Source organism: Mesorhizobium sp. WSM2561, from assembly GCF_000513915.1.
Taxonomy (GTDB): domain Bacteria; phylum Pseudomonadota; class Alphaproteobacteria; order Rhizobiales; family Rhizobiaceae; genus Mesorhizobium; species Mesorhizobium muleiense.
Genome location: NZ_AZUX01000018.1, coordinates 56,996 through 155,731 on the forward strand (window position 1 = coordinate 56,996; position 98,736 = coordinate 155,731).

Annotated in this window: 100 protein-coding genes, 1 tRNA gene and 3 pseudogenes (1 of these 104 running past the window's edge); 63 read left to right on the forward strand and 41 right to left on the reverse strand. The window is 63.8% G+C overall.

Features of this window, described 5'->3' with window-relative positions:
* The 3 genes from M727_RS0116845 to M727_RS0116855 form a co-directional block, all read left to right on the forward strand.
* Nucleotides 1-38, forward strand: partial view of a helix-turn-helix domain-containing protein gene (locus M727_RS0116845; RefSeq protein WP_027153653.1) — the 3' end only. It extends 832 nt beyond the left edge of the window; 38 of the gene's 870 nt are visible here — the last part of the coding sequence; the start codon falls outside the window, past its left edge; it ends in the stop codon at nucleotides 36-38.
* Between the two features lie 106 nt (nucleotides 39-144).
* Nucleotides 145-444 carry a DUF1778 domain-containing protein gene (locus M727_RS0116850; RefSeq protein ID WP_027153654.1) on the forward strand — a complete coding sequence of 100 codons (300 nt, stop codon included), beginning with the start codon at nucleotides 145-147 and terminating at the stop codon, nucleotides 442-444.
* Nucleotides 441-953: a GNAT family N-acetyltransferase gene (locus tag M727_RS0116855; protein WP_027153655.1), complete on the forward strand. Its 513-nt coding sequence runs from the start codon at nucleotides 441-443 to the stop codon at nucleotides 951-953. The genes M727_RS0116850 and M727_RS0116855 overlap by 4 nt, the downstream gene beginning before the upstream one ends.
* Before the next feature lie 391 nt (nucleotides 954-1,344).
* Here M727_RS0116855 and M727_RS0116865 read toward each other — a convergent pair.
* A tRNA-Gly gene (locus tag M727_RS0116865) sits at nucleotides 1,345-1,419 on the reverse strand.
* Between the two features lie 249 nt (nucleotides 1,420-1,668).
* Between M727_RS0116865 and M727_RS0116870 the strand changes: the two genes are divergently transcribed.
* From M727_RS0116870 to M727_RS0116885, 4 genes are all read left to right on the forward strand, one after another.
* Nucleotides 1,669-2,166 carry a prolyl-tRNA synthetase associated domain-containing protein gene (locus M727_RS0116870; protein ID WP_027153656.1) on the forward strand — a complete coding sequence of 166 codons (498 nt, stop codon included), beginning with the start codon at nucleotides 1,669-1,671 and terminating at the stop codon, nucleotides 2,164-2,166.
* A 92-nt stretch (nucleotides 2,167-2,258) separates the two neighbouring features.
* Nucleotides 2,259-3,257 carry a thioredoxin gene (gene trxA / locus M727_RS0116875; RefSeq protein ID WP_027153657.1) on the forward strand — a complete coding sequence of 333 codons (999 nt, stop codon included), beginning with the start codon at nucleotides 2,259-2,261 and terminating at the stop codon, nucleotides 3,255-3,257.
* A gap of 165 nt (nucleotides 3,258-3,422) precedes the next feature.
* Nucleotides 3,423-4,094, forward strand: a complete 672-nt coding sequence (locus M727_RS0116880) for an LON peptidase substrate-binding domain-containing protein (RefSeq protein ID WP_027153658.1) — start codon at nucleotides 3,423-3,425, stop codon at nucleotides 4,092-4,094.
* An 85-nt stretch (nucleotides 4,095-4,179) separates the two neighbouring features.
* Nucleotides 4,180-4,419, forward strand: a complete 240-nt coding sequence (locus M727_RS0116885) for a Trm112 family protein (protein WP_027153659.1) — start codon at nucleotides 4,180-4,182, stop codon at nucleotides 4,417-4,419.
* Nucleotides 4,420-4,466: 47 nt separating this feature from the next.
* Here the strand turns inward: M727_RS0116885 and M727_RS0116890 are convergent, their stop codons facing one another.
* Genes M727_RS0116890 through M727_RS43070 form a run of 3 tightly spaced genes read right to left on the reverse strand, consistent with a single transcriptional unit; the run spans nucleotide 4,467 to nucleotide 10,232 of the window.
* A complete protein-coding gene (locus M727_RS0116890; protein WP_027153660.1) occupies nucleotides 4,467-7,742 on the reverse strand; it encodes an error-prone DNA polymerase in 3,276 nt (1,091 codons plus the stop codon).
* The gene (locus M727_RS0116895) at nucleotides 7,739-9,208 is read right to left on the reverse strand and encodes a DUF6504 family protein (RefSeq protein ID WP_036262497.1); all 1,470 of its coding nucleotides are present in this window, start codon (nucleotides 9,206-9,208) and stop codon (nucleotides 7,739-7,741) included. The genes M727_RS0116890 and M727_RS0116895 overlap by 4 nt, the downstream gene beginning before the upstream one ends.
* The gene (locus M727_RS43070; RefSeq protein ID WP_027153662.1) at nucleotides 9,150-10,232 is read right to left on the reverse strand and encodes a hypothetical protein; all 1,083 of its coding nucleotides are present in this window, start codon (nucleotides 10,230-10,232) and stop codon (nucleotides 9,150-9,152) included. Before M727_RS43070 ends, M727_RS0116895 begins: the two co-directional genes overlap by 59 nt.
* A 173-nt stretch (nucleotides 10,233-10,405) precedes the next feature.
* Here M727_RS43070 and M727_RS0116905 point away from each other — a divergent pair, with 173 nt between their 5' ends.
* Nucleotides 10,406-10,828, forward strand: coding sequence for a metallopeptidase family protein (locus M727_RS0116905; RefSeq protein ID WP_023802719.1), 423 nt, complete (start codon nucleotides 10,406-10,408; stop codon nucleotides 10,826-10,828).
* Nucleotides 10,829-11,174: 346 nt separating this feature from the next.
* On the opposite strand, the gene M727_RS0116910 is transcribed toward M727_RS0116905, so the two are convergent.
* Nucleotides 11,175-11,381 carry a DUF1737 domain-containing protein gene (locus M727_RS0116910; protein WP_027153663.1) on the reverse strand — a complete coding sequence of 69 codons (207 nt, stop codon included), beginning with the start codon at nucleotides 11,379-11,381 and terminating at the stop codon, nucleotides 11,175-11,177.
* Between the two features lie 25 nt (nucleotides 11,382-11,406).
* Nucleotides 11,407-12,291 carry a CoA ester lyase gene (locus M727_RS0116915; RefSeq protein ID WP_027153664.1) on the reverse strand — a complete coding sequence of 295 codons (885 nt, stop codon included), beginning with the start codon at nucleotides 12,289-12,291 and terminating at the stop codon, nucleotides 11,407-11,409.
* Between the two features lie 558 nt (nucleotides 12,292-12,849).
* Between M727_RS0116915 and M727_RS0116920 the strand changes: the two genes are divergently transcribed.
* From M727_RS0116920 to M727_RS0116935, 4 genes are all read left to right on the forward strand, one after another.
* On the forward strand, nucleotides 12,850-14,403 hold the full coding sequence (locus tag M727_RS0116920) for a DUF4173 domain-containing protein (RefSeq protein ID WP_027153665.1): 1,554 nt from the start codon (nucleotides 12,850-12,852) through the stop codon (nucleotides 14,401-14,403).
* Nucleotides 14,404-14,406: 3 nt separating this feature from the next.
* Nucleotides 14,407-15,102, forward strand: a complete 696-nt coding sequence (locus tag M727_RS0116925; RefSeq protein ID WP_027153666.1) for a response regulator transcription factor — start codon at nucleotides 14,407-14,409, stop codon at nucleotides 15,100-15,102.
* A 59-nt stretch (nucleotides 15,103-15,161) separates the two neighbouring features.
* Complete coding sequence (locus M727_RS0116930) at nucleotides 15,162-16,655, forward strand: ATP-binding protein (protein WP_198032652.1); 1,494 nt, start codon at nucleotides 15,162-15,164, stop codon at nucleotides 16,653-16,655.
* Nucleotides 16,656-16,722: 67 nt separating this feature from the next.
* Nucleotides 16,723-17,889: an FAD-binding oxidoreductase gene (locus tag M727_RS0116935; RefSeq protein ID WP_027153668.1), complete on the forward strand. Its 1,167-nt coding sequence runs from the start codon at nucleotides 16,723-16,725 to the stop codon at nucleotides 17,887-17,889.
* A gap of 67 nt (nucleotides 17,890-17,956) precedes the next feature.
* On the opposite strand, the gene M727_RS0116940 is transcribed toward M727_RS0116935, so the two are convergent.
* Complete coding sequence (locus M727_RS0116940; protein WP_027153669.1) at nucleotides 17,957-18,382, reverse strand: GNAT family N-acetyltransferase; 426 nt, start codon at nucleotides 18,380-18,382, stop codon at nucleotides 17,957-17,959.
* Between the two features lie 154 nt (nucleotides 18,383-18,536).
* Here M727_RS0116940 and leuD point away from each other — a divergent pair, with 154 nt between their 5' ends.
* On the forward strand, nucleotides 18,537-19,142 hold the full coding sequence (gene leuD, locus M727_RS0116945; protein ID WP_027153670.1) for a 3-isopropylmalate dehydratase small subunit: 606 nt from the start codon (nucleotides 18,537-18,539) through the stop codon (nucleotides 19,140-19,142).
* Nucleotides 19,143-19,207: 65 nt separating this feature from the next.
* On the opposite strand, the gene M727_RS0116950 is transcribed toward leuD, so the two are convergent.
* A complete protein-coding gene (locus M727_RS0116950) occupies nucleotides 19,208-20,002 on the reverse strand; it encodes a lytic murein transglycosylase (protein WP_027153671.1) in 795 nt (264 codons plus the stop codon).
* A gap of 265 nt (nucleotides 20,003-20,267) precedes the next feature.
* Here M727_RS0116950 and M727_RS0116955 point away from each other — a divergent pair, with 265 nt between their 5' ends.
* The 7 genes from M727_RS0116955 (at nucleotide 20,268) to rpsP (ending at nucleotide 27,334) form a co-directional block, all read left to right on the forward strand.
* Nucleotides 20,268-21,515: an NAD(P)/FAD-dependent oxidoreductase gene (locus M727_RS0116955; RefSeq protein WP_027153672.1), complete on the forward strand. Its 1,248-nt coding sequence runs from the start codon at nucleotides 20,268-20,270 to the stop codon at nucleotides 21,513-21,515.
* 112 nt (nucleotides 21,516-21,627) lie between these two features.
* The gene (locus M727_RS0116960) at nucleotides 21,628-22,722 is read left to right on the forward strand and encodes a putative zinc-binding metallopeptidase (protein ID WP_027153673.1); all 1,095 of its coding nucleotides are present in this window, start codon (nucleotides 21,628-21,630) and stop codon (nucleotides 22,720-22,722) included.
* A 63-nt stretch (nucleotides 22,723-22,785) separates the two neighbouring features.
* On the forward strand, nucleotides 22,786-23,385 hold the full coding sequence (locus tag M727_RS0116965; protein WP_023803769.1) for a DUF1236 domain-containing protein: 600 nt from the start codon (nucleotides 22,786-22,788) through the stop codon (nucleotides 23,383-23,385).
* A 252-nt stretch (nucleotides 23,386-23,637) separates the two neighbouring features.
* A complete protein-coding gene (locus M727_RS0116970) occupies nucleotides 23,638-24,600 on the forward strand; it encodes a type II CAAX endopeptidase family protein (RefSeq protein WP_027153674.1) in 963 nt (320 codons plus the stop codon).
* A gap of 324 nt (nucleotides 24,601-24,924) precedes the next feature.
* Entirely contained in the window at nucleotides 24,925-26,553 is a 1,629-nt protein-coding gene (gene ffh, locus M727_RS0116975) for a signal recognition particle protein (protein WP_027153675.1), read from the forward strand.
* 7 nt (nucleotides 26,554-26,560) lie between these two features.
* Nucleotides 26,561-26,887, forward strand: a complete 327-nt coding sequence (locus M727_RS0116980; protein WP_023803766.1) for a chorismate mutase — start codon at nucleotides 26,561-26,563, stop codon at nucleotides 26,885-26,887.
* 45 nt (nucleotides 26,888-26,932) lie between these two features.
* Nucleotides 26,933-27,334 carry a 30S ribosomal protein S16 gene (gene rpsP / locus M727_RS0116985; protein WP_027153676.1) on the forward strand — a complete coding sequence of 134 codons (402 nt, stop codon included), beginning with the start codon at nucleotides 26,933-26,935 and terminating at the stop codon, nucleotides 27,332-27,334.
* A 75-nt stretch (nucleotides 27,335-27,409) separates the two neighbouring features.
* Here rpsP and M727_RS0116990 read toward each other — a convergent pair whose 3' ends face one another.
* The 3 genes from M727_RS0116990 to M727_RS0117000 form a co-directional block, all read right to left on the reverse strand.
* The gene (locus M727_RS0116990) at nucleotides 27,410-27,673 is read right to left on the reverse strand and encodes a YMGG-like glycine zipper-containing protein (protein WP_027153677.1); all 264 of its coding nucleotides are present in this window, start codon (nucleotides 27,671-27,673) and stop codon (nucleotides 27,410-27,412) included.
* 134 nt (nucleotides 27,674-27,807) lie between these two features.
* Nucleotides 27,808-28,218, reverse strand: coding sequence for a DoxX family protein (locus tag M727_RS0116995; protein WP_027153678.1), 411 nt, complete (start codon nucleotides 28,216-28,218; stop codon nucleotides 27,808-27,810).
* Nucleotides 28,219-28,342: 124 nt separating this feature from the next.
* Nucleotides 28,343-29,248, reverse strand: a complete 906-nt coding sequence (locus M727_RS0117000; protein WP_023803762.1) for a bestrophin family ion channel — start codon at nucleotides 29,246-29,248, stop codon at nucleotides 28,343-28,345.
* A gap of 156 nt (nucleotides 29,249-29,404) precedes the next feature.
* Between M727_RS0117000 and M727_RS0117005 the strand changes: the two genes are divergently transcribed.
* Nucleotides 29,405-29,809: an ACT domain-containing protein gene (locus M727_RS0117005; RefSeq protein WP_027153679.1), complete on the forward strand. Its 405-nt coding sequence runs from the start codon at nucleotides 29,405-29,407 to the stop codon at nucleotides 29,807-29,809.
* Between the two features lie 259 nt (nucleotides 29,810-30,068).
* Here the strand turns inward: M727_RS0117005 and M727_RS0117010 are convergent, their stop codons facing one another.
* Together M727_RS0117010 and M727_RS42375 are read right to left on the reverse strand one after the other, a co-directional pair.
* Nucleotides 30,069-31,103 (reverse strand): aspartate-semialdehyde dehydrogenase, encoded by a 1,035-nt coding sequence (locus M727_RS0117010; protein ID WP_027153680.1) that lies wholly within the window; start codon nucleotides 31,101-31,103, stop codon nucleotides 30,069-30,071.
* Nucleotides 31,104-31,210: 107 nt separating this feature from the next.
* Nucleotides 31,211-31,360, reverse strand: coding sequence for a hypothetical protein (locus tag M727_RS42375; RefSeq protein ID WP_198032651.1), 150 nt, complete (start codon nucleotides 31,358-31,360; stop codon nucleotides 31,211-31,213).
* Between the two features lie 199 nt (nucleotides 31,361-31,559).
* On the opposite strand from M727_RS42375, the gene M727_RS0117020 reads away from it, so the two are divergent.
* Both M727_RS0117020 and M727_RS0117030 read left to right on the forward strand, forming a co-directional pair.
* Complete coding sequence (locus tag M727_RS0117020) at nucleotides 31,560-33,416, forward strand: DEAD/DEAH box helicase (RefSeq protein ID WP_027153681.1); 1,857 nt, start codon at nucleotides 31,560-31,562, stop codon at nucleotides 33,414-33,416.
* A gap of 380 nt (nucleotides 33,417-33,796) precedes the next feature.
* Entirely contained in the window at nucleotides 33,797-34,486 is a 690-nt protein-coding gene (locus M727_RS0117030; protein ID WP_027153682.1) for a DUF805 domain-containing protein, read from the forward strand.
* A gap of 59 nt (nucleotides 34,487-34,545) precedes the next feature.
* On the opposite strand, the gene leuB is transcribed toward M727_RS0117030, so the two are convergent.
* The 3 genes from leuB to M727_RS0117045 form a co-directional block, all read right to left on the reverse strand.
* A complete protein-coding gene (gene leuB, locus M727_RS0117035) occupies nucleotides 34,546-35,649 on the reverse strand; it encodes a 3-isopropylmalate dehydrogenase (protein ID WP_027153683.1) in 1,104 nt (367 codons plus the stop codon).
* A gap of 232 nt (nucleotides 35,650-35,881) precedes the next feature.
* Complete coding sequence (locus tag M727_RS0117040) at nucleotides 35,882-36,259, reverse strand: RidA family protein (protein WP_027153684.1); 378 nt, start codon at nucleotides 36,257-36,259, stop codon at nucleotides 35,882-35,884.
* A gap of 723 nt (nucleotides 36,260-36,982) precedes the next feature.
* The gene (locus tag M727_RS0117045) at nucleotides 36,983-38,206 is read right to left on the reverse strand and encodes an argininosuccinate synthase (RefSeq protein WP_027153685.1); all 1,224 of its coding nucleotides are present in this window, start codon (nucleotides 38,204-38,206) and stop codon (nucleotides 36,983-36,985) included.
* A 182-nt stretch (nucleotides 38,207-38,388) separates the two neighbouring features.
* Between M727_RS0117045 and M727_RS0117050 the strand changes: the two genes are divergently transcribed.
* Entirely contained in the window at nucleotides 38,389-39,030 is a 642-nt protein-coding gene (locus M727_RS0117050; protein ID WP_027153686.1) for a LysE family translocator, read from the forward strand.
* On the opposite strand, the gene M727_RS0117055 is transcribed toward M727_RS0117050, so the two are convergent.
* The 5 genes from M727_RS0117055 to M727_RS0117075 all read right to left on the reverse strand — a co-directional run bounded on the left by M727_RS0117055 (nucleotide 39,002) and on the right by M727_RS0117075 (nucleotide 42,430).
* Nucleotides 39,002-39,481 carry a hypothetical protein gene (locus M727_RS0117055; protein WP_027153687.1) on the reverse strand — a complete coding sequence of 160 codons (480 nt, stop codon included), beginning with the start codon at nucleotides 39,479-39,481 and terminating at the stop codon, nucleotides 39,002-39,004. The two genes, M727_RS0117050 and M727_RS0117055, sit on opposite strands and share 29 nt — an antisense overlap.
* A complete protein-coding gene (gene rlmN / locus M727_RS0117060; protein ID WP_027153688.1) occupies nucleotides 39,478-40,713 on the reverse strand; it encodes a 23S rRNA (adenine(2503)-C(2))-methyltransferase RlmN in 1,236 nt (411 codons plus the stop codon). The genes M727_RS0117055 and rlmN overlap by 4 nt, the downstream gene beginning before the upstream one ends.
* Nucleotides 40,714-40,892: 179 nt before the next feature.
* Entirely contained in the window at nucleotides 40,893-41,396 is a 504-nt protein-coding gene (locus M727_RS0117065; protein ID WP_027153689.1) for an invasion associated locus B family protein, read from the reverse strand.
* Between the two features lie 234 nt (nucleotides 41,397-41,630).
* A complete protein-coding gene (locus M727_RS0117070) occupies nucleotides 41,631-41,993 on the reverse strand; it encodes a YkvA family protein (RefSeq protein ID WP_023803329.1) in 363 nt (120 codons plus the stop codon).
* Between the two features lie 116 nt (nucleotides 41,994-42,109).
* A complete protein-coding gene (locus tag M727_RS0117075) occupies nucleotides 42,110-42,430 on the reverse strand; it encodes a 4a-hydroxytetrahydrobiopterin dehydratase (RefSeq protein ID WP_027153690.1) in 321 nt (106 codons plus the stop codon).
* Nucleotides 42,431-42,482: 52 nt separating this feature from the next.
* Here M727_RS0117075 and M727_RS36640 point away from each other — a divergent pair, with 52 nt between their 5' ends.
* Complete coding sequence (locus tag M727_RS36640; protein WP_036262501.1) at nucleotides 42,483-43,001, forward strand: low molecular weight protein-tyrosine-phosphatase; 519 nt, start codon at nucleotides 42,483-42,485, stop codon at nucleotides 42,999-43,001.
* Here the strand turns inward: M727_RS36640 and thpR are convergent.
* Nucleotides 42,905-43,501: an RNA 2',3'-cyclic phosphodiesterase gene (gene thpR, locus M727_RS0117085; protein WP_027153691.1), complete on the reverse strand. Its 597-nt coding sequence runs from the start codon at nucleotides 43,499-43,501 to the stop codon at nucleotides 42,905-42,907. The two genes, M727_RS36640 and thpR, sit on opposite strands and share 97 nt — an antisense overlap.
* 139 nt (nucleotides 43,502-43,640) lie before the next feature.
* Nucleotides 43,641-44,285, reverse strand: coding sequence for an arylesterase (locus M727_RS0117090; RefSeq protein WP_027153692.1), 645 nt, complete (start codon nucleotides 44,283-44,285; stop codon nucleotides 43,641-43,643).
* A gap of 85 nt (nucleotides 44,286-44,370) precedes the next feature.
* Here M727_RS0117090 and M727_RS0117095 point away from each other — a divergent pair, with 85 nt between their 5' ends.
* The 4 genes from M727_RS0117095 (at nucleotide 44,371) to M727_RS0117110 (ending at nucleotide 49,341) form a co-directional block, all read left to right on the forward strand.
* Nucleotides 44,371-45,081 (forward strand): ABC transporter ATP-binding protein, encoded by a 711-nt coding sequence (locus M727_RS0117095; RefSeq protein WP_027153693.1) that lies wholly within the window; start codon nucleotides 44,371-44,373, stop codon nucleotides 45,079-45,081.
* Nucleotides 45,081-47,630 carry an ABC transporter permease gene (locus tag M727_RS0117100; protein WP_027153694.1) on the forward strand — a complete coding sequence of 850 codons (2,550 nt, stop codon included), beginning with the start codon at nucleotides 45,081-45,083 and terminating at the stop codon, nucleotides 47,628-47,630. The genes M727_RS0117095 and M727_RS0117100 overlap by 1 nt, the downstream gene beginning before the upstream one ends.
* 241 nt (nucleotides 47,631-47,871) lie before the next feature.
* Complete coding sequence (locus M727_RS0117105) at nucleotides 47,872-48,651, forward strand: Bax inhibitor-1/YccA family protein (protein WP_027153695.1); 780 nt, start codon at nucleotides 47,872-47,874, stop codon at nucleotides 48,649-48,651.
* Nucleotides 48,652-48,768: 117 nt separating this feature from the next.
* Nucleotides 48,769-49,341: a GNAT family N-acetyltransferase gene (locus M727_RS0117110; RefSeq protein WP_027153696.1), complete on the forward strand. Its 573-nt coding sequence runs from the start codon at nucleotides 48,769-48,771 to the stop codon at nucleotides 49,339-49,341.
* Here M727_RS0117110 and M727_RS0117115 read toward each other — a convergent pair whose 3' ends face one another.
* Together M727_RS0117115 and M727_RS0117120 are read right to left on the reverse strand one after the other, a co-directional pair.
* Complete coding sequence (locus M727_RS0117115; protein ID WP_023803338.1) at nucleotides 49,342-49,728, reverse strand: DUF2794 domain-containing protein; 387 nt, start codon at nucleotides 49,726-49,728, stop codon at nucleotides 49,342-49,344.
* Nucleotides 49,729-50,318: 590 nt separating this feature from the next.
* The gene (locus M727_RS0117120) at nucleotides 50,319-51,113 is read right to left on the reverse strand and encodes a thioredoxin family protein (RefSeq protein ID WP_027153697.1); all 795 of its coding nucleotides are present in this window, start codon (nucleotides 51,111-51,113) and stop codon (nucleotides 50,319-50,321) included.
* 179 nt (nucleotides 51,114-51,292) lie between these two features.
* Between M727_RS0117120 and M727_RS36645 the strand changes: the two are divergent.
* Nucleotides 51,293-51,952, forward strand: a pseudogene (locus M727_RS36645) (ceramidase domain-containing protein); the annotation flags it as partial.
* A gap of 104 nt (nucleotides 51,953-52,056) precedes the next feature.
* Here the strand turns inward: M727_RS36645 and acnA are convergent.
* Nucleotides 52,057-54,747: an aconitate hydratase AcnA gene (acnA, locus tag M727_RS0117130; RefSeq protein ID WP_027153698.1), complete on the reverse strand. Its 2,691-nt coding sequence runs from the start codon at nucleotides 54,745-54,747 to the stop codon at nucleotides 52,057-52,059.
* 285 nt (nucleotides 54,748-55,032) lie between these two features.
* On the opposite strand from acnA, the gene ccmA reads away from it, so the two are divergent.
* The 4 genes from ccmA to M727_RS0117150 all read left to right on the forward strand — a co-directional run bounded on the left by ccmA (nucleotide 55,033) and on the right by M727_RS0117150 (nucleotide 57,393).
* Nucleotides 55,033-55,641, forward strand: a complete 609-nt coding sequence (gene ccmA, locus M727_RS0117135) for a heme ABC exporter ATP-binding protein CcmA (protein ID WP_027153699.1) — start codon at nucleotides 55,033-55,035, stop codon at nucleotides 55,639-55,641.
* Between the two features lie 196 nt (nucleotides 55,642-55,837).
* Nucleotides 55,838-56,503, forward strand: a complete 666-nt coding sequence (ccmB, locus tag M727_RS0117140) for a heme exporter protein CcmB (RefSeq protein ID WP_023803343.1) — start codon at nucleotides 55,838-55,840, stop codon at nucleotides 56,501-56,503.
* A 150-nt stretch (nucleotides 56,504-56,653) separates the two neighbouring features.
* Nucleotides 56,654-56,821, forward strand: coding sequence for a heme exporter protein CcmD (ccmD, locus tag M727_RS0117145; RefSeq protein ID WP_023803344.1), 168 nt, complete (start codon nucleotides 56,654-56,656; stop codon nucleotides 56,819-56,821).
* Nucleotides 56,818-57,393: a DsbE family thiol:disulfide interchange protein gene (locus tag M727_RS0117150; RefSeq protein WP_027153700.1), complete on the forward strand. Its 576-nt coding sequence runs from the start codon at nucleotides 56,818-56,820 to the stop codon at nucleotides 57,391-57,393. Before ccmD ends, M727_RS0117150 begins: the two co-directional genes overlap by 4 nt.
* Before the next feature lie 86 nt (nucleotides 57,394-57,479).
* On the opposite strand, the gene M727_RS40070 is transcribed toward M727_RS0117150, so the two are convergent.
* Nucleotides 57,480-57,647, reverse strand: coding sequence for a hypothetical protein (locus M727_RS40070; protein WP_084646772.1), 168 nt, complete (start codon nucleotides 57,645-57,647; stop codon nucleotides 57,480-57,482).
* Between the two features lie 294 nt (nucleotides 57,648-57,941).
* On the opposite strand from M727_RS40070, the gene M727_RS0117160 reads away from it, so the two are divergent.
* Nucleotides 57,942-58,859, forward strand: coding sequence for an SMP-30/gluconolactonase/LRE family protein (locus M727_RS0117160; RefSeq protein ID WP_027153701.1), 918 nt, complete (start codon nucleotides 57,942-57,944; stop codon nucleotides 58,857-58,859).
* A gap of 220 nt (nucleotides 58,860-59,079) precedes the next feature.
* Here M727_RS0117160 and M727_RS44005 read toward each other — a convergent pair.
* The 8 genes and pseudogenes from M727_RS44005 to M727_RS0117200 all read right to left on the reverse strand — a co-directional run bounded on the left by M727_RS44005 (nucleotide 59,080) and on the right by M727_RS0117200 (nucleotide 66,379).
* Nucleotides 59,080-59,651 (reverse strand): annotated as a pseudogene (locus M727_RS44005) (NADPH-dependent FMN reductase).
* Between the two features lies 1 nt (nucleotide 59,652).
* Entirely contained in the window at nucleotides 59,653-60,273 is a 621-nt protein-coding gene (locus M727_RS0117170) for a pyridoxamine 5'-phosphate oxidase family protein (RefSeq protein WP_027153702.1), read from the reverse strand.
* A gap of 16 nt (nucleotides 60,274-60,289) precedes the next feature.
* Entirely contained in the window at nucleotides 60,290-60,964 is a 675-nt protein-coding gene (locus tag M727_RS0117175) for a septation protein A (RefSeq protein ID WP_023803351.1), read from the reverse strand.
* A gap of 62 nt (nucleotides 60,965-61,026) precedes the next feature.
* Nucleotides 61,027-62,688 carry a signal recognition particle-docking protein FtsY gene (gene ftsY, locus M727_RS0117180; protein WP_027153703.1) on the reverse strand — a complete coding sequence of 554 codons (1,662 nt, stop codon included), beginning with the start codon at nucleotides 62,686-62,688 and terminating at the stop codon, nucleotides 61,027-61,029.
* Between the two features lie 11 nt (nucleotides 62,689-62,699).
* The gene (gene mtaB / locus M727_RS0117185) at nucleotides 62,700-64,055 is read right to left on the reverse strand and encodes a tRNA (N(6)-L-threonylcarbamoyladenosine(37)-C(2))-methylthiotransferase MtaB (RefSeq protein WP_027153704.1); all 1,356 of its coding nucleotides are present in this window, start codon (nucleotides 64,053-64,055) and stop codon (nucleotides 62,700-62,702) included.
* Nucleotides 64,055-64,939, reverse strand: coding sequence for a diaminopimelate epimerase (gene dapF / locus M727_RS0117190; protein ID WP_027153705.1), 885 nt, complete (start codon nucleotides 64,937-64,939; stop codon nucleotides 64,055-64,057). The genes mtaB and dapF overlap by 1 nt, the downstream gene beginning before the upstream one ends.
* Nucleotides 64,940-65,111: 172 nt before the next feature.
* Nucleotides 65,112-65,273 carry a DUF1328 family protein gene (locus tag M727_RS40075; RefSeq protein WP_027153706.1) on the reverse strand — a complete coding sequence of 54 codons (162 nt, stop codon included), beginning with the start codon at nucleotides 65,271-65,273 and terminating at the stop codon, nucleotides 65,112-65,114.
* A 95-nt stretch (nucleotides 65,274-65,368) separates the two neighbouring features.
* Entirely contained in the window at nucleotides 65,369-66,379 is a 1,011-nt protein-coding gene (locus tag M727_RS0117200; RefSeq protein ID WP_027153707.1) for an MBL fold metallo-hydrolase, read from the reverse strand.
* Nucleotides 66,380-66,671: 292 nt separating this feature from the next.
* Here M727_RS0117200 and M727_RS0117205 point away from each other — a divergent pair, with 292 nt between their 5' ends.
* The 10 genes from M727_RS0117205 to lpdA all read left to right on the forward strand — a co-directional run bounded on the left by M727_RS0117205 (nucleotide 66,672) and on the right by lpdA (nucleotide 79,070).
* A complete protein-coding gene (locus M727_RS0117205) occupies nucleotides 66,672-67,220 on the forward strand; it encodes a protease inhibitor Inh/omp19 family protein (RefSeq protein WP_027153708.1) in 549 nt (182 codons plus the stop codon).
* A 147-nt stretch (nucleotides 67,221-67,367) separates the two neighbouring features.
* Entirely contained in the window at nucleotides 67,368-68,564 is a 1,197-nt protein-coding gene (gene zapE / locus M727_RS0117210; RefSeq protein ID WP_027153709.1) for a cell division protein ZapE, read from the forward strand.
* Between the two features lie 403 nt (nucleotides 68,565-68,967).
* Complete coding sequence (gene mdh, locus M727_RS0117215; protein WP_027153710.1) at nucleotides 68,968-69,936, forward strand: malate dehydrogenase; 969 nt, start codon at nucleotides 68,968-68,970, stop codon at nucleotides 69,934-69,936.
* A gap of 47 nt (nucleotides 69,937-69,983) precedes the next feature.
* Nucleotides 69,984-71,177: an ADP-forming succinate--CoA ligase subunit beta gene (gene sucC, locus M727_RS0117220; protein WP_027153711.1), complete on the forward strand. Its 1,194-nt coding sequence runs from the start codon at nucleotides 69,984-69,986 to the stop codon at nucleotides 71,175-71,177.
* 4 nt (nucleotides 71,178-71,181) lie between these two features.
* A complete protein-coding gene (locus M727_RS0117225; RefSeq protein WP_027153712.1) occupies nucleotides 71,182-71,553 on the forward strand; it encodes a cupin domain-containing protein in 372 nt (123 codons plus the stop codon).
* A 54-nt stretch (nucleotides 71,554-71,607) separates the two neighbouring features.
* On the forward strand, nucleotides 71,608-72,510 hold the full coding sequence (gene sucD / locus M727_RS0117230; RefSeq protein ID WP_027153713.1) for a succinate--CoA ligase subunit alpha: 903 nt from the start codon (nucleotides 71,608-71,610) through the stop codon (nucleotides 72,508-72,510).
* 164 nt (nucleotides 72,511-72,674) lie between these two features.
* Entirely contained in the window at nucleotides 72,675-75,659 is a 2,985-nt protein-coding gene (locus tag M727_RS0117235; RefSeq protein WP_027153714.1) for a 2-oxoglutarate dehydrogenase E1 component, read from the forward strand.
* Nucleotides 75,660-75,709: 50 nt separating this feature from the next.
* Nucleotides 75,710-77,017, forward strand: coding sequence for a 2-oxoglutarate dehydrogenase complex dihydrolipoyllysine-residue succinyltransferase (gene odhB / locus M727_RS0117240; RefSeq protein ID WP_027153715.1), 1,308 nt, complete (start codon nucleotides 75,710-75,712; stop codon nucleotides 77,015-77,017).
* 44 nt (nucleotides 77,018-77,061) lie between these two features.
* Nucleotides 77,062-77,580 carry a hypothetical protein gene (locus M727_RS0117245; protein WP_051505638.1) on the forward strand — a complete coding sequence of 173 codons (519 nt, stop codon included), beginning with the start codon at nucleotides 77,062-77,064 and terminating at the stop codon, nucleotides 77,578-77,580.
* 83 nt (nucleotides 77,581-77,663) lie between these two features.
* Nucleotides 77,664-79,070 carry a dihydrolipoyl dehydrogenase gene (gene lpdA / locus M727_RS0117250; protein ID WP_027153717.1) on the forward strand — a complete coding sequence of 469 codons (1,407 nt, stop codon included), beginning with the start codon at nucleotides 77,664-77,666 and terminating at the stop codon, nucleotides 79,068-79,070.
* 719 nt (nucleotides 79,071-79,789) lie between these two features.
* Here the strand turns inward: lpdA and M727_RS0117255 are convergent.
* Both M727_RS0117255 and M727_RS0117260 read right to left on the reverse strand, forming a co-directional pair.
* On the reverse strand, nucleotides 79,790-80,872 hold the full coding sequence (locus tag M727_RS0117255) for a TraB/GumN family protein (RefSeq protein WP_027153718.1): 1,083 nt from the start codon (nucleotides 80,870-80,872) through the stop codon (nucleotides 79,790-79,792).
* Nucleotides 80,873-80,985: 113 nt separating this feature from the next.
* Nucleotides 80,986-81,924 (reverse strand): tyrosine recombinase XerC, encoded by a 939-nt coding sequence (locus M727_RS0117260; protein ID WP_027153719.1) that lies wholly within the window; start codon nucleotides 81,922-81,924, stop codon nucleotides 80,986-80,988.
* Between the two features lie 132 nt (nucleotides 81,925-82,056).
* Here M727_RS0117260 and rimM point away from each other — a divergent pair, with 132 nt between their 5' ends.
* Nucleotides 82,057-82,656 carry a ribosome maturation factor RimM gene (gene rimM / locus M727_RS0117265; RefSeq protein ID WP_027153720.1) on the forward strand — a complete coding sequence of 200 codons (600 nt, stop codon included), beginning with the start codon at nucleotides 82,057-82,059 and terminating at the stop codon, nucleotides 82,654-82,656.
* On the forward strand, nucleotides 82,653-83,351 hold the full coding sequence (trmD, locus tag M727_RS0117270) for a tRNA (guanosine(37)-N1)-methyltransferase TrmD (RefSeq protein ID WP_027153721.1): 699 nt from the start codon (nucleotides 82,653-82,655) through the stop codon (nucleotides 83,349-83,351). The genes rimM and trmD overlap by 4 nt, the downstream gene beginning before the upstream one ends.
* Here the strand turns inward: trmD and M727_RS0117275 are convergent.
* A complete protein-coding gene (locus M727_RS0117275) occupies nucleotides 83,333-84,085 on the reverse strand; it encodes a sulfite exporter TauE/SafE family protein (RefSeq protein WP_027153722.1) in 753 nt (250 codons plus the stop codon). The two genes, trmD and M727_RS0117275, sit on opposite strands and share 19 nt — an antisense overlap.
* A gap of 331 nt (nucleotides 84,086-84,416) precedes the next feature.
* On the opposite strand from M727_RS0117275, the gene rplS reads away from it, so the two are divergent.
* From rplS to leuC, 5 genes are all read left to right on the forward strand, one after another.
* Nucleotides 84,417-84,956, forward strand: coding sequence for a 50S ribosomal protein L19 (gene rplS, locus M727_RS0117280; RefSeq protein WP_027153723.1), 540 nt, complete (start codon nucleotides 84,417-84,419; stop codon nucleotides 84,954-84,956).
* A 261-nt stretch (nucleotides 84,957-85,217) separates the two neighbouring features.
* Complete coding sequence (locus tag M727_RS0117285; RefSeq protein ID WP_027153724.1) at nucleotides 85,218-86,015, forward strand: transporter substrate-binding domain-containing protein; 798 nt, start codon at nucleotides 85,218-85,220, stop codon at nucleotides 86,013-86,015.
* A gap of 250 nt (nucleotides 86,016-86,265) precedes the next feature.
* Complete coding sequence (locus M727_RS0117290; RefSeq protein ID WP_027153725.1) at nucleotides 86,266-87,081, forward strand: amino acid ABC transporter permease; 816 nt, start codon at nucleotides 86,266-86,268, stop codon at nucleotides 87,079-87,081.
* Between the two features lie 57 nt (nucleotides 87,082-87,138).
* Complete coding sequence (locus M727_RS0117295; RefSeq protein WP_027153726.1) at nucleotides 87,139-87,774, forward strand: class I SAM-dependent methyltransferase; 636 nt, start codon at nucleotides 87,139-87,141, stop codon at nucleotides 87,772-87,774.
* Nucleotides 87,775-88,051: 277 nt separating this feature from the next.
* Complete coding sequence (gene leuC / locus M727_RS0117305; protein WP_027153727.1) at nucleotides 88,052-89,461, forward strand: 3-isopropylmalate dehydratase large subunit; 1,410 nt, start codon at nucleotides 88,052-88,054, stop codon at nucleotides 89,459-89,461.
* Between the two features lie 65 nt (nucleotides 89,462-89,526).
* Here leuC and M727_RS0117310 read toward each other — a convergent pair whose 3' ends face one another.
* Nucleotides 89,527-89,838, reverse strand: coding sequence for a hypothetical protein (locus M727_RS0117310; protein WP_027153728.1), 312 nt, complete (start codon nucleotides 89,836-89,838; stop codon nucleotides 89,527-89,529).
* 70 nt (nucleotides 89,839-89,908) lie between these two features.
* On the opposite strand from M727_RS0117310, the pseudogene M727_RS40100 reads away from it, so the two are divergent.
* Nucleotides 89,909-90,125, forward strand: a pseudogene (locus M727_RS40100) (GGDEF domain-containing protein); the annotation flags it as partial.
* A gap of 76 nt (nucleotides 90,126-90,201) precedes the next feature.
* Nucleotides 90,202-91,422, forward strand: a complete 1,221-nt coding sequence (locus M727_RS0117320; RefSeq protein ID WP_027153730.1) for a GGDEF domain-containing protein — start codon at nucleotides 90,202-90,204, stop codon at nucleotides 91,420-91,422.
* Here M727_RS0117320 and M727_RS0117325 read toward each other — a convergent pair.
* Nucleotides 91,406-91,774, reverse strand: a complete 369-nt coding sequence (locus M727_RS0117325) for a hypothetical protein (protein WP_027153731.1) — start codon at nucleotides 91,772-91,774, stop codon at nucleotides 91,406-91,408. The two genes, M727_RS0117320 and M727_RS0117325, sit on opposite strands and share 17 nt — an antisense overlap.
* A 229-nt stretch (nucleotides 91,775-92,003) precedes the next feature.
* Here M727_RS0117325 and M727_RS0117335 point away from each other — a divergent pair, with 229 nt between their 5' ends.
* The 6 genes from M727_RS0117335 to M727_RS0117360 all read left to right on the forward strand — a co-directional run bounded on the left by M727_RS0117335 (nucleotide 92,004) and on the right by M727_RS0117360 (nucleotide 96,967).
* The gene (locus M727_RS0117335) at nucleotides 92,004-92,348 is read left to right on the forward strand and encodes a hypothetical protein (protein ID WP_027153732.1); all 345 of its coding nucleotides are present in this window, start codon (nucleotides 92,004-92,006) and stop codon (nucleotides 92,346-92,348) included.
* 387 nt (nucleotides 92,349-92,735) lie between these two features.
* Entirely contained in the window at nucleotides 92,736-93,155 is a 420-nt protein-coding gene (gene sdhC / locus M727_RS0117340) for a succinate dehydrogenase, cytochrome b556 subunit (RefSeq protein WP_036262513.1), read from the forward strand.
* 2 nt (nucleotides 93,156-93,157) lie between these two features.
* Complete coding sequence (sdhD, locus tag M727_RS0117345) at nucleotides 93,158-93,553, forward strand: succinate dehydrogenase, hydrophobic membrane anchor protein (protein WP_023800580.1); 396 nt, start codon at nucleotides 93,158-93,160, stop codon at nucleotides 93,551-93,553.
* A gap of 4 nt (nucleotides 93,554-93,557) precedes the next feature.
* Nucleotides 93,558-95,396 carry a succinate dehydrogenase flavoprotein subunit gene (sdhA, locus tag M727_RS0117350; protein ID WP_027153734.1) on the forward strand — a complete coding sequence of 613 codons (1,839 nt, stop codon included), beginning with the start codon at nucleotides 93,558-93,560 and terminating at the stop codon, nucleotides 95,394-95,396.
* A 64-nt stretch (nucleotides 95,397-95,460) separates the two neighbouring features.
* On the forward strand, nucleotides 95,461-96,240 hold the full coding sequence (locus tag M727_RS0117355; protein WP_023800578.1) for a succinate dehydrogenase iron-sulfur subunit: 780 nt from the start codon (nucleotides 95,461-95,463) through the stop codon (nucleotides 96,238-96,240).
* A gap of 88 nt (nucleotides 96,241-96,328) precedes the next feature.
* The gene (locus M727_RS0117360) at nucleotides 96,329-96,967 is read left to right on the forward strand and encodes a DUF480 domain-containing protein (RefSeq protein ID WP_027153735.1); all 639 of its coding nucleotides are present in this window, start codon (nucleotides 96,329-96,331) and stop codon (nucleotides 96,965-96,967) included.
* A 97-nt stretch (nucleotides 96,968-97,064) separates the two neighbouring features.
* On the opposite strand, the gene M727_RS0117365 is transcribed toward M727_RS0117360, so the two are convergent.
* Nucleotides 97,065-97,490: an OsmC family protein gene (locus M727_RS0117365; RefSeq protein ID WP_027153736.1), complete on the reverse strand. Its 426-nt coding sequence runs from the start codon at nucleotides 97,488-97,490 to the stop codon at nucleotides 97,065-97,067.
* Between the two features lie 197 nt (nucleotides 97,491-97,687).
* Between M727_RS0117365 and M727_RS0117370 the strand changes: the two genes are divergently transcribed.
* From M727_RS0117370 to M727_RS0117380, 3 genes are all read left to right on the forward strand, one after another.
* Nucleotides 97,688-97,906, forward strand: coding sequence for a hypothetical protein (locus M727_RS0117370; RefSeq protein WP_027153737.1), 219 nt, complete (start codon nucleotides 97,688-97,690; stop codon nucleotides 97,904-97,906).
* Nucleotides 97,903-98,259 carry a YciI family protein gene (locus M727_RS0117375; protein ID WP_027153738.1) on the forward strand — a complete coding sequence of 119 codons (357 nt, stop codon included), beginning with the start codon at nucleotides 97,903-97,905 and terminating at the stop codon, nucleotides 98,257-98,259. The genes M727_RS0117370 and M727_RS0117375 overlap by 4 nt, the downstream gene beginning before the upstream one ends.
* Nucleotides 98,260-98,371: 112 nt before the next feature.
* A partial coding sequence (locus M727_RS0117380; protein ID WP_036262525.1) for a hypothetical protein occupies nucleotides 98,372-98,736 on the forward strand: 365 nt, incomplete at its 3' end.

Here is a 98,736-nt window from a genome sequence, read left to right on the forward strand (position 1 = left end):
CGCCGTCGGATTTTCGCAGAGGCGCGGGCGCCCGATAGTCCATGCACAGGACATGGCCAGGTCGATGCCGGCGCGCTCGAATCAGGAAGCCGATTGTATTGTAATTTGCACTACGGTCAGCTATGTCTATGGCAGGAGATGCACATGGCCACCAATGCTGAACGCAAGGAACACCCCATATCGATGCGCCTGCCGGCGGCCGATATCGCGATGATCGATCGTGCGGCCGGCCTGCGCGGCCGCTCGCGCACGGATTTCGTGCGCGACGCAGCCGTTCGCGCGGCCGAGGATGTGCTGATGGAGAGCCGGCTGATCCGCATGAACTCAGAGGGCTTCGCCGATTTCATGGCGGTCTTGTCCGGGCCGGCGACGCCGGTGGCCGAAATGGTCGAACTGGTGAAGCGTCCCGCACCTTGGGAGCCAGGCCATGTTGCGAAAGATTGACCCTTCTCTCCGCTCCCGAACCGCTGACCGCAGCCCACGATGTTTCCGAGTTCAGTTGTGGAAAGCCGACGCTTGATCATTGGCTCAAGACCCGAGCCCTTTCGAATCAGGAGAAGGGCTTCACCGCCGTGCTGGTCGTTCATGCGGCAGGCCGTGTTGTCGGCTATTACGGCCTTGCGCCGACAGCCGTCATTCCTGACATCGTGCCTCGATCCATTCGCACCGGCCAACCTCCCGATCCCGTGCCCTGCCTGCTGCTCGGCCAGTTGGCCACCGACGCCGGTTGGGCCGGCCGCGGCATCGGAACCGGGCTGGTCAAGCACGCCCTGCAGCGCTGCGTAACGGCTGCGGAGCTCGTCGGCGGCCGCGCGCTCCTGGTCAACGCCATCGATCCCGAGGCCGCCGCGTTCTGGCAGCGGCGTGGCTTCATTCCGTCAAGGGACGACCCGCTCGTGCTGTTCCGCTCGATTGCGGCGATTGCCGCTTCGTTGGCCGATGCGCATAGATGAAGATCGGCCGGAAACGGCCACGGCTAGCCCCAGTTGAGCGCCCCACGCAACAATGCACCACCGGCCCTGAGGCCGGTGGTGCTCTCTGGACCGTCTGTAGGGGCAGGACCGTTCCAGGGGATCCCTTAGGATCGGGCTCGAATGTCGGCTTTTTCTTGGCCCATGGCATCGGCCGAACAGATGAAGGAGCCCGCCAACCGACCAAGACTCTCGATGCTGCGATGCGCCGCGGCGCACACATGATTTGCAATTTTATTCGGCTGCGTCAGCAATTTCGCCGGAGGTGTTGTCCAAGCTCGCCTTCGTCCGCCGGCTGATGCCGTGCGGTCCAAAACGCGAAAAAGCCGCGGCGAACCGCGGCTTTTCGATGCTTGTTTCCCGCTTGGGAAACTGGAGCGGGTGAAGCGATTCGAACGCTCGACCCCAACCTTGGCAAGGTTGTGCTCTACCCCTGAGCTACACCCGCTCGCGCGGCTTTTGGGCCGCAAGCCGAGCCTATATGGCTGAAGGGCGCGGCGATTGCAACAGGGAAATCGCAGGTTTTTTGGGCCGTACCCGGCGACGCAAACGAGGCTTCCCTGACGCGGACAGGAACGCAATCGGCAGCCTTGTTGCGCAACGGTCTTGTCTCGGCGGCGTCATTGGCCGTAAACGGCATGATCCGAACGCGACAACAAGCCAAACCGCAACAACAGAAGGTCCGACAAGAAACGACATGCCGAAAACCGAAGCCGAGCTTTTCGCCTTTCTTGTCGATCTCGGGATCGAGGTCTCGACCCTGCGCCATCCGCCGCTGTTCACGGTCGCCGATTCGCAGGCCCTGCGCGGGGAAATCGCCGGCGGGCACACCAAGAACCTGTTCCTCAAGGACAGGAAGGACAATTTCTTCCTGGTCAGCGTCGATGAGGAGGCGGTGGTCGATCTCAAGCAGATCCACCAAATCATCGGCGCCGCCGGGCGCGTTTCCTTCGGCAAGCCGGAGATGCTGATGGAGCTTCTCGGCGTCGTTCCGGGGGCGGTCACCGTGTTCGGCTTGATCAACGATGCGCAGTTACGGGTCAAGGTCGTTCTCGACCAGGAGTTGATGCGCCATGCCGTCATCAACGCCCATCCGCTGACCAACGAGGCAACGACATCGATCGCCGCCGCCGACCTGGTCAAATTCGTCGAGGCAACCGGGCATGATGCTGTTATCTTGAAAGTCACGGCATGATCGCCACATGGATGACGATATACCGACTTCTGGGTGAGAATTAAGGATGTTGCGCCGGGCTGGCGACCGGGCGGCGACCGAAAGGGCACGAGATGAGCGACAACAATCAATTTGGCGGTCCGTTTGGCAGCAATGCCGGACAGTATGCCACCACTGTGCAGTATGGCGGCACTGACGCCACCCCCGCGAAAGTCGCGCTTGGCGACCCGCCTGTCGCTGCCGACGTCATCAAGGAGACGACGACCGCTACATTTGCCGCCGACGTCATCCAGGAATCGCGCCGTCAGCCGGTGCTGGTCGATTTCTGGGCGCCATGGTGCGGGCCCTGCAAGCAACTGACGCCACTGCTGGAAAAGGCGGTCACCGCCGCCGGCGGCAAGGTCAAGCTGGTCAAGATGAACATCGACGACCATCCTTCGATCGCCGGACAGCTCGGCATCCAGTCGATACCGGCAGTTATCGCATTCAGGGATGGCCAGCCCGTCGACGGCTTCATGGGCGCCATTCCCGAGAGCCAGATCGCCGCGTTCATCCAGAAGGTCGGCGGCAAGGGTAATGGTGCGCCGCAGGTGGCCGAGGCGCTTGCCGCGGCCGCGGAGGCGCGCGCCGCCGGCGATGTGCAGACCGCGGCGGACATTTTCGACGCGATCCTGGAACAGGCGCCGGAGACGATCGAGGCGATTGCCGGGCTGGGCGACCTGCTGTTCGAGGCCGGCGATGCCGAGGGCGCCGAAGCCGTGCTGGCGCGGGCGCCGGAAGCCAAGAAGGATGCGGCATCGCTCGCCGCGGTACGCGCCAAGATGGCGCTTGCCGCGCAGGCGGCAGCACTTGGCAATCCGGCCGAGCTCGAGCGGCGCCTGGCTGAGAACCCCGGGGATCATCAGGCACGTTTCGAGCTTGCCATGATCCAGAACGCCAACGGCGAGCGCATGGCCGCAGCCGACAATCTGCTGGCGATCGTCAAAGCCGATCGCTCGTGGAACGACGACGGCGCCAAGACCCAGTTGCTGCAGTTCTTCGAGGCATGGGGCATGACCGACGAGGCAACGCTGGCGGCGCGGCGCAAATTGTCGTCGCTGCTGTTTTCCTGAGCCCGCACCAAGCTGTTTTTGCCTGATGGCCTTGCGGTCGACAACGGCTGCGCCAGATTAGGAGGCCTGACCGATCCGTTCTTCGCCTGGTGACGATTTTGGGTCAGGTTGCGAAGGGATGGGCGGACTTGATGCGCTTCTTGAGGGAGCGAGCGGAGGTTTGAAGTGCAGGCGGGAAACGCGCATTACCGGCTCGATACGGATTTGCCGCCGACGGTGCCGATCTTCCCGCTTGAAGGCGCCTTGCTGCTGCCGGGCGGCCGCATGCCGCTCAACATTTTCGAGCCGCGCTATCTGGAGATGGTCGATGAGGCGATCGCCGGATCGCGGCTGATCGGCGTCATACAGCCCAGCCTCGACGGCGCGCGGCGTCCCGACGGCGAGCCGGCGCTTTGCAATGTCGGCTGCGCCGGCCGTATCATCGCGCTTTCCGAGAGCGGCGACGGCCGCTACCTGATTTCGCTGCAAGGTGTGTGCCGGTTCCGCATCGTGCAGGAGCTTGCGGTCAAGACGCCCTTCCGCCAGTGCCGGTTTGCGCCGTTTCTCACCGATCTCGACGAAGATCAGGCCGAGGCCGAGATCGACCGGCCGGCGCTGCTCAAGGCCTTTCGCGCCTATCTGCAGGCTAACGATCTTGAAGCCGACTGGGAAAGCGTCAGCCGCGCCGAAAACGCCATGCTGGTCAATGCGCTGTCGATGATGGCGCCCTACGGGCCGGCCGAGAAACAGGCGCTGCTCGAAGCGGCGGACCTGAAGACACGCGCCGAAACGCTGATCGCCATCACCGAGATGGCGCTGGCACGCGAGAACGAGGATTTCGGGTCGAGTTTGCAGTAGAAGGACGCCTCCTTCTCCCCCTGTGGGAGAAGGGAGAGCCGCGCGAGGCCTAGCGCTGTAGCGATTGTACCAAAGGACTGACAAAATGGTGGATGGGCGTGAGGGAAAGAAGGCCAATGTCGACCCCAAGCTGCTGGAATTGCTGGCCTGCCCGCTGACCAAGGGTCCGCTTAGCTGGGATCCGGAGCGCGGCGAGCTCATCTCGAGGGTCGCACGGCTTGCCTATCCGGTGCGTGACGGCATCCCGATCATGCTGCCTTCGGAAGCACGCTCGCTCCCCTTCGACGACGGATTGCCGCCGCCGCGGTTGGGTGGGCCGTCCTGAAGCGTGGTGATCCTTCGCGCCCCCCTCTGTCCTGCCGGACATCTCCCCTATTGAAAATTGCGCCCCTTGGGCATGACCCTTTCTGCCTTCCCCGCGATGTCCTGCCGGTCGTTTTGCACGACAGGGACATCGGGCTTCTCCTCCAGAAGTACGGACAGCCAGGGTGTCAGGTCCTCGACCTTCTCGGCGACGATATGGATGACGTCCGATTCCGACTGCAGTTTGCCGGTGACGCGGATCAGCCGCGCGCCCATGACAATGGGCCGGTAGCGGTTGAAGGTCCTTTCCCAAAAAATGACGTTGGCGACCGCCTGCTCGTCTTCCAGCGTCAGGAAAATCGCTTTGGCGTTGCCCGGCCGCTGCCGCACCAGGACAAGGCCGGCGACCGAAACGCGCTTGCCGTCCCGAACCTGGCCGAGGCGCGCATTGGGGGTGACGCCTGAGCGGTCCAGCCGCTGGCGCAGAAAGGCAAGCGGGTGCGCCTTCAGCGACAGGCCGAGCGAACGGTAGTCGTGGACGACGTGCTCGCCAAGCGGCATTGTCGGCAGCCTGGTCTCGGGCTCGAGATCGCGCAAGCGGATCGCCGGCCGGTCGAACAGCGGCAGGGTCTCCGTGGCACTCCTGCCGTCGAGCGCGCGGACCGCCCACAGGGCGTCGCGGCGGTCGAGGCCGAGCGAACGGAAAGCGTCGGCTTGCGCCAGCTTCTCGATCTCGTCGACATGGAGGCCCGAGCGCAGCCAGACATCGCGAACGGTTGCGTAGCCGTCGCCGCGTCTGGCGACAAACACCTCCATGCGCTCCTTCGACAGGCCCTTGACCTGGCGGAAACCCAGCCGGACGGCATGGCTGGTTCGGATGACGCCGCGCATCTGGGCATGGCGGTCGAGGATGCGGGTTGGATCGAAAGCCACTTCCTCCAGCGCGCAGTCCCAACCGGAAAAATTGACGTCGACCTCGCGGATTTCAACGCCATGGTCGCGCGCGTCGCGGACAAGCTGAGCCGGCTGATAAAACCCCATCGGCTGGGAATTCAGGATCGCGGCGCAGAACACGTCGGGATAGAAGGTCTTGAACCAGCAGGAGGCATAAACCAGCAGGGCGAAGGAGGCGGCATGGCTTTCGGGAAAGCCATATTCGCCAAAACCCTCGATCTGCTTGAAGCAGCGCTCGGCGAAGTCCTTCTCGTAACCCCGCAAAATCATGCCGTCGACCATCTGTTTGCGATAATTGCCGATCGTGCCGGTGCGCTTGAAGGTGGCCATGGCGCGGCGCAGTTCATCGGCCTCGCCCGGCCTGAAGCCGCCGGCGACGATGGCGATCTTCATCGCCTGTTCCTGGAACAGCGGCACGCCCAGCGTCCTGCCGAGTATCTCTTCCAGTTCCGGCTTCGGATATTCGGGCTTTTCCTTGCCTTGCCGGCGGCGCAGATAGGGGTGGACCATGTCGCCCTGGATCGGGCCGGGCCGCACGATCGCCACCTCGATGACGAGGTCATAGAATGTTTTCGGCTTGAGCCGCGGCAGCATCGACATCTGGGCGCGCGATTCGATCTGGAAGACGCCGATCGTATCGGCGCGACAGATCATGTCGTAGACATGTTCGTCCTCGGCAGGGAGGGTGGCCAGCACATAGGGCCGGCCAAAATCATCCCGCGCATCGGGATAATGATCTTCAAGCAGGGTGAAGGCGCGCTGCAGGCAGGTCAGCATGCCGAGCGCCAGCACGTCGACTTTTAGGATTTTCACCGCGTCGAGATCGTCCTTGTCCCACTCGACCATCTTGCGCTCGTCCATCGCCGTCTTGATGATGGGCACGATCTCGTCGAGCCGGTCCCTGGTGATGACGAAGCCGCCGACATGCTGCGACAGATGACGGGGAAAGCCCATGATCTCGTTGGCGCATTCGATCACCTGCCTGGTCGACGGATCGGTCTGATCAAGACCGCCGGCCCTGGTCTCCTTTTCGCCGAGCTCCGAGGTCGACCAGCCCCAGATCGAGCTGGACAGCGCGCTCCTGACATCGTCCGACAGGCCCATCGCCTTGGCCACTTCGCGCATCGCCGAGCGGCCCCGGTAGCTGACGACGGCCGCGGCAAGCGCGGTGCGCCTGGCGCTGTATTTCGAGTAGATATACTGGATGACCTCCTCGCGCTTTTCATGCTCGAAATCGACATCGATGTCGGGCGGCTCGTTTCTTTCCTCGGAAATGAAACGCTCGAAAAGCGAATCGATCCGCTCAGGCCCCACTTCGGTGATGCCGATGCAATAGCAGACCACCGAGTTGGCCGCGGAGCCACGTCCCTGGCAGAGTATGCCCTGGCTGCGGGCGAATTTGACGATGTCGTAGACAGTCAGGAAATAGCGCGCGTAATTCAGGCGCTCGATCAAAGCGAGCTCCTCGCGGATGCGCCTGGTCACATCGGCGGGAACGCCCGAGGGGTAGCGTATCGCGGCTCCCTCCCGAGCCAGCCTTTCCAGTTCGGCCTGGGGCCCGAGGCCCGATTCCGTCGGTTCGTCGGGATAGTTGTATTGGAGGTCACTGAGAGAGAAGCTCAATTCGCCGGCAAAGTGCTGCGTTTGCGCCAGTGCCTGCGGATGCCGCCGGAACAGCCGCGCCATCTCCATTGGCGGCTTCAAATGGCGTTCGGCATTGGCCGCCAGTTCCAGCCCGGCTTCGGCAACAGGCAGGTTGAGGCGGATCGCTGTCAGCACGTCCTGCAACCGGCGCCGTTCGGACGTATGGTAAAGAACGTCGTTGGTCGCCATCAGCGGAATGCCTGATGCCTCGGCCATGGCAGCCGCCTGCTCGATACGGTAGCGGTCGTTGCCGTGATAATCCGGCGAAACGGCAAGCCGCAGGGTCTTGCCGAAACGATCTTTCAGGCGGCTTATCAGCCTGAGATCCTCGGCCGGCGTCGACAGATCCGGCAGGATCGCCAGCGACATGCGATCGCCCCATTCGAAAAGATCGTCGCGATAGAGCAGCGGTGCGCCCTTTTCGCTGTCGTCGCGCATATTGGCCTGCGTCAGCAGGCGGCACAGATGGCCCCAGCCCTTGCGGTCCTGCGGATAGGCGAGAACGTCGGGCGTGCCATCGCAAAAAACCAGGCGGCAGCCGGGATGATAGGAAAGACCTTCCACCTTGGCCTGCTGCCAGGCGCGCACGACGCCAGCCACCGTGTTGCGGTCGGCAAGCCCGATCGACGAAAAGCCCAAAAACTTTGCCGCGACCACCAGCTCCTCCGGTTTCGAAGCGCCGCGCAGGAACGAGAAATTCGACTGGATGCCGAATTCGGCATAGGGGACGACCGCCAGCGCGTTCATGCGAAGACCCCATGCATGAACCAGCGCGGCGCCGCCTGCGAGGCGCCGTAGAGACCCTGGCGATAAAGCCAGTAACGGCGGCCGTCGCTATCCTCGATGCGGAAATAATCCCGGGTCGCTTCCTGCCCCGCTGCCTCCCGCCACCATTCCGGGGCGATGCGTTCCGGCCCTTCGGCGCGCGCCACCCGGTACAGCGCGCGCCGCCAGCGGAAGTTCATCGGCGGTCCCTCAGGCATTTCGGTGGCCGGCACCTCGATCGGCTCGGGCGAGCGGAACAGCCGGATCGGCCGTTCCGGCCGCAAGCCAGGCCTGGTGTCTTGTATCTTGTCCGGCTGCTTTGGCGCAGAGACCCTTTGCGGCGCCTCCGCATAGGGATGCGTGGCGACGGCGCGCTCGGGCAGATGACTCTCGACGGCAACCGGTTTCAAAACCGCGCTTTCGCCGAGCCGGGCGCGGATGCGGTCGGCGAAAAGGGCGATGTCGGCGCCGTCATCGCGCGTCTCGCCGGTCAGATCCGCCTGCTGCATGTCGAAGGCGGCGGCCGACAGCACCGAGAGGCGCACGAGATCGAAGCCATAGCCGGCATCGATGTCCTGTTCGAGCGCGGCAAGTCTTTCGTGAAACAATTTCTGGATCAGCAACGGCTCGCGCAACGGCCGCGAGGTGCCGACGGCGATGCGGCTGACGGCGCCGTCGACGCGGAAAAGCAGCAGCGCCAGCCTTCTTGCGCCCTCGCCGCGGCGCTCGAGGTCCGCCTTCAAAGTCGTCGCCAGCATTTTCACCAGCCGCTCTATCTCGTCGGTCAGCATGATGGGTTCTGCGAGATGGCGTTCGACCGAAAGCGGCGCCACCGGCAGGCGCGGCGACACCGCCTCGTCGAGGCGGCCGAGCGCCTGGTCGAGACGCAAAAGCAGCGATCTGCCGAAGCGGCGGGCGAGCGGCGCGCGCGGTGCTGCCATGACGGCGCCCGCCGTGCGCAGGCCGACGCTTTCCAGGCTGGCGCGGATGTCAGGCTCGATGCGCAGCGCCGCCAGCGGCAAGGGCGCGAGAAGCGCTTCCTCCTCGCCACCGGGGACGATGCGGTCACCAGAAAACCGCGCTGCCGCCCAGGCTGCACCTGGTGTGGCGGCAAGGCCGGCGCGGACATCGAAACCCTGATGGAAAAAGCGCGACAGGATGTCGTCCAGCATCGCCCGTTCGCCGCCGAAAAGATGGGTGCAGCCGGTGACGTCGAGGAACAGGCCATCGGCTGCGTCGATCGCCACCAGCGGGGTGTAGCGGTCGCACCAGTCGGCGAGGCTTTCGAGCAGGCGGCGGTCGGCCTCGGGATCGGCTTCCACGACGTCGATCGACGGATGCATGGCGCGCGCGTCGGCTATGCCCATGCCGCGCTTCAGATGAAGCGCCTCAGCCCGCTCGTCGAGGGCGGCGATGCGCCGCCCGTTCGCCTGGCGATGGCTGATCACCAGCGGCAGGTGATCCGACGGCCGCGAACGCCAGGACTGCCCCAGACGCTGGCGCAGGATCCTTTCCGCGGCGAGATGCGGAAACCACAGGGACAGGATTCGCTGCCGGTTCTTGCCGTCTTTCCCCGGCCCTTCTTTCCTCGAAACTGCGTTCATCGGGGTTCCACTCCAGTGTGAATTGTCCTGGCAAGGCGGTACGGCTCTTGCCGATGCTGACGGTGAAGGCGGGGCGGCCGATCGAGCCGGCGAGCGGCCCGGCGATCGTCTGGCGCGGTGCCGACGGCGCCGCCGACAGGACAAAGCGGACGGGTGCCGCCGTCGGCTCGGGTTCGCCGGCCTGGCGCAGCAGAAACACCGGCCGGCCGGCGCTCTGTGCCCGGGCGTGCAGCCGCCGCGTCGCGGTGAGGTCCAGCCGCTGCGGACTGCCGCGGATTTCGAGAATGACGGCGGCGAGCGCCGTCATCCGGGCGGCCTCCTCGGCGGTCCACAGCGCGTCGACGAGCCTTGGCGCCTCGGAAAACAGCAATTGCTCCGGCTCGATGCCGAAAAGGCGATGAAGCCCCCTGGCATAGGGGAAGCCGGCCTCGCGGAAGATTTCCGCGGTGCCGATCCACAGGACCGGCAGTCGCGGCTCCTGTTTGAGGATCAGGCTGACGAGCGACAGGGCGAAGCCGGCGACGGCTCCGGCATCGCGGGTCGCGGCGCCATGGATCTCGCTCAGCGCCGCCTTCGGCAGGCCGCCGCCGAGCGCGGTGTCGAGACCTTCGGCGCCGGTGCGCAGAAACGCATCGGGCGGCGCCACGGCGAGGCCGCGGCGGACGATTGTCAGATTTTTTAGCGTGATATTTTTGGGCGTGACATCAGCTGTTGGATCCCCGGGCGTGACATCAGCTGTTGGATTCCGGGGCGCATCAACGGGAGCGCCAGCCGGCGCCTGCAGGCGCTCGGGCAGCGTTCCCTCGATCTTCGCGATCTGGCGGCGCAGGGCAAAAACAGTCTCCCGCGCCACGGCGCTTGTCGCCATGACGGTCAGCTTCCACTCACAATTGTTCCTGTTATGTTCCAATAGATTCCAGAGGGCGGCCGAAGAGTCAAGCGGAGTCATGGGGAATTTATTCCTGTCAGCGAAAGGTGGCAACCCGGCCAATTGCCGAGTCCGGCGCGAAAGCCTATATGCCGGGATCAGAAGGACAAAGCATGGCCCGCATCTACAAGACCCGTACCTGGCACGACGAGCTTTCGCCGTCGATGGAGGAAATGGAGTTCCTGGCGCTAGAAGCTTACGCCCATCTGCCGGAGGAGTTTCGCAAGCTGACCGGCGAGATCGTCATCCAGATCGCCGAATTCCCGACCGACGAGATCATGGACGACCTGTCGCTGGAAACGCCTTTCGACCTGCTCGGCCTGTTCGAGGGGCGCGGCATCGCCGAGCGCTGGAATCCGCAGACCGGCGAGGGGCCGAACCGCGTCACGCTCTACCGCCGCGCCATCCTCGACTACTGGGCCGAGAACGAAGAGACGCTGGGCGATATCGTCACCCATGTGCTGATCCACGAGATCGGCCATCATTTCGGCCTGTCGGACGATGATATGGAGCGGATCGAAGAGGCAGCCGAATAGGCTGTGCTGATATTCAGGTGATGCCGGCCGGATCGAAGAGGCGGCGGAGTAAGGGCCTCACGCTTCGTCATCCTAGGCGGAGCAGTCGCGAAGCGACGTCGCGGAGACCCTGGGATCCATGCCGTTACGGTGGTGCAGTGCTCCGGCGGTGCAGAACTGAACAACTCATCATCCGGTTCCGCGTTAACAGGCAATCGGGCGGCCATCCCGATGAATCCTTCTTGTCGCATTAATCCTGATCCGCCGTGCTCTTCGGCAAAAATAACGGCATGGATCCTAGGGTCTCCGCGACGTCGCTTCGCGACTGCTACGCCCTAGGATGACGAGGGACAAGCGTGTCAGCGCCCTACCAATCGCTGAGCTTGGTGCCAGGGCCGTATTCCTGGCCCTCGACATCCTTCACCACGGCCTGGCCGCAGCGCATGGTCTTGGTCTGCTGGTCGTAGGAATAGGTCGGCGAGCCGAACAGGTGCCAGCCCTTGTTCAGCGCCGCCGTCACCTTGTGGCAGAAGCTGGAATCGTCCGGCCCGGACAGAAAGCGGTAGAGTTTCATTTTTCATTCCTGTGGTGCGTTGCAATCATGTCCCGCTGGCGCTGGCGGCCGCCTTCGCCAGCAGTTTCTCGGCCTGCGCCAGATGCAGCCGTTCGAGCATTTTTCCGTTCAGCGCGATGACTTGCCTGCGGGCATTTTCGGCAAGCGCGAAGGCCTCCTTGACCGCACGCGCCTCGGCCACCGCTTCGGCAGATGGCGCAAAGGCGCGGTTTGCGGAATCGATCTGGGCCGGGTGGATCAGCGACTTGCCGTCAAACCCCATGGCGGCTGCTTCCGTGCATTCATGGGCAAGTCCCTTCAGATCGCGAAAATCGTTGAAGACACCGTCGAGCAGGTCGAGGCCGCCGGCGCGCGCGGCGAGCACCATCTGCATCAGCCATGGTGCGAGATAGCGCCGGTCGGGCGTGGCGAGAATGCCGGTGTCCTTGACCAGGTCGTTCGTTCCGGCAACGAAACAGACCAGCCGCGAGGCCGGGTCGCGGCCAAGCTCGGCAATCGGGCCGATGTTGAGCAGCGCCTTGGGCGTTTCGATCATCGCCCACAGCTTCACCGCGTCGGGTGAAAAATTGTCGTCGAGGACGTCGCCGGCTTCCAGGACGTCGCGCGGCGTGTCGACCTTGGGCAGCAGGATGGCGTCGGGCTCGCAGCTTGCCGCCGCCAGCAAGTCCTTGGCGCCCCATTCGCTGGAGAGCGGGTTGATGCGCACGACCATCTCGCAGCGCAGGTTTGCGCGGTGAGCGAAAATATCAGCCAGTTTTTCGCGCGCAAAAACCTTGTCGGCCGGGGCGACGGCATCTTCGAGATCGATGATGACGGCATCGCAGGCCAGCGACGAGATCTTGGCCAGCGCCTTGTCGTTCGAGGCCGGGACGTAGAGCACCGAGCGGCGCGGGCGGCAGGTTTCGGTCATGCCTGATCTATGCCGCCTGGAGGCGATCGAAGCAAGCACACAAGGCAATCGCTTCGGGCAGTCATAGCTTGCATTGGATGCAAGCCAATCGTCGAAGTTGGCGCCGCCCCTCATCGCCCTGCCGGGCACTCTCCGTATAGTGACGGGGAGAAGGGAGCTGGCCGCTCGGCGCCATTCTTGCAACGCTGGTGATTGGCGAAACCGGCGATGAGAGCACCCCTCTCCCCGTCACTATACGGGAGAGGATGCCGGCAGGCAGGTGAGGGGCAGCGCAAGCGCCCGGAAGGGGTGACGGGGCGGATTCAAACCTGAAGCGATTGCCCTGCACAAAAACTGCACGAGATTGCGGAAAATCTCCTCGGACCGGCCTCGCTGCCTGCATTTCGGCCGGCGATAGAGGCGGCATGCAAGAGCGAGAAAAGCCCCGTTGGTCCCTGCCCCTCCGCAATGACGGTTGCTGGCTCGTCGATCCACCGCGACCGCGTTCGGCGGCCCTCCTCCCCTTCATCCGCAAATCTCCGCCCCCGGCCGGATCAAAGCCGCTGAGAAAGCCCGATCATGACATCATTGCCTACCGCCGCGCCGGGCACTTGCGCGCGCTTCGGCGTTGCCGTCCTGCTTGCCGCGCTGGCCGATTTCTTCTTCTATGGGCAGCCGGTCGGCATCACGCTTTTCCTGTTCGGCATGACGCTGGCCGCCGCGGCCGCGGCGCTCCAGCCGTCGGCGCGCAGCGCCGGCCGGGCCTGGTTCAAACCCACTGCCCTGCTTGCCGGGCTGCTGCCGCTTATCGAAAATGTCAGTGCGCTGTCTGTCGCGATTGGGCTGGTGGCGATGGCCGTCTTTGCGCTTTCGCTGGTCGGGCGGCTGCGGCGCGGGTTTGCCCGCATTGCCGGCCAGGTCGCGCTGTTCCTGCTCGCAGCGCCGGTTCGGTTCGTCCACGATTTCGTCCGCCGGCGCAAGGCGGCGCGGCGGCTTGGCCGGCGGCGCATCGGCTTCGCGGCGATCGCCGTCTGGATCATGCCGCTGACCCTGGGCGCAGTGTTTCTGGCGCTGTTCGGCGCCGCCAATCCGGTTATCGAATACTGGCTGTCGCTGATCGATCTCCACGCACTGCTCGACCTCATCCAGCTGCCGCGGCTGGCCTTCTGGCTGGTCGTGCTTGCCGGCGTCTGGGCTTTTCTGCGCCCGCGCCTGCCGCGCTTCTTGCACCGCATTGCGCATCGGGTGACACCTGTGCCTGTCAGCGGGGTGACGACGACGACAAAACCCGCCAACGCGGTCGAGGACATCATCTTCGGCAAGGCCGCCATCCTTCGCGCGCTGGTGGTCTTCAACATCCTGTTCGCGATGCAGACCGCGCTCGACGCCACCTATCTGTGGGGCGGCATCGCCCTGCCCGACGGGCTGACCTACGCCGCCTATGCGCATCGCGGCGCCTATCCGCTGATCGTCACGGCGCTGCTCGCCGCCGGTTTCGTGCTGGCGGCGCTCAGGCCGGGAAGTGCCACTTCCAGCGATCCGCTCATCCGCCGGCTGGTCTATGTCTGGGTGGCGCAGAACATCGTGCTGGTCATCTCGTCGATCCTGCGGCTCGAACTCTATGTCGGCATCTATGCGCTGACCTACTGGCGCGTCGCCGCCTTTGTCTGGATGGGATTGGTCGCGGCGGGCCTCGCCCTGATCATCGCCCGCATCGCGCTCGGAAAATCCAATGAATGGCTGCTTTCCGCCAATCTTCTGACGCTATCGGCGACGCTTTATGCCTGCTCGTTCATCAATTTTGCCGCCCTGATCGCCAACTACAATGTCGAGCACTCATTCGAAATGACCGGCCACGGAACCGAGCTCGATTTCTGGTACCTGCGTTCGCTCGGTCCCAGCGCCCGGCCGGCACTCGATCGCTTCCTCGAGCAGCAGGCCAGGACCAATGCGGCCAGCTTTTCCCCCTACCGCGAACTCGCCCGTTTGCTGGGACAGGACGAGGCCCGCTACCGCGCCCAGGAAAACTGGCGCGCCTGGAGCTTTCGCGACTGGCGGCTCCTTGGCACTCTCGACACGTCTATCCCGTTCGTGGTTCCTCAGGGCTCCGAACCCTTCGTGCCGGGCCGCTGATCGATGCCGCATCACATCCTGATCGCCGACGATGATCCGCACATCCGCGAGATCATCTGTTTCGCGCTTGAAAAGGCCGGCATGAAAACGGTTGCGGTAGCCGACGGCGCCGCCGCCTTGCAGGCGATCGAGCGCCGCGCGCCCGACCTTGTCGTGCTCGACATCGGCATGCCGGAGATGGACGGGCTGGAGGTCTGCCGGCGGCTGCGGCACACATCGGATGTGCCGGTGCTGTTCCTGTCGGCGCGTGATGAAGAAATCGACCGCATCCTCGGGCTCGAAATGGGTGGCGACGACTATGTCACCAAGCCGTTCAGCCCGCGCGAGCTGGTCGCCCGCGTCAACGTCATCCTGCGGCGTGCCCGCCCGGCAAAGGCGGAACAGGCCGACGACAGCCAATTTTTGCACGGCCGTCTGGCTCTGGTGCCGGCCAGCCACGCCGCCAGCTTCGACGGCAGGCCGCTGGTGCTGACCTCGATCGAATTCGCCATCCTGAAGGGGTTTCTGGCGCGCCCGGCGCATGTGCTTGGGCGCGACATGGTGATGGCCAATGCCTATGCCGGCAACATCCATGTCGCCGACCGCACCGTCGACAGCCATATCCGCAACATCCGCGCCAAGCTGGCGGCGGCCGGCTGCACGGATGCGATCGAGACCGTGCATGGCGTCGGCTTCCGGCTCGGCCGGTGCGGCGCGTGACCGCGCATAAATGGCGCCCGCGCCTCGCCACCATCGTTGTCGCCATCCTGATCATGGTGATGGCGCTGCCGCTGGTCGGCCTGTTCTTCTTCAGGCTCTACGAGAACCAGCTGATCCGCCAGACCGAGGCCGAGCTGATCGCGCAAGGTGCCGCCCTTGCCGCCATCCATGCGCAAGAGGTCCGCGCCGCCCGCATCGCGGCTGAAAAGCTCGGCGCGGCCGTGCCTGCCGACAGCGACAATCCGGACTCTCCCTACCGGCCGATCGAGCCGCGTCTCGATCTCGCCTCCGACAGGGTTCTGGCGACCCGACCTGCCGCGACGGCCGCCAGCGTCGATCCCGCCTTCACGGCGATCGGCGCGCGGCTGTCGGGCATTCTTGCCGAGACGCAGAAAACCACGCTTGCCGGCTTCCGGCTGCTCGACCCAAAAGGCGTCGTCATCGCCGGACGCGAGGAGGTCGGCCTGTCGCTCGGCGCCGTCGGCGAGGTTCGCGCAGCACTTGCCGGCCGCTATGCCAGCGCGCTCCGGCAGAGGGTTCCGAACCAGCCTTCACCTTCGCTCTATTCGGTCAGCCGCGGCACGAGAGTCCGCGTCTTCGTCGCAATGCCGGTCGCCGTCGATGGCAAGGTCGCCGGCGTCGTCTATCTGTCGCGGACGCCGAACAACATCGTCAAGCATCTTTATGGCGAGCGCGGCAAGGTGGTGCTGGCGGCGATCGCCATCCTCGGCGGCACGCTGCTCATCGGCCTGATCTTCCTGCGCACCGTCAGCCGGCCGATCTACGCGCTGATGGAGCGCACGAAGCGCATCGCCGCCGGTGATCGCGCAGCGATCAGGCCGCTCGACCATCACGGCACGCGCGAGATGGCAGCGCTGTCCGACGCCTTCCTCGACATGGCCGAAAAGCTGCATGCGCGCTCCGACAGCATCCAGACCTTCGCCACCCATGTCTCGCACGAGCTCAAATCGCCGCTGACGGCGATCCAGGGGGCGGCCGAACTGCTGCGCGATTCAGGTAGCGCGATGGACGAGGCCGAGCGGCGGCGGTTTTCAGACAATATCGTCACCGACGCCGGGCGGCTCAATTTGCTGGTGCGCCGTCTGCTCGACCTGGCGCGCGCCGAAAATCTTGCGCCCAGCGGCGAAAGCACATCGCTCAGTGCGGCCCTGGCGCTGTTGCCGACCGGGGACAGGCCGGCGCTTCGTGTCGAGGCGGGCGAGACCGGCCTGCGCATCTCGGCCGAGAACGCGGCGATCGTGCTGGCCAATCTCATCGACAATTCGGCGCGGCATGGCGCGACGCTGGTTTCGATCATGGCGGCGAGCGCAGGCGGCAAGGCGACGATCCAGGTGAGCGACGACGGCGCCGGCATTTCGCCGAGCAACCGGGCGCGTATTTTCGAGCCATTCTTCACCACACGCCGCGATTGCGGCGGCACCGGCATGGGCCTCGGCATCGTTCTGGCCCTCCTGAAAGCGCATGATGGCACGATCCGCCTGGTTGACTCCGAGCGCGGCACGCGCTTCGAGATTATCTTGCCGGCTGTATGAATTGCAGCATGATCGTTTCAGAAGAACCGGCTTCGGGATCATGCTTTAGAACTGGAGAAGCGAAAAAGTGCGCTACGACGTCGTCATCATCGGCGGAGCCATCGTCGGCTCCTCGATCGCCTATTATCTGCGCGAGGAAGGGTTTTCGGGCTCGATCGCGCTGGTCGAGCGCGACCCGCAGTTCGCCCATGCGGCGACGACGCTGTCCTGCGCTTCGATCCGCCAGCAGTTTTCGATTCCCGAAAACATCCGCCTGTCGCAGTTCACGCTGAAACTGTTCCGGCGGCTGACGCAAGAGTTCGGGCCGGATGCCGATATCGGCTTTCGCGAAGGCGGCTATCTCATCCTTGCCGGCGAGAACGGGTTGCCGATCCTCAAGGCCAATCACCAGACGCAGTTGGCCGAGGGCGCCGACATCGTGCTTGAGGATGCGAAGGCGCTCGTCCGCCGGTTTGCATGGCTGTCGGCCGAGGGCATCACCGCCGGCGCCTATGGCCGCACGGGCGAGGGCTGGTTCGACGCGCATGCCATGCTGATGCTGTTCCGCAAGGCGCTGCGCGAGAAAAAGATCGATTTCATCACCGCCGACGTGACCGGCATCGAACGGCAGGGCGACCGTGTCACCGGCGTCGGCCTCGACAATGGCGAAAGGCTCGACGCCGGCATCGTCGTCAACGCCGCCGGGCCGAATGCCGGAAAAGTTTCGGCAATGGCCGGACTGGTGCTGCCGGTGGAACCGCGCAAGCGCAATGTCTTCATCTTCGAGGCGCGCGAGAAATATGACGACATGCCGCTGCTGGTCGATCCCTCAGGCATCTATGTCCGGCCGGAAGGCTCGGTCTACATCACCGGCGGGGCCGAACCGGAAGACGGCGACGGCCCCGCCGATCCTGGCGATTTCGAGCCCGACTGGCCGCTGTTCGAAGAGGTGATCTGGCCGGTGCTGGCGACCCGCATCCCCGCCTTCGAAGCGATCAAGCCGACGCGCGCCTGGGCCGGCCATTACGATTACAACACGCTCGACCAGAACGCGGTGATCGGCCCGCATCCGCAGGTGCAGAATTTTCTCTTCGCCAACGGTTTTTCCGGCCACGGCCTGCAGCAGGCGCCGGCGGTCGGCAAGGCGCTGGCCGAGCTGATCGTGCATGGCGGCTACCGCACGGTGGACTGCTCGGCGTTTGGGTATGAGCGCGTTGCCGAGGGGCGGGCTTTCAGGGAGTTGAATGTGATCTGAGGCTGGTGGGACAGCGCCCGGGTACTGTCCCTCGGCATCAAAAGGTTCCGCACCGCAAGGCCAGCCGTCAGCGCTCGCGGCCAAACCAGAACGCGTCCGCCATCCGCGTCATGCCGATCCGTTCGTAGAAGCCGACGGCGTCGGGCACGGAGATCAGTGACATGGCGACGGATGGCCCGAGCTGCCGCCGCGCTTCGTCGAGCAGGCCCTTGCCGATGCCGAGCCCTTGCGCCGATTTGCAGACGGCGAGCTCGGAAATATAGCACACCCACAAGAAGTCGGTGATGCCTCGGGCGAGGCCAATCAGCGGCTTGCCAGGCGCATCGAGGCGCGCCGTCAACACCAGATCTGCATTGGCAAGCATCGCCTTCAGACGGACATCGTCATCGATGGGCCGAGTGACGCCGAGGCCGGATTCCACCAGCACGCGGCGGAACTCGGCTGCGTCGAGCGTCGGTTCGCTGGCGTAGAGGACTTTGGGACGTGTTGTCATGCCGGCCAAGGTGCACCATAGGGCGGCAACTTTGAAGCGGTCTGTGCTCCAGGACCAGGGCCAGCCGAAAAACAGCCGGCTTTTATTTGCCTGCAGCTTTGTGTAAACCGGGCGCCAACATATCCCCGCAGCGAAAAGAAGACGGGCAAGACCTATGGAAAAATTCACCAAGCTCACCGGCGTTGCCGCGCCGATGCCGATCGTCAATGTCGACACCGACATGATCATTCCCAAGGATTATCTCAAGACGATCAAGCGCACCGGGCTCGGCAGCGGACTGTTTGCCGAAATGCGCTACAAGGACGACGGCTCGGAAAACCCCGACTTCGTGCTCAACAAGCCGGCCTATCGCAAGGCGCAGATTCTGGTCGCCGGCGACAATTTCGGCTGCGGCTCGTCGCGCGAACATGCGCCATGGGCGCTGCTCGACTTCGGCATACGCTGCGTCATCTCGACCTCGTTCGCCGACATTTTCTACAACAACTGCTTCAAGAACGGCATCCTGCCGATCACCGTCAGCCCGGAGGATCTGGACAAGCTGATGGACGACGCCTCGCGCGGCTCCAACGCAACGCTGTCGATCGACCTCGAAGCCAAGGAAATCCGCGGGCCGGATGGCGGCGTGGTCAAGTTCGACCTCGACGATTTCAAGCGGCACTGCCTGCTCAACGGGCTCGACGATATCGGCCTGACCATGGAGAAGGCCGACGCCATCGCCTCGTTCGAGAAGAAGAACGCCGAACTGCGGCCCTGGGCCTGAACGGCGAGGCCACCAACAAAAAAGCCCGGCGCATGGCCGGGCTTTCCGTCGAATAGAGGCTTGTATCACTCGCCGTCGATCGCCGTGGCGATGCGGGCAATGGCCTGTTGATAGTTGCTCGCGTCATTCCAGCCGGCAATTGCACCGAGATTCGCCTGTGCGCTGGCACCCGCCTGCCAACCATGAGCCTTGAGGAAGTTGGCGGTGGAAGCCAACGCAGTGGCCTTGTCGCGCAGATTTCCGCTGCCGACCCCGTATTTCAAGACATTTCCGGGCAGGAACTGCGTATGGCCAATCTCGCCATGCATGGCGCCGACCGACGAGGCGCTCAACGCGCCGCGATCAACCAGTTTCAGGGCTGCAACAGCATGCGGGTAGAAGAACTCCGGGCGGCGGCAATCATAGGCAAGCGTTACAATGGCAGAGACCGTATTCTGCTTGCCCAAGAAGGAACCGAAGCCAGTCTCCATCCCCCAGATGGCGAGCAACACACCCGGCGTCACGCCGTAGGTCCGTTCGATCTTGTCGAACAGCGCCGCGTTCGACTTCTTCAGCGAACGGCCCTTGGAAATGATCGTGGACGCGCCACGGCGCTTCATGAAAGCGTCCACCGAGCCACCGAAAGCCTTGTGGATAGCGCGGTCGGCGGCGATCGTCCTTTTTGCGTAGGTCGCGCTAGCCAGAGCGGCGAGACCCTTCGAGCCTACACCGCTGGCCCTTGCTTCCTGCGAGAACTCCGCCTTCCACGCTTCGAAGCCCGCGCCATTATTGCCGCATTGGGCGGCCTGTGCCGCTGTTGCCGCCGCAAGCATCATCGATGCCGCCGCTGCGAAAATCTTTGCCTTGGCAAAAAATGCCATGTTGCTCTCCTGGTTGCCTGAATCTTGTCCCGAATACGAATTTGCCAGCGAAACGCCCGCTTGTCACCGTTGGAGCGACGTGCGTCCGCCTGGATGCAGTACGCTCCAACACTTGCATCTGCACATCGTGCTTTCCGAGAATCGGAACCGATTTTCGGGGCCGATGCGCTAAGAACTCGTTTACGCATCCTCGCCGCAGCGCTGGCGAATGCCGGACAACTTGCTTACGATCAAGTAATTATTGTGGCGGGGGGCTAGAATATTCATGGAAGACGTTGACGTCGTGGTCATCGGCGCCGGCTCGGCGGGACTTTCCGCCGCCAAGACCCTGCGTGCGGCCGGCCTTTCCTTCAAGCTGGTCGAAGCGATGAACCGTATCGGCGGCCGCGCCTGGACCAGCGATCAGCATTTCGGCGTTCCTTTCGACATCGGCTGCGCCTGGCTGCACGCGGCCGACCGCAATCCCTACTTTCCCGAGGCGCAAGCTGGCCGCTGGACGCTTCATCATCACGACATGAATATCGACCATCTCTATTATCGCAACCGAAAGGCGAGCGAGGACGAAGAGGCCGCGATGAAGGCGGCCGATGTCAGGCTGTTCGAGCTGCTGGCGGCGCATGAGGTCAAGGTTGGTGACGACGACCGTCTTTCGGCGTTGCTCGCCAAAGGCCATGCGCCGCGCGCCGCCGCCACCTTTGCCGGGCCGATGGACTTTGGCGCCGACGAGGACGAGATATCGATCCGCGACTTTCAGGCCGCCGCCGATCTCGATCCGAACTACTTCACCAAGGAGGGGTTCGGCGCGCTGGTCGCCCGTTTCGGCGCCGACGTGCCGGTCGAGCTGTCGACGCCGGTGCGGAAAATCCTCTGGGACGTGCCCGGCGTCGCCTGCGTCACCGATCGCGGCACCATCCGCGCCAAGGCGGTCATCGTCACCGCCTCGCCGGCGGTGCTCGCCTTCGAGGAGATCGAATTCGCGCCAGCGTTGCCCGACACGCATTTCGCTGCCTTCTTCGACCTGCCGATGGGCATGCTGACCAAGCTGCCGGTTGAGATCAGGGGCACAAGGCTCGGGCTGGCGCCGTTCGACGACCTGCTGATCGAGCGGCTGGCCAGGCACGACATCTACTTCCTTTGCTTTCCCTTCGACCTCGACCTGATGGTCGGCTTCGTCGGCGGCGATTTCGCTTGGGAGATGTCGGCGGCGGGCGAGGCGGCAGGCGTCGACTTCGTCGTCGACCGGCTGTGCGCCATCTTCGGCGGCGACGTCAGAAAACATGTCGGGCGCGCCATGATGACCAATTGGGGCGGCGAGCGGTTCGTGCGCGGCGCCTATGCGGCGGCCCGACCCGGCCGTTCGCAGGCGCGCGCCACGCTGATGCAGCCGGTGGCGGAAAAAATCTTCTTCGCCGGCGAGCATCTGGCCGGTCCGCTGATGCAGACCTGCGGCGGCGCCAGGCTGTCGGGCGAGGCGGTGGCGAGAACGGTCGCCGCCCAGCTTGCGGCAAAATAGCAACGGCAGGAACGCCGGCCGCCGACAGGCGTTTGGGCGATATGCCGCTGCGCACTATATCCGGTCCTGATTTGAGACTTGGTGATTTGAGATCTGGTGATTCGAGATTGGTATGAAGCTCTTCGATTGCCCGCATTGCGGCCACCGCCTCTATTTCGAGAACGCCCAGTGCCTGAACTGCGCCAGCTCCGTGCTCTACGATCCCGGGCATGCGCGCTTCGTGCTGTCTGGCGCCGGCGGCGTCTTCCAGTGCACCAATGCCGACGAGTGCGCCTGCAACTGGATGGCGGAACCTGGCCATGCCTTCTGCGGCGCCTGCGCGCTGAACCAGCTGATCCCGGACCTTTCGGTCGATGGCAACCGCCGTCGCTGGATCCGCGTCGAAGCGGCAAAGAAGCGGGCCATCTATTCGCTGCTCGCCGCCGGACTGCCGGTCGTGCCCAAGCGGAACGCCGGCGACGAGGCCGGCCTCGCCTTCGACTTCCTTGCCGATCCGATCGGCGGTCCGGGTGGCGCGCGCATCCTGACCGGCCATGACAACGGCCTGATCACACTCAATGTCGCCGAGGCGGATTCGGCCGAGCGCGAAAGACGGCGCGTCGAGATGGGCGAGAACTATCGCACTTTGCTCGGCCATTTCCGCCATGAGCTCGGCCACTATTACTGGGACCGCCTGATCCGCGACGACCCGCAACGGCTTGCCGCCTTCCGCACCTTGTTCGGCGACGAGCGCGCCGATTACGAGCAGGCGCTGAAGGCCTACCATGCCAACGGCGCGCCGCCCGACTGGCAGCAGGACCACATTTCCGCCTATGCCACGTCCCATCCCTGGGAGGACTGGGCCGAGACATGGGCGCACCATCTGCACATCACCGATACGCTGGAGATGGTGCATGCGCTGAATTTCCCGCTCGGCCGGCTGGAGACCATGGAGGCGAACGACCTGTCGCGGGGCGACACCGACGGCGAGCTGCAGCCGGCGCCGTCGGAACCTGCCGCCGTTCCCGAACCGTTCGAAAAGATCCTGGCCCGCTGGCTGGTGCTGTCGGAAGCGTCCAACTCGATCAACCGCTGCATGGGCCTGCCGGACCTCTATCCCTTCGTCATCTCGGAGCTGACGGCACAGAAGCTGGCCTTCGTCCATGAACTCCTGACCGGTGTCGTGAAAGAAACCGGAACAAAACGTGAGCCGGCCGAGGCGTTTTAGCCGGAACGCATGAGGACTTGTTTCGTTTTCGTTCGCGAGGGACCATCAACACGGAGCGAAACCATGAAGCGCATACTGTTTCCTGCTGTCGCCGGAGCGCTTGTCGCCATGTCCGGCACAGCCTTGGCCGATACCGCCGTTTCGGCGGTCGCCGATCTCAACATTCGGGCCGGCCCCGGGCCGCAATACCCGGTGATCGGCGTGCTCGCCGCCGGCCAGTCGGCAACGCTCGATGGCTGCATCCAAAACAGCAAATGGTGCACCATAGCCGAGGCCAATGGCCAAGGCTGGATCTATTCCGACTATGTGACGGCCGATTTCGGCGGCAACGAGGTCGTCCTGACCCGGCGCCCGGCCGACGCAGACATTACCATCGTCGAAGCCCCCGCCGATGTCGACGATCCCGACATCTATACCGGAGCGATCGTCGCTGGCGAGCCGATCGAGCCGATCAGGCGGCCGCCGGCCGAAGTCCGCACCTACATCGAGACCAACCGGGTCGACCCGGTTTATCTCGAGGGCGAGGTGGTTACCGGCGCGACCTTGCCCGATACCGTCGAGTTGCGCGAGATTCCGGACTATGACTACCGCTATGTCTATGTGAACGGTCAGCCGGCACTGGTCGACCCCGGCACCCGACGCATCATGTACGTCGAGCGCTGACGGTGCCGAACAGGGCAATCGCCCGGACAATTGACGGAATCCATGATCGTTGGAGACCAATTGTCGAGATTGGCGCCGCCCCTCATCGTCCTGCCCGTCCTCCGCAGCAGCTGCGGAGGGTGGACCGGGCAGTTCTCCCCGTATCGTGACGGGGAGAACTGACCTTTCTTGCAATGCTGGCGGCTAGCGATTTGCTTGGAACGATCCGATACAATAGATCATGCGACCCGAAGCACCAGCCTGTGAGCCCGCGTGATAGATCCTGCCGCCTTCGAGCGCTACCGGCATACTCCCAACGCCAAGACGACCCTGCCGCGGCTCCTGCTCGGAACGGCGATCGTCGTCCTGTTCTGGGTCGCGACGACCGTCGCCGTGCTGTTCGGCGGCGCCTATTTCTTCGTCGTCTGGCAAGCATCGTCCGGCGCCCCGATGGAAGGAGGGGCGGTGCAGAATTTCATGGCCTCGCCCACCGGGATCCTCGCCGCGCTCGCCTCCTTTGCCGGAATCTGGCTCGGCCTGTGGGCTGCCATGCGCTGGGTCCATCGCGAGCCGCTGATGGCGCTGATCGGCACCAGCCGCCGCGTTTCGCGCTCGGGATTTTTTAGGGGATTGGCCGCGGTGCTGGTCACATCGCTGCTCTCCGAAATCCTGCTCTATCTCTTGCAGCCCGACATTGCGCGCGGTGCGATCGCCCTGTCGTCCTGGCTGCTGTTCCTGATCCCGATCGCCGCGCTGACCCTGCTGCAGACCTCGTCCGAAGAGGTGCTGTTTCGCGGCTATCTCCTCAGGGGCCTGGCCAACCGGTTTCAAAACCCCTTCATCTGGGCGCTGCTGCCAGGACTTCTGTTCACTGCGATGCATTGGAACCCAGGCTCGACGACCGCCGTCAACGCCTGCGTGCTGGCCTCGATCGCCGCTTTTGCGCTGCTCCTGACGCTTGTGGTCTATGCCACGGGCAATCTCGGCGCGGCCTTCGGCGCCCACCTCGGCAACAATCTGACCGGCTTCCTGCTGATTTCGCACCAGCAAAGCTACAATTCCTTCGCCCTGTTCAACGCCAAGCCGCTCGAAGGCCCCGGCTGGACGACGCTTGATGCCGTCCTCATCGCGGCGATCGGCATCGTCTGCAGCCTGTTGACCGTTCTGCTGCTGTTGCACCCGCGCTCGCCGCTGAAGGTCGAGCCGGATTTTTCGCACCCCGGCGGCCCAAGATGATGCGCATCAGGCTGGTGGTGCTGCCATAAACCGAACCGGCCCGGTTCAGCGTATTCGGCCCCGCACCTTGACTCCGCGGCCGATTTCCTGTCTACAGCCCGCGAATTCCGCGACGAGTATCCCTCCGAGCAAGCCGACCGGGACGCCGAAGCCTGTTTGAGGCGACGTGCTGTAAATCGATCCTGGAGGCCAACATCCGGCAGCGCTGTGCGCCCCCGGGTGCTTTTTGGCTTTGGGCTTTTGCCTGGACAGCTTGGGTTGGATACTGGGCGCGAACGCATTACCTCTCGGGCATCATCCGGGTGCCAGGGAAAAGGAAAAAGAATGTTTGAATCGCTACAGGAACGTCTTGGTTCGATCCTGAACGGCCTCACCGGCCGCGGCGCCCTGTCCGAGGCCGATGTCTCGGCGGCGCTGCGCGAGGTTCGCCGTGCGCTGCTTGAGGCCGACGTTGCGCTGGAAGTGGTGCGTTCCTTCACCGACAAGGTGCGCGAGAAGGCCGTCGGCGCCGCCGTGCTGAAGTCGATCAAGCCCGGGCAGATGGTCGTCAAGATCGTCCATGACGAGCTGGTCGGGATGCTGGGCGCCGAGGGCGTCGCCATCGACCTCAATGCACCGGCTCCAGTCGTCATCATGATGGTCGGCCTGCAGGGTTCCGGCAAGACCACGACATCGGCCAAGATCGCCAAGCGCCTCACCGAGCGTCAGAACAAGAAGGTCCTGATGGCCTCGCTCGACACGCGGCGTCCCGCCGCGCAGGAGCAGCTCCGTCAGCTCGGCGAGCAGGTCAAGGTCGCCACGCTGCCGATCGTCGAGGGCCAGACGCCGGTCGACATCGCCCGCCGCGCCGTGCAGGCGGCAAAGCTCGGCGGCCATGACGTCGTCATCCTCGACACCGCCGGCCGCACCCATATAGACGAGCCGCTGATGGTCGAGATGGCCGACATCAAGAAGGTCTCGTCGCCGCACGAAATCCTTTTGGTCGCCGATTCGCTGACGGGCCAAGATGCCGTCAATCTGGCAAAAAGCTTCGATGAGCGCGTCGGCATCACCGGCCTGGTGCTGACCCGTATGGATGGCGACGGCCGTGGTGGTGCGGCACTTTCCATGCGCGCCGTCACCGGCAAGCCGATCAAGCTGATCGGCACCGGCGAGAAAATGGACGGGCTGGAGGAATTCCATCCCAAGCGCATCGCCGACCGCATTCTCGGCATGGGCGACATCATCAGCCTCGTCGAAAAGGCTGCCGAAAACATCGACGCCGAGCAGGCGGCGGCGATGGCCAAGAAGATGCAGTCGGGCAAGTTCGACCTGAACGATCTTGCCGGCCAGCTTCAGCAGATGTCGAAGATGGGCGGCATGGGCGGCATCATGGGCATGATGCCGGGCATGGGCAAGATGAAGGACCAGATGGCTGCCGCCGGTCTCGACGACAAGATGTTCGGCCGCCAGCTCGCCATCATCTCGTCGATGACCAAGGCCGAGCGCGCCAACCCCGATATTCTGAAGCACTCGCGCAAGAAGCGCATCGCCGCAGGCTCCGGCACCGATGCGGCCGAGATCAACAAGCTCCTGAAGATGCACCGCGGCATGGCCGACATGATGAAAGCGATGGGCGGCAAGGGCAAAGGCGGTGGCCTGATGCGTGGCATGATGGGCGGTCTGGCCCAGAAGATGGGACTCGGCGGCATGATGCCAGGGGGCATGGGTGGCCCGGGCGGCATGATGGGCGGCGGCATGCCGGACCTGTCCAGGATGGACCCCAAGCAGCTCGAAGCCTTGCAGAAGCAAGCACAGGCAGCCGGTCTCGGCGGCATGAAGGGTCTTCCCGGTGGCCTCCCAGGTGGCGGTGGTCTGCCTGGGCTGCCCGGCGGCATGAAGCTTCCTGGTTTGCCAGGATCCGGCGGCGGTCTGCCAATGCTCGGCAAGAACGCCCCTGGCAAGAAGAAGTGAGGGCGCGATGAACGAAGAGAAGGACATGGCCGACGCACGCGCGGCGCTGGTCGACTACCGCGCCTCGATCGACAACATCGACGCAGCGCTCATCCACATGCTGGCCGAGCGTTTCCGCTGCACCAAGGCGGTCGGCGAGCTGAAGGCATCGCATGGCCTGCCGCCGGCCGATCCGGCGCGCGAGCAGCAGCAGATCGCCCGCCTTCGCCAACTGGCGAAGGACGCCCATCTCGACCCGGATTTCGCGGAGAAATTCCTGAACTTCGTCGTCCGCGAAGTGATCCGCCATCACGAGCATATCGCCGCATCCAACGGCGGAACGAAAACCGGCTGAGGACCAGCCGTAAACCCGAAAATCAGCGTTTTTAGGAGAAAAGAAATGCCATTGAAAATCCGACTGGCCCGTGCGGGCTCGAAAAAGCGTCCCTATTACCACGTCGTCGTCGCCGACGCCCGTTCGCCGCGCGACGGCCGTTTCATCGAGTCGCTCGGCTCGTGGAACCCGCTGCTGCCCAAGGACGGCGAGCGGGTCAAGGTCGACGCCGACCGCGTCAAGCATTGGCTCTCGCACGGCGCCCAGCCGACCGACCGCGTGCTGCGCTTCCTCGACGAGGCCGGCATCGCCAAGCGTGAAGCCCGCTCCAATCCGAAGAAGGCCGAGCCCGGCAAGAAGGCGCAGGAGCGCGCCGCACTTCTGAAGAAGGCGCAGGACGATGCAGCCGCCGCCGTTGCCGCCGCGGCAGCCGCGCCGGCCGAGGCGGAAGCCGCGACCGCCGAATAATCCGCTTTTTATCGCTTACGGAACGGCGGGCGCTTTGCCCGCCGTTTTATTTCGTCGGAGCTAAACGCGGCCCGATCAATAGCCTGCCGGGCAGCGGGCGATGTAGACGCGTCCATAGCGATCGCGATAGCGGCACCGGCCGGGTTCGGTAGCACGACCGATCAGTGCGCCGGCGACGGCGCCGACAGCACCACCAACAACAGCTCCCTCCACCGGGTCATTTGCAACGGCAGCGCCGACAGCAGCGCCACCCAGGCCACCGACCGCGGCGCCCTGTTCCGTCCGCGAACAGGCTGCGAGCGAGGTTGCCAATATCATCAGGACCACCAGTTTCTTCATCGTCGCTCCTCCCAAATGGGGTTTTCCGTCCTCGCCCCACATCGTCTAACTCGCAACCGGGCGATTTGATCCAAGGACAAGGAAGAAGGGTGGCGGGCGGCGCGACCGCCATCGAAAGGCTTTTGACGCCGCCGCTATCGGCTGAACGGGATCAGCGAGCGCACCCCGGGATTGCGCAGGAAAAGGCCGCCCCACAGAATGAGGCCGAGATAGACGCCGAACAATGTGTGCGAGAACAGCGGGCTGCCAAGACGCGCGTGGGTCGCGATGGCGCCGCCGAGATAGGCGGTGAGCAGGACGGCGCCGAGCACCGAGGTGCGCGGCACCGCATAGAGCGCAGTCGAGACCAGCCCGACGATGCCGAGCATGCGCGAGACATCGGGATCGGCCGGCCAGCCGAGTTGCACCATGGTCTGGGTGACGATATCGAGCGGCGGCAGCTTGATGACGCCGTCGAAAATCATGAACAGCACGATGAGGGCGCTGAGCCCGCGGCCGGTCCACAGCGCGCTCGGCGTGACGGATGCTGTTTGAGACATGGTCATTGGTCCTCCGGTTGTTTCGAGCCCTCTTGGCGAGGGTCGAACCAAGGACGCGGCGTGAGGCGGCGATCCGACACGCCTATGATTTTTCCAGCGCACGGTGCTTCGGTGAGCGCGGGAACAAACCCTAGGAAAAATAGTATTTTTTGGCGGGGATCATTTTTGGCGGCGCTTCGCCGAGCGCCTCGAACACCGAGATTTCACAGACGCGGCACAGACCGTCGAGGGCGAGATCGTTGGCCTCGGTGCCGAACGGGTCCTCGAGTTCCTCCGAAAGCGCGTCGAGGCCGAAAAAGGTGTAAGCGATCAGCGCCGTGAACAGCGGCGTCGCCCAACCGGCAGTCGAGGCCAGCCCAAACGGCAGCAGCAGGCAGAAGATATAGGCGGTGCGCTGCAACAGCAGCGTGTAGGCAAACGGAAGCGGTGTTCCCATGATGCGCTCGCAGCCGGCCTGTGCTGCGGCGATTTGCGACAGGCGCTCGTCGAGAATGCGGTAGCCCATGACATCGATTGCGCCGGCCCTGTACAACGCCGCGGCTCGCTCGCCCATCCGCCTCAGCATGGCGTCTGGCGGGTTGGCCAGCTTGGCAGCACTTTCGGCCGCTTCATCGATGAACGCGCGTGCTTCGGTCGTGGCATCGACCCGCCGAAGCAGGCCGCGCAGGAAGTGACAGAAGGCGATCGCCTCCATCAGCAGCCCGCGCAGTTCGACCCGATCCTCGATCAACCCGGTGCTGGCGCGCGCCAGATTGCGAATGTCGAACACAAGCTGGCCCCACAGCTTGCGCGCCTCCCACCAGCGGTCATACGCGGCATTGTTACGGAAGCCGAGATAGATCGACAGCGCCACACCGAGCAAGGCGAGCGGCGCGGGCCCGGCATTGCCGAGGTCAAGCTGCAGGGCCCTGACCGCCAGCACCACCAGTGCGCCATAAATGCCGAAGCCAAAGATCTGCGGCAGGATGCGCGGCACCACCGAGCCGCGCATGATGAAGAACAGATGCAAAAATCCCGGGCGCGGGCGAACGATCATCGAAACCCCTTTCACGGACCGGCAATGATCCTGATCGGTTCCATTGTGCGACGCAATACACGCACAAGCCCAGCCGCCAGCGACATGGCGATGTCGTCTTGCCGGCCTGGGGCCGAGCACGTTATCGAAAGTCTGCAAGACATTCGGGAGCAATCGATGGCCGGCGAGACCGATCTGAACAAACTGCTGGCAACGATGACGCCGGAATTGCGTCCCGGCATCCACGTCTTCGCCACACTGCCGCCCGATGCGCCCGTACCGGACAGCCTCGAGCCGGTGATGCTGTTTCGCGAGCGCGAGGGGACGACGGTGATCGCGCTAGAGGAGGAAGCCGAGGCCGCTGGCCTGGAGATCGTGTTTCGCTGCCGCATGGTGACGCTGAACATCCATTCGTCGCTGGAGGCGGTAGGCTTCCTTGCCGCCATCACCATGCGTCTTGCCGCCGTCGGCATGGGCGTCAATCCAGTCTCGGCCTTTTATCACGACCATCTGTTCGTCCCCGCCGACCGGGCGGTGGAGGCGATGGCCATACTGACGAAGCTGGCGGAAGAGAATCGTTAACTGAGCAGAATTTGAGACGCCGTGCCGCCCCTCATCCCCCTGCCGGGACCCCGGCCCTTCGCTGTCGCTACGGGCGTTCGTCGTTCGGAAAGCCAAGCAATTGGCTTTCCGTCCGCTTCGCGGACCACTTCTCACCCCGTGAACGGGGAGAAGGGAGCTAACCGGCCGAAGGCCGAGCCCGCGACTGCGGGCCGCCGGTCGTCCGGCGCCCCCGCGGGGGGCCCGCCGCGGCAGCGGCGATACGGCCCGTGAGCGAAAACTACGCCGCCTTCTTCTTCGGTTGGATCAGCCCGCGCTCGATCAGCAATTCGGCGATCTGCACTGCGTTGAGTGCCGCGCCCTTGCGAAGATTGTCGGAGACGATCCACATCGACAGCCCGTTGTCGACGGTCGAATCCTCGCGGATGCGCGAGATGAAGGTCGCGTCCTCGCCGGCCGAGTCCAGCGGCGTGATGTAGCCACCGTCCTCGCGCTTGTCGAGAACCTGGCAGCCCGGCGCTTCGCGCAGGATCTCACGTGCTTCCTCGGCGGTGATCGGCTTTTCGAACTCGATATTGACCGCTTCCGAATGGCCGATGAACACCGGCACGCGCACGCAGGTCGCCGTCAGCTTGATCTTGGGGTCGAGCATCTTCTTGGTCTCGGCGACCATCTTCCATTCTTCCTTGGTGAAGCCGTCGTCGAGGAAGACGTCGATGTGCGGGATGACGTTGAAGGCGATGCGCTTGGTGAACTTCTTGACGTCGACCTGGTCGGCGACGAACACCGCGCGGGTCTGCGTGAACAGTTCGTCCATGCCTTCCTTGCCGGCGCCGGACACCGATTGATAGGTGGCGACGACGACACGCTTGATGGTGGCGAGGTCATGCAGCGGCTTCAGCGCCACGACCAGCTGCGCCGTGGAGCAGTTCGGGTTGGCGATGATGTTCTTGCGCGTGAACAGCCAAATCGCGTCCGGGTTCACTTCCGGCACGATCAGCGGCACGTCCTGGTCATAGCGGAAGGCCGACGAATTATCGATGACGACGCAGCCCTGCTTGCCGATCTTCGGCGACCATTCCTTCGAGACGTTGCCGCCGGCCGACATGATGCAGATGTCGGTGTCGGAAAAATCATATTGGTCGAGCGTCCTGACCTTCAGCGTGCGGTCGCCGAACGACACTTCCGTGCCCTGGCTGCGCCGCGAGGCCAGCGCCACCACCTCGCTCACCGGAAAGCCGCGCTCTTCCAGTATGTTGAGCATTTCCCGACCCACATTGCCCGTGGCGCCGACGATTGCAACCTTGAAACTCATCGAAATCTCCTGTCCTCTCCGCTCGGTTTCTTTGGAGAAAACCCGCCGGCCGATGCGGGTTTCAACCCCCGGGCCGGACCCGGGAGAGGGTGGTTAGGCCAAGGGAATCAGACCGTTTTAGTGGTCGTTTTACCGGTTTTTTTGGCCAAGAACGTGGTTTTGCTGGAACGAGCAGACGCGCCGAAACGCCCGGCCCAATGGTTCGTATTGCGGCCCGGGAAGTCGAAGGCAAGAAGCGCCATCAAAAGGCCGCGCATCGAAACTACCCCATTCGGTGCCGGCTTTTACGCGGTTTGCGTAAAGAGTCAATCGCGACGCAGCCAGGCGGCTTGCCCTGTACAATGGCGGCGGCGCGAAGTACGAACGATTGGATCGTTTGGCTCGTGGCGCTCCTGGCGCTCGCCGACGGATGACCCATTGCCGGGCATAAAAGAATCCGAATTCCGAAAGAGTGAAATGTCCAATTTCGAAGCACTTGTCCCCGCGCTGGCAAAGGCGCTGGAAAAACGCGGCTATGTCGAGCTGACGCCGGTGCAGAAGGCGGTACTCGAGCTCGGACAGGCCGATGCGCTGGTTTCCGCCCAGACCGGCTCCGGCAAGACCGTCGCCTTCGGGCTGGCTCTGGCGCCGACCCTTCTCGACGGCGCCGAGCGCTTTTCCCAAGCCGCAGCACCGCTGGCGCTGGCCGTGGCACCGACGCGGGAGCTCGCTTTGCAGGTGACGCGCGAGCTCGAATGGCTCTACGAACTGACCGGCGCAGCGATAGCGTCCTGCGTCGGCGGCATGGACATGCGCACCGAGCGCCGCACGTTGGAGCGCGGCGCCCATATCGTCGTCGGCACGCCCGGCCGGCTGCGCGACCACATTACCCGCAATTCGCTCGACATGTCCGAGCTGAAGGCAGTGGTGCTCGACGAGGCCGACGAGATGCTCGATCTCGGCTTTCGCGAGGATCTGGAATTCATCCTCGACGCCGCGCCGGCCGAGCGCCGCACCTTGATGTTTTCGGCCACCGTGCCGCGCTCCATCGCGACGCTGGCCAAGGGCTACCAGCGCGATGCGGTGCGCATCTCGGCCGCCGGCGAGGAGAAGCAGCATCTCGACATTGAATACCGGGCGCTGAGCGTAGCCCAGGCCGACCGGGAAAATGCCATCATCAACGTGCTGCGCTATTACGAGGCGAAGAACGCACTGGTGTTCTGCAATACACGCGCTGCCGTCAATCACCTGACCGCGCGCTTCAACAACCGCAACTTTTCCGTCGTCGCGCTTTCGGGCGAGCTGAGCCAGAACGAGCGCAGCCACGCGCTGCAGGCGATGCGCGACGGCCGCGCAAAAGTCTGCATCGCCACCGACGTGGCGGCGCGCGGCATCGACCTGCCCAACCTCGAACTGGTGATCCACGCCGACCTGCCGACCAATCCGGAGACGCTGCTGCACCGAAGCGGGCGGACGGGACGGGCGGGACGCAAGGGTGTCAGCGCGCTGATCGTGCCCAACAATGCTCGCAGGCGCACCGAACGGCTGCTGCAAAGCGCTGGCCTTGCGGCGACATGGGCAAGCCCGCCTTCGGCCGACGACGTCCTGCGCCGCGACGACGAGCGCATCCTCGCCGACCCGGTCTTCAGCGAGCCTGTGACGGATGATGAACGCGGCTTCATCGATGCCCTTCTTGAGCAGCACGGCCCCGATCAGGTGGCCGCCGCCTTCGTGCGTCTGTGCCGTTCCAGCCGTTCGGCGCCCGAGGATCTTTTAGACGTCGCTCCGTTCACGCCGTCGGGCGACAGGCCCTCTGGCGATAGATCCGCCCGTCGCGACGAGGCGCCAAGCCGCCGCGACGATTTCGGCGACAGCGTCTGGTTCTCGCTGTCGGTGGGACGCAGGCAGAATGCCGAGCCGCGCTGGCTGATCCCGATGCTGTGCCGGACCGGCGGCATCTCCAAGCGCGAGATCGGCGCCATCAAGATGCAGCCGGAGGAAACCTTCGTGCAGATCGCGGCGGATTGGGCCGACCGGTTTTTCCAGGCGATCGGCCCGGACCGCAAGCTGCAGAACAACATCGCGGTGAAGCGGCTGGACGGCACGCCCGACCTGTCGCGAGCCGGCTATCAGGAGCCACGGCCGGACAAGAAGCCGCACCGCGGCAAGCGGGCGTTCGACCAGAACGCGCCCAAATTCGAGAAGCGCGCACCGTCAGCCGATCAGCGCCCCGCCACATTCGAGGCAAAGCCCTGGGCCGGGAAGGCAAGCAAGCCGAAATTCGACAAGGTCGGACCCGCCAAGAGCAAGAAAGCGAAGAAGCGGCCGGCTTAGCGATTTGCCGGCATCGTTGGCTTGTCATGGCCTGCAAGGGGCTGGCCTTCGCCAAGGCAATCGATTCAGGTCTGGCCGCCCCTCATCCGCCTGCCGGCACCTTCTCCCCGTAAACGGGGAGAAGCCCGCTGGCCGCAGCCTCGGCGTTCTTTCCGCGACGCCCGCGATTGGCGAAACCGGCGATGACAGCGTCCTTCTCCCCGTCACTATACGGGGAGAAGTGCCCGGCAGGGCGATGCGGGCGGCGCAGACTTCGACGATTGGTCGTCTCCAACACGAGTGGCGCGCTATCTTTTGTCTGGAGCGATGCTCCCGCGCACGCACCCCTTGCGGTCTGCCGCAACTTTGAACAGTCTGGCCACCGGGACGAGGGGCAGGACATGCGCGGCGAAGTGCTTCACTATGACGAGGACCAGGGTTTTGGTTTCATCACCGGAGCCGACGGCAACCGCTACACGTTCGCGCGCGAGGATCTGCGCCGAGAGGCGGCGATAGGCAGGGGCACGGTTATCGAGTTCCAGCCGGCCGGCGGGCGGGCACGCGACGTTATTTCGATCCGTGCCCAGACTGCCAGTCCGCCTGCCGCAACCGCCCCCCCGACCCAAGCCGGCAATGCGCCCCGGGCGCCGCAACATTTCGGCCGGTCCGCTGAAAGTCGTCCCGCCTCGGCTACCGGATTGTGGGATTATTTCCGGCGGGGCCTGACTGAAAATTACTTCAATTTCTCCGGCCGTGCCCGCCGCAAGGAATATTGGGGCTATTGCCTGTTCTGGACGATCGCGCTGATCGGGGTCATCGGCGTCGGCCTCTTCATCGACGACGCCATGGGCCATCTTGACGATTTGCCGGCAGTGACGGTCGGTCTTTGCGGCGCGTTTGTGCTGGCGACAATCCCGCCTTGGATCGGACTGAACGTGCGTCGCCTGCACGACATCGGCCTGACCGGCTGGCTTTTTCTGGCGGTGCTCATCCCGACCATCGGCTGGCTGATCATCCTGGTCTTCGCGCTGATCCCAACGCAGGCCCGTGAAAACCAGTGGGGCCCGGTGCCGGCGGGCGTCAGGGCCTAGCAGCTCGACACAACGATTTTGAGGGGCCGGAAGCCGGGCGGACGTCGACCGCCACAGGGTCAGCCCAGGAACCTGGCGATGATCGCGTCGCCCATCTCAGCGGTGCCGACCTCGGTCATGCCAGGGGAAAGAATATCCCTGGTGCGCAAGCCCTGGTCGAGCACGGCGGCGATGGCGCTTTCCAGGCGGTCGGCCTCGGCCACCATGCCGAAGGAATAGCGCATGCACATGGCGAAGGATGCGATCATGGCGATCGGGTTGGCGATGCCCTTGCCCGCGATGTCGGGCGCCGAACCGTGCACCGGCTCGTAAAGCGCCTTGCGCTTTTTCGTCTTGACATCCGGCGCGCCGAGCGACGCCGAGGGCAGCATGCCGATCGAGCCGGTCAGCATGGCGGCGATGTCGGACAGCATATCGCCGAACAGATTGTCGGTGACGATGACGTCGAATTGTTTCGGCCAGCGCACCAGCTGCATGCCGCCGGCATCGGCCAGCATGTGGTCGAGCTTGACGTCGCCATATCTGGCCTTGTGCGTCTGCGTGACGACCTCGTTCCACAACACGCCCGACTTCATCACATTGCGCTTTTCCATCGAGGTGACGTGGTTCTGGCGGGTGCGTGCCAGCTCGAAGGCGACGCCCGAGATGCGCTCGATCTCGAACGTGTCGTAGACCTGGGTGTCGATGCCGCGCTTCTGGCCGTTGCCGAGATCGATGATCTGCTTCGGCTCGCCGAAATAGACGCCGCCGGTGAGCTCGCGCACGATCAGAATGTCGAGCCCCTCGACCACTTCCTGCTTGAGCGAGGAGGAGGCCGCCAGCGCCGGATAGCAGATGGCCGGCCTGAGATTGGCGAACAGCTCCATGTCCTTGCGCAGCCGCAGCAGTCCGGCTTCCGGGCGCACCTCATACGGCACCGCATCCCATTTCGGCCCGCCGACGGCGCCGAACAGCACCGCGTCGGCGGCCATCGCCTTGGCCATGTCGGCATCGGAAATCGCCGCGCCATGCGCGTCATAGGCGCAGCCGCCAACCAGCCCCTCATCGGTGACAAAACCGCTGTCGAGCTTGACGTTCATGGCGGCGATCAGCTTCTTCACTTCGGCCATCGCCTCGGGGCCGATGCCATCGCCGGCGAGCAGGAGAAGATTTTTCGAAGCCATCCTGAACCATCCTAACAGTGGCGCATGAAATCGGAATCGATTTCGGAAAGGATCATGCGCAGAAACAAAATTCTACAGCGTCCTTTGCGCGTCTAAAAGATGCGCGGCGCTGTCGTGAGCCGCGGCCTTGCTAAACGCCAAGAGGCTCACGCGCAAGCGTTTGGTTCAGAGCATGTTTGTCGATGAACGCGCCTCGACAAGGTCGCGCAAAGCTCCTGCGCCGCCGTCGAACTCAGCGCTTCAGTGCCGTCACTTCGATCTCGATCTTCATTTCCGGCTTGTTGAGCTGACAGACGATCATCGTCGCCGCCGGCCTGATGTCGCCAAAAGCCTCGCCGAGGATCGGAAAGACGATGTCGACGAAAGCCGCGTCGGTGATGTAGTAATGCGCCCGCACCACATCGGCCATCTCGAAGCCGCCATCCTGCAACGCCTTGGCAATCGTTGCCAGGCAATTGCGCGTCTGCGCCTCGACCGTCTCCGGCATCGACATGGTCGCATAGTCGTAGCCGGTCGTTCCGGAAACGAAACACCAGTCGCCCTGTACCACGGCGCGTGAATAACCGGCGGCCTTCTCGAAGGGCGAGCCGGTGGAGATCAGTTTTCGCATGGTTCCCTCGCATATTCTTCAGGCGATATTGAGCTGAAGACGTGCCTTCCGGCTATGGGCCAGGCGGGGTGGATCGACAGCGCAAACCGTTATAGGCAGGCATGTCGGCCCTGCGTTCGATCGCGGCGAGGTCGAGCGAGGCGGCTCGAACTCCTCAAGGCCCCACCAGAAAGGCCAGCGGAACAGGCATCGGCCAACGCAGTGGTCTCCGTCCCGGAAGCCGAGCGGCAGCGAACGTCGATTGTTTCAGCGGCGATTTCACGGCAGGGCGCAAGGACATTCGAGATTGGCCGAAACATCCTCCACTTCGTCATCCTAGGGCGAAGCAAGGAGCGAAGCGACGCGGCGCAGACCCTTGGATCCATGCCGTCACCTCGCGGCAGTGCTCCTGCGGACCAGAACCGAACGCTACCACCCCGTTCCGCGCTCGACCCTTCTGGATTGGTCTTCTCGATCAGTTCGATCTTCCATTGGCGCAGCGGTGGACGCAAGCGCCGTTCTGAGCCGCTGCATTCTTGGGCTGATGTCACGGAATGGATCCCAGGGTCTGCGCCGCGTCGCTTCGCTCCTTGCTTCGTCCTGGGATGACGAAGGCGTAGTAGCTCACGGCTTGTCGCAGACGCTGGTGATTGGCAGCTGGGGGCAGGCGGCCGCCAACGACCGTCCATCGTCCCTTTTGGGGGCTCGGTCTAAGAGCCAAAGCCCTCCGTGCAGAGAAACTGGCTAGCTTTTTCGGCTCCGCGCCGCCAGCGTCCGCAACCTCAGCGCGTTGAGGCGGATAAAACCTTCGGCGTCCTTCTGGTCGTAGGCGCCGCGGTCATCCTCGAAGGTGACCAGCGCGTCGGAATAGAGCGTCTTCTTCGACTTGCGGCCGGTGACGATGACGTTGCCCTTGTAGAGTTTCAGCCGCACCGTGCCTTCGACATCTTCCTGGCTCTTGTCGATCATCGCCTGCAGCATCAGGCGCTCGGGCGCGAACCAGAAGCCGTTGTAGATCAGCTCGGCGTAGCGCGGCATGAACTCGTCCTTGAGGTGGGCGGCGCCACGATCGAGCGTGATCGATTCGATCGCCCGGTGGGCTGATATCAGGATGGTGCCGCCGGGGGTCTCGTAGACGCCGCGCGATTTCATGCCGACGAAACGGTTCTCGACCAGGTCGAGCCGGCCGATGCCGTTGTCGCGGCCGAGATCGTTGAGCGCCGCCAGCATCGTCGCCGGCGACAGTTTTTTGCCGTCGAGCGCGATCGGATCGCCCTTCAGGAATTCGATTTCGATCTCGGTGACCTTGTTCGGCGCGTCCATCGGCGAGATGGTGCGCTGGTGGACGAATTCCGGCGGCTCGCTCCACGGGTCTTCCAGCACTTTGCCTTCGGAGGACGAATGCAGAAGATTGGCGTCGACCGAAAACGGCGCGTCGCCCTTCTTGTCCTTCGGCACCGGGATCTGGTGCTGCTCGGCGAAGTTGATCAGGTCGGTGCGCGACTTGAACGACCAGTCGCGCCATGGCGCGATGACCTTGATGTCGGGATTGAGCGCATAGGCCGAAAGCTCGAAGCGGACCTGATCATTGCCCTTGCCGGTGGCGCCATGCGCAATCGCATCGGCGCCGGTTTCTTTTGCGATCTCGACCAGGTGCTTGGAGATCAGCGGCCGGGCGATCGAGGTGCCGAGCAAATAGGTGCCTTCATAGACGGCATTGGCGCGAAACATCGGGAAGACGAAGTCGGAAACGAACTCCTCGCGCACATCCATGATGCGGATGTCCTTGATGCCCATCATCTCGGCCTTGCGCCGCGCCGGCTCCAGTTCGCCGCCCTGGCCGAGATCGGCGGTGAAGGTGACCACCTCGGCGCCAAGCTCGGTCTGCAGCCATTTCAGGATGATGGAGGTGTCGAGGCCGCCGGAATAGGCGAGCACGACCTTCTTGACGGCTTTTGCTTTCGACATTTGGCTGTTCCGCGACAGGGTTCTTTGCGGGCGAGGTATCACGGCCTTTCCGGGCTGCGCAAGAGACGAACGGTCCCTCGGTCGCTGCTGGCATACTGGATCAGCCCTTGTGCCGGCCAGTCGCTGGTGCGGAGAAGACGCTTGCGCTATAGGCTGCGCTTTCTTTACCCAGGGGCCCGCAGATGTCCTTCATTCCCGACACCACCACGCTGATCCAGTTCGCCATCGCCACCGTGATCCTGGCGATCACGCCGGGCCCCGACATGACGCTGTTCGTGTCGCGCACGCTGAGCCATGGCCGCGCCACCGGCTTTGCCTCGATGGCCGGCGCGCTGTTCGGCACGCTGATCCACACCACGCTTGTGGTGGTCGGCATCTCGGCGTTGATCGTCGCCTCGCCAGCGGCCTTTTTTGTCCTGAAGATTCTCGGCGCTGCCTATCTCGTCTTCCTGGCCTGGCAAGCGATCACCAAGGGATCGGCGTTTTCACCCGAGAAGAAGAGCGGGCCGGAGATTTCACTGTTCCGTGCGTGGGCGGCAGGGCTCGGCGTCAATCTGCTCAACCCGAAGATCATCCTGTTCTTCATGACCTTCCTGCCGCAGTTCGTCTCGGCGCATGATCCGAACGCGCCCGGAAAACTGTTCTTCCTCGGCGCGATGTTCGTCGTTTTGTCGATCCCGGTAACAGCGCCGATGGTCTTTGCGGCAGAAAAGTTCTCGAGCGCGATGAAAGCCAGCCCGCGGGTAACGCGCGTCGTCGACTATCTGTTCGCCGGGGTGTTTTCGGCCTTCGCGCTCAAGATCCTGACCGCCCAGGCGAAATAGACCTTCCGGCTTGGCGCCAGCTTCCGGCCGAGCGCCCGGCGCTCAGCCAGTAGAAAATGCCGCCGATCATGCCGCTGCCGATCACGGCAGCGACGACGAGCGGGTCGGTGATCTCGAAATTGGCGTCGGCGGTCTGGTGGGCGAAGCCGAGGAAGACCGCCGCGACCACCGCGCCCGCCAGCGCATAGAACAGCCAGTCGCGCCGTCCCAGGATTTCCGAGACGAGAATCGCCACCGCTGCCGGCATGAAGGCGAAATAGGCGACGAACAGCGCAACGAAGGGGATTGAAAAATACAGCGAAGCCGTCGCCGTAGGGTCCGCGTGCTCCGGCGTATAGCCCAGCGAGGCCAGGAACATGATGTTGAGGAAGGCGCTGGCCGCCAGCGCAGCGACGGCATAGCCGATCAGGATGATGGCGAAGCGGATGAGGTAGGCGACAAGGCGGTTCACGCCTCGCCGTGCCCCGCGATCATCATCGCTTCCAGGGCGAGCCGATCGACCTTGCGCATGCGCTCGGACTCCGACTTGAGCTGGCCGCAGGCGGCTAGGATATCGCGGCCGCGCGGCGTGCGGATCGGCGAGGCATAGCCGGCATTGTTGATGTAGTCGGCGAATTTCTCGATCGTCTCCCAGTCCGAGCACTGGTAGTTGGTGCCCGGCCACGGGTTGAACGGGATCAGATTGATCTTGGCCGGAATGCCCTTGAGCAGCTTGATCAGCCCCTTGGCGTCCTCGATCGAATCGTTGACGTCCTTCAGCATCACATATTCGAAGGTGATGCGGCGGGCGTTCGACAGGCCGGGATAGGCGCGGCAGGCGGCGATCAGCTCTTTCAAGGGATATTTTTTGTTGATCGGCACCAAAAGGTCGCGCAGATCGTCATTGGTGGCGTGCAGCGAGATCGCCAGCATGACACCGATCTCGTCGCCGGTGCGGAAGATCTCCGGCACGACGCCGGAAGTCGACAGCGTGATGCGTCTCTTCGACAGGGAAAGCCCGTCGCCGTCGGACGCGATCAGCAGCGCCTTCTTCACCGCCTCGAAATTGTAGAGCGGCTCGCCCATGCCCATCATGACGATGTTGGACACTTTCCGGCCCTCGGCCGGAACGACGGCGCCATCGGGCGTGTCGCGGTCGGGGAAATCGCCGAGCCGGTCGCGGGCGGTCAGAAGCTGGGCGAGGATTTCCTCCGCGGTCAGGTTGCGCACCAGCTTCTGCGTGCCGGTGTGGCAAAAGGAGCAGGTCAGCGTGCAACCGACCTGTGAGGAGATGCAGAGCGTGCCGCGGCCTTCTTCGGGAATGTAGACGGTCTCGATCTCGACCGGCCGGCCGGCGCCGCGCGGCGGAAAGCGAAACAGCCATTTGCGCGTGCCGTCGGAGGAAATCTGCTCCTCGACGATCTCGGGCCTGGCGACGGTAAAATGCTTGTCGAGCTCGGCGCGCAGATCCTTGGAGATGTTGAACATACCGGCAAAGTCGGAGACGCCGCGCACATACATCCAGTGCCAGAGCTGCTGGGCGCGCATCCTGGCCTGGCGCTCCGGCACGATGCCTGATGCAACGAGCGCAGCGCCAAGCTCGGCGCGGGTCAGGCCGATCAGCGACGGTTTTTCCGCCGGCGCGGCGCGGGCGCGCAACGCGTCACGGGCGCCTTCAGTGGTAAGGTCGAATGAGAGGGTCATTGTTGCGCCAATATAAGCGATTTACGGCCGATTACAGCATCGTGCCCGAAATGAAGCGCGGCGCATAGCACAGCTTGACGGCGGAGTCATGCAGGGGCGATCTTTACCTTCTTCCCACAAAGGGGGAAGGGAGAGCCGCGCCAGGCCCGGACCGGCCGCTCACTCAAACCCGGCTTTGGCTATTTGCACTTGGCGATGGACGACAGCGCCGCCGAAATGCCTTTCAGCGAAAAGACATAGGTGGTGGTGTTGCCGCGGCCGGACTTCGCCTGCACCTTCATGTCGCTGCCGGTTTTCATCGCGGCGATCAGCACCGGCTCCTCGGCGGCGTTTTCGACCCAGGCCGACTTGCCGCGGGTGAACATCGAAAAGCTCTTGCCGTCGATGGTGACGGTGGCCTTGGAGTTTTCCTGGAAATTGTAGCCGGCGATGAATTGCGGCTCGTAGGACACTTGCTGTCCCGGCCGCTGGCTGACGAAGAAGAACATGTCGCCATGGTCAAGCGTCGGCGGCTGCTTCTCGGTCGGCACGGTCAACACATAGCAAACCTTGCCGCCCGACGCCTGGTAACTGTAGGTGCCCCAGGCATTGTGCTGGCCGATCTTGGTCGCCGACTGCGCCAGAGCCGGCGCTGTCATGGCCACCAGTGCCAGGCTCGAAATTGTAGCAATCAATCCGCGCATCGCTTTTCCCATATATGGTGCGGAGGCAGGCCGGCTCGGCGTCCTGCCCGTCGCTTCATTTTGATTTAATCTGGGTTACCAAACGGTGAAGTTCCCTCAGGAAAAGGACATCCACCCCAGGAAACCGCCGCCATCCTTGCGCCCGTCGCTCGAAAGCGGCAGTTGCAACGTCCCTTTCGCGACTTGGATGCCACGAAAGCGGCAAGAGTTTGACTTTTCTGCCTTATCGCCGGCTCAGCCGTTGTCGGCAATCGCCTGTTTGGCGGCGAGCCGATGCGCTGATGTGATGTGGGCTTTGACGGTGGTGATCGCGGCGGTCAGCACGGCGATGTCGTCGGTAAAGCCCAGTCCGAGGACGAAGTCGGGGATGACGTCAGCCGGCAGCACGAAATAGCCGAGCGCCGCCACCAGGATGCCCTTGGCGCGCAGCGGCGTGTTCTTGTCCATGGCGCAGTAATAGGCGGCGACCAGTTCCTCCATGAACGGGATCTGCCGGGCAGCCCGCTTGGCCGTGCGCCAGAATTTCTCGCGCACTTCGCTCTCGTCGCCCGGCTTGCCGCCAAAGCCGAAGAAATCAAAACCTGATTTTTGCGCCATCAGTCTCTCCTAACGAGGCTGCGCATGGCGTTCCACGCGCGCCTGCCAGCGGAAAATGTGGTGAAAGCTCCAGCCCACTACAAGAGCTCGGCCGCTCCCCGGCCTGAAAATCGGGGCTACGGCGTCGACAGATCTCCAACGACCTGACCGAAATAGCGGTCCATCGTCCTGGCCAGTTCGAAGTCGAGCGCGGTCAGGCCGCCGGCATCATGGGTGTTCAGCGTCACGTTCACCGTGTTGTAGACGTTCGACCAGTCGGGGTGATGGTCGATCTTCTCCGCCGCCAGGGCGACGCGGGTCATGAAGGCGAAGGCTTCGGAAAAATCGCTGAAGGTGAAGCTGCGCGCGATCGAGCCGCCATCCTCGGCCAGCGACCAGCCGTCGAGCCCGGCCAGCGCCTCGGCGACCGCCTCCCTGCCCAGTTTCTCTCTCGCCATGGTCGCTTCCCGTGCTATCTGGATTTGCAGTCTTCAGCATAGTGCCGGATCGATGAGCGCCAAGCCGATAAAATCCATTCTCTTTGTCTGTCTCGGCAATATCTGCCGCTCGCCACTGGCGGAGGGCGTGTTGCGCGCCGTCCTGGCAGAGCGCGGCCTCGATCGGGATATCCTGCTCGATTCGGCCGGGACCAGCGACTGGGAAGCCGGTTCGGCACCCGACCCGCGCTCGATCTCGATCGCCAAGCGGCACGGCGTCGATATTTCCGGACAGACGGCGCGCAAGCTGGCGCCGGACGATTTTTCGCGTTTCGACCTCATTCTCGCCATGGACCGATCGAATCTCCGGGATCTTAAAGCGCTGGTGCCTGCCGCCATGCGCGACCGTGTCCATCTATTCCTCCAGTTCGCCGAGGGAAAGGTGGGCGACGTGCCGGACCCCTATCATCAGGGGCCGGAGGCGTTTGCCTCGGTCTACCGCATGATCCGCGAAGCGTCGGAGGCGCTGGCGACGCGGCTCGAGGCACGGCTGTCGGCGCCCGACAGCGGCCAGGCCTCCTCGACGATGTAGGGTCCGCCGCCGACCGAATCGCGCGACGACATCAGGACGAAGCGGCCGACACGGAAGGGCAGCGTCGAAAAATTGCCGCGCGCCGAGAGATACTGGGCGACGTCGAGCGGGCTCGAATTGCGCAACCTGGCCAGCGTCACATGCGGCATGAATTTGCGCGGGTCGGCGGGGATGCCGAGGCGCTGGCAGATGCGCTCGATCTCGGCTTGCAGCGCCGCAAGATCGGGCGAGAAGGAGACGCCGGCCCACACCGCGTGCGGTTTTTTCTGGCCGAAGGCGCCGACGCCGGACAGTGTCAGCGCGAAGGATGGGCGGTGGACACGGTCGAGCGCGTTGGCGATCTCGTCGGCGACATGGCCCTCGACATCGCCAATGAAGCGCAGCGTCATATGGTAGTTCTCGACGTCGATCCAACGGGCCCCGGGCAGGCCGCCCCGGAGCAGGGACAGCGAAAGGGCGGCATCACGCGGTATTTCGAGGGCGGTGAAAAGACGCGGCATGGCAAGCCTCCTGTCCTCGAATCGAACTCTGCCCCTAGCGAATCATCGAAAATCGAGCGGGGCAAGCGGTTTGTTGGTTGCACCTGGCCTAAAATCAAATCGTGCGGGGAATGCGTGGCATCATCGAAATCCGGTCCCTTCAAGAGTTGCCCTTAACCACGGCAATGGCTTTCTCGACATCCGGCAGTATGCGCTCGACCATGCGGTCGACGCCCTTGGCATTCGGGTGCAGGCCGTCCTCGAGTTGCATAGCTGGTTCGCCGGCGACGCCGTCGAGAAAGAATGGATAGAGCGGGACGCCGTGTTTTTCCGCCAGTTTCGGGAAGATCGCGTCAAAGCCGTTCTGGTAGTCGGCGCCGAGATTGGGGGCGGCGCGCATGCCGGCCAGCAGCACGGCGATGTTGCGCTGCTTCAGCTTCGCCAGCATGGCGTCGAGATTTTTTTGGGTGATATTGGGAGAAACGCCGCGCAGCATGTCGTTGGCACCGAGTTCGAGAATGACAAGCTGCGTGCCGTCCGGCACCGACCAGTCGAGCCGCGACAGGCCGCCACTCGACGTATCGCCGGATACGCCGGCATTGGCGACGGTCACATCGTGGCCCTTGGCGCGGAGTGCTGTCTCAAGTTTCCGGGTGAAGCCTTCGTCCGGTCCGAGGCCAAAGCCTGCCATCAGGCTGTCGCCGAAGCCGACGATCTTGAACGGCTCGGCGCGCGCCGAAGAAATGGCGCCGCAAATTCCGAGGAAAAGGACGAAGGCTGCGGCAAGTCGGTGTTTGAAAGCCATGCGGCAGGGGCCCATATGACCGAGAACATTATACTGGCGGTAGGCGGAATTCTGCCCTCCCTTTCCCATATAGGACGATTTTATTTTGACAGAAGCCGTCATCGCGCTGAAAAACGTATCGCTGACGCTCGGCGAAGGAGCGTCTTCCGTCCATGTCCTGAAAGGCGTCAGCCTAGACGTGGCAAGTGGCGAGGCGACCGGCATTGTCGGGCCGTCGGGCTCGGGAAAGTCGACGCTGCTGATGGTTTTGGCCGGTTTGGAAAGTGTCGATTCGGGTACGGTACGAATCGCCGGCGAATTGCTGAACGGCAAGAGCGAGGATCAGATCGCATCGTTTCGTGGGCGAAACATCGGCGTCGTTTTCCAGTCCTTCCACCTCATTCCCAATATGACAGCGCTCGAAAATGTCGCAGTGCCGCTGGAACTGGCCGGCCATGCCGATCCGTTCGGGGTGGCGGCGCGGGAGCTCGAGGCGGTGGGCTTGAGCGATCGCGTCGCTCACTATCCCGGCGAATTGTCCGGCGGCGAACAGCAGCGTGTGGCGATCGCCCGGGCACTGGCGCCTTCGCCGCGCATCCTGATCGCCGACGAGCCGACCGGTAATCTGGACCAGGCGACGGGACGGCAGGTCGCCGATCTGCTGTTCGCCAAAGCGGCCGAGCGCGGCATGACGCTGGTGCTGGTCACCCACGATCCGGCGCTCGCCGCACGCTGCTCCCGGCAGGTGTCGATGCGGTCGGGCCGGATCGAGGATGCGCAAGAACCGGTTCCAAAGCCTGGCAAGGTGCCGGCCTGATGCCGCTGTCGCGCACGCTGAAGCTCGCCTTCCGCTTCTCGCTGCGCGAGATGCGCGGCGGGCTGTCCGGCTTCCTGATCTTCCTTGCCTGCATTGCGCTTGGCGTCGCGGCGATCGGCGGTGTCAATTCGGTGGCCCGGGCGATTACCGCCGGTGTCGCCAACGAAGGCCAGTCGCTGCTCGGCGGCGATCTTCGTTTTCAGCTCAATCAGCGCGCCGCGACGCAAGCCGAGCAGGTCTTCCTTGACGGGCTGGGCACGGTCTCGCACAGCGCCAACATGCGCTCGATGGCGCGGCTCGAGGACGGCTCCGACCAGGCTCTGGTCGAAGCCAAGGCGGTCGACGGCGCTTATCCGCTCTATGGCGCGCTGCAGACCGAGCCGGTGCTGTCGAAGCAGGAATTGTTCGGCGAGCAATCCGGTGTTTTCGGCGCCGCGGCACCCGACCTTTTGTTCGAGCGGCTGAACCTTCGGATCGGCGACCGGCTGAAGCTGGGCAGCGCCACCGTCGAACTGCGTGCCCGGCTCGTCAACGAGCCGGACGCGGTATCCGACGGCTTCGGCTTTGCGCCGCGGCTGATGATCTCGACGGACGGGCTTGCCGCTTCCGGTTTGATCCAGCCCGGCAGCCTGGTCGAGAACGCCTACAAGGTCCGCCTGCCCGGCGGCACCGGCGAGACGCGCATAAAAGCCATTCAGGATCAGGCGGCGGAGGAGTTTCCCGAGTCCGGCTGGTCGATCCGCACGCGCAGCAATGCAGCACCGGCGTTGTCCGCCAATATCGAACGGTTTTCGCAGTTCCTGACGCTGGTCGGGCTGACGGCGCTGGTGGTCGGCGGCGTCGGCGTGGCCAATGCGGTGCGCGCCTATCTCGACGGCAAGCGCGGCGTCATTGCCACCTTCAAGAGCCTGGGAGCTTCGGGCGGTTTCGTCTTTGCCGTCTACCTGGTGCAGATCCTGATGATCGCCGTGCTTGGCATCACGCTCGGCGTCGTGCTTGGCGCGCTGATCCCGTTCGCGGCGAGCGCGGCGCTCCAGTCGATCATTCCGGTGCCGGCGGAAGGCGGATTCTATCCCGGCGCGCTCGGCATGGCGGCGCTGTTCGGGCTGCTGGTGACGCTGGCTTTCGCCTTGCTGCCGCTCGGCCGGGCGCGCGACGTGCCGGCGACGGCGCTGTTTCGTGAAATGGGTTTTGAGGGCCGCGGTTTTCCGCGCCCGCTCTACACGGCGGCGGCGCTCGGCATCGCGCTGCTGCTGGCGGCGCTGGCCATTCTGTTTTCCGGCGACCGCTACATCGCCTCGATCTTCGTCGGCGCCACCGTTTTTGCTTTCTTGGTGCTGCGCCTTGTCGGCGCGCTGGTGCAGTGGGCCGCCAAAAGGAGCCCGCGCGTTGGCTCGACGGTGCTCAGGCTCGCCATCGGCAACATCCATCGGCCGGGCGCCTTGACGCCGTCGATGGTGCTGTCGCTGGGACTGGGGCTGACGCTTCTGGTGACGCTGGCGCTGATCGACGGCAATCTCAGGCGGCAGATTTCCGGCAGCCTGCCGGAGCGGGCGCCGAACTTCTTCTTCGTCGATATCCAGAGCAGCGATGTCGATGCGTTCTCGGAACTGGTCGGCAGGGAGGCGCCGCAAGGCACGCTGGTCAAGGTGCCGATGCTGCGCGGCCGGGTGATGGCGCTGAACGGCGTCGACGTCGACAAGGTCAAGGTCCCGGCGGAAGGGGCCTGGGTGCTGCGCGGCGATCGCGGGCTGACCTACGAGGCCAGAATTCCTGCGAATGCGACGCTGACCGAAGGCACATGGTGGCCGGACAATTATGCCGGCGAGCCGCTGGTGTCGTTTTCGGCCGAGGAAGGCAAAGAGATCGGACTGAAACTCGGCGATACCGTCACCGTCAACGTGCTCGGCCGCAACGTGACGGCGAAGATCGCCAATTTCCGCCAGGTCGAGTGGGAGACGATGGGCATCAATTTCGTCATGGTGTTCTCGCCCAGCACATTTGCCGGCGCGCCGCACAGCTGGCTGGCGACGCTGACCGAAAAGGGCGCGTCGCCGGCCGACGATGCCCGTCTTCTCAACGCCGTCACGCGTGCCTTTCCCGCGGTGACGACAGTCAGGGTCAAGGACGCGCTCGACATCGTCAACCGGCTGGTGGCGCAACTCGGCACCGCGATCAGGGCCGCGGCCGGCGTGGCGCTGATCGCCTCGGTGCTGGTGCTGGCCGGCGCGTTGGCGGCCGGCAACCGCGCCCGCATCCACGATGCGGTGGTGCTGAAAACGCTTGGCGCGACCAGGAAGACGCTGATCGCGGCCTTTTCGCTGGAATACATGCTGATCGGCCTCGCCACTGCGATCTTCGCGCTGGCGGCAGGCGGCATTGCGGCGTGGTTCGTTGTCGCGCGCGTCATGACACTGCCGTCGCATTTCATGCCCGACGTGGCGGTGGCAACCATCGTCTTTGCCTTGCTGGTCACGGTCGGCATCGGCCTCGCCGGCACCTGGCGGGTGCTGGGCCACAAGGCGGCGCCGGTGCTGCGCAATCTCTGATCTGCAAGGATCGGCAAGCTCAACGCGACCGGGATTTGGTTAAATCTTGTTAATGTTGGGCTTCGGACGGCCGATAAATCCGGATTTTTGCTACTTCACGAAGCATTACGCCCGGTTACGGTCTTGTTCTTGACGCCAATAACCATCATATTTCGCGGCAGGCATGCTGGAGCCCCGCCAGCGGCGCCTCGGTCCAAATCGACCGGACACCGGACGGGGCAGAAGCAATATGAGGATTTCCATGGCTGAACCCGTTCGCAATTATCAGACGCCTGCCGTGCCCGGCGTCGGCGTCGATGCTGCTATCGACCAGGGCCTGCGCGCTTATATGATCAAGGTCTACAATCTGATGGGGCTTGGCCTCCTCATCACCGGCCTCGCCGCGGTCGGAACGATCATGCTGGCCACCACCACCGATCCGGCTTCGGCGGTCGCTACGCTGCCGAACGGCGACATGCTGACATCCTTCGGCTACGCGATCTTCGGCTCGCCGCTGAAATGGCTGGTGATCTTTGCCCCCCTGGCAGCGGTGCTGTTCCTGTCGTTTCGCGTCCAGTCGATGAGCGTTTCGGCCGCGCAGACGACGTTCTGGGTCTATGCCGGCCTCGTCGGCCTGTCGCTGTCGTCGATCTTCCTGGTCTACACCACCGCCAGCATCTCGCAGACCTTCTTCGCCACCGCCGCCGCCTTTGGCGGATTGTCGCTCTACGGCTACACGGCCAAGCGCGATCTTTCCGGGCTCGGTTCGTTCCTGATCATGGGCGTGGTCGGTCTGATCATCGCAAGTGTGATCAACATCTTCCTGCAGTCGTCGGCGCTTTCCTTCGCCGTTTCGGCGATCGGCGTGCTGGTCTTCGCAGGGCTGACCGCCTACGACACGCAGAACATCAAGGAGATGTATTTCGAGGGCGACGAGACTGATGTCGCCGGCCGCAAGGCGATCATGGGCGCTCTGAGGCTCTATCTCGACTTCATCAACCTGTTCATGTTCCTGCTGCAGTTCATGGGCGATCGCCGTTAACAACGGCCCCTTGAGTCTGTGGACCAGCGAATTTGGAAAGGGCGGCCCAACGGCCGCCCTTTCTTTCTGTGCCGGCCTTTGCTGTGATAGAAGGCAGATGAACGGCTTGCATAAATTATGAGCAGCATCACGATACGCGGCGCGACACCGGCCGATCTCGACTGGATCACCGACATCTATGCCGATGCGGTGACCCACGGCACGGCGAGCTACGAACTGGAGCCGCCTGATCGTGCCGAGATGGGCGAGCGCTTCGACAGTTTGATAGCGGGCGGCTTTCCCTATCTGGTGGCGGAAAAAGACGGCATCGTGCTCGGCTATGCCTATGCCGGCCCCTTCCGGGCGCGGCCTGCGTACCGGTTCATCGTCGAAGATTCTGTCTATGTCGCGCCCGAGGCCAAGGGCCATGGCATCGGGCTGAAGCTGATGCAAGGGCTGATCGCGGCGGCCGAGGCGGCGGGCTTCCGCCAGATCATCGCAGTGATCGGCGACGGTCGGCCGGACAGTGCCTCGGTCCGGCTGCATGAAAAGCTCGGCTTTCGCCATTCGGGCCGTCTGGAAGGCTCCGGCTACAAGCACGGACGCTGGCTCGACACGGTGTTCATGCAACTGCCGATCAATGGCGGGTCTCAGGTTCCGCCCGATCCCAACTCACTGCCGGAGCAGAGATTCCGGAAGCAAAACCAGTAGTCAGGCCTCGACCAGTTTCAGCGTGCGGTCGAACACGCCAAGCACGCGACCAAGTTCCTGGCCGCGCTTGAGGATGCGGCCGCCGGCGGCAATGACGGCGAAAGCGCCTTGCCGGCGCGCCAGCTTCGGATCCTTGACGATCTGGAACAGCGGCACCTCGCTGGTGCGACGGAAGACGGAAAAGACGGCGCGGTCGGCAAGATGGTCGATGGCGTAGTCGCGCCATTCATTGGCGGCGACCATGCGCCCGTAAAGCCTCAGGATCTGGTCCAATTCACGCCGGTCGAACCGCACCGGCTGGTCGAGGCGTTCACGTCTTGCCTCATGCAGCGGGATCAGTATTGCGGATGCGTCCCCATCCTCCGTCCCACTGCCGTGATCAGTCATGCCTCGATCCCTTCGAATGAATCTTACACTAATCAAAGTTGGCGCTTTCGCCATGGAATTGCAAGCCCGGCTGGGCAAAGGCAGGCGGCGCAACGTTTCCGCGGTGTCCAGTCACGTTTATAAAAACGCCCGTTGAAATTGGTGATGCTTCGCCACAATCCTGCCTTATTTTTACCGCGCTATTGCCCCAATCTCCGACGAATTTACGGGTGTTGCCTGAGACGGTTCGGTCCGGCACTGGCTCGTAAACCCCAAGCCCCCCGCCCACGGGTCTGCGTCGGATCGAACCAACCTCGGTTTCTCTCTTGGAGAAATCGAGTGCGACGATCCCAAAACCTAAATGACCGGCGTCAGAAGCAAGCTGACGTCGGTTTTTTATTTTATTGGCCGAGTGAATGCGCGGCCTTCCCTTCTCCCCTTGTGGGAGAAGGTGTCGCCGAAGGCGACGGATGAGGGGTGTTGCAGCTTGGCAATTTGCTTGAAATCGCCGCTGCCTCATTCCTTCGACGCTGCGCGCCGATCCACCACCCGGGGCGAGTCGTGGGCCTCGCCCGCCCTTCGGGCCTCACAAGGGGAGAAGGAGAGGGCGTTCAGGGCTTGTGGATCAGGGCGGCGCCCAGGATGGCGCCCGGCATGCCGTCCTTGCCCACCGATTGCAGCAGCACGGCGCAGCCGCCTTTCTTGGCAATCACGCTCATCGGCAATTCGTAGCGCTGCGCCTTGCCGTGCCACATGCCGGCGGTCTGGATGCCGGAGACGGCGTTCCAATAGGTCATGCTGCGGCCGATGTTCTCGCCCTTGCCGATCTTGATCGTCTGCGGCGGGTCGAAATAGACGATGACGACATGGGCATCGCTGGGGCCGCTCCCGGCATCGCCGGCGTCGATGATGACGCGGTCGCTGGTCCGGCTGACGTCGATGGGGACCTGCATGCCTTCGCCGGACGTTTCCATCCGGGCGAGCGCGCCGTCGACTTCCTCGCGGCGGGCGCCGTTGACATGGCTGCGGCCATTGATGACGGCCTGCGGCGTATAGACCGAGCGGCTGCCGAAGGCACGCATATATTCATACTGCCGCTCGGTGTTCTCCTTGCGGCTCAGCGTGTCCTTCCAACCGAGATAATCCCAGTAGTCGACGTGATAGGCGAGCGCGACGATGTTCTCCTTGGCGGCAAGCTCGGCGAAAAACGCATCGGCCGGCAGGCAGGAACTGCAGCCCTGGCTGGTGAAGAGCTCGACCACGCCCAAGGGCTGGCCGACCAGGGATTTATCTGTCTGGGAGCGATCGGCCTCGCCAGCAAGCGCATTGGCGGCAAGTCCAGCTCCGGCAAGCACCGAGAGGGCCAGCGCAAACGCCGCAAGCCGCAATGGTCTTCGAGGTGTCATAGCCGTTTCGACTCCCGCCGGTGATGGCCGGCTTTGTTCTGGTTGGCGAAATATGTGGCAGAAGCGGCAGTCAACGGGAAGTCACGTTGCGGTGAAAATTTTACCGCTGCAGCCAACTGCAAGGGCGCTCCAGGACGGGCTACACTTCAGGGTAGATACCGATTCGGGCAACAATCAGCATGTGGCAAACTCTCCTGACTCCGGTCGACCTGTACTGCGAGCGGGTCGGGCCACAGTTCTGGGCCGAACCGATCAACGCACTGACCAATCTGGCTTTTCTTGTCGCCGGGCTGTGGGGTGTCCGGGAGGTGCGCCGGTGTGGCACAGGCATCTTCGCCGAAATGCTGGCCTGGTGGGTGGTGGCGATCGGCATCGGCTCGGCGCTGTTCCACACCTTTGCCAACCATGCCACGGTCTGGGCCGACGTGCTGCCGATCGCCGGGTTCACGCTGGCCTACACGCTGTTCAACCTGCGCCGTTTCCTCGGCATGAAATGGGGCAAGGCGATCGCCATCTTCTTCGCCTTCTATGCCGTCACCGGGTTGTTGACCTGGGCCGTGCCGGACTGGCTGCGCCAGGCATCGAACGGCACGACCGGCTACCTGCCGCCCTTCCTGGCGCTCGCCTTCTTCGGCGCCTGGGCGGCGGCGAGCGGCAACCGCGCCGGCTGGTACAATCTGGCGGGCTCGGCGATCTTCGTCGTGTCGGTCATCTTCAGGACGATCGATCCGCTGGTCTGCGGCAGCTTCCCGCTCGGCACGCATTTCCTGTGGCACATCCTCAACGGGCTGATGCTCGGCGTGCTGCTGGCGGCGGCAGCGCGGTTCGGAGGGCCGAAATTAGGGCAGTATGGCAGTAGGGCAGTAGGAGTAGGGAATAGGACGAGGCAGCGGAGGCGACTTTTCCCCTACTGCCTTACTGCCCTACTCCCTTACTCCCCTCTCTATGCGGCTAGATCGCGCAGCACATATTGCAGGATGCCGCCGTTCTTGAAGTAGTCGAGCTCGTCCAGCGTATCGATGCGGCAGATGATCGGAATGTTCTTCACCGTGCCGTCGCCATAAGTGATCTTCGCAATCATCTTCTGACGCGGCTTGATGGCGCTCAGTCCGTCGATTTCGACCAGTTCGTCGCCCTTGAGGTTGAGCGAGGCCCATGAGGTGCCCTCCTCGAAGACGAAGGGGATGACCCCCATGCCGACCAGGTTCGAGCGGTGGATGCGCTCGAAGGACTGAGCGATGACCGCGCGAACACCCAACAGGTTGGTGCCCTTGGCCGCCCAGTCGCGCGACGAGCCGTTGCCGTATTCGACACCGGCGAAGATGACCAGCGGCACGCCTTCCTTCTTGTACTCCATGGCGGCGTCGTAGATCGATTTCTCTTCCTTCGACGGATAGTGGATCGTGTAGCCGCCCTCGCGGCCGTTCTCGCCCAGCATGTGGTTGCGGATGCGGATATTGGCGAAGGTGCCGCGCATCATCACCTCGTGATTGCCGCGCCGTGTGCCGTATTGATTGAAGTCGGCAACGCCGACGCCATGATCGATGAGGTACTTGCCGGCCGGCGAGGCCGCCTTGATTGAGCCGGCCGGTGAGATGTGGTCGGTGGTGATCTTGTCGCCGAACAGGCCGAGCACGCGGGCGGCCTTGATGTCGCCGATCGTGCCGAAGCCCGATGTCATGCCAGCGAAGTAGGGCGGGTTCTGCACATAGGTCGAATTGTTGTCCCAGGAATAGGTCTGGCCTTCCGGCGCCTTGACGTCCTGCCAGTTTTCGTCGCCCTTGAAGACGTCGGCATATTTGCGGGCGAACAGTTCGCGCGTCACGTTCTTCTCGATGAACTCCTGGATCTCGACCGAGCTCGGCCAGATGTCCCTGAGGTAGACCGGGTTGCCGTCGCGGTCCTCGCCGAGCGGTTCGGTGGTCAGGTCCTTGGTCACGGTCCCGGCCAGCGCGTGGGCGACGACCAGCGGCGGCGAAGCGAGGTAGTTCGCCTGCACGTCGGGCGAGACGCGGCCTTCGAAATTGCGGTTGCCGGAAAGCACCGCGGCAGCAATCAAGCCCTTGTCGTTGATGGTCCTGGAGATCGGCGCCGGCAACGGGCCGGAATTGCCGATGCAGGTGGTGCAGCCGAAGCCGACCAGGTTGAAGCCGATCTGGTCGAGTTCCTTCTGCAGGCCGGATTTCTCCAGATATTCGGCGACGACCTGGCTGCCCGGCGCCAGCGATGTCTTGACCCACGGCTTCTGCTTGAGCCCGAGCCGGTTGGCGTTGCGTGCCAGCAACCCGGCGCCGATCAGCACGCTCGGGTTCGAGGTGTTGGTGCAGGAGGTGATGGCGGCAATGACGACGTCGCCATGGCCAAGGTCGTAGTCGGTGCCCTCGACGGCATAGCGCTTGTCGATTTCGACCGCCTTCCTGTATTCGGTTTCCATCGCCTTGACAAAGCCGGCCGGAATGCCTTCAAGCGCGACCCTGCCCTCTGGACGCTTGGGGCCGGCCATCGACGGCACGACACTGCCGAGATCGAGTTCGAGCAGATCGGTGAAGACCGGGTCGGCCGAGCCGGTATCGCGCCACATGCCTTGCGCCTTGGCGTATGCCTCGACCAGCGCGATGCGGTTTTCCTCGCGGCCGGACATGGTGAGGTAGCGGATGGTTTCGCCATCGACCGGAAAGAAGCCGCAGGTGGCGCCATATTCGGGCGCCATGTTGCCGATGGTGGCGCGGTCGGCCAGCGTCATGTTGGACAGACCCGGACCGAAGAATTCGACGAACTTGCCGACGACGCCCTTCTTGCGCAGCATCTGGGTGACGGTGAGCACGAGGTCGGTGGCGGTGACGCCTTCCCTGAGCCTGCCGGTGAGCCGGAAGCCGATGACTTCGGGCAACAGCATGGAGACGGGCTGGCCAAGCATCGCGGCCTCGGCCTCGATGCCGCCGACGCCCCAGCCGAGCACGCCAAGGCCGTTGATCATGGTGGTGTGCGAATCGGTGCCGACGCAGGTGTCGGGATAGGCGGTGGTTTCGCCGCCTTCAGTGTTGGTCCACACGACCTGGCCGAGATATTCGAGATTGACCTGGTGGCAGATGCCGGTGCCGGGCGGCACGACGCGGAAGTTGCGGAAGGCCTGCTGGCCCCATTTCAGGAATTTGTAGCGTTCCTCGTTGCGCTCGTATTCAAGCTCGACATTCCGGGCGAAAGCCAGCGGCGTGCCGAACTCATCGACGATGACCGAGTGGTCGATGACCAGGTCGACCGGCACCAGCGGATTGATCTTTTGCGGGTCGCCGCCGAGCGAAGCCATGGCATCGCGCATCGCGGCCAGGTCGACCACGGCCGGAACGCCGGTGAAATCCTGCATCAGCACGCGGGCCGGGCGATAGGCTATCTCGACCCCGGCAGTGCCCCTGTCGGTCAGCCAGCCTGCGACCGCCTGGATGCTCTCCTTGGTGACGGAACGGCCGTCCTCGTTGCGCAGCAGGTTCTCCAGCAGCACTTTCATCGAATAGGGCAGCTGGGCGATACCGGTGAGGCCGTTCTTCTCGGCCTCGACAAGATCGTAATAGACATAGTCGGTGCCGCCCGCGGTCAGCGTGCGGCGGCAATTGAAACTATCGAGGGATTTTGACACGTGCGATCCGTCCTTGTCTGTTCAGCCTGAAAGGGAACGGACGCCGATGGCATGCAATCACGCGCAAAGGTGCGGGTACGGCCATTTCCGCTGTCCGTTCCCAGCCAACCCGAGCCGTTCAAGGCGGCGCGTGCGCTGGTTCGGCGCTAATTCGCTTCCCGTGCCGACCGCTGGCACGGATGCCCCGCATATAGAGAATTTCCTGGAATAGTTCTAGACAGTCGAACGGCTATTTTGTGCGATGCGGCAGCTGCCGTGAAGCGGCGTTTTCGGGACGGGCAAGGAATGCGGCTGATCGCCGAAAATCTGGGCGGCGAACGCGGCGGCGAGGCGGTTTTTTCCGGCCTCGACTTTGCCCTTGGCAAAGGCCAGGCGCTGATCGTCACCGGGCCGAACGGCGCGGGAAAATCGACACTGCTCAGGGTCGTTGCCGGGTTGCTGCCGGTGGTGGCAGGCCGTTTGCTTCTCGAAGGTGGCGGTGAGGATTTTCCGTCGGCCGCCTCGGCCTGCCACTATCTCGGCCACCAGAACGCGATGAAGACGGCGCTGAGCGTGGCGGAAAATCTGCGCTTCTGGCGCGATTTTTCAGGCGCGGATTTCTTGAGCGCCGAAGAGGCGCTGGCAATGGTCGGGCTTGACGGTATCGGCCATCTGCCGTTCGGCTATCTCTCCACCGGACAACGCCGCCGCGCGGCGATCGCAAAACTGCTGGTCAGCCGGCGGCCGCTGTGGCTGCTCGACGAGCCGACGGCCGGATTGGACAAGGCTTCGGAAGAGCGATTCGGCCGGCTGATGCGGGAGCATCTGGACGAGGACGGAATCATTATTGCGGCGACGCATCTGCCACTGGGGTTGGAGGGGGCACAGGAATTGAGGATGGGGGAAACTCGGTAATGTCGGCGTTCCCGCCCACCCCCCTCTGTCCTGCCGGACATCTCCCCCTCAAGGGGGGAGATTGGCAGCTTCGTCGTTGCGCCCATCTTTCAACGACTGCGATTGGCGAAGGCCGTCGTGACAGCCAATCTCCCCCCTTGAGGGGGAGATGTCCGGCAGGACAGAGGGGGGTGCCTGAGCAAGGGCATCTAAAACCATGCTAGCCCTCTTCCTGCGCGACATTCGCCTGAGTATCCGGGCCGGCGGCGGGGCGCTGACCGGCGTGATCTTCTTTCTCGCGGTGATCGCCACGATCCCCTTCGGCGTCGGGCCAGACCTCAATCTGCTTGCCCGCATCGGCCCGGCGATCCTGTGGATCGGCGCCTTGCTGGCTTGCCTGCTCGGTCTGGACCGATTGTTCCAGGCCGACCGGGAAGACGGCTCGCTCGATCTGCTGGTGCTCGGCGACGACCGGCAGATGCTGGCGCTGACCGTGCTGACGAAATGCCTGGCGCATTGGGCAGGAAGCGTGCTGCCGCTGGTCATCGCCGCACCCCTGCTCGGCCTGTTCATGAATATGGAGCCGATCGGCATCGGCGCCACGGCGCTGACCCTTCTGGTCGGCACGCCGGCGATCACCTTCATCGGCGCGGCCGGTGCGGCGGTAGCGGTAGCACTGCCGCGCGGCGGGCTGCTGATCTCGGTGCTGGTGCTGCCGCTGACCATCCCGGTGCTGATCTTCGGCGTCTCGGCAAGCTATGGCGCGGTGGCGAACCCCGATCCATTCCTGCAGCCTTTCCTCATTCTTGCCGCGCTGACCTTGTTTCTTGCCGTGCTGGGGCCGGTTGCGGCAGCATTGGCGCTGCGCCATGGAACCGACTGATTTGGCCGGCCATCGTTGGTGATTACAGGGCGTCAAAGGCTGCGGCGCTGCTGTCGATTGCGAAGCCGATGGCGCAGGGTTAAGGGAAGGCATGTTGGAACGAAGCGAAATGGTCCGGCTGAAAGGTTTTGCACCGGAGGAGCGACCCATATGAGCGCGCATGCGCTCTATGTGACCGCTGCCTATGCCATCACGGCCGTGGTGCTGGCCGGGCTGATCGGCTGGATCCTGCTCGACCAGCGTGCACGCAGACGAGACCTCGCCGAGCTGGAAGCGTCCGGCGTGCGGCGGCGCTCCGACAAGGCGGGGAAATCATGAGCATGGAGACGGAAACGCCGGCGCGCTCACGCCGCCTGATCGTGCTGTTGCCACTGCTGATTTTCCTCGGGCTGGCGGGGCTGTTCCTGACGCAGCTGCTGTCCGGTCGCGACACGTCGGAAGTGCCATCGGCGCTGATCGGCCTGCCGGCGCCGCAGACCAATCTGCCGGCGCTGGAGGGCGTGAATTTGCCGGGGCTCGATTCCAGGCAGTTTGCCGGCAAGGTCACGCTGGTCAACGTCTTCGCGTCGTGGTGCGGGCCTTGCCGCGACGAACATCCGCTGCTGCTGGCGCTGTCGCAGGACAAGCGCTTCGTCATCGCCGCGCTCAACTACAAGGACCAGCCGGAAAACGCCCGCCGGTTCCTCGGCGATCTCGGCAACCCGTTCCAGGCGATCGGCGTCGACACGGCAGGGCGCGCGGCGATCGACTGGGGGGTCTACGGCGTGCCGGAAACCTTTGTCGTCGGCAAGGACGGCAAGATCGCCTACAAGCATGTCGGCCCGCTGACGCCGGGCTCAGCACAAACGCTGCTGCTGCCCGAAATCGAAAAAGCGCTGGCGGCGCGTTGATATTCAGCCGGCCTGCAAAACGATTCGGCCTGACCTTGCTCTCTACGCGCCTCGGCGCGGCCGAGTTGCGTTACTCGACCGAAGGCTCAGCCGTAGATCTGCTTGTGGACCTGGTAGAGCATTTCGCTGCGGTCGGCGCGCATGTCGGCCAGATCGCGGCTGGAAAACGAGTCGATTTCGGCGATGAGGCGGTTGTATTGCCGGCGCTTGGCGATGCTGGTGCGAGCGCGGCTCATGAGGTTGTCGAGAATCATAGCGAGGTTCCTTCTGCGCCGCATTGTTGCGGCAGGTTGTTCCTCCCTGATCGATACGCAGCATGACATAGTTATGATGCGCTGCAAAAATAAGATGTTGCAATGCACCATTGCACTGAGCGCATAGCCGGTTAACGGCGCATGACCCGTCATTTGGGTTTTACCATCTGTGCAAGGGCGGCGTTGCCCGTCTCCGTCAAGATGCGATGAGACCGGTATCAACGATCTTGCCATATCGATCGCCGGCTGGCTTGATCGCGCCGGCACCAACGATTGCATGATCGGGAGGAAACCATGACCGCGGAACACTACGAAATTCTCGATCCACGCTTTGCGCGGCTGTTCAACGGCAACGCACAGATGGACAAGCTGTTCACCGGATGCCGGTGGGCGGAAGGGCCGGCCTGGTTTGCGGCCGGCCGTTATGTGGTCTGGTCCGACATTCCCAACAACCGCATGCTGCGCTACGACGAGACCGACGGCAGCGTCAGCGTGTTCCGGCAGCCGTCGGGCAATTCCAATGGCAACACCGTCGACCGGCAGGGCCGGCTGGTCACTTGCGAGCATTCGGGCCGCCGCGTCAGCCGCACCGAGCATGACGGCTCCATCACCACCATAGCCGACAAATGGCGCGGCAAGCGGCTGAACTCGCCCAACGATGCGGTGGTCAAGTCCGATGGTTCGATCTGGTTCACCGACCCGACCTACGGCATCGATACGGATTATGAGGGCGACAAGGCCGAGAGCGAGATCGGCGCCTGCCATGTCTACCGGGCCGACCCCGGCACCGGCGAGATCGAAGCGGTGATCACCGACATGGTCAGGCCCAACGGGCTTGCCTTCTCGCTCGACGAGAGCAAGCTCTATGTCGTCGATACCGGCCGCACGCATGGCGCGCAGAATCCGGCGCATATGCGGGTGTTCGATGTCGACGGGGCCGGCAAGAAGGTCTCAGGCGGAAAGGTCTTCGCCGATTGCACGGCCGGCCTGTTCGATGGTTTCAGGCTCGATGACCAGGGCCGGATCTGGACCAGTGCCGCCGACGGCATCCATTGCTACGATCCGGACGGGACGCTGATCGGCAAGATCAAGGTGCCGGAAGTCGTCGCCAATTGCGTGTTCGGCGGCAACAAGCTGAACTGCCTCTACATCGCCGGCACGACCTCGCTCTACATGGTCCGGCTGATGGTCAACGGCGCAAAGACATTTTGAGCGGCCGCGGGGTTTTCGAAGAGGTCGCTGCGCGTGTGGTTCGCCGGCGAGACCAATGTCGAGACGTTGAGACGGAAGGAAGTTTGCGAGAGGCTGCGGGACAGCGCCCCCCTCTGCCCTGCCGGGCATCTCCCCCACGTGGGGGGAGATCGGCAGCTTTGTCGCCGACGCCCTTAGCGTTCGCTCCGCTCCGGGACAACGAAAGCACGGTGGCCGCCGCTTAACGCGACCGGATGAAATCGGCGAAGGCCGAAATGGCGTTGTGCATTGCCAGTTGGCTTGCCGGCTCCGATAGGATTTTGTCCACCTCCGGTGGCCTCTTGCCGAGCAGGGCGATTTCGAGCGCGGTGTCTTCAAAAAGCGCGAAAGACATGGTGCGCATGATCTCGGCCAGAGGCGCGCGGGCAAACAGCGATCGCGGCGAGGCGTGCACCAGCATGGCCGGCTTGCTGACAGCGGCGTCGCGCGACACCAGCCAGTCGAGCGCGTTCTTCAGCCCGCCCGGTACACCATGGGCATATTCAGGGCAGGAGACGATCACACCGTCAGCGGCGGTGACCGCGTCGATCAGCGCGGATGCTTGCGGTGGCGTCCGCTCGCTTCGTCATCCGGATTGAAAATCGGCAAGCGGCCAAGCCCGTCATAGACGGACACGTGACAGTCCGGCGGCGCGTTTTGCGCGAGCGCCGCGACCAGGGCCGAATTGATCGAGGCGGCGCGCAGGCTGCCGGAAATGGCGAGGATGTTCAGCAAAGGCTTAGAGGCGGGCTCGGGCGATTCGTAGCCGGTCACGCTACCACATGGTGTGTTTGTATTCTTCGTCCAGCCAGCGGTCGGTCGCCTCGGCCGAATCGGCGAGCGCCAGCTGGTCGCGCAAGATCTGGCCGAGCGTCGGCAGCGTCGCGCGGTCGTACCAGGTTTCCGGCTTCCACAGATCGGAGCGCATAAAAGCCTTGGCGCAATGCATGTAGGCGGCCTTGACCGTCACCAGGACGACGCTTTGCGGTTCCTTGCCGTCGACAGCGAGCCGCTCGCGCAGGCCCGCATCGACGGTGATGCGGGCGTCGCCATTGACGCGCAGCGTCTCGTTCATGCCCGGGATGAGGAAGAGCAGCCCGACCGAAGGGTTGAGAAGAATGTTCTCCAGCGTGTCGAGCCGGTTGTTGCCGGGCCGGTCGGGGATGGCGATGGTCTTCTCGTCGAGCACGGCGGCAAAGCCCGGCCTGTCGCCCTTCGGCGTCACATCGGCATTGCCGGCGCCGTCGGAGGAGCCGATCAGCACGAAGGGGCTTTTGCCGATGAAGGAACGGCTGTGGCCATCCAGCGCCTTCAGTTCCTTGCGGATCGAGCCGTCGGTCGGCCGAGGCGTCTTGTAGATCGTTCTCAGCTCTTCGCGCGTGGTGACGAATTCCATGCCGTCTCCTTGATCGTTACTTGCCGGGCTTCCCTTCTGTTCCGGTCTTGCCTTCAAGCGAATGGCGCATGATCAGCGGCATCTGGCTGAAGGTGAAGAGAAGGGTGATGGGCATGATGCCCCAGACCTTGAAGGTAACCCAGGCGTCAGTGGAAAAATTCCGCCAGACGACTTCGTTGACAAGGGCCAGGAACAGGAAAAACAGGCCCCAGCGGAAAGTGAGTTTCTTCCAGCCCTCGGCATCGAGGCTGAAGGCCGAATCGAAGACGTAGCCGAGCAGCGACTTGCCGAAGAACAGGCCGCCGAGCAGCACGCCGCCGAACAGCATGTTGACGATTGTCGGCTTCATCTTGATGAAGATGTCGTCCTGCAGGTAGAGCGTCAGCGCGCCGAAGACGAAGACGACGACGCCCGACACCATCGGCATGATCGGCAAGGTGCGGGTGAGCAGCCAGGACGCGGCCAGCGCGATCGCGGTCGCGGCCATGAACAGGCCGGTGGCGACGAAGATCGGTCCGCCGAATTCGGCCAGCACCGGAAACTTCTGCGACAGCCATGCGCCACGGGCGTTGGCGAAGAAGAACACCATCAACGGGCCGAGCTCCAGCACCAGCTTGAGCAGCGGATTGACGCCTTCCTTCTTCTGTTTCTGCGGGTCGGACGGGTCGCGTTCGAGGATGCGCGGGTTCATAGGCTTTCCTTCTTGCGCATGATCTTGGTCCAAAAGTCTGCAACTTTTTGGGATCAAGCTTGTTACGCCACTCCAGCGATCGCCCTGGCGAACTCGCTTGCGGAGAATGGTTCGAGGTCGTCGACCTGTTCGCCGACGCCGATGAAATAAACCGGCAATTTATGCTTTGCCGCAATCGCCACCAGAATACCGCCGCGTGCCGTGCCGTCCAGCTTGGTCATCACCAGGCCGTTGACGCCGGCGACGTTGCGGAAGATCTCGACCTGGTTGAGCGCGTTCTGGCCGGTGGTGGCGTCGACCGTCTGCAGCACGGTGTGTGGCGCCTCCGGATCGAGCTTGCCCAGCACCCGGACGATCTTTTCGAGTTCCGCCATCAGCTCGGTCTTGTTCTGCAGCCGCCCGGCGGTGTCGATGATCAGCACGTCGGAGCCGGCTTGCCTGGCCTGTTCGAAGGCATCGTAGGCGAGGCCGGCGGCGTCGGCGCCGAGCTTCGAGGCGATGACCGGCGACCTGGTGCGCTCGCCCCAGATCTTCAATTGCTCGATCGCCGCGGCACGGAACGTGTCGCCGGCGGCGAGCATCACCGACAGGCCGCCGTCGGTCAGCTTTGCCGCCAGCTTGCCGATGGTCGTGGTCTTGCCGGTGCCGTTGACGCCGACGACAAGGATGACATGCGGCTTGTGGCTGAGGTCGAGCTCCAGCGGCAAGGCGACATGGGTCAGCACCTTCTCCACCTCGGCCGCCATGATGGCGCGCACTTCCGTCTCGGACACGTCCTTGCCGTAGCGGCTGGCAGCCAGCGAATCGGTGATGCGCAAAGCCGTCTCCATGCCGAGATCGGCGCGGATCAGCACGTCCTCCAGATCCTGCAGCGTGTCCTCGTCGAGCTTGCGCTTGGTGAAGACGCCGGCGATGTTGCCTGACAGTTCCCGGGAAGAGCGGGCGAGCCCCTCCTTCATGCGCTGGAACCACGAGCGTCTCGGTGCCGGTTCCGGCGCCTTCTGCGGCTCGGCTCTCTGCTCGACCTTCCTGGTGACGGTGACCTTGCCGGGAGCCGGCTTCGGCTCCGGCGGTGGTTGCGGAACGGCTTCAGGTTCGGGCGCGATCTCGGCAAGGACCGGCTTCGCCTCGATCGGCGCCGGCTGGCGAATCGGCGGCGGGATTTCGGCCGCCGGCGGCTCAGGCTCGGGCGCCGTCAAGGGGGCCTCGGCTGGCGGTGCGGCATCTTGCGCAGGTTCGCGCTGCCCCTCACCCTCTCCCCGTGAAGGACGGGGAGAGGGTGGCGTCAGCGTCGGAGCTTCTTCTTTGCCGCTTTCAAAAGGAGGCTCGGCGGGACGATCAGCACCCTTCTCCCCGTCACTATACGGGGAGAAGGTGCCGGCAGGCGGATGAGGGGCAGCGNCACGTTCGGATGTCTGCGTCAGCGTTGGCTCAGGAATTTCCTCCGGCTCTGGCTCCGGAGGAGACTCGACGGGAGCCGCCGGTATCTCCTCTGGCGCCGGCTCCTCGGCAGGCGGCTGCAGCTCCTCGACCGAAGCAGGTTCCGGCTGGATTTCAGGCTCGGGTGGAATGGTCGGAGCTGGTTCGGCCTCTTCAACAGCCGCCGGTTTCAGCGCCTCCAGCGCGTCCCATTTGATCGGCGGCAGCGGTGCGGTCTCGTCGATCCGCTCCTCGACCACTTCCTTCTTGCCGAACGAAAATATCTTCTTGAAAAAACCAGCCATGTTCTTGCGTCTCAGGCGGCGCGGGCGGCAAGCGGCGCCGCGATCAGTCTGACACCGTCATCGCCGGCGATATCAGCCTCAACGATTTCGCCCGGCGCACCCTCGGAGATCGCGGCAATCGTAAACCCTTCGATGCGGCCGAGCCCCTCGCGCTCGACCAGGATCGACTGGCGTGTTCCGGCGAGCGAGGAAAGATGGCTGCGATAGGCGGCGTCACCGGCGGCGCGCAGCCGTGCCGCACGCTGCTTGACCAGTTCGCGGCGAAGCTGCGGCATGCGCGCGGCGGGGGTGCCTTCGCGCGGCGAAAACGGAAAAACGTGGAGATGCGTCAGGCCGCATTCCTCGACGATCTCCAGCGATTTTTCGAACATGGCGTCCGTCTCGGTCGGGAAGCCGGCGATGATGTCGGCGCCGAAGACGATGCCGGGACGCAATTTGCGCAAATCCTGGCAAAAACGGATCGACTGATCCCGGTTGTGCCGGCGCTTCATCCGCTTCAGGATCATGTCGTCACCGGACTGCAGCGACAGATGCAGATGCGGCATCAGCCGAGGCTCGGTGGCGATGGCTTGGAGCAGATCGTCGTCAGCCTCGATCGAATCGATCGAGGAAAGGCGCAGGCGTTTCACGTCAGGCACCTGCTTCAGGATTGTCTTGACCAATTTGCCGAGTTTCGGGCTGCCCGGCAGGTCGGCGCCGAAACTGGTCATGTCGACGCCGGTCAGAACGATCTCGGCATAGCCATTGCCGCTCAGCCGCTTGACCTGCTCGACCACGGCGCCCATCGGCACCGAGCGCGAATTGCCACGGCCATAGGGGATGATGCAGAAGGTGCAGCGGTGGTCGCAGCCGTTCTGAACCTGGACGAACGCCCGCGCCCGGCCTTCGATGGCGTCGACCATGTGGCCGGCCGTCTCGCGCACCGAAAAGATATCGTTGACGCGAGCCTTCTCGGTGTCGTTGACGCCAAAATCCGGCAGCGCGCGATAGGAATGCGCCTTCAGCTTTTCCTCATTGCCAAGGACGAGATCGACCTCGGCCATGGCGACGAAATTCTGCGGCTCGGTCTGCGCGGCGCAGCCGGTGACGATGATGCGGGCCTGCGGCTTCTCGCGGCGGGCCTTGCGGATCGACTGTTTTGCCTGGCGCACCGCCTCGCCCGTGACGGCGCAGGTGTTGAAGATGATGGCGCCGCCTTCCAGCGCGCCAAGGCCGGCACTTTCCGCCTCTCGCCGCATCACCTCGGATTCATAGGTATTCAGCCGGCAGCCGAAGGTGACGACGTCAACACCTTTGGGAAGAGCGGGGCCCTTGGAGAAAACGGGATCCCCGGAAAGAGCGGGACCCTTCTTGGCAAGAGGAGCCATCAGGCGGCGCTTTCGGTGTCGCGGGCCCACACGCCGGTCGCCGGGTCGAAGCTGCCGGAAAATTCCCATTCGGCGGCACCGGTGAGGATGACGTGGTCGTCGCCGCGCCACTCGACATGCAAGGAGCCGCCGCCGGGCGTCACCAGGGAGACGCTGCGTCCGGTCCGCCTGGTGCGCGCCGCGGCGACGACGGCGGCACAAGCCGCCGTGCCGCAGGCCTTGGTCAGGCCGGCGCCGCGCTCCCAGGTGCGGATGACCATCGTCTCGGTCGAGGTCACCCGCGCGATGGTGATGTTGGCGCGTTCGGGGAAGATCGGGTGGTTTTCGAGCAGCGGACCGAAGCGGTCGAGCTCATAGGACCAGACGTCGCGGTCGACCCAGAAGATGGCGTGCGGATTGCCCATCGACAACACCGAGGGCGAGTGCAGCACCGGCGCGTCTATCGGGCCGACCTGCAGTTCGATCATGCGGGTATCGCGGAATTCCTCGGCGAGCGGAATATCCTGCCAGCCGAAATGCGGCTTGCCCACGTCGACCGAGATCAGCCCGTCGGCATGTTCTTCAGCGTTGAGGATGCCGGCGACGGTCTCGAAGGCGAATGTCTTCTGGCCGGTCTCGGCGGCAAGCGCCTGCACCACGCAGCGCATGCCGTTGCCGCAGGCCTGCGCGCCGGTTCCGTCGGAATTCAGGATGTCGATAAAAAAGGCAGTGCCCGGCGTTCTGGCGTCGTGGATCGCCATGATCTGATCGAATTTCGTCGCGGCATCGGCATTGAGCGCAAGGGCGGCAGCCGGCGCCACCCGATCGGCGCGACCGCGCATATCGGCAACGATGATTTCGTTGCCGATGCCGTTCATCTTGGCGAAGGGGGCAGTGCTTGCCATGGATCGAAAGGTCTCATGCCGGTTTGGCGCCTATATGGCGGATAGCGGCCGGAATTACCAGTGCGAGACGCCAGCGCGCCGTGCGTCGACTTGGACGCAAAGTGCGCTCTGGCATTTTAAACCTGCGCATCATGCTTTCTGAAAATCGATTCCGATCTTCGGGCCGATGCGTCTACGCCACCGCGAGGATGCCGAGCATGACCAGCAGGAAGATGATCAACACGATGCCGATGAGAATGCGGGCGCCGGTGGCGGCGGCTCCGGCCAATGCCGGCATGCCGAGCAGGCTCGCCGCGGCCGCGATAATCAGAAGAATGATGATCCATTTGATCATGGAAAATCCCTCGCAGCCGGCGGTTGTGGACGACTACCAACGCGTTTACGACGTCCCGGGTTCCCCCGAGGCCTCTGGGAGGCCGGGTCGCCTGCCTAGAGCGCCGGCACGTCCCAGACTTCGCCGGGACGCAGGGCGCGAAAGCGTTCTTGCGGGACACCTTGATCGTCGAGGGCCTCGCCAAGCTTTCTTGCCGGCTCGTCGATCGGCTCGTTGGTGAGCCGGAACGTGCCCCAATGGCAGCCGGCGGCATAGGCGGCGTTGCACAACAGCATGCCTTGCACCGCCTCCTCCGGGTTCTGGTGGTGTGGCGCCATGAACCAGCGCGGCTCGTAGGCGCCAATCGGCAGGATGGCGAGGCGGAAGCCGCCGTGCCTTTCGACCATCAGCTGATAGTTGATGCCATCGTGGAAACCGGTGTCGCCGGCGAAATAGACCTTTCCCCCCGGCGTCTCGACCACAAAGCCCGCCCACAGCGCCATGCGCCGGTCTCGGGTGCCGCGTGCCGACCAGTGGTGCACCGGCTCGACATGGACGGCGACGTCGTTGCCGATCTCGACCCGTTCGCCCCAGTCATGCACGGAAAACCGCATGCCGGGAACGCCGGCATCGATGATGGCGTCGTTGCCGAGCGGCGTCAGCACCAGCGGGTCGTGCTTTGTCTTCAGCCGCTTCAGCGTGGCGAGGTCGAGATGATCGTAGTGGTTGTGGCTGACCAGCACGAGGTCGATCGGCGGCAGGCTGGAGAAGGCGATGCCCGGCGGATTGACCCGTTTCGGCCCGGCAAAGGCGAGCGGCGAGGCGCGCTGCGACCAGACCGGGTCGGTAAGGATATTCAGGCCGGCTGTCTGGATGAGCAGCGAGGAATGGCCGACCATGGTCAGCCTCAGCCCGGAGCCGTCGATCCGCTTGGCCGGTGTCGCCTGACGAAACGGACTCGGATCCGCCGTCGGCCATTTCGAACGTTCGCCGCCCAGCTGCCACTTCAAAAGATCGGATAAGCGGGCAGGCGGCTTGCCGTTGGGATTGAAGAACAAGGTGCCGTCGAAATGATCGCTGGGCGGCCCGCTATAGTAGCGGTTGGCCGCCCTTTTCCTCGCAGCCAAGATTTCGCCTCCGGCAAGGTTCGGTTTCATCAGAGATAGGACCGAAGCGGGCTGGCGCAAGCATTTGGCGGCCGGACGCCAGGGGCAGGCCTGTCCAGGCAAACCGCTGCGCAGTCTCGGGTCAGACCCCTAGGGCAGGTTTTCGGGCGGCAGGCAGTTGTGGCAAAGTTGCAACAGGTGCCGCCGCAAATGCTATTTTAACCATATACGGTTGAAATTTTGCCACCTTCTCCGTCTTGGTAAAGGGATATTGTGCGGACGGCAGCCCGGCCGGATCCGACGGAGGTTTGAAATGAATTTTTCGAAAACCGGTCTGCTGGCCGTATCGCTGGCCGCGCTCTTTGCAAGCGGCTGTTCAACGTCACGGTTCTCGCCGATGGACCAGCAGCCGGCGCCGCTGCAAGCCGCGCCTTCCGGCAAGGTGACTGCAAACCAGCTGCCGCCGCCGGCGTCGCCCGGCACCGCCGACCCGTCGAAATTTCCGACGGCGCCGCAGGGCACGCTAAACCCCCAGGTCGCCTCGCTGCCGCCGGACGGAACGGCTCCGGCCGGAGCCCCGGATCTTACCGCAAGCAGCGTCGCCGGCGTGTGGAAGGCCAGCGTGTCCGGCCAGAGCTGCCAGGTGGCGACGCCCCAGACTAAATTCGGCTCCGGCTATCGGGCTGGACCGCTGCATTGCCCGGCGCCGATCGACGGCATCAAATCCTGGAACGTCGCCGGCAAGCAGTTGACGCTGTACGACGCGAATGGCGGCACGCTGGCCCGGCTCTATTCCTCTGGCGGCGAGAAATTCGACGGCCAGACTTCCAACGGCCTGCCGATCTCGCTTACAAGAGGCTGACCCGCCCGCCCTTATTGTTTTTTTCGCGATTCCGGGCCGAAAACCGCGACACGCTTTTCCCGGAATTGCTCTCTTTTGTTTTTACGCAATTCCGGACAGAAAACCGCTACACACTTTTCTTGGAATTGCTCCGGAACGACGTGACCGATGCATCTGCGTGACGGCCTTCAGACCCATGCGACCGTCCGGCAGCGTTACGACCATTGGGTCGATACGGGCGTGATCGACCGCGATCTGGCGCAGGAGCGGGTCGTCGCGGCACTCGACCGGCTGATCGACGAGATTTCGGCAAAACGGCTGGCGCACAAATCGAGCGCGCTGGGCTGGCTGTTCGCTCGCAAGCGCGAGACGCGCGAGGCCGTCAAGGGCCTCTATATCCACGGCGGCGTCGGCCGCGGCAAGACCATGCTGATGGACATGTTCTTCGAACTGGTGCCGGTCCGGCGCAAGCGCCGTGTGCATTTCAACGACTTCATGGCCGATGTGCAGGACCGCATCCAGAAGCACCGGCAGGCGCGTAAAGAGGGCACCGTCAGGGAAGACGACCCGATCGCGCCGGTGGCCCGCGCGTTGGCCGAGGAAGCCTGGGTGCTGTGCTTCGACGAGTTTTCCGTCACTGACATCGCCGATGCGATGATCCTGTCGCGGCTGTTCTCGGCGCTGTTTGCCAACGGCGTCGTGCTGGTCGCCACGTCCAATGTCGCGCCGCAGGATCTCTACGGCGACGGCTTGAACCGCAAGCTTTTCCTGCCCTTCATCGGCATCCTGGAGCGGCATGCGCAGGTGATTGCCCTCGATGCCGACAAGGACTATCGGCTGGNCAAGCTCAGCCGCCTGCCGGTCTATGTCACCCCTGCCGATGCCGCCGCCGATGCTGTCCTCGACGAGGCCTGGAAAGTGATGACGCACGGCAGGCCGACGCAGGCAGCGGCCCTGACGGTAAAGGGCCGGCAGGTCGTCGTGCCGCGCGCCGCCGGCGACGCGGCGCGGTTTTCCTTTGCCAATCTCTGCGAAAACCCGCTCGGTGCCCGCGATTTCCTGGCGATTGCCGGCCGCTTCTCGACCGTCTTTATCGATCATGTGCCGGTGCTTGGCGAAGGCATGCGCAACGAGGCGAAGCGCTTCATCCTGCTGATCGACACGCTCTACGACCATCATGTGCGGCTGGTGGTGAGCGCCGCCGCACCGCCACCGCAGCTGTACACGGCCAAGCGCGGCAACGAGGTCTTCGAGTTCGAGCGCACCGCGTCGCGGCTGATCGAGATGCAGGGCCACGAATGGCTGGAAGACTGGGTGGAGAGGCAGAAGGCCACTCTGACCGAAGCGCAGCAGGCTCGAGCCTGAAGATAATCTCCGGAAGGTCGCGATCCTTCGCGCCCCCCACTGTCCCGCCGACAATGGCCATGAGGCGAAATAATCCAGCCTGACCGGTTCATCGAACACATCTTCGGCGACCCGCATCACAAGGGCGTCATCGCCGGGAAACAGCCTTCTTATTTCCATCTTCATTGCGTAATTTTCCCAGGTCGGCTTACGAACTTTGACGTTTACGTAAATCCCAACCCATCTAACCGATTGAAAAATCTCACTCCAAAATAATCGTTTGAATATTCTATGCGCCGGGGCTATTGGGTGCGGCGAAATCTTCGCGGCTCCCCGCCGCATTCCGGCCTCCTTCCTCGACGCCGTCATCCAATTCGCTAAGGGATTTGGGCGCCGTCACAGTCTAAAGGGAAAACATCCTGACATGGCACGCAACAAGATAGCGCTCATCGGCTCGGGCATGATCGGCGGCACGCTCGCCCACATGATCGGCCTCAAGGATCTCGGCGATGTTGTGCTGTTCGATATCGCCGAGGGCATTCCGCAAGGCAAAGGGCTGGACATCGCGCAGTCGTCGCCGGTCGATGGGTTCGATTCCAGGCTGACCGGCGTCAACGATTATGCCGGCATCGAGGGCGCCGACGTCTGCATCGTCACTGCCGGCGTGCCGCGCAAGCCCGGCATGAGCCGCGACGACCTTCTCGGCATCAATCTGAAGGTCATGGAGCAGGTTGGCGCGGGTCTCAAGAAATACGCGCCGAAAGCCTTCGTCATCTGCATCACCAACCCGCTCGACGCCATGGTCTGGGCGCTGCAGAAGTTCTCCGGCCTGCCGAAGAGCCATGTCGTCGGCATGGCCGGCGTGCTCGACAGTTCGCGCTTTCGTTATTTCCTGGCCGAGGAATTCAAGGTGTCGGTCGAGGATGTCACCGCCTTCGTGCTCGGCGGCCATGGCGATTCCATGGTGCCGATGATCCGCTATTCGACGGTCGCCGGCATCCCGCTGCCCGACCTCATCAAGATGGGCTGGACCTCGAAGGAAAAGCTCGACCAGATCGTGCAGCGCACCCGAGACGGCGGCGCCGAGATCGTCGGCCTGCTCAAGACCGGCTCGGCCTTCTACGCACCGGCCGCCTCGGCGATCGCCATGGCCGAAGCCTATCTCAAGGACAAGAAGCGCGTGCTGCCCTGTGCTGCGCATCTCTCCGGCCAGTATGGTGTCAAGAACACCTATGTCGGCGTGCCGGTGGTGATCGGCGCCGGCGGCGTCGAGCGCGTCATCGAGATCGAGCTCGGCAAGGCCGAGCAGAAGATGTTCGACAATTCGGTGGCGGCGGTGCAGGGCCTGTGCGAGGCTTGCGTCAAGATCGCTCCGCAACTCGCCGCCAAATGATCCGCCGCCAAGTGACCCGCCAGTAAAGTGATCTGGAGACAACGCGCATGAACATCCATGAATATCAGGGCAAGGCGCTGCTGAAGGGCTTTGGCGCACCGGTGGCCGAAGGCGTGCCGGTGTTTGGGGCAAGCGAGGCGGAAGCTGCCGCCAAGGCACTGCCCGGCCCGCTCTATGTGGTAAAAAGCCAGATCCATGCCGGCGGTCGCGGCAAGGGCAAGTTCAGGGAGCTCGGCCCCGACGCCAAGGGCGGCGTCAGGCTGGCGAAATCGGTGGCCGAAGTGGTCGCCAACGCCAAGGAAATGCTTGGCCACACGCTGGTCACCAAGCAGACCGGCCCGGCGGGCAAGCAGGTCAACCGCCTCTACATCGAGGATGGCGCCGACATCGAGCGCGAGCTCTATCTGTCGCTGCTGGTCGACCGCTCCGTCGGCCGCATCGCCTTCGTCGTTTCGACCGAGGGCGGCATGGACATCGAGGCGGTCGCCCACGACACGCCGGAAAAGATCATCACCGTCGCCATTGACCCGGAAAAAGGCATAACGGCGGATGATTTGAAAGAACTCAACGGCGCGCTGAAGCTCGACGGCGACGCCGCCAAGGACGGCGAGACGTTGTTCCCGATCCTCTACAAAGCCTTCGTCGACAAGGACATGAGCCTGCTCGAAGTCAACCCGCTGATCGTCATGAAGAATGGCCGGTTGCGCGTGCTCGACGCAAAAGTGTCGTTCGACAACAACGCGCTGTTCCGCCATCCCGACGTGATGGAGCTGCGCGACATCACCGAAGAGGACGAGAAGGAGATCGAGGCGTCGAAATACGACCTCGCCTACGTCGCGCTCGACGGCAATATCGGCTGCATGGTCAACGGCGCCGGCCTCGCCATGGCGACGATGGACATCATCAAGCTCTATGGCGCCGAGCCCGCCAACTTCCTCGACGTCGGCGGCGGCGCGTCGAAGGAGAAGGTGACGGCGGCGTTCAAGATCATCACCAAGGACCCGGCGGTCAAAGGCATCCTGATCAACATCTTTGGCGGCATCATGAAGTGCGACATCATTGCCGAGGGCGTTATCGCGGCGGTCAAGGAAGTCGGTCTGCAAGTGCCGCTGGTGGTGCGGCTGGAAGGCACCAATGCCGAGCTCGGCAAGAAGATCATCAACGACAGCGGGCTCAACGTCGTCTCGGCCGACGACCTAGACGACGCAGCCAAGAAAATCGTGGCGGCGGTGAAGGGCTGATCTGGTGCCTCCGCACAAGATAAACCTGGTCGAGGCGGCGGATCAGAAGATCAAAGAGGTTTTCGATCCGCATATCGCCGGCGACGTCAACGACGCCCAGGTCAAGATCGCCAAATTCGGTGACGTCTTCGACTGGCACGCGCATGACGACGAGGACGAAGCCTTCCTGGTGCTGCGCGGCCGCATCGCCATCGATTTCCGCGACGGCACGGTGGAGCTTGGCAGCGGCGAGTTCATCGTCGTGCCGCGCGCCGTCGAGCACCGGCCGCGCTCGCTGAGCGAACAGCCGGTGGTGCTGATGTTCGAGCCGGCGACGACGCTCAACACCGGCAACGCCAAAAGCGACCTCACCGTCGCCGATCTCAAGCGGCTCTGACCTGACGATGGCCGCGCAGCCTTCCTCAATCAACGGTTTGTAAAAAGGACCACCATGTCCATTCTCGTCGACAAGAACACCAAGGTGCTCGTGCAGGGCCTGACCGGCAAGACCGGCACGTTCCATACCGAACAGGCGCTGGCCTATCACGGGACAAAAATGGTCGGCGGCATCCACCCCAAGAAGGGTGGCGAGACGTGGACCGGCGCCATGGGCGAGAGCTTGCCGATCTTTTCCACCGTCGCTGAAGGCAAGGCGAAGACCGGCGCCAATGCTTCTGTCGTCTATGTGCCGCCGGCGGGCGCCGCCGAGGCGATCCTGGAAGCGATCGAAGCCGAGATCCCGCTGATCATCTGCATCACCGAGGGCATCCCGGTGATCGACATGATCAAGGTCAAGGCGCGGCTCGACCGCTCGACATCGCGGCTCATCGGTCCCAACTGCCCTGGCGTCCTGACCCCCAACGAATGCAAGATCGGCATCATGCCCGGCAACATCTTCCGCAAGGGCTCGGTCGGCGTTGTTTCCCGCTCGGGAACGCTTACCTATGAGGCAGTGTTCCAGACCACCAATGTCGGCCTCGGCCAGACCACCGCCGTCGGCATCGGTGGCGACCCCGTCAAAGGCACTGAGTTCATCGACGTGCTGGAGATGTTCCTCGCCGACGACGAGACCCAGTCGATCATCATGATCGGCGAGATCGGCGGCTCGGCCGAGGAAGACGCCGCGCAGTTCCTCAAGGACGAAGCCAAGCGTGGCCGCAAAAAGCCGATGGCCGGTTTCATCGCCGGGCGCACGGCTCCGGCCGGCCGCACCATGGGTCACGCCGGCGCGGTGATCTCCGGCGGCAAGGGCGGCGCCGAAGACAAGATCGCGGCGATGGAATCGGCCGGAATAAAGGTTTCGCCGTCGCCGGCTCGGCTCGGCACGACGCTGGTCGAAGCGATAAAAGATTAAGGCAGTAAGGCAGTAAGGGAGTAGGCAGTATGGGAGTAGGGGAATAGGAAGAACGGGACGAGTGATGGCAAGTGCCTGGTTCTCCCTACTGCCCTACTGCCCTACGGCCTTACTGCCCTACTCCCCTCCAAAACAGGAGACGGAGCCAAGGCTCCGCGGAAAAAATGGCAAGACAAGATCAGGCCAACGACCAATTTTCGCTTACCTCTTTCCTCTATGGCGGCAATGCCGACTACATCGACGCGCTCTACGCCGCCTATGAGGACGATCCCTCTTCGGTCGATCCCGAATGGCAGGATTTCTTCGCGGCGCTGAAGGACGACGCCGGCGATGTCCGCAAGAATGCCCAGGGCGCCTCATGGGCCAAGCCCTCGTGGCCGCTGCAGGCCAATGGCGAACTGGTCTCGGCGCTCGACGGCGATTGGGGCATCGTCGAGAAGCACATCGAGAAGAAGGTCCAGAACAAGGCGGTGATGAACGGGGTCACCCTGTCCGACGCCGACGTCCATCAGGCGACGCGCGATTCCGTGCGCGCCATCATGATGATCCGCGCCTACCGCATGCGTGGCCATTTGCACGCCAATCTCGACCCGCTCGGCATCGCCAAGCTCGAGGATTACAACGAGCTGTCGCCGGAAAACTACGGCTTCACCGCCGCCGACTACGACCGCCCGATCTTCCTCGACAACGTGCTCGGGCTCGAATTCGGCACCATCCGGCAGATGCTCGACATCCTGACCCGCACCTATTGCTCGACGCTCGGCGTCGAGTTCATGCATATTTCCGATCCCGAGGAGAAGGCCTGGATCCAGGCGCGCATCGAGGGCACCGACAAGGAGATCTCCTTCACCGCCGCCGGCAAGAAGGCGATCCTGCAGAAGCTGGTCGAGGCCGAAGGCTTCGAGCAGTTCATCGACGTCAAGTACAAGGGCACCAAGCGCTTCGGGCTCGACGGCGCCGAGGCGCTGATCCCGGCGCTGGAGCAGATCGTCAAGCGCGGCGGCCAGCTCGGCATGAAGGAGATCGTGCTCGGCATGGCGCATCGCGGCCGGCTGAACGTGCTCTCCCAGGTGATGGCCAAGCCGCACCGCGCCATCTTCCACGAGTTCAAGGGCGGCTCGGCCGCGCCCGACGAGGTCGAGGGCTCGGGCGACGTGAAGTACCATCTCGGTGCTTCGTCGGACCGCGAGTTCGACGGCAACAAGGTGCACCTGTCGCTGACCGCCAATCCATCGCACCTGGAAATCGTCGATCCGGTGGTGATGGGCAAGGCGCGGGCCAAGCAGGACTCTCTGTTCGGCCGCAGCCGCGAAGAGATCGTGCCGCTGGAAGAGCGCGCCAAGGTGCTGCCGCTGCTCCTGCATGGCGACGCCGCCTTTGCCGGCCAGGGCGTGATTGCCGAAATCCTCGGCTTGTCCGGCTTGCGCGGCCACCGCGTCGCCGGCACGCTGCACGTCATCATCAACAACCAGATCGGCTTCACCACCAACCCGCGCTTTTCGCGCTCGTCGCCTTATCCGTCGGATGTCGCCAAGATGATCGAGGCGCCGATCTTCCACGTCAATGGCGACGATCCGGAAGCCGTGGTCCATGCCACCAAGGTGGCGATCGAATTCCGCATGAAGTTCCACAAGCCTGTCGTGGTCGACATGTTCTGCTACCGCCGCTTCGGCCACAATGAGGGCGACGAACCGGCCTTCACCCAGCCGATCATGTATCGCAACATCCGCAACCATAAGACGACGGTGCAGATCTATGCCGACCGGCTGATCGCCGAAGGCCATATCAGCCGGGCCGAATTCGACAAGCTGAAGGCCGACTGGCGGGCACATCTCGAGCAGGAATTCGAGGTCGGCCAGCATTACAAGCCCAACAAGGCCGACTGGCTGGATGGCGCCTGGTCGGGCCTGCGCACAGCCGACAACCAGGACGAACAGCGGCGCGGCAAGACCGCCGTGCCGGTCAAGACGCTGAAGGAAATCGGCAAGAAGCTGACCGAGGTGCCGAAGGATTACGAGGCGCACAGGACGATCCTGCGCTTTCTCGAGAACCGCCGCCAGGCGATCGAGTCGGGCGAAGGCATCGACTGGTCGACGGCCGAGGCGCTGGCTTTCGGCGCCATCCTGCTCGACGGCAATCCGGTCCGGCTGTCGGGCCAGGATTCGGAGCGCGGCACGTTCTCGCAACGCCACTCCGTGCTCTACGACCAGCGCGACGAGACACGCTACATCCCGCTCAACAATCTGTCGGCGGCGCAAGCCGGCTTCGAGGTCATCAACTCGATGCTGTCGGAAGAGGCCGTGCTTGGCTTCGAATATGGCTACAGCCTGGCCGAGCCGAAGGCGCTGACGCTTTGGGAAGCCCAGTTCGGCGATTTCGCCAACGGCGCCCAGGTGGTGTTCGATCAGTTCATCTCGTCGGGCGAGCGCAAGTGGCTCAGGATGTCGGGCCTCGTCTGCCTGTTGCCGCATGGCTATGAAGGCCAGGGGCCGGAACATTCGTCGGCCAGGCTCGAGCGCTTCCTGCAGCTTTGCGCCGAAGACAACATGCAGGTGGCCTACTGCACGACGCCGGCCAACTACTTCCACATCCTGCGCCGGCAGTTGAAGCGGGATTTCCGCAAGCCGCTGATCCTGATGACGCCCAAGTCGCTGCTGCGCCACAAGCGGGCGGTGTCGACGCTGCCGGAGATGTCGGGCGAAAGCGCGTTCCACCGTCTGTTGTGGGACGATGCCCAGCAGCTCCCCGGCCAGGCGATCAAGCTCACCAAGGATTCGAAGATTCGTCGCGTCGTGCTCTGCTCGGGCAAGGTTTATTACGACCTCTACGAGGAGCGCGAGAAGCGCGGCATCAACGACATCTACCTGCTGCGCGTCGAACAGCTCTATCCGTTCCCGGCCAAGGCGCTGATCACCGAACTGTCACGCTTCCGCAACGCCGAGATGGTGTGGTGCCAGGAGGAGCCCAAGAATATGGGCGCCTGGTCGTTCATCGATCCGTATCTGGAATGGGTGCTGGCGCATATCGACGCCAAGCACCAGCGGGTGCGCTATACCGGCCGGCCGGCCGCCGCGTCGCCGGCGACCGGGTTGATGTCGAAGCATCTCGCCCAGCTTGCCGCCTTGCTCGAAGACGCGCTCGGTGAATAGAACAGAGCCGGGCGAATAGAACAGAACCGACAGAAAAACGGACAGGCACAATGGCTACCGAAATCCGCGTCCCCACTCTTGGCGAATCCGTCACCGAGGCGACCATCGGCAAATGGTTCAAGAAGGTGGGCGACGCGATCGCCACCGACGAGCCGCTGGTCGAGCTCGAAACCGACAAGGTAACGGTCGAAGTGCCGGCCGCGGCAGCAGGAACGCTCAGCGAGATCGCCGTCAAGGAAGGCGAGACGGTCGAAGTCGGCGCTTTGCTCGGCATGATTTCGGCGGGCAACGGGGCAAAGGCGGCAGCACCCGAACCCGCGAAGGCGTCAACATCCGAAGCGAAGCAGGACGCGGTATCGCAGGCCTCGGCGCCGACCGCCGCAGCCACCGTAAAGCAAGCCGCGGCCGAGACCGCCAAGATCGCCGGCGATGCCGGGCCGATCGAGGCACGCGCGATGCCGCCGGCGCCAGCGGCGGCGAAGCTGCTGGCCGAGAGCAATCTCGCGGTCGACCAGATCTCGGGTTCCGGCAAGCGCGGCCAGGTGCTTAAGGGCGACGTGCTCGACGCGATCGCCAGGGGCGCTCCGTCGCAGCCTTCCGAGACGCCGAAGGCCCCTGCGCCGGTCGCCGCCCGTGCGCCGTCCTCGGCCGACGACGCGTCGCGCGAAGAGCGGGTGCGCATGACCAAGCTGCGGCAGACCATCGCCCGCCGCCTCAAGGAAGCGCAGTCGACCGCCGCCATGCTGACCACCTTCAACGAGGTGGACATGAGCGCGGTGATGGCGCTCAGAACCAAATACAAGGACGTGTTCGAGAAGAAGCACGGCGTGAAGCTGGGCTTCATGGGCTTCTTTACCAAGGCCGTCACCCATGCGCTGAAGGAAATCCCTTCCGTCAATGCCGAGATCGACGGCACCGACATCATCTTCAAGAACTACGCCCATATCGGCGTCGCCGTCGGCACCGAAAAAGGCCTCGTCGTGCCGGTGGTGCGCGACGCCGACCAGATGGGAATAGCCGAGATCGAGAAGGAGATCGGCCGGCTGGGCGTCGCCGCGCGTGACGGCAAGCTTTCCGTGGCGGATATGCAAGGCGGCACGTTTACGATTTCCAACGGCGGCGTTTACGGGTCGCTGATGTCGACGCCGATCCTCAATGCGCCGCAGTCGGGCATCCTGGGCATGCACAAGATCCAGGAGCGGCCGGTGGTGGTCGGCGGCCAGATCGTGATCCGGCCGATGATGTATCTGGCGCTCTCCTACGATCACCGCATCGTCGACGGCAGGGAAGCGGTGACCTTCCTGGTGCGGGTCAAGGAAAGCCTGGAGGATCCGGAACGGCTGGTGCTCGACCTCTAGGGCCGGTCGAGGTGAGCCGGAGAATGGATCTGCGCCACCGAATGATGACCAGTTCCGCGCATTTCCGGTCCAGGGTGTTTTTCGCAGCTGTGCTCGCGGCCGGCGTTGCGCAGACGGGATCGGCAGCCTTAGCCGCCTGCCCGCTCGAGCTCGCCGTCTATCGCGATGCCGAAAGTGCCGCCGAGATCGATTTCAGGCCGACCGGGGGATCGGCGGTCGTCACCAACACCTTCAAGATGGTGCTCGATAACGATGTCGTGCTCGACGGGATCGTCATGTGGACGCAAGGCGTGGCGCGGCCGCATGGTTCGCTGATGTACAAATGCCCGACAGGTGACGTCACCGGCGACGAGCTCGCCGCCTGCACGCTGTGGGAGGGGGTCGTCTACAGTGCGGATGACAAGGGCAACATCGCTCTGCTGCCGGCCGAAGGCGTCGACGCGCCGAAGACCCTGATCTTTCCCGACCTTGGACCGTCGCTGCAGAGGTCGACCGCCTATGGCGCCAACGGGTTTTCAAAGGTGCCGTGGGATGTTTTTTCGCTGAAGGGCTGTCAGGAATGAGCGCGGCCAAAAAAGTGCTGCTGGTAACTAGCGGCGGCCGCTAATCCCAGTCAAGGCTGAGTGCCAGACCAGAAGGACAAATCATGGCTTATGACGTCGTTATCATCGGATCGGGACCAGGCGGCTATGTCTGCGCCATCAAGGCGGCACAGCTCGGCCTGAAGACGGCGGTGGTCGAGAAGAACCCGACCTTCGGCGGCACCTGCCTCAATATCGGCTGCATCCCGTCCAAGGCGCTGCTGCATGCCTCCGAGATATTCGCCGAGGCCGGTCACTCCTTTGATACCCTCGGTGTCGAAATCAGTACGCCGAAGCTCAATCTGGAAAAGATGATGGCGCACAAGGACGCGACAGTGGCGTCCAACGTCAACGGCGTCGCCTTCCTGTTCAAGAAGAACAAGATCGACAGCTTTCGCGGCACCGGCAAGGTCCTGTCCGCCGGCAAAGTGTCGGTGACCGGCGAGGACGGCAAGGTCGAGGAAATCGAGACCAGGAACATCGTCATCGCCACCGGCTCCGACGTCACCGGCATCCCGGGCGTCAAGGTCGACTTTGACGAGAAAGTGATCATGTCCTCGACCGGCGCGCTGTCGTTAGACAATGTGCCGGGCCACATGGTGGTGGTCGGCGGCGGCGTCATCGGGCTGGAGCTCGGCTCGGTATGGGCGCGGCTCGGCGCCAAGGTGACCGTCGTCGAGTTCCTCGACACCATTCTCGGCGGCATGGACGGCGAGGTCGCCAAACAGTTCCAGCGCATGCTGTCCAAGCAAGGCATCGAATTCAGGCTCGGCGTCAAGGTGACCGGTGTCGCCAAGGCCAAGAAGGGCGCCACCGTCACCTTCGAGCCGGTCAAGGGCGGCGCGGCCGAGACGATCGAGGCGGATGCGGTGCTGATCGCGACGGGACGCCGGGCCTATTGGGACAGTCTCGGGCTGAAGGAGGCCGGGGTCGAGGTCGACGAGCGCGGCCGGGTCAAGACCGACGGCCATCTCACGACCAATGTCCCCGGCATCTACGCCATCGGCGACGTCATCGCCGGGCCGATGCTCGCCCACAAGGCCGAGGACGAGGGCGTGGCGGTGGCCGAGATCATCGCCGGCCAGGCCGGCCATGTGAATTACGGGGTGATCCCGAACGTCGTCTACACCAGTCCGGAAATCGCCTCGGTGGGCAAGACAGAGGAAGAGCTGAAGGCGGCCGGCATCGACTACAAGGCCGGCAAGTTTCCGTTCAGCGCCAATGGCCGGGCGCGCGCCATGCTGCACACCGACGGCTTCGTGAAGATCCTGGCGGACAAGCAGAGCGACCGCGTGCTCGGCGTCCACATCGTCGGCTTCGGCGCCGGCGAGATGATCCACGAGGCGGCGGTGCTGATGGAGTTCGGCGGCTCGTCGGAAGATCTTGCCCGCACCTGCCACGCTCATCCGACGATGTCGGAAGCGGTGAAGGAAGCGGCACTGGCGACCTTCTTCAAGCCGATCCACATGTAGGCCTTCCCAAGGAACTCCGGCAGCCGTCCGACGGCTCAACGCAAAACGGCCCGCTTTTCAGCGGGCCGTTCGTATTTGAAGTCAGCAGCCGATCACTGCGGGGCTGGTGCGGGCGCCGGAGCAGGTGCTGGCTCTGTAGGTGCCGGAGCCGGAGCTGGCTCCGGAGCAGGCGCTGGTTCTGCTGGCGCCGGAGCGGGAGCTGGTTCTGCCGGGGCAGGTGCAGGCTCTGCAGGGGCCGGGGCAGGCGTCGGTTCAGCGGGCGCTGGCGCCGGGGCCGGCGTGGTTGCAGCCGGCGGTTCACCAGGCTCTGGCGCCTCACCGCTTGTTCCAAAAATATAATAAGCGACGATGGCCAGGATAACGACGACCAGGGCAATCAGCCAGCCGGTGCTGCCGCCACCCGACTTGGGAGGGGGGGTCGGAGTGGTGTACGGGTCGTTTGGATTCGCCATAAAAGTGTCCTCCGTGGATGAAAAGTATCAATCAACACACATCAACGCGCAATCGTTGAACAGGTTTCACGCTAGGAATCGAAAACGCCGAAAACAGGGCATTCTTCGCCGGGAATCGTTTGTCTGCAAGCACTTTACTCGCAAAACTGACCGTGATCGAGCCAAATTAGACCTTTCGACCGTCCTGTACTGAGACAAACCTCGGGCGAGTCGGGCAAAGCGTAGCCTCGAATCACGCCTTGCCGGGTCTGCAACTCGACCGTGCAACTAGTCGACGGCGGTGACAGTGTAGCCGGCCTTGCGGAAATCCTCGACCAGGCCTTCGGCGCCCGGAAGGTGCAGAGCGCCGACCGCCATGAACACGTTGCCCTTGGCGAGGATCGGCCTGGCATGGTCGATCATCACCTTGTTGCGGCTGGTGATCATGATTTCCTCGAAGGCGGCATAGCTTGCCGAATCGTCTTCGTCGCCGGGAAGGACGGCACGAAACAGCGGCCAGAGCATGCCGGTGTCGCCGCGCTGGTAAAGCACGATCATGGTTTCATTGACGTCGTTCACCCGGTCGCCGAGCTTCAGGGTGTCGACGAGGCCCCTCATGTGAAACGCAAGCGGCAGCGAGGCCATGGCGCGAAGCTGGTCGGCGACGGTCTCCAACCCATCGACGGCCTTGCCTGAGGCTTTGGCGTCCTCTGCAAGCTTGATGTCGAGCACCGGCGTGCCGCCGGCCTGGCGGGCCAGTTCACAGGCCGGGAGCGCGACCATGGTCGACAGCATCCACGGCTTCATCTTGGCAACGCTCGCCGGTGGAATGCCGCGCGCGTCGAGCGCCTTGTTCACCGCCGCCGCATCGTCCGGCGACAGCAACGAGGACAGCGTGGTGCTGTCGGTGAACATCATCAGCTCCGGCTCTCTCAGGAACGCCGCCATCATCTTCTGCTTGTCGAGCACCTCCGTGGTCTCGATGACGACAGTGTCGGCGGCGTCAAAGGCCTTTTGCGCGGCGGGCGGCAGCGCGGTCACGCGCGGGTCGGTCATGTGCATGGTGCCGAACAGGAAGGACGGTCTTTCGCCCGCCTTTTCCAGTTTCCACAACAGGCCCTTACCGTTCGGTGTCGCGGCCGCTTCCGTCTCGATCTTGCGGTAGGCGGCCGGGTCGTCCTTCTGCAAGGCGGACAGCATGTCGGCGCCGGCGCAGACCTGGGTTTCAGCCCCTGGGGTTTCAGCGCGGGCCCTGCCGGCGGCGAGCAGCGCGATGACGAGGAAAGAGAGGAAAAACAGGACGTTCAGCGCGACGAGCAGCTTCAGCGAAGCAAAGGCAGTGCGGTCGGCGATGGCAATGACGCGTTTCATGGCTCGCTTTTAGAGACAAAGAACGGCGAAACGGTTAACCGGCGCGGCAAAATTGTCTCGGACATCGTTCCACGGCGCATACCCTGGCTGCAACTTGCGAAATCATGCGTCGGCTACGCCCGCGGGTGGGCCGCTTCATAGATTTCGAGCAGCCTCGCGGTGTCGACGCCGGTATAGATCTGCGTCGTCGACAGGCTGGCGTGGCCCAAAAGTTCCTGGATGGTGCGCAGGTCGCCGCCGCGCCCAAGCAGATGTGTGGCGAAGGAATGGCGCAACGCATGCGGCGTGGCGGTGTCCGGCAGATTGAGCGCCGAGCGCAGCTTGGCCATGTCGCGCTGGACGATGGCCGGGTTGAGCGGGCCGCCGCGGGCGCCGCGAAACAGCAGACCCTTCGGATCGAGATGATAGGGGCAGAGCCGGCGGTATTGGGCGATCGCCCGCAGCGCGATCGGCAGCACCGGCACCAGCCGCGTCTTGCCGCCCTTGCCGGTGACGCGCAGCACCGTTTCACCAGGCGACGACAGATCGGCGCCGGACAGGCCGAGCGCCTCGGAAATGCGCAGGCCCGAGCCGTAGAGCAGCGTCAGCACGGCGGCGTTGCGGGCGGCGATCCACGGCTGCTCCGCCAGCTGGCCTTCCACCGAAACGACGTGTTTCGCATCGCTTGCCGTCAGCGGCTTGGGCAGCGACTTCGGCTGCCGCGGCGCGCGCAGTGCCGCAGCACCCGCCGCATTAACGAGGCCGCGCCGCTCCAGAAAGCGCAGCAGCGAGCGGATGCCGGCGAGCCCCCGCCCGAGCGTGCGGGCGCCGGCGCCTCCGGCGCGGCGGGCGGCGAGAAAGCCGCGCAGATCGGCCGGGCGCAGATCGGCGATATCCGAAATGCCGGGCGAGCCGCCGCAATGGCTGGTCAGGAAGTGCAGGAACTGGCGGGTGTCGCGCTCATAGGCTTCCACGGTTTCGGGCGACAGCCGGCGTTCGCGCGCCAGCATCTTCAGCCAGCTTTCGCGGGCCGCCTGAAGGTCTGGCTTGGCCGGGATAAGGAATTCCTGCATTGCGCTCTTCCGATATGCCGCTCTTCCATTTCCGGGCGATCTTCCGGCAGCCGGGTTAGGAAGCGGTGAAGAGCCGCGTCATTGAAATGACAAGAGCGTGGAGCTAGAGCAAGGCAAAGGATTTTTCCACCGATGACCAAACCGCAAAACCCCGTCCAGATGGCCGTGATAGGCGCCGCCCACGGCATCAAGGGCGAATTGCGCGTGAAAACCTTCACCGGCGATCCGCTGGCGCTGGCCGACTACGGGCCGCTCTATGCCAGGGACGGCCGCGCCTTCCAGATCGTCGACATCAGGCCGGCCAATAACGTCGTGGTGGTGCGCTTCAAGGGTATCAGCGACCGAAACGCTGCCGAGGCGCTCGCCGGCACGGAATTGTTCGTCGACCGCTCGGTGCTGCCGGACGACGGCGAAGAGGACGAATTCTATCATGCCGATCTCGTCGGGCTGGCGGTCCGCGACAATACCGGTGCCGACATCGGCAAGGTCGTCGCCGTGCATAATTTCGGCGGTGGCGACATTCTCGACGTGACTTTGGCGGGGCGCAAAGGCGTCCTGATCCCGTTCACGCAGGCTGCCGTTCCTGACGTGTCGATCAAGGACGGCTACGTCCGCATCGATCCGACGGCGGCGGGCTTGATCGATGACGAAGACAGCGATGCTCCCGGCGGCGACGGCTTCGACCCAAAGGGCAGGCCGCGTGGGCCGAAGGACGCCGGGGGCAACCGGTGAGTTTTTCCGCCTCGGTGCTGACGCTCTATCCGGAGATGTTTCCCGGCGCACTCGGCGTGTCGCTGGCCGGCCGGGCGCTGGAGGCCGGCACATGGTCGCTGGAAACAATCCAGATCCGCGATTTCACCACCGACCGCCATCGCACCGTCGACGACACGCCGGCCGGCGGCGGCGCCGGCATGGTGATGCGCGCCGACGTTTTGGCCAAGGCGATCGACCATAGCTCGCCACCGGGCGATCCACGGCCACGGCTGCTGATGAGTCCGCGTGGAAAACCGCTGACGCAGGTGCGTGTGCGCGAACTGGCCGCCGGGCCGGGTGTCGTCATCGTCTGCGGACGCTTCGAAGGCGTCGACCAGCGGGTGATTGACTCGCGGGGGCTGGAGGAGGTCTCGGTCGGCGACTTCATCCTCTCCGGCGGCGAGCCGGCAGCGCTGGTGCTGCTCGACGCCGTGGTGCGGCTGTTGCCCGGCGTGATGGGCAATACGGTGTCGGGCGATGAAGAGAGCTTTGAAAACGGCCTGCTCGAACATCCGCACTACACGCGGCCGCAGGAATTCGAGGGCCGGCAAATCCCCGAGGTTCTCACCTCAGGCAATCACCAGAAGATCGCCGCCTGGCGACGCGCCGAGTCGGAAAGATTGACGAAGGAGCGGCGGCCGGACCTGTTAGCCGCTCAGCCCCTGGTGAAGTAATAGAAGGCAAGAAAAACGCCGACCCCGACGACGAAGCCGCGCACGGCAATTTGCGGCACGCGCTTGGCGATCCAGACGCCGGCATAGCCGCCCAGCGCGCCGCCCGGTATCATGACGATCGCCTGCCGCCAGGCGATGACGTCGCCGGAGACGAAGACCAGGATGGCTACTGCCGCGATGACCACGGCCAGCAGGTTCTTCAGCGCGTTGAGGCGGTGATAGTCGCCGGCCTGGGTGAGACCGAGCGTCGCCAGCATCATGACGCCCATGCCGGCGCCGAAGAAGCCGCCATAGACGGCGGTGGCGAACTGCGCCAGGGAACCGACCAGCGAACCCACGGCGGCCTCACTGCCCGGCTTGGGCGCCGGCTTCAGCCACGGCCCGGCGGCGAACAGCGCAGTTGCCGCGAGCAGCAGCCAGGGCACCAGAACGCGGAACGACGGATTGTCGAGCGCCAGCAGGATGAGCGCACCGGCCAGCGCGCCAAAGGCCGAGATAAGGCCGAGTAGCAGCGCTGTGCGCCAGAAATGCTTGATGTCGGACCAGTAGGCCAGCGTCGAGGTGACGTAGCCGGGAAATTGCGTCAGCGACGAGGTGGCGTTGGCGACGATCGGCGGCAAGCCGACCAGCGACATGGCGCCAAAAGTTATGAACGTCCCGCCGCCGGCTATGGCGTTGACGGCACCTGAGAGAAAGCCCGCGAAAAAGAGCAGGGCCGCATCGAGAACTGGCATGGAGGGTGTTGCCGCCGGAGGAAAGTCACGTTCTGCCCGACTTAAAAAGCTTGGGCCTTCAACGCAACCCCTGTGCCGGAAGATTGCGACGTTGACCAACGACCAAAAAAGAACGCGGCAAAGGCGTGACAAAGCGTCGAAATAGCTGTATGTGCGCGCCGAACCGGGAGAAATCTGCCGGACCCGTCAACAATGACGGTGTAGTCGCCCCTGCCCGATGTTCTCGAACCCAGATGTTCTCGAATAAAGGGCATAGCCGAGCGGTCAATGGAACTGCAAGGCGAGTGTCGGACGCTCTGACTGTCGGAAGAACAAGAAATGGATTTTTGAGATGGATATCCTCCGTCAGCTCGAGGCCGAACAGGCCGCCAAGATCGAAGCCAAGCGCAAGCTTCCCGAATTCCAGCCCGGCGACACCGTACGCGTCCAGGTCCGCGTGACCGAAGGCACCCGCACCCGCGTACAGGCCTATGAGGGCGTCGTCATCGCCCGCGCCGGCGCCGGTTTCCAGGAGAATTTCACCGTCCGCAAGATTTCCTACGGCGAAGGCGTGGAGCGCGTGTTCCCGGTCTTTTCGCCGATGGTCGAAGGCGTCGAGATCGTGCGCCGCGGCAAGGTGCGTCGCGCCAAGCTTTACTACCTGCGCGATCGTCGCGGCAAGTCGGCCCGCATTTCGGAAAACACCGGCGTGCGCGCCCGCAAGCTGAACGATGAGGAGCGCGATGCGCTGAACGCCGAAAAGGCCCGCATCGAGGCCGAGAAGGTGGCCGCCGCCCAGGCGCTGGCCGCCGAGAAGGCCGCGCAGGAAGCCGCCGAGAAGAAGGCCGCCGACGAGGCCGCCAAGGCCGAGGAAACCGCTGCCGCCGAATAAGGCGTCTTCAACAACCATGTGTCGGAAAGGCGGCTTCGGCCGCCTTTTTTTGCCTCGCGGAATGGGTTTCGATTTTGCCGGGCCGCGTTCGGTGCGCAATCGAAACGGACCGTTCGGTAACGTCCTGAATGCATCGAATCCATTTTCGCGCGAAGCCGCATCAAGCCGGCTTGCAAGGCGCCTGCGGAAAGCTAAAGTCGGCGCCGGATTTTCTTGCAAGCCTCGACCATGTCGAGGCCGTTCAAATGCTCGGGGTGTACCATGATCAAATCGAAACTGCTGTTGGCCGGCCTGTTGGCTCTGGTACTTGCGCCCGTCGCCGCCCTGGCGCAGGCGCTGCCCGATCTCGGCGGCAAGAAGGTGGTGGTGGTGACGGAAAACGCCTATCCGCCGCTGCAGTTCATCGACGCCAAAACCGGCAAGCAGATCGGCTGGGAATATGACGCGATGAACGAGATCGCCAAGCGGCTGAATTTCCAGGCCGAGTACCAGAACACCTCCTGGGACGCGATGATCCAGGCGGTTTCCGACAACCAGTACAACATCGGCATGACCGGCATCACCATCAAGGACGATCGCAAGCAGAAGGTCGATTTCTCCGACCCCTATATGCGCTCGGAACAGTTCATGCTGGTGCGCGGCGACGAGAAGCGCTTCACCGACGCCAAGACGCTCGGCGCCTTCAAGGACGGGCTGATCGGCGCGCAAGCCGGCACCACGCCGTTCTACACCGCTGTCTACAGCGTGCTCGACGGCAATGAGCAGAACCCGCGCATAAAACTGTTCGAGACGTTCGGCGCCACGGTGCAGGCGCTGAAGACCGGCGACGTCGATGTCGTGCTGACCGACGGCACTGCCGGCAAGGGCTATGTCGAGGCGTCCAATGGCGGGCTGAAGCTGATCGGCGGACCACTCGGCACCGAGGATTTCGGCTTTATTTTTCCGAAAGGCTCGGATCTGGTGAAACCGGTCAATGCGGCCATCGCCGCGCTGAAGGCCGACGGCACGCTCGATGCGCTCAACAAGAAATGGTTCCTTGATTACAAGATGGGGCAGTAGGACTTTTGTCGCGGACGTTGCGGGACGCGCAGGAACTCGCGCTGACTCTGCGCCCGTGCACCCCCCTCTGTCCTGCCGGACATCTCCCCCTCAAGGGGGGAGATTGGCTTTCGCATCGGCTTTCGCCAATTTTCAGCGTTGCAGAATGGGCGGCGACGTCAAGGCTGCCGATCTCCCCCCTTGAGGGGGAGATGGCCGGCAGGCCAGAGGGGGGTGGCTTGGCGCGACGTTGGTTCGTCGGCGCGCCCTGATGGCAACGCCCGCATCCTCCACCGCCAAGTCCGACTTCCCCTGGTGGCTCGCCGTGGCCGCGGCGCTCGCCCTGGCAGCGGCTATCTTCATCGCCGCAAGCGACCTCTATGCCCAGGTTTTCGCGACCGTTGCCAAGGGCATCGGCATCACCGTGTTCGTCACAATGGTCGCCTTCGCGCTGGCCTCGGCGATCGGGCTCGGCATTGCGCTGATGGGCCTGTCGGGGTCGCGCTGGCTGCGCCAGATCGCTCGCTTCTATGTCGAGATCATTCGCGGCGTGCCAATGCTGGTGCTGTTGTTCTGGATCGCCTTCGCCGGCGCGCCGGCCTTCGTCGCGGGATGGAACGCGCTGACGGCGCCGCTGCAAAGCGCCGGCCTGTTCGGCGAGCTAATGATACGCGACGTATCGTTGCTATGGCGCGCCATCATGGCGCTGACCATCGGCTATTCGGCCTTCATCTCGGAGGTCTTCCGCGCCGGCATCGAGGCGGTCGAGAAGGGCCAGATCGAGGCGGCGAAGGCGCTGGGGCTGACGCGCACCCAGCGTTTTCGGCTGATCGTCTTTCCGCAGGCGATCCGCACCATCCTGCCGCCCCTCGGCAATGATTTCGTCGCCATGGTCAAGGATTCCTCGCTGGTCTCGGTGCTCGGCGTCGCCGACATCACCCAGATGGGCAAGATCTATGCAGCCGGCTCGTTCCGCTTCCTCGAGACCTATTCGATCGTCGCTTATATCTATCTCATCCTGACGGTTGGCCTGTCGCTGGCCTTGCGGGCGCTGGAGAAGCGGCTGCGCCGCCAGCATGAGCAATAACCGGCAGGCGAAGGCGGCGCTACGATTGCGGCCAATACGTTTTGGAGGGTCAGTTCCATGAACATCGACAAAGCCAATGCGGCGCTGGATGCGGTCTATACGGCCGACACGCCGGAAGCGCTTGCCAAGGCCTACGCCGCCTGGGCTGCGACCTATGACAGCGAAACCGCCGCGCTCGGCTACCTCCTGCCGTTCCTGGTCGCCGCCTGGGTGGCGCGTCATGTGCCGTCAGGCGAAGGGCCGTTGCTCGACGCCGGCTGCGGCACCGGCCTGTCGGGACCGTCGCTCAAGGCGCTGGGCTATGAGGACATCGCCGGGCTCGACCTGTCGGCTGAGATGCTGAAAATCGCTGGCAGCCGGCAGGCTTACAGCGAGCTGAAGCAGGCGATGCTCGGCGATCCGCTGCCCTGGCCGGACGGGTATTTCCGCGCCTTCTTCTCGACCGGCGTGTTCACCATCAGCCATGCACCGGCCTCCGGCCTGCATGAACTGGTGCGCATCACCAGGAAGGGCGGCCACGCCATCTTCACCGTTCGCGACCAGATTTTTGCGAGCGGCGGGTTTCAGGCGACGTTCGACGAACTGGAGCGGGCGAAAAAATGGCGGCCGGTCGAAGAAAGCCCGTGGTTCCGCTGCTACGCGATCGCCGAGCCCGAGGCGCTGGTGAAGACATTTGTGTTCGAGGTGGTTTGAAGCGCCTTCTTCCTTCTCCCACAACAAGGGGAGAAGGCAGAGCCGCGCCAGGCAGCCGCAATTGCCGAAAAGTCAAAACATTGATATGAGCCACGCCATGGAACAGCTTTTTGGCGATCCGGCTTACAAGGGTTTTGTGCTGCAGGACAGAAAACGCCTGCCGTCGCGATTCTCGGCGCGCGTTTCCGGCGCTCTGACCAGCCGACTTCGCTAGGCCGTGTTCGCCGGCTAGCCGGCGCCAGTCACTTCCCATTTTCATATCGACGGATTTACGCACATGAGCGCACCGCGCACCCTCTACGACAAGATATTCGACGACCATGTCGTCGACCGCCAGGACGATGGCACCTGCCTGCTCTATATCGACCGTCACCTCGTCCATGAAGTGACCAGCCCGCAAGCTTTCGAAGGCCTGCGCATGACCGGCAGAAAGGTCCGCCATCCGGAAAAGACGCTGGCCGTGGTCGATCACAATGTGTCGACCTCGCCCGAGCGCAAGTTCGGCATCAAGAACGAGGAAAGCCGCATCCAGGTCGAGGCGCTGGCCAGGAACGCCAAGGATTTTGGCGTCGAATACTATTCCGAGAAGGATATCCGCCAGGGCATCGTCCACATCATCGGCCCGGAGCAGGGTTTTACGCTGCCCGGCATGACCATCGTCTGCGGCGACAGCCACACCTCGACGCATGGTGCTTTCGGCGCGTTGGCGCACGGCATCGGCACGTCGGAAGTCGAGCATGTGCTGGCCACGCAGACGCTGATCCAGCGCAAGGCCAAGAACATGCTGGTGCGCGTCGACGGCGTGCTGCCGGAAGGCGTCACCGCCAAGGACATTATTTTGGCGATCATCGGCGAGATCGGCACTGCCGGCGGCACCGGCTACGTCATCGAATATGCCGGCGAAGCGATCCGCGCGCTGTCCATGGAAGGCCGCATGACCATCTGCAACATGTCGATCGAGGGCGGCGCCCGGGCCGGCCTGATCGCGCCTGACGAGACGACCTTCGCCTATGTCAAGGACAAGCCGCGCGCGCCGAAGGGCGAGGCATGGGACGCCGCGCTCGCCTACTGGAAGACGCTGCAGTCCGACGAGGGCGCGCATTTCGACAAGGTGGTCGTGCTCGACGCGGCGAAACTGCCGCCGATCGTCTCCTGGGGCTCCTCGCCCGAGGACGTCGTCTCGGTCCAGGGCATCGTGCCGAACCCAGACGATATCACCGATGAGAACAAGCGTACGTCCAAGCAGCGCGCGCTCGACTATATGGGCCTGACCCCAGGCACCAAGATCACCGATATCGCGCTCGACCGCGTCTTCATCGGCTCCTGCACCAACGGCCGCATCGAGGATCTCCGCGCTGTCGCCAAGGTGGTCGAGGGCAAGAAAGTCAGCCCTCACGTCGATGCGATGATCGTGCCGGGCTCCGGTCTGGTCAAGGAGCAGGCGGAGGCCGAAGGTCTCGACAAGATCTTTGTCGCCGCCGGCTTCGACTGGCGCGAGCCGGGCTGCTCGATGTGCCTTGCCATGAACGACGACCGGCTGAAGCCGCATGAGCGCTGCGCCTCGACCTCGAACCGCAATTTCGAGGGCCGCCAGGGTTTTAAGGGCCGCACCCATCTGGTGTCGCCGGCGATGGCGGCGGCGGCGGCGATCGCCGGCCATTTCGTCGACATCCGCGAGTGGAAATAACTCGGGGCTGCCACAGTCCGTATTTGACGATATGCGAGAACCCCGAACCGCGATGCGGGTTTTCTTCACCCCGGGCGCCTCACGATCTCATGGAATTGCTCACGCCGGCCGGGTTGCTCCGCGGCGACCACCAGGGCCAGCTGCCGTTCGTCGAACAGCTTGAACCATTCGTCCCATTCGACCAGTTCGTAGCCGCCCGCGTTGACCGGGCGTTCGGCCTCATCCAGGTCCTGATAGGCATGCTGGCCGAAGACCAGCCTCAGCATAGCTTGCGTACCTGTTTCGGGCGACACGTCGACGATTGCCGGAAATCCAGCGCGCGCCGCGGCCCATGAGCGAATTGCCTCGTGGTCGGTCAGCATGATCGTATCGGCCATGAAAGTGTCTCCTGGTTGCTGCCGGAAAACGCCGGCCGCGGTTTCAAGTTCCGTGCAGCAGCTTCATGGCGTCGATGGGCTTTCGCCCGGCACAAGAAGTAAACGCGAGCTTCGGGGTGGCGGCCCGAACCGGCGAGGAAGGGCTGGAGCCGCTGATGCGCCGCGCCAACGAGGCGCTTTACAGGGCCAAAAGGAACGGCCGCGACAGCGTGCGGCTATCTGATGAACGGCCTGCCTATGAACGGTCGGAAACGGTGCTCGTAGTGGAACCGCTCAAAGCCGGCTGATCATCTGCGCCTGGGGCCACGTTAACGTCTTTTTCGCCCGTTCGTGATTTGCTGTCGCTGGGAGTGATAGAACCACATGGGCGGCGCAGAGTTCATTCTTGCAATCAACCTGCTCGTCGCCGGCCTACTGGCGGCTGCCTTCATGATCATCTCGTTTTATGATGTGGCGCGCGCGTCGGCTCGCTGGCTGGTCTTCGGATATCTGCTCGGGATGGCCTACTTCGCCATCGAGTTCAGCATTCCACTCTTCGACAATGCGCGACCCGCGGTCGTCGCGGGCTTCGCGGTTTTCCTTGGCGCCACCATCGCCTTCAATGGCGGGCTTGCGCGTAAATACGGCATGGCGCCGTCTTGGCTGCCGATGCTCGTCTTCCTGTTTGCGGCCACCGCGGTCGTGTATTTTGTGGAGGATTTGCCGCGCCAGTCGCTTGCCCGTATGATGGCCTACCAGCTTCCCTATGCCGCCATGCAGGTGGTCGGCGTCGGCATAGTCTGGTCGTCCAGGCAAAGACGCGACTGGCTCGACCACGCGCTGATGGCCGTTCTGGCGGCCAGCGCCCTGCAATTCGTGAGCAAGCCGTTCATCGCCCATGCATTGGGTGGCTGGGGCGTCAATCCGCAGGCCTATCTGCAGAGCAACTACGCTCTGGTGTCGCAATCGCTTGGCACCGTGTTCGGCATGGCAATCGCGCTTCTTATTCTGGTCATTCTGGTCCGTGACGTGCTCGCCGAGGCGACGTCGAAGTCGGAGACGGACACGCTATCAAGGCTGCTCAACCGCGGCGGCTTCGAACGTCATGCCGAGCTCGCGATGCGTGACGCCGCGCGCAAGGGTATTCCGGTCGCCCTGGTCATCGCAGACCTCGATCATTTCAAGAGCATCAACGACAGTTTCGGCCATGCATCCGGCGACCGGGTCATCGAGGCCTTTGCCGGCTTCCTGCGTGATGCGGCCGCCGACCACCACGTTGCCGGCCGCATCGGTGGTGAGGAATTTGCCATCATCCTGCCGGGAACCAACCTCGCCGCCGCGCGGCTCTTCGCCGAAGGCACGCGCAGCGCTTTCGGGGCCTTGCCGATCGACTGTCTGCCGGCGAACCATCGTTGCACCGCCAGCTTCGGCGTTGCCGAGCTCCACCCGACTGAGAATTTTTCCGACCTGCTGCGGCGCGCCGACGAAGCGCTCTATCAAGCGAAGGGCAGCGGACGCAATTGCGTGCGGATCTCGATAGGATCAATCGCCGCCCGGCAGCCGGCTGTCGCCAATGCCGGGCCGAAGATCAGCGGCAGGGGCTAAGCTCCGGCATCTCGCCGTCGGAAAGCCCGTACATATAGCTGCGGCCCTTGACGAAAACCGGCGGCCTGTAGCAGTCGCGGCTGCTGACATCGTCCGGTTCGTCTTGATAGACGATTTTGGGCTGGTCGGCGCCGATGTAATCCGACAATTCCTTGGCCAATTTGCCCTCGCCAACGAGGATGCGCTTGTAGCCGGCGGCGCTCTCGATGACGAGATTGCCGAAGGAATCGGCATAGACGCGGTCGCGCGTCCCGGCGCGTGCCGGCGCTGCGAAGCCGATGGCCACCGCCACCAGGACGATGGCCATCGAGAGGGGCGCCAGAAGGCGCGATCTGCCTGAATTCGAACGCATGGCGTCTCCGATTTGTCAGAGGCCGAGTCTTGCTCGAATCATAAATTAACCATTTCTTAACCTTTGTTAAGAGGCCAGCCCTGTTGGACGCCAGGTCTCGGCAAACATGGTTAATATCCGCGGCCATCTTTCGGCCATGCTTGCCACCACCATCGCGGCCGGCGCCGAGCGCGACATCGGTGATCTTGGCAAAGCATCGCGGCTGGATTGACGCGTAGGGAGACAGCACATGGCATTAGGCCGGACGTTTCGGGTGACGCTGGCCCTTTGTCCATTGCTGACCACAATAGCCTGCGTGTCTCAGACCAATGCGCCGAAGGCCGGAAATCCGCTCGCCGATTCACCGCAGCCGCGCACCGCGACCTACACTTGCGCCGATGGCGCCAGGATCACCGTCGAAAATCTCGGCACCTCGGTGCGGGTGCTTGGCCCGGACGGCGCCAGCGAGGACCTGCCGGCCTCGCCAGCCAATCAAAACAGCCGCTTCGGCGCGGCGCATGACGCAATCGTGATCGACGGGCGCGACGCGCTGGTGATGAAGGGCGGGAGGACGCCGCTGACCTGCAAGCGTTAGGGGCATGCCGATATTCAGGTAAGGCCGGTCTGCAAATGGTGGATCCCTGCGCTTCCGGTGCTCACGTACCCGAAAGTACGCTCCGCTCCGGTTCTCGGCATTCACCATTTTCGGCGCGGCCTGACCTGAATCTCAAACATGCCCCAAGCCGCCGGACCGGAACCATATACCGCGCTGCAGCGAACGTTGCGCCGGCTTTGGATCGCGCCCTAATCGATTGAAGCCAAACACTGCCTTTTGTCAGACTAAATTACGTTTTCGAAACGATTTTCCGGCTTTGACGCGGTGCAAAAAGAGCATTAGAAACCGGGCTGTCCAAAGTCGCAACCGGAAGCGGTAATGCCGCATTTCCACCTGGGGCTCCAGAGACGCCGAACTGGGGGAGCCATGAGCAAATCACCAGCCACCCGCGAATTTGCCAGACGTGAACGGCCGCTGTCGCCGCATTTGACCGTCTATCGACCGCCGATCACGATGACGATGTCGATCATCCATCGCGTCACCGGTGGGGCGCTCTATTTCGGCACGCTGCTGGTAGCGCTGTGGCTGATGGCGGCGGCGAGCTCGCAGCCCACCTTCGATGCCGTCAACTGGGCCTTCGGCTCGTGGCTGGGGCGGCTGGTGCTGTTGTTCTATACCTGGGCGCTGATGCACCACATGCTGGGCGGCGTGCGCCATCTGATCTGGGACACCGGGGCCGGTCTTGAAAAGGACACGGCCTCCAGGGTCGCCTGGGCGACGCTGGCCGGCTCGATCGTACTGACGCTGCTGATCTGGATCGCCGGCTACATGGCGCGGGGAGCCTGATCGTGAGCCACCACAACACCGACATGCGCACGCCGCTGGCCAAGGTCCGCGGCCTCGGCTCCGCCCGAGAGGGCACGGAGCATTTCTGGCGCCAGCGCCTGACGGCGATCGCCAACATTCCGTTGATCCTGTTCTTCGTCGGCTTTCTGATCGCGCTGAACGGCGCCGGCTATGCACAAGTGCGCGCCGCACTTGCCAACCCGTTCGTGGCGCTGGTCCTGGCCCTGGTGCTGTTGTCCGGGCTCTACCATATGCGGCTCGGCATGCAGGCGATCATCGAGGATTATGTGCATGGCGAGGGCATGAGGCTGGCGCTGCTCGCCCTCAACACATTCTTTCCCGTAGTGGTCGGCGTCGCCTCGATCTTCGCCCTGCTCAAACTGGCATTTGGAGGCTGAAATTTTGGCCAAGGACGCGAACAACGCCAACACGGCGTCCGCCTACAGCTATGTCGACCACAAATTCGACGTGGTTGTGGTCGGCGCCGGCGGCGCCGGCCTGCGCGCCACGCTCGGCATGGCCGAACAGGGCCTGCGCACCGCCTGCATCACCAAGGTTTTCCCGACGCGGTCGCACACTGTCGCCGCTCAGGGCGGCATCGCCGCCTCGCTGTCCAACATGGGCCCCGATTCCTGGCAGTGGCACATGTACGACACCGTGAAAGGATCGGATTGGCTCGGCGACGTCGACGCCATGGAATATCTGGTGCGCGAAGCACCCGCCGCCGTCTACGAGCTCGAGCATTACGGCGTGCCGTTCTCGCGCACCGAAGAGGGCAAGATCTACCAGCGGCCGTTCGGCGGCCACATGATGAATTTCGGCGACGGCCCGCCGGTGCAGCGCACCTGTGCGGCCGCCGACCGCACCGGCCACGCCATCCTGCACACGCTCTACGGCCAGTCGCTGAAGAACAACGCGCAGTTCTTCATAGAGTATTTCGCGCTCGACCTGATCATGGAGCCGGACGGCACCTGCACCGGCGTCGTCGCCTGGAACCTCGACGACGGCACCATCCACCGTTTTTCGGCAAAGATGGTGGTGCTGGCGACCGGCGGCTATGGCCGCGCCTATTTCTCGGCGACCTCGGCGCACACCTGCACCGGCGACGGCGGCGGCATGGCGGCGCGGGCCGGGCTGCCGCTGCAGGACATGGAATTCGTGCAGTTCCACCCGACCGGCATCTACGGCGCCGGCTGCCTGATCACCGAGGGCGCGCGCGGCGAAGGCGGCTATCTCGTCAATTCAGAAGGCGAGCGCTTCATGGAGCGCTATGCGCCGTCGGCCAAGGACCTTGCCTCGCGTGACGTGGTCTCGCGCTGCATGACGCTGGAGATTCGCGAGGGACGCGGCGTCGGCAAGAACAAGGACCATATTTTCCTCCACCTCGACCACCTCGATCCGGCCGTTTTGCACGAGCGACTTCCGGGTATTTCGGAGTCGGCAAAGATCTTTGCCGGCGTCGACCTGACCAAGGAGCCGATCCCGGTGCTGCCGACGGTCCACTACAATATGGGCGGCGTGCCGACCAACTACTGGGGCGAGGTGCTCAGCCCCACCGCCTTGAACCCGGACCAGGTGTCGCCCGGGCTGATGGCGGTCGGCGAAGCCGGCTGCGCCTCCGTCCACGGCGCCAACCGGCTGGGCTCCAACTCGCTGATCGATCTGGTGGTGTTCGGCCGCGCGGCGGCGATCCGGGCTGGCCAGGTGATCGACCGCAACGCGGCGATCCCGTCGCCCAACGAAGCCTCGGTCGACAAGATCATCGACCGCTTCGACCGGCTGCGCCACGCCAACGGCTCGACGCCGACGGCGGTTTTGCGCGAAAAGATGCAGAAGGCGATGCAGGACGATGCGGCGGTGTTCCGCACCCAGGAATCGCTGCAAAGCGGCTGCAAGCGCATTTCGCAGATCTGGGGCGAGCTCAAGGACGTAAAAGTGTTCGACCGCTCGATGATCTGGAACTCAGACCTGGTCGAGACGCTGGAGCTGGAAAACCTGATGGCCAACGCCATCACCACGGTCTACGCCGCCGAGGCGCGCAAGGAGAGCCGTGGCGCGCATGCGCGGGAGGATTTTTCGGCGCGCGACGACGCGAACTGGCGCAAGCACACGCTGTCCCGGCTCAGCGAGGCCGGCGAGGTGTCGCTCAGCTATCGGCCGGTGCACACCGAGCCGCTGCTCAGGGAAGCAGACGGCGGCATCAACCTGGCCAAGATCGCGCCCAAGGCCAGGGTGTATTGATGATGGCCGCCGTAAACGGGACTTGGTCCAGGCTGAAGCTCGTCATCCGAAAGGACCTGAGATAATGGTCGAACTCACCCTTCCGAAAAACTCGAAGATCAAGGCCGGAAAAACCTGGCCGAAGCCGGAGGGTGCGACCAATCTGCGGGAGTACCGCATCTACCGCTGGTCGCCGGACGATGACGAGAACCCGCGCATGGACACCTATTTCGTCGACATGGACGATTGCGGGCCGATGGTGCTCGACGCTCTGCTCTACATCAAGAACAAGATCGACCCGACGCTGACGCTGCGCCGCTCCTGCCGCGAGGGCATTTGCGGCTCCTGCGCCATGAATATCGACGGTTCCAACACGCTCGCCTGCACCAAGGGCTGCGATGACATCTCCGGCGCGATCAAGGTCTACCCGCTGCCGCATATGCCGGTGGTCAAGGACCTGGTGCCCGACCTGACCAATTTCTACGCCCAGCACGCCTCGATCGAGCCGTGGCTGAAGACGGTGTCGCCCGAGCCGGCCAAGGAATGGCTGCAGAGCCATGAGGACCGCGAAAAGCTCGACGGACTCTATGAATGCATCCTGTGCGCCTGCTGCTCGACCTCATGCCCGAGCTATTGGTGGAACGGCGACCGCTATCTCGGTCCGGCGACGCTGCTGCAGGCCTATCGCTGGCTGATCGATTCCCGGGACGAGGCCAAGGGCGAACGGCTCGACAATCTCGAAGACCCGTTCCGGCTCTATCGCTGCCACACCATCATGAACTGCGCCCAGACCTGTCCCAAGGGGCTGAACCCGGCCAAGGCGATCGCCGAGATCAAGAAGATGATGGTGGAGAGAAGGGTTTAGCTTCGGACGGGTTGCTGCAGGGATCATCTCGTCGGTAGTGATCCTTCGCGCCGGCGCTGTCCCGCCGACTTCAAAGGATAGCCGACCCATGACCGATACCGAACTCCCCATCCTCTCTCCCGTCGAAGCGCGCGTGCTCGGTTGCCTGATCGAAAAGAAGGAACTGACGCCCGACATCTACCCGCTGACGCTCAATGCGGCACTTGCCGCCGCCAACCAGAAGACGGCGCGCGAGCCGGTGATGTCGGTCGAGCTTGTCGAGGTGAGACGAGCGCTTGGCCAACTCGAGCACAAGGGGCTGGTCAGGCAGGTCTTTGCCTCGCGTGTCGAGCGCTACGAGCATGTCGTCGCGCAGCGCTTTTCGCTGACCTCGGCGCAGATTGCGCTGCTTGGGCTGCTGTTGCTGCGCGGTCCGCAGACCGCCTATGAATTGCTGGCGCGGAGCGAGCGCATGGCGCGGTTGCCCTCCATCGACGAGCTTCGCAGCAATCTCGACCTGTTGATCGGCCGCAAGCCGCCGCTCGTTCAGCAGATCGACCGTGGTCCCGGCCAGCGTGAGGACCGCTATGTGCATCTCTTGGGCGGGCCTGTACAGCTGTCGGCTGCCGCGGCCCCCTTGCAAGCGCCTTCGCCGGCCTCGGATCTCGAAGCGCGCGTGCAGGCGCTCGAGGAGGAGGTTGCGCAGTTGCGCGCACGCATCGACGCGCTGACCGGCGACGGACGCTGACGACCTTTGAGGCGTCGGAGGGGCGTGAAGGATCGCCGACGCCCTCAAATGAAAACGCCGGCCCTGGAGCCGGCGTTTATCACTTCATGCCATCTGCTCAGCCGAGCTTGGCGTCGAGCGAAACCTTTATGGCGCCGAGCGCCTTCGAGACCGGACACCCGGCCTTGGCCTGTTCGGCCAACTCCTGGAATTTCGCCGCATCGATGCCCGGCACCTTGCCGACCACCGTGAGCGCGCTGCCGGTGATCCCCGTGCCAGGAATGAGCGTCACCACCGCCTTGGCGTCGAGTTCGTCGGCGGGGGTGCCGTTCTCAGCCAGGAAGTGAGAGAACTGCATGGCAAAGCAACCGGCATGTGCAGCGGCGATGAGTTCCTCCGGGTTGGTGCCGGCCTTGCCGCTTTCATCCTCGAACCGCGCCTTGAACGAGTAGGGCGTGGCTTTCAGGGCCCCGCTCTGCGTGTCGAGCGTGCCGTTGCCCTCTTTCAGATTGCCTTTCCAGACGGCGTTTGCGGTGCGGTCCATGAAGTCCTCCTTGATTGTGGTGGCTGAGCCGTGATCGGCGTCTGGTCGACTATAGCGCGCGCGGGCACGAAGGCCACCCGTGCTTTTCGCGCCAATGGCGGCGCGTTAAAAAAAATCCGCGTGCAAAAATGTCGACTTCCATCCGCCTCGACCGTCCTGCGGGCGGCCACGGATTTCGTGGCCGAATGGAGGACACCATGAACAATCTGTTTTCTGCTCACTGGATGGACACCTGCCGAAAGGCGGCTGAATGGGAAGCCGACTGGTTGGATCGGCAGCCTTGCGGTTTCGGTCGACTGCTTGCTGCGGTCGCCATGATAGGGGTTGCGGTATCCCTTCTCGATCATGCGGCGGTCAAAAGCCCGGCTGGGACCTTGGTCGCCAACGGTTCGTCCCAACAAGGAGATGAAAGATGAAATATGTTTGCCTGGTCTATGGCCAGGAAAAAGACCTTTACGCAATGAGCCAGGAGAGGCTGGCTAGGCTCGACACGGACTCGCTCGCCTATGACAAATCGGTGGAGCAAAGCGGCCGGCTGATTATCGCGCAGGCGCTGCAATCGGTAAAAACCGCGAAAACCGTGCGCCGGCGCAAGGGCAAGCGGCTGATCACCGATGGTCCCTTCGCCGAGACCAAGGAGCAATTGCTCGGCTTCGTCATGATCGAGGCGGGGGATATCGACGAGGCGCTGGAGATTGCCGGCGGCATCCCGCTGGCCGAAATCGGCACGATCGAGGTCAGGGCGATCTACAACGTACCGGGATCCTGAACATTATTCCGGTTGCGTCCGGCGGAATCGATTTCTTCGGCGGGCGCAACTTTTGCGTGTTGAAGCGAGACAGCACTTCTCCTATCGTCGCTGCGGTTGGGGGATTTCGGGCATGCATATACTGATTGCTGCAATTGGGCTGTTGGGAGTGGCGGCGTTCTGGTGGTATCGGATGAGGGCCATGAACGATGCGGCGCGCGAGGTCGCGGACGTCGTCGGGCGGGTACAAGGCAACATTCGGCGCAAGAGGTTGCGCAAGCAGGCGGCGCTCTCACCGCTGACGGCGATCGACGATCCGGTCGTGGCGGCCGCGACGCTGATCATCGCCATCATTGCCGAGAACGGCCCTGTCCTGCCGCAGCGCGAAGCCGTGGTTCGGTCGGTGATTTCGGAGATTGCGGACGACAAGAAGACCGATGAGGCCGTGGTCTACGCCAAATGGGCGGCGTCACAGATCGACGATGCCACGATCGTCAT

Coding starts and splice junctions, on each gene's coding strand:
- M727_RS0117115 (WP_023803338.1), bottom strand. CDS start 49,728: ATGACTGATCACGGCAGTGGGACGGAGGATGGGGACGCATCCGCAATA.
- M727_RS40075 (WP_027153706.1), bottom strand. CDS start 65,273: ATGATCAAATGGATCATCATTCTTCTGATTATCGCGGCCGCGGCGAGC.
- M727_RS0117235 (WP_027153714.1), top strand. CDS start 72,675: ATGGCAAGACAAGATCAGGCCAACGACCAATTTTCGCTTACCTCTTTC.
- M727_RS0116980 (WP_023803766.1), top strand. CDS start 26,561: ATGAACGAAGAGAAGGACATGGCCGACGCACGCGCGGCGCTGGTCGAC.
- M727_RS0117360 (WP_027153735.1), top strand. CDS start 96,329: ATGACCGATACCGAACTCCCCATCCTCTCTCCCGTCGAAGCGCGCGTG.
- odhB (WP_027153715.1), top strand. CDS start 75,710: ATGGCTACCGAAATCCGCGTCCCCACTCTTGGCGAATCCGTCACCGAG.
- M727_RS0116930 (WP_198032652.1), top strand. CDS start 15,162: ATGGCGCTGCCGCTGGTCGGCCTGTTCTTCTTCAGGCTCTACGAGAAC.
- M727_RS0117160 (WP_027153701.1), top strand. CDS start 57,942: ATGACCGCGGAACACTACGAAATTCTCGATCCACGCTTTGCGCGGCTG.
- ccmB (WP_023803343.1), top strand. CDS start 55,838: ATGCTAGCCCTCTTCCTGCGCGACATTCGCCTGAGTATCCGGGCCGGC.
- M727_RS0117150 (WP_027153700.1), top strand. CDS start 56,818: ATGAGCATGGAGACGGAAACGCCGGCGCGCTCACGCCGCCTGATCGTG.
- M727_RS0117020 (WP_027153681.1), top strand. CDS start 31,560: ATGTCCAATTTCGAAGCACTTGTCCCCGCGCTGGCAAAGGCGCTGGAA.
- M727_RS0117260 (WP_027153719.1), bottom strand. CDS start 81,924: ATGCAGGAATTCCTTATCCCGGCCAAGCCAGACCTTCAGGCGGCCCGC.
- rpsP (WP_027153676.1), top strand. CDS start 26,933: ATGCCATTGAAAATCCGACTGGCCCGTGCGGGCTCGAAAAAGCGTCCC.
- M727_RS0116915 (WP_027153664.1), bottom strand. CDS start 12,291: ATGACCGAAACCTGCCGCCCGCGCCGCTCGGTGCTCTACGTCCCGGCC.
- M727_RS0117040 (WP_027153684.1), bottom strand. CDS start 36,259: ATGCGAAAACTGATCTCCACCGGCTCGCCCTTCGAGAAGGCCGCCGGT.
- M727_RS0117005 (WP_027153679.1), top strand. CDS start 29,405: ATGGCCGGCGAGACCGATCTGAACAAACTGCTGGCAACGATGACGCCG.
- M727_RS36640 (WP_036262501.1), top strand. CDS start 42,483: ATGAGCGCCAAGCCGATAAAATCCATTCTCTTTGTCTGTCTCGGCAAT.
- M727_RS0117105 (WP_027153695.1), top strand. CDS start 47,872: ATGGCTGAACCCGTTCGCAATTATCAGACGCCTGCCGTGCCCGGCGTC.
- M727_RS0116990 (WP_027153677.1), bottom strand. CDS start 27,673: ATGAAGAAACTGGTGGTCCTGATGATATTGGCAACCTCGCTCGCAGCC.
- M727_RS0117075 (WP_027153690.1), bottom strand. CDS start 42,430: ATGGCGAGAGAGAAACTGGGCAGGGAGGCGGTCGCCGAGGCGCTGGCC.
- M727_RS0116890 (WP_027153660.1), bottom strand. CDS start 7,742: ATGAACGCGCTGGCGGTCGTCCCCTATGCCGAATTCGGCATCCAGTCG.
- M727_RS0117275 (WP_027153722.1), bottom strand. CDS start 84,085: ATGCCAGTTCTCGATGCGGCCCTGCTCTTTTTCGCGGGCTTTCTCTCA.
- M727_RS0117010 (WP_027153680.1), bottom strand. CDS start 31,103: ATGAGTTTCAAGGTTGCAATCGTCGGCGCCACGGGCAATGTGGGTCGG.
- M727_RS0116960 (WP_027153673.1), top strand. CDS start 21,628: ATGAAGCTCTTCGATTGCCCGCATTGCGGCCACCGCCTCTATTTCGAG.
- mtaB (WP_027153704.1), bottom strand. CDS start 64,055: ATGGCTCCTCTTGCCAAGAAGGGTCCCGCTCTTTCCGGGGATCCCGTT.
- M727_RS0117290 (WP_027153725.1), top strand. CDS start 86,266: ATGGCAACGCCCGCATCCTCCACCGCCAAGTCCGACTTCCCCTGGTGG.
- M727_RS0117175 (WP_023803351.1), bottom strand. CDS start 60,964: ATGAACCCGCGCATCCTCGAACGCGACCCGTCCGACCCGCAGAAACAG.
- M727_RS0116925 (WP_027153666.1), top strand. CDS start 14,407: ATGCCGCATCACATCCTGATCGCCGACGATGATCCGCACATCCGCGAG.
- M727_RS0117295 (WP_027153726.1), top strand. CDS start 87,139: ATGAACATCGACAAAGCCAATGCGGCGCTGGATGCGGTCTATACGGCC.
- M727_RS0116965 (WP_023803769.1), top strand. CDS start 22,786: ATGAAGCGCATACTGTTTCCTGCTGTCGCCGGAGCGCTTGTCGCCATG.
- lpdA (WP_027153717.1), top strand. CDS start 77,664: ATGGCTTATGACGTCGTTATCATCGGATCGGGACCAGGCGGCTATGTC.
- M727_RS0117120 (WP_027153697.1), bottom strand. CDS start 51,113: ATGACACCTCGAAGACCATTGCGGCTTGCGGCGTTTGCGCTGGCCCTC.
- M727_RS0116870 (WP_027153656.1), top strand. CDS start 1,669: ATGCCGAAAACCGAAGCCGAGCTTTTCGCCTTTCTTGTCGATCTCGGG.
- M727_RS0117045 (WP_027153685.1), bottom strand. CDS start 38,206: ATGTCGAAAGCAAAAGCCGTCAAGAAGGTCGTGCTCGCCTATTCCGGC.
- M727_RS0117070 (WP_023803329.1), bottom strand. CDS start 41,993: ATGGCGCAAAAATCAGGTTTTGATTTCTTCGGCTTTGGCGGCAAGCCG.
- mdh (WP_027153710.1), top strand. CDS start 68,968: ATGGCACGCAACAAGATAGCGCTCATCGGCTCGGGCATGATCGGCGGC.
- M727_RS0116905 (WP_023802719.1), top strand. CDS start 10,406: ATGGCCCGCATCTACAAGACCCGTACCTGGCACGACGAGCTTTCGCCG.
- M727_RS0117110 (WP_027153696.1), top strand. CDS start 48,769: ATGAGCAGCATCACGATACGCGGCGCGACACCGGCCGATCTCGACTGG.
- M727_RS0116955 (WP_027153672.1), top strand. CDS start 20,268: ATGGAAGACGTTGACGTCGTGGTCATCGGCGCCGGCTCGGCGGGACTT.
- M727_RS0117245 (WP_051505638.1), top strand. CDS start 77,062: ATGACCAGTTCCGCGCATTTCCGGTCCAGGGTGTTTTTCGCAGCTGTG.
- ccmA (WP_027153699.1), top strand. CDS start 55,033: ATGCGGCTGATCGCCGAAAATCTGGGCGGCGAACGCGGCGGCGAGGCG.
- M727_RS42375 (WP_198032651.1), bottom strand. CDS start 31,360: ATGCGCGGCCTTTTGATGGCGCTTCTTGCCTTCGACTTCCCGGGCCGC.
- sucD (WP_027153713.1), top strand. CDS start 71,608: ATGTCCATTCTCGTCGACAAGAACACCAAGGTGCTCGTGCAGGGCCTG.
- M727_RS0117375 (WP_027153738.1), top strand. CDS start 97,903: ATGAAATATGTTTGCCTGGTCTATGGCCAGGAAAAAGACCTTTACGCA.
- M727_RS0117205 (WP_027153708.1), top strand. CDS start 66,672: ATGAATTTTTCGAAAACCGGTCTGCTGGCCGTATCGCTGGCCGCGCTC.
- M727_RS0116940 (WP_027153669.1), bottom strand. CDS start 18,382: ATGACAACACGTCCCAAAGTCCTCTACGCCAGCGAACCGACGCTCGAC.
- M727_RS0117355 (WP_023800578.1), top strand. CDS start 95,461: ATGGTCGAACTCACCCTTCCGAAAAACTCGAAGATCAAGGCCGGAAAA.
- M727_RS0117370 (WP_027153737.1), top strand. CDS start 97,688: ATGAACAATCTGTTTTCTGCTCACTGGATGGACACCTGCCGAAAGGCG.
- M727_RS0116920 (WP_027153665.1), top strand. CDS start 12,850: ATGACATCATTGCCTACCGCCGCGCCGGGCACTTGCGCGCGCTTCGGC.
- M727_RS0117365 (WP_027153736.1), bottom strand. CDS start 97,490: ATGGACCGCACCGCAAACGCCGTCTGGAAAGGCAATCTGAAAGAGGGC.
- rlmN (WP_027153688.1), bottom strand. CDS start 40,713: ATGACCCTCTCATTCGACCTTACCACTGAAGGCGCCCGTGACGCGTTG.
- leuC (WP_027153727.1), top strand. CDS start 88,052: ATGAGCGCACCGCGCACCCTCTACGACAAGATATTCGACGACCATGTC.
- M727_RS0117065 (WP_027153689.1), bottom strand. CDS start 41,396: ATGCGCGGATTGATTGCTACAATTTCGAGCCTGGCACTGGTGGCCATG.
- dapF (WP_027153705.1), bottom strand. CDS start 64,939: ATGGCAAGCACTGCCCCCTTCGCCAAGATGAACGGCATCGGCAACGAA.
- M727_RS43070 (WP_027153662.1), bottom strand. CDS start 10,232: ATGGCGACAAGCGCCGTGGCGCGGGAGACTGTTTTTGCCCTGCGCCGC.
- M727_RS0117170 (WP_027153702.1), bottom strand. CDS start 60,273: ATGGAATTCGTCACCACGCGCGAAGAGCTGAGAACGATCTACAAGACG.
- M727_RS0117050 (WP_027153686.1), top strand. CDS start 38,389: ATGTCCTTCATTCCCGACACCACCACGCTGATCCAGTTCGCCATCGCC.
- M727_RS0116995 (WP_027153678.1), bottom strand. CDS start 28,218: ATGACCATGTCTCAAACAGCATCCGTCACGCCGAGCGCGCTGTGGACC.
- rimM (WP_027153720.1), top strand. CDS start 82,057: ATGACCAAACCGCAAAACCCCGTCCAGATGGCCGTGATAGGCGCCGCC.
- M727_RS0116950 (WP_027153671.1), bottom strand. CDS start 20,002: ATGGCATTTTTTGCCAAGGCAAAGATTTTCGCAGCGGCGGCATCGATG.
- M727_RS0117335 (WP_027153732.1), top strand. CDS start 92,004: ATGGCATTAGGCCGGACGTTTCGGGTGACGCTGGCCCTTTGTCCATTG.
- M727_RS0117100 (WP_027153694.1), top strand. CDS start 45,081: ATGCCGCTGTCGCGCACGCTGAAGCTCGCCTTCCGCTTCTCGCTGCGC.
- leuB (WP_027153683.1), bottom strand. CDS start 35,649: ATGGCTTCGAAAAATCTTCTCCTGCTCGCCGGCGATGGCATCGGCCCC.
- M727_RS0117030 (WP_027153682.1), top strand. CDS start 33,797: ATGCGCGGCGAAGTGCTTCACTATGACGAGGACCAGGGTTTTGGTTTC.
- M727_RS0116850 (WP_027153654.1), top strand. CDS start 145: ATGGCCACCAATGCTGAACGCAAGGAACACCCCATATCGATGCGCCTG.
- leuD (WP_027153670.1), top strand. CDS start 18,537: ATGGAAAAATTCACCAAGCTCACCGGCGTTGCCGCGCCGATGCCGATC.
- trxA (WP_027153657.1), top strand. CDS start 2,259: ATGAGCGACAACAATCAATTTGGCGGTCCGTTTGGCAGCAATGCCGGA.
- thpR (WP_027153691.1), bottom strand. CDS start 43,501: ATGCCGCGTCTTTTCACCGCCCTCGAAATACCGCGTGATGCCGCCCTT.
- M727_RS40070 (WP_084646772.1), bottom strand. CDS start 57,647: ATGATTCTCGACAACCTCATGAGCCGCGCTCGCACCAGCATCGCCAAG.
- M727_RS0117325 (WP_027153731.1), bottom strand. CDS start 91,774: ATGCGTTCGAATTCAGGCAGATCGCGCCTTCTGGCGCCCCTCTCGATG.
- sdhC (WP_036262513.1), top strand. CDS start 92,736: ATGAGCAAATCACCAGCCACCCGCGAATTTGCCAGACGTGAACGGCCG.
- ccmD (WP_023803344.1), top strand. CDS start 56,654: ATGAGCGCGCATGCGCTCTATGTGACCGCTGCCTATGCCATCACGGCC.
- sucC (WP_027153711.1), top strand. CDS start 69,984: ATGAACATCCATGAATATCAGGGCAAGGCGCTGCTGAAGGGCTTTGGC.
- M727_RS0116885 (WP_027153659.1), top strand. CDS start 4,180: ATGGTGGATGGGCGTGAGGGAAAGAAGGCCAATGTCGACCCCAAGCTG.
- M727_RS0117320 (WP_027153730.1), top strand. CDS start 90,202: ATGGGCGGCGCAGAGTTCATTCTTGCAATCAACCTGCTCGTCGCCGGC.
- M727_RS0117310 (WP_027153728.1), bottom strand. CDS start 89,838: ATGGCCGATACGATCATGCTGACCGACCACGAGGCAATTCGCTCATGG.
- M727_RS0117090 (WP_027153692.1), bottom strand. CDS start 44,285: ATGGCTTTCAAACACCGACTTGCCGCAGCCTTCGTCCTTTTCCTCGGA.
- M727_RS0117000 (WP_023803762.1), bottom strand. CDS start 29,248: ATGATCGTTCGCCCGCGCCCGGGATTTTTGCATCTGTTCTTCATCATG.
- ffh (WP_027153675.1), top strand. CDS start 24,925: ATGTTTGAATCGCTACAGGAACGTCTTGGTTCGATCCTGAACGGCCTC.
- M727_RS0117285 (WP_027153724.1), top strand. CDS start 85,218: ATGATCAAATCGAAACTGCTGTTGGCCGGCCTGTTGGCTCTGGTACTT.
- M727_RS0116910 (WP_027153663.1), bottom strand. CDS start 11,381: ATGAAACTCTACCGCTTTCTGTCCGGGCCGGACGATTCCAGCTTCTGC.
- rplS (WP_027153723.1), top strand. CDS start 84,417: ATGGATATCCTCCGTCAGCTCGAGGCCGAACAGGCCGCCAAGATCGAA.
- M727_RS0117255 (WP_027153718.1), bottom strand. CDS start 80,872: ATGAAACGCGTCATTGCCATCGCCGACCGCACTGCCTTTGCTTCGCTG.